Source organism: Sphingomonas eleionomae, from assembly GCF_049889035.1.
Classification (GTDB): Bacteria; Pseudomonadota; Alphaproteobacteria; order Sphingomonadales; family Sphingomonadaceae; genus Sphingomonas.
Genome location: NZ_JBLTWP010000002.1, coordinates 110,001 through 224,372 on the forward strand (window position 1 = coordinate 110,001; position 114,372 = coordinate 224,372).

Below are 114,372 nucleotides of genomic sequence, written 5' to 3' on the forward strand. Positions count from 1 at the left end.
CTTACGCCTGCTGGATATAATTGCGCAGGGCGTCGGCCTCCTGCTCGATGCGGTCGATGCGGAATTTGACGAGATCGCCGATCGACACGAACCCGATCAGCCGCCCGTCCTCCACCACCGGCAGGTGGCGGATCCGCCGCTGCGTCATCAGCGACAGGGCAGCAATCACCGCATCGCCCGGCGCAACCGTGATGGCGGGCGCGGTCATCAGCGCGCTGACCGGCCGGTCCAGCGCGCCTGCCCCTTCGCGTTCCAGGGCATAGATCACGTCGCGTTCGGAAAAGACGCCGGCCACCCGGTCGTCCGCCATCACCGGCACGCATCCGATGCGGCGCGTCGCCAGCAGTGCCACCGCCTCGCGGACCGGGCGATCGGCGGCGATGGACACGACGTCCGCGCCCTTTGTCGATAAAATCGCGGCAATTGTCATGGCTTCCCCTCCTGCCTGTTCTTATCGGGTTGAGAATCCCATGAATCGGCCCCAATTGAAAGGGTATGAGCATTCCCGACCACGGCCTCGACGATCCGGATTACGCCGCCTTTGCCTGGGGCCGCTATCGGCGGATCATGGCATGGATGCTGGGGCTGTCCGTCGTGCTGGCGGCGGTGATGCTGGGCATCCTCTATTGGTCGATGGGCGAATTGCCGCTGCTGATGGCGATTTTCGTCGCGTTCGGCGTGTTCGGCACCGTCGCGCTGACCGCCGCACTGATGGGCCTGGTGTTCCTCTCTTCCGGCAGCGGCCATGACGCCCGTGTCGAGGACCGGGTGTCAAAGGAAGTGCTGACCGAAGACGACTGACCGTGCGTCAGTCGTTCGGCTCGCGCACGCGATAGGTCAGGACGGCCCGCCCGTTCGCTGGCACCGTCGGCGTCCAGATTGGCCGACCCTCTTTCCGGCCCAGCCGCGCGGACGCGCGCGCAATGCGCTCGCCATCGTTCAGGATCATTCGCCCTTCGAACAGCACCGGCCACGGATTGGCGTTGCTGACGGTCACGCGATATTCCGACCAGTCGTCGCCGTCGCCGATCTCCTCGCCCTCGGCCGCCACCTGCGTCGATTGGCCGACCGCGATCTCCACTTCCTCGCCCACCGCCTTGTCGGCCAGCGCGGATTCCCCGATCAGCAGCGGCTCGCCATCCTGCGGCTCGAACAGCGCGACCGGCCCGGCGGGCAACGGCACGCCCAGCCCCTCGCTGGTCTTGTTCATCGCCCGCATTTCGATGGTCACATCATCGGGATTGCCCGAAAAGATATCCGTCTTGTGCACGACCTTCACCGGCACGCCCGGCTTGTTCAGCATCGCCACCTGTTTCTGCGCATTGGCGGCGACAGTCGTCGGAAACGGCACGCGATACAGCTTCAGGTCGCCCAGTTCCTCCTGCGCTACCGCCACGGCCTTGGCCCGCGCGCCGGTGACGATAATGCTGCCGAGGTCTTCGGCCTCCATGGCCATCGGTGCTGCCATCATCGGCGGCGGCGGTGCCGGGGGTGGAGGAGGCGGCGGCGGAGGCGGTTTGGCGAAGCATTCGAAATCGAGTTCGCCGTCCGGCTCGCTCGGAAAACCCGCCTCATCCTCCCGGTTGACCTCGCCCGCAACCACGGCCGTCGTCGCACCCTCGAAACTCGTCACGTCCTGACTGGCCAGCGTGACCCAGGCGAACAGTTCCGCCCGCCCCGCCCGCGTCTGGTCCAGCGTCACGACATAATTTGCCTGCCAGTCGAAGCCCCAGGCAAGGTAGCTCAGCTTCAGCCGCACCTGCCCGCCCTGCGGCGCAATGGTCTCCACCGACAGGGTCGGTCGCGCCGACAATCCGGCGGGCAGCGAATCATAGACCAGCTCATCGTCCAGCGGCCCGCACGTCACCGCCTCGAACCCCTTTGCCGTCTGCAGGATGGCCGCGCCATCGGGGCCGGACCGGATGATCGCACGCTCCTCACTCACCTGACCATTGGCGCGGTTGGTCCGCCGCAGCGTCACCGGACGGCCATAGGCGCGGTCGAACAAGCTGCGCGGCGACAACAGGTCCGCATCCAGATTCTTCTCGGTCACGCCGGAAGGAAGGCCGGTCACCAGCGCGCTTTCGGGCAGCATCCCGCTCGCCACCCCTTCGAACCGGATCACCGCCCGGCCTGCGGGCACATTCACCACCCGCTCCTCGGTGATCAGCGCATAGCCCTGAAGCCAGTCGCGGTCGATCGCCTCATCCGCATCCCGGTCCGGCGCGCGATAGATGGTGACCGCGACCGTATCCGGTCGCTCCGATGTCACCACCGTCTGGGCAGCAGCAGGCACGACCGCCCAGGAAACGACCAGCGCCGTCAGCAAGGCAAGGAACAGGCGCATCGCCCGGCCGGATCAATAGCGCGTGTCGAACGTGACGGTCAGTACCGTCTCGCCATTGGCGGGCACCGGCACCATCCAGGCCCGCTCGTCCAGCGACCGCTGCTCGCCCTTGATGCTCTCTGTCGGCACACGCGTGTCGGCATAATAACCGCCAAGGCCGGACTGAACGACCTCCACCGTCACCGGCGCGGGCCGCGCATTGGTGACGACATAACGCATGGTCGTGCGCCACAGATCGACCGTCCGCTCGACGGTCACGATCCGCTCGCCATCCTTGCTGTCATTGATGCGGAACCGTGCAGTCCGCTCCCATTCGTCGGTGGTGATCTTTTCGCGCTTCTCGACGATCGGCTGCACCTTCACGTCGAACGCCTCGCCGGTCTTCATCGCGATGCGGCTGCCCATCGGCAGGTGCCCGATCTGGTTCTCGCCGATGAACTGAGGCGCGCCCTTGGCATCGCGCATATAGACGCGGATCGTGCCGGCGGGCAGCGCATCGCCCAGCCCGCCCCCGCCGCTCATCGACGAAAAGCGCAGGATCGTGTCGGCGCTGACCGGATCATCCTGTCGCCCCAGCCAGTCATTGCGGAACAGATAACCCTTGCTGGCATCCGCGCCCGACACGTCCAGAAAGCTCACCTGCTTCTGCTGGGCATTGGCGATCGTGGTGCGTCCGGCGATGGGATAGAGGTAAAAATCGCCCAGCCGTTCGCGGTCGGCACTCTGGGTTCCGGGTTGATTGCCGGGCACCTGGCGCGGACGCGGGGGCTGGTAACCGCCCCGCGGATTGCCGCCCTGACCGACCGCACCCGCGACCAGCAGCGTGCGCGCGTTGGAATAGGTAGTACCGCTATTGTTGGCGAGCGTGATCCAGCCCTGCACGTCGATCTTGCCCGCGCCCTCGTCGAACAGGGCGACATAATCCGCCTTCCACGACAGGCCGCCGGTCAGATAGGCTAGCGTCGCGGGCCGCGCCCCCGCCCGTTCGGCATCCAGCGTCACGGACAGGGTCGGCCGGGCGCGCAGATTGGGCGGCAGGCTGGGAAAGATCAGGCGGCGGCCATAATCCGGCAACACCTCGATCCGTCCGCCCGACCGAATGATCGTCCCGCCATTATTGGCCAGCACCTCGACATTTTCCGATGTCTCGACGCCGCTTGCCGGATTCTGCTTCACCACGGTGATCGTTCGCCCGACCGACTTGTCGAGCAGCTTGTCCGGCGTCAGCAGGTCGTAATCGAAATTCTGTTCGACGATGGTCGCGCCGTCCACGCCCAGCGTCACCGTTTCCGGCCGGATCTGCGCCGACACATCGGGAAACTCCTGACGATTGATCCCGCCCGACAGGGTCAGTTGTCGCCGGTCCTGAACCAGCGCGACATTGTTGTTATAGATGGTGACGGAAACATCGCCCTGCGCCGTGGGTGGTTCGGTCTGCGCCATTGCCGCGCCCGGCACCATCACCAGTGCCGCCACACCCAGAATACGCATCGACTCTCTCCCTGCCCGATGGCTTCGGGGGGAACCTAACCGATTGCCGGACAAGCGAAAGCGAAAAGCGCGATGCCCGTTCGGCAATCCTGCAAACAGAAAAAGGCCCCGGCGATGACCGGAGCCTTTTGCTGTTGTCTCATTCGGACGTCCGCCGATCAGGCGGCGTTGACGCTTTCATCGCCCGCCTCTGCACGCGGCTTGCGACCCCGGCGGCGGGGCTTTGCCTCGCCCTCGTCGCCGGCTTCGGCCGTATCGACGACGCCGATCGACGGCGGCAGCACGGCCGCATCCAGCGCGGCGGGCGCTTCGGCTTCCTCGGCCGCTTCGTTGCGGGGGCGTCGGCCACGACGGCGCGCGCCGCGGTCTTCACCCTCGGCGGCATTGTCCGCGTCGGCAGCATCGACCGGGCGGTCGGGCCGGGTGTAGCCATTCCGGCCATCCTCGCGCGGCTGACCGTCGTCGCGCGGGCGGCGATCCTCGCGGGGGGCACGCGCCTCACGCTGCGGACGATCCTCGCGCGGCTGGCGCTCGTCGCGGCGCTGCGGCCGGGCTTCCGCCTCGGTCTCGCCCTCGTCGCCGTCCAGCTCGAAACCGTCCTCGTCGCCATCCTCGTCCTGCGCATCGCCCTGCTGGCGACGGTTCTGCTCCTCGAACCGCGAACGGTTTTCGTTGAGCACGCGGAAATAATGGTCGGCGAACTGAAGGTAATATTCAGTGTTCACCCGGTCGCCCTGCATCTGCGCATCGCGTGCCAGGTTCTTGTATTTTTCGAGAAGCTGGGCCGCGTTGCCGCGCGCCCGGTTGTCGATCCGGCTGCCATTGCCCTGATTTGCGCCGCCGCCATTCGGGCGCTGGCCACCACGACCGCGACGGCGGCCGGCCTGACGATTGTTCATCAAGATAGTTCGGTCCTGTTTAAAATGTCCGCCGATCCAAACCCGATCCCGGAGAGGTCATAAACCCCGCTGCCGCGCGCCGTGGGTACGCCGCGTGTGCCGCGCGCCATGGCTACCGGACAAAAGCAGCTTCCATGACTGGAATGGGCAACGCCCTGATTTCAACAGCTTGGCTGAAAAGGCTTTCCCCGGCGGCGGTGTTAGCCGGTCCCATCCCATTCTCCAAGCGAAATATGTCTTTATGCGCCTATTTCAATTGCCGATGATTGCGCGCGGCCGCCCGGCCAGATCGCGTCGCATCGCGGGAGTCATCCCGGCATCGCGGATCATCGCCGCAACGGCATCGCCCTGTGTCCACCCGATCTCCAGCACCGCCGCACCGCCGGGTGCCAACAGCCGGGAAAGCTCGGGTATGATCCGGCGATACGCGTCCAGACCATCGGTCCCGGCGAACAGCGCGCCTGCCGGTTCGTGCGCCCGCACCTCTGCACCGATCGCCTCGCCCGTGCCGATATAGGGGGGGTTGCACAGGATCAGGTCGAACGTTCCCTCGATCCCGTCGGTCCAGTTGCCCAGCCGCCACGCCGCGCGATCCGGCGCGATCCGCGCGCCATTGGCCCGCGCGAACGCCAGCGCAGCTTCACTCACATCGACGCCGATGCCCGTCGCCTCCGGCCATTCGGCCAGCGCGGCCAGCAACAGCGTGCCCGGCCCCGTGCCCAGATCCAGGATATGGCGCGGCCCCGGCCCACCGGAAAACCGCTCGACCGCCGCCTCGATCAACGTCTCGCTGTCGGGACGGGGAATCAGCACGCCCGGCCCCACGGCCAGGGTGATGGTCCAGAAATCCCGCGTGCCCGTGATATAGGCCACCGGCTCCAGCGCCATGCGCCGCTCGATCAGCGCGTCGAACGCATCGGGCGCTGCCTCGTCCAGATGCCGCAGCATCACGTCCGACCGGGAAACGCCCAGCGCGTGCGCCATCAGCAATTCGGCATCCAGCCGCGCGGTGTCGCTGATCGCCCCCAACCGCGCCGTCGCGGCGGCCAGGGCAGCGCGAACGGTCACTCCCGGTCCAGCTGCGCCAGCCGGTCCGCCTGATCCGCTGCGATCAGCGCGCCGACCAGCTCGTCCATCTCGCCCTCCAGGATTTCGGGCAGGCGGTGGAGCGTCAGGTTGATCCGGTGATCGGTTACCCGCCCTTGCGGGAAATTATAGGTGCGGATCCGCTCCGACCGGTCGCCCGATCCGACCATGGATTTGCGCGTGCCCGCCCGCTCGCTGGCCAGCCGCTCGCGCTCCGCCTCGTACAAGCGCGTGCGCAGCACCTGCATCGCCTTGGCCTTGTTCTTGTGCTGCGATCGCTCGTCCTGCTGGATGACGACCAGTCCCGTGGGAATGTGGGTCAGCCGGACCGCGCTGTCCGTCGTATTCACGTGCTGGCCGCCCGCGCCGGACGCACGATAAATGTCGATGCGCAGATCCTTGACCTCGATCTGCACGTCCACTTCCTGCGCCTCGGGCAGCACCGCGACCGTCGCTGCGCTGGTGTGGATGCGCCCGCCGCTTTCGGTGGTCGGCACGCGCTGCACCCGGTGGACGCCGCTTTCGAACTTCAGCCGGGCGAACACGCCCTGCCCCGCCACGCTGGCGACGACTTCCTTGTATCCGCCCGCCTCGGACGGGCTGGCAGAGATCATCTCGACCCGCCAGCCGTGATTGGCGGCATAGCGTTCGTACATCCGCATCAGGTCGCCGGCGAACAAAGCCGCCTCGTCCCCGCCGGTGCCGGCGCGGATTTCCAGCATCGCCGCCCGCTCATCGGCCACGTCGCGCGGCAACAGGGACAGGGCCAGCCGATGCTCCGCCCCCTCCAGCGCTTGCCTGTTGGCGCGCAGTTCCTCCGCCGCCATGGCGCGCAGTTCCTCGTCGCCGTCCTGCGTCATGTGCGCCAGCGAGTCCGCCTCCTGGCGCAGGCGACGGACTTCGGCGGCGGCATTGGCCACCGGCTCCAGCTCGGCATATTCCTTGGACACCGCAACGAACCGCTCGCCGGGCAGATCGCCCGTCGCCATCATCGCGGCAAGCTCATCCCGCCGCGCCTCAATCGCGCGAATGCGGTCCGCCGGAATGCGGGTCACAGCGATTCGATCACAGAGGCGATCACAGCGCGAATGTCCTGAACATCGTCAGGCTGCTGCTTGGTGTTAAAGGAATAGGCGGGATCGTCGCCCTGCATGCGCACACCGACCAAAACCCTGGCGTCCATCTTGGATGCCTTGTCAAAACGTTTGCGCGGCGATCCGCTCGTTACCGCCTCGGCAGAATAACCGGCTTGCCGCAGTTTGCCCAGAAAGGTGGGCGCATGGGCGATCAGGCGATCATCCTCCAAGGCAATCGCCACATCGACCCGCTCCACGGCGGGCTCGGCAATCAGCATCGCCAGCCGCTCGACCCCCGCAGCCCAGCCGACCCCCGGCGTGGGGTTCCCCCCCAAACTCTCGATCAGGCCGTCATAGCGCCCGCCCGCCAGCACGGTGCCCTGCGCACCCAGCCGATCGGTGACAAATTCGAACGCGGTATGCCGGTAATAATCCAGGCCCCGCACCAGCCGCGCATTGCGCGTCCACGCCACCCCCGCCGCGTCCAGCCCGCCGGTCACCGCGCCAAAGAAGTCTGCCGCCTCGGCCGTCAGGAACTGGTCGATATCCGGCGCTGAGTCGGCGATCGGCCGGTCGCGCGGATCCTTGCTGTCCAGGATGCGCAGCGGGTTCTTGTCCAGCCGCGCCAGGCTGTCCTCGGACAGGTCCGCCCGGTGGCTCTGGAAATGCTCGACCAGCGCCGCCCGCCACGCATCGCGCGTCGCCGCATCGCCCAGCGTATTGAGCTGCAGCGTCACCCCGTCGCTGATCCCCAGCTCGCGCAGCAACTGGTCCGCAAACGCCAGCAGCTCCACATCCGCCATCGGCTCGGCCGCGCCGATCACCTCGGCATCGATCTGGTGGAACTGGCGGAACCGGCCCTTTTGCGGCCGCTCATACCGGAACACCGGCCCGCTGGTGGCCAGCTTTAGCGGCGCATATTGCTGCCACCCCTCGGTCAGGAACGCGCGGGCAATGCCGGCGGTAAATTCGGGGCGCAGCGTGATCGAATCCCCGCCACGATCCTCGAACGTGTACATCTCCTTCGATACCACGTCTGTCGTCTCGCCCAGTGACCGGGCAAAGACCGCCGTGCTCTCGAACACGGGAATATCGACCCGCTGGAAACAATACAGCCGGCGCACGCGATCGAACGCATCGAGTACCGCGGCAAACCGCCGCTGCTCCTCGCCGAAAATATCCTGGGTGCCGCGTATCCGCTGCGGGGTCTGAATCTTGGCCATGGCTGGCGGCTATCTAGAAGGGCAGCACCGCAAATGCCAGTAGGCGCAGCGCGATCGCCACATCGGCTTGCCTAGCCCGCCCGCGCCCGCTAGATAGCGCGCCTGCCCCATGGGCCGGGCGGGTATAGCACAATGGTAGTGCAGCAGCCTTCCAAGCTGAATACACGGGTTCGATTCCCGTTACCCGCTCCAGTCCGCCCTTATCCCACCATCCGCAACAGCGTCTCGATCCGGTTGGCTTCCGCCGCCGGCTTGTCGCGCCTGATCCGCGCGATCCGGGGAAAGCGCATCGCCAGGCCCGATTTGTGCCGCTTGCTTTCGTGGATCGAATCGAACGCCACTTCCAGCACCAGCGTCTTTTCCACCTCGCGCACAGGACCAAATCGGTTCACCGTATTCGCCCGAACGAACCGGTCGAGCCATTTCAGCTCCTCGTCGGTGAACCCTGAATAGGCCTTGCCCACCGGCAGCAGCTCGCCATCCTCGGTCCAGCAGCCAAAGGTATAATCGCTGTAGAAACTCGACCGTTTGCCGTTGCCGCGCTGGGCGTACATCATCACGCAATCGGCGGTCAGCGGATCGCGCTTCCATTTGTACCACAGGCCGACACGCCGCCCGCCGACATAGGGGGCATCGCGCCGTTTCAGCATCACCCCCTCGATCGCCGCATCGCGCGCACCCGCGCGGATTTCCGCCAGCGCATCGAAATCCGCCGCGTCGATCACCGTCGACAGGTCGAACCGTTCGGCGGGCAGGCGCGGAACGAACGCCTCCAGCCGGGCGCGCCGCTCCGCCCAGCCCAGTTCGCGCAGGTCCGCCTTTCCATCGAACAGGATGTCGTACAGGCGGACGAACGCCGGATAGTCGGCCAGCATCCTGGCCGACACCGTCTTGCGCCCCAGCCGCTGTTGCAGCGCGTTGAAACTGGCCGCGCCGCCCTCCTCGCCGCCCTGCACGGTCCCGCGCACCATCAATTCGCCATCGACCGCGCCGGGCACGCGAAAATCGGCCGCCACCTCCGGGAAACTGCCCGTGATGTCGTCGCCGCCCCGGCTGTAAAGCCGCGTCTCGCCGCCCGCATGGACGATCTGCACGCGGATGCCGTCCCATTTCCATTCGGCGGCATAGTCAGAGAGGTTGACGGTCCCGTCCTCCAGCGGATGGGCCAGCATGAACGGGCGGAACACCGGCACGTCCTCGACCCGCGGGGCAGGGGCACGGCCCTCGGCCCAATCGAACAGCGGGGCATATGGCGGCGCGATACCGTGCCACAGTTCCTCGACCTGATCGACATCCAGGGAAAAGGCCCCCGCAAACGCCGTCTTGGCCAGCCGCGCCGACACCCCGATGCGCAGGCCCCCGGTCGCCAGTTTCAGCAGCGCATAGCGGCCGTCCGCATCCAGCGCGTCCAGCATCCGCGCCAGTTCCGCCGGTGCCTCCGCCCGGCTCAGGCTGTTCAGCCGCTCGATCACCGCCGCCACGCCCAGCTCGCCCGCATCGCCGCCGCGCGCGGGCCAGATCAGGGCCACCGTCTCTGCCGTATCGCCCACATAATCGCGGCTCATCCGGAACAGCACGGGATCGACCCGTTCCTCCACCAACGCGCGGACGATGGCGGGCTTCACCCCCTTGATATCCACCTCGCCGGTCAGCGCCGCCAGCGCCCATCCGCGATCGGGATCGGGGGTCGCGCGCAGATACTCCGCGATCAGCCGCAATTTCTGGTTGCGGGACCGGGTATAGACCAGCCGGTCGATCAGGTCGGCAAAGGCGCGCATTATCCGAACAGATGGCGTGTCCGCCCCGCCGCCGCTAGAGGGGCGCGATGCTGCGCCGCCTGTTCCGCTTTGCCCTGTTCCTCGCCATCCTGGGGGCGGTGCTCGCCACCTGGGGCTATCGCAACAGCATTGCCGATCCGGTCGCGCGCACCGCCCGGCTGTCGTTGCCCGGCTGGCCCGCTTATGCCCCGCCGCTGCGGGTCGCCCTGTTGTCCGATGTCCATGTGCAGGGGCCGGACATGCCGCCCGATCGCCTTCGCCGCCTTGCCGGACGGGTCAATGCGGCGCGGCCCGACGCGGTGCTGATCGCGGGCGATCTGGTGGGCGACCGGATGGTGGCGACCCGCTGGTATGACGATGCAGCGATTGCCGATGCCATCGCTGCCTTTCGCGCGCCGCGCGGCGTGTTCGTGGTGCTGGGCAATCACGATCACTGGCGCACGCCGCGCGCGCTGACCACCGAACTGCGCCGACGGGGTATCACCGTGCTGAGTAACGAAGCCGCGCCCATCGGGCCGCTGACGCTGATCGGCATTGATGACGAATACAGCCATCATGACGATATTCCCGCATCCATTGCCGCGGCCGACCGGCTGGGCGGCGTGCCGCTGGTGCTGACGCACAGTCCGGACGTGGTGCCGAACCTGCCGCCGCGATGGCGCCATATCCTTGTCGGGCACACCCATTGCGGTCAGGTCGTCCTGCCGCTGATCGGGGCGCCCATGGTGCCGTCGCGCTATGGCGACCGGTATCGCTGCGGCGTCATCCGCGACGGCGCGCGCACCGTGATCGCCGGCGCGGGCTGGGGCACCAGCGAGCTTCCGCTCCGCTTCGGCGCCCCGCCCGACTGGTGGCTGGTCACCCTGGGGCGATAGCGTCAGCCCCCGGCGATCTTCTTGCCGGTGAACAGGCCCAGCACCAGCAGGACCGCGAAGACCGCGATGGCGACAAAGAACAGGATCTTGGCAATCTCGACAAAGGCGCCGCCAATGCCGCCGAAGCCGAGCAGCGCCATGACAAGTCCGGCGATCAGAAAGATCAGGGCCCAGCGTAACATGATAATCTCCCGTTATTGGCACCCCCGCAGCAACAGCGGATGAACGTCCCGACGGTTCCACCGAACGGCTGGTCGTACGCAAAGAAAAACCCCGCCCGGATCGACCGGACGGGGCGTTTCTCTATCAATTCGGGCTGACGGGGATCAGCCCTTGCGGCTGGCCTCGAACAGGAACCAGGCGCGCTCTTCGGCCTCGTCCGTCCAGTCGTCCAGGATGCCGCTGGTCGCATTGTCCTTGGCATCATCGACAATGTCCTTGGCCTCGCGCAGCGACGCGACCAGGGCAAGGTTGTCCTCGCGCAGTTCGGCCAGCATGTCCTCCGGCTTCACAAAGTCCTTGTCATTGTCCTTGATCGTCTGACGACGGGCAATGTCACCGATCGACCGCAGCGTTGTGTTGCCGGTCTTGCGCACCCGCTCCGCAATCGCGTCGGTCGTCGCTAGGATCTGGCTCGCCTGATCGTCCAGCATCAGGTGATAGTCACGGAAATGCGGGCCGCTGACATGCCAGTGGAAATTCTTGGTCTTCAGGTACAGCGCATAGCTGTCGGCCAGGATGCCGTTCAGCGCGTCGGCCACCGACTTGGCGGCATTGTCCTTCAGATCGGTGGGCGTGTCGAGCGCGGGGCTGACGTCGGCCATGATATCCTCCATCCTGCATTGGAAACTCGGTTCGGCGCTATAACGAGAGCGGCGCGGATTTGCTCCATCCGAAACGCAAAACTTTTCGGCAATCATCCCCATCGCTCGGGTCAATCAGGCCGGATCGTTCAGGGAAGCAGCGCCCGCACCGTCAGCACGCCGCCGGTGATCAGCGCGGCAATTGCGATTGCCGGGCGCAACCAGCGGCGCGGCACCCGGTCCCATGTTTGTTCGCCGAAGGCCATGGCGATGAACGCCGCCCCCATCGCGCCGATCCATCCGCCGACCGCCGCCACCCACGGCACCGGCGCTGCCACGGCCAGCGCGAACAACAGGAAATAGGCCCGGTCCCCCCAGATCAGGCTGAACCCGCCCAGCAGCGCGGTGACGAACCCGCCGGTCCGCCACTGGTCCAGCGCGTCCAGCCGCCGCATCGGGATCAGGCCGGCGACCCCCGCGACGATCAGCGCGATGCCCGTCAACAGGGTGCGCGCCGCGCCCGGCATCGCGGGCTGCACCGCCCCCGCAAACACCGCGCTCAGGAACGCGGCCAGGCCATGCGCCACGGCCAGCCCGGCCAGCACGCTCAGGATATTGCCGAATCGCTCGCCCAGCCGCGCCGCCAGCATCGGCGGCCGGTCGGTCAGGTGCAGCAGCAGTAACGCGGCAAAGGCCGGGAACAGGCCGCTCATCCGGTGGCGTTCACGACCGCCCGCGAATCGCGCGCACCGAACAGGCGGCGGCGAACAGCTGCTCCGCCTCGGCATCCGCCCGGCCACAGCCGATCGCATCGCGCAGCAACAGCATCCAGTCATTGAGGCCCGCGCCATGTTCGCCGCGGGCCAGCGCCGCCTCGATCGCATGGATGACGGGCAATGCCGGGTGCAGGCCCAGGGCAATCGCCTCTCGCCGGATCGACTCGACCGCGCGGGCCAGGTCGCCCGGCGCGCGATGGCCCAGCGTGGTGGCAATCCCGTCGATGCGGGTCAGCACGGTGGCCACCGCCTCGCCGCCCGGTCCGCTCGTCATGGCCGTCTGCTGCATGGTCACCGCCCCCTTTTGCGCCGGTTCGCCTCGGGGTTCAGCATCACCCGGCCATGGTTAACGCACGGTATACGGGGCACGCGCCTTGACATCGGCCGCCGAATCCGCCAATCGCGCTCTCCTGCCAGCGGCCGCCCGTGCGCGCCGCTGTTCCTTTATTCAGACTCACAGGGATTACGGTCATGGCCAAGCCGACCACCGTCAAGATCAAGCTCGTCAGCACCGCTGACACCGGGTTCTTCTATGTCACCAAGAAGAATCCCCGGAATCAGACGGAAAAGATGAGCTTCCGCAAGTACGATCCCGTCGTGCGCAAGCATGTCGAGTTCAAGGAAGCGAAGATCAAGTAATCCCGGCGGCCGCACTCGCGGCCCCCGCCCGGACGGCATTCGCCCGTTCCCGCCAGCCGGGGGCGGGTTTTTGCTTGTCCGACGCAGATCGGGGCTCTGCCGGGCAGCACCACCCGGCCCGTCATCCCGCCAGCGAGCGCACCTCTTCGATGAACCGCATCATCGACACCGGCTTGGACAGATAGCCGCTGGCTCCCGCCTCCCGCGCGCGATCTTCCTCGTCCGGCCCGGAATAGGCGGTCAGGGCAAGCACCGGGATATGGCGCAGCATCAGGTCGCGCTTCACCGCGGCGATCAGGTCCAGCCCGTTGATCGTCCCCAGCCGCATATCCGTGACCATCAGGTCGGGGATCACCGCCTTCAGCCGCTCGATCGCGTCGCGGCCATCGCTGACCGGATCGACGACAAAGCCATGGGCGCGCAGCACGTCGGTGAACAGCTTCAGGTTCAGCTCGTTATCCTCGACAATCACCACGCTTTTTGTCACGGGGGCCCCTTCCCGGTTCATTGACGGACAGGCAATAGGCCATGCTGCCCCCCGAAACAAATCCTGCCAGCGATTCCAGCATCATCGCGCTTCATGCGCTGGCCTGGGTGCTGGGCGATTCGGGTCGGGCCACACGGTTTGTCGACCTGACGGGGCTCGATCCGGAAACGATACGGGCACGGGCCGGCGACCCCGTGCTGCTGGCGGCGGTGATCGATCATCTGTGCGCCCATGAACCGGACTTGCTCGCCTGCGCCGATGCCATCCACCAATCGCCCGACGCGCTGGTCCGCGCGGGCAGGGACCTGAAATCCGCATGAAACCGCTGCTGATCTGTGACTGTGACGAAGTGCTGCTGCACATGGTCCGCCATTTTGCCGACTGGCTGGACCGGGCGCACCAGATCGATTTCGTCCTGCACAACAGCGAATTCGGCCGCGCCATGCGTCGCCGGTCCGACGGGATGCTGGTGCCGCAGGAACAGGCATGGGATTTTCTCGGTGGTTTCTTCACCACCGAAATCCACAGCCAGACGCCGATCCCCGGCGCGATCGAATCGATTCAGGCACTGGCGAAGGAGGCGGATATCGTCATCCTGACCAACCTGATCGACGATCATCGCGACCGCCGCATCGACCAGCTTGCCCGCCATGGCCTGATCCACCGCGTCGAAACCAATCAGGGGGGCAAGGGGCATCCCGTGCGACGCCTGATGCGCGAACATGGCGATCCGGTGACGGTGTTCGTCGACGATCTGGCCGTGCATCACCAATCGGTCGCCGAACACGCGCCGCTGGCCCACCGGCTGCACCTTGTCGGCTGCGACGACGTCGCCTCGACCACCCTGCCCGCGCCCCATGCCCATGCCCGGATCGACCGGTGGGATGATGCGATGCCGTGGATCCGGTCGCGCTTTGCGATGGGGCACGCCGTCCCGGCTTGACGCGCGGCGGGCGGCATGGTGTGGCTGCGCCCATGACGCAGCGTATCGAAGCCCGCCTGGCCGAACTCGGCCTCACCCTGCCCGCTCCGGCAGCCCCGGTTGCCGCCTATGTCCCCGCCGTGATCGCGGGCGGCCTGCTGCACCTGTCGGGTCAGCTGCCGTTCGCCGCCGACGGCGCATTGATGACCGGCCGGCTGGGCGAGGATCGCGATCTGGACTTCGGACAGGAAGCGGCCCGGCGTTGCGGGCTGATGATCATCGCACAGGCGCGTGCCGCGCTGGACGGCGATCTGAGCCGTATCGCGCGCGTCGTGAAACTGGGCGTGTTCGTCAATTCCGCCGCCAGCTTTACCGATCAGCCAAAGGTGGCGAACGGCGCATCGGAACTGATGGTCGCGCTGCTCGGCGATGCCGGCCGCCATGCCCGTTCGGCGGTCGGCGTGCCCACCCTGCCGCTCGGAGCGGCGGTCGAGGTGGATGCCATCCTCGCCCTCAACGCCTGAACAGGGCCGAACCGGACCTTTCTATCCGGCCCGATCTCCCGGCGGGGCGTGTTTCGCCCGCCGGTCTTGTTGCTGCGATGCAACACCCGCATCGCGAACGTAACCCATACTGTCTTAATTCTATTGCGCAACGACGCCCGAATCGGCAATCTTGTTGCCGTCGCGTGGGATCGCACGGCCGCATTTTCGCGGAACAGATGTGACGAAACGCAGCGCAGGCGGAGCCTTACGTATGGACAAGACGAAAGGGATACGATGCGCTTCTCTCACCTCATGCTGGGCGCCGTAGCGCTCGTTGCAGCCGCGCCGGCCTATGCGCAGGAAGAAACCGAGGCTCCTTCCGAACTCACCGTATCGGGCAGCGTTGCGCTGGTTTCCGACTATCGCTTCCGCGGCGTATCGCAGTCGGACAAGGAACTGGCCGTTCAGGGCGGCGTGACCGTCAGCCATGACAGCGGCTTCTATGTCGGCACCTGGGCGTCGAACCTGGCAGGCTGGGGCACCTTTGGCGGCTCCAACACCGAACTCGACCTGTTCGGCGGCTTCAAGTTCCCGGTTGGCGAAGGCACGCTGGACACCGGTCTCGTCTGGTACATGTATCCGGGCGGCGCGGACAAAACCGACTTTGCCGAACTCTATGCCAAGCTGTCCGGCACCGCCGGCCCCCTCGGCCTGACCGCTGGCGTCGCATATGCCCCGGCTCAGGAAGCGTTGGGCAAGTGGTACAATACCGGTGCCGATGCGGCCGCCGGCGTGTTCAACAATCCGGGTGACAAGGAAGACAATCTCTACGTCTCCGGCGACGCCACCTATGCGCTTCCCGAAACGCCGATCACGCTCAAGGGGCATATCGGCTATTCAAACGGCAATTCCGGCCTTGGCCCGAACGGCACCTCGGTCGCGCCGACCGGTGAATATTTCGACTGGTCGCTGGGCGCGGACGTTGCCGTTTCCGGACTGACGCTGGGCGTGTCGTACATCGATACCGATATCAGCGCGGCGGACGGTGCCTATCTGGCCCCGAACTTCCTGACCGTCGATGGCGGCCAGATCGCGGATGCAACGATCGTCTTCTCGGTCAGCGCCGCCTTCTGATCGGCCCGGAATGAAAAAATGGGGGGCGGTCCACCGGGCCGCCCCCTTTTTTGTTAGCAGGGGCCATCGGCAGCCGGCCAAGCCGCATCCTCCGCACACGCCCATCCCGGGCAGCACCCCCACACGCTCATCCTGAGCACTACCCCAACACGCTCATCCTGAGCCTGTCGAAGAATCATGTCCCTCAGCCCGCCGGGCCTCAGATGGCGGCGCACTTTTCCGCCAGCCAGGCCCGGTCGGCCTCGTCCAGCTGCGGCCCGATCCGCGCCAGCACCTCGGCATGATAGGCATCCAGCCACGCCCGCTCTGCCACGGTCAGCAGCGCCGGTTCGATCAGCGTCCGCTCGATGGGCGCAAAGGTCAGCGTTTCGAACCCCAGCATCGGCTGTTCGCCACCCGCGATCGAACGCGGCTCGACCAGCACCAGATTTTCGATGCGGATGCCGTATTCGCCGGCCTTGTAATATCCCGGCTCGTTGGACAGGAACATGCCGGCACGCAAGGGTTCGGCCGGGCCGCCGCCCGGATAATTGGGCTTGGCGATCCGCTGCGGCCCTTCATGCACCGCCAGATAGGCGCCGACGCCGTGGCCGGTGCCATGCGCGAAATCCAGCCCCGCGTCCCACAGCGGCCGCCGCGCGAAACTGTCCAGCTGACCGCCCGTCGTCCCTTCCGCGAATATGGCAGTGGCAATGGCGATATGCCCCTGCAGCACGCGGGTGAACCGGTCGCGCATCTCCGCTGTCGGTTCGCCCACCGGCATCACGCGGGTCACATCGGTGGTGCCATCGGCATATTGCCCGCCCGAATCGACCAGATACAGCTGACCCGGCCGGATCGGCGCGTCGCTTTCCTCCGTCACCTTGTAATGCGGGCTGGCACCATGCGCGCCGGTGGCGGAAATGGTGTCGAAACTCGTGTCCTTCAAAACGCCGGTCGCCTGGCGGAACTCAAGCAGCTTCGCCGCCGCCGACAGCTCGGTCAGCTCGCCCGCAGGCGCCATCTCCTCGAACCATTTCAGGAACCGGACCAGCGCCGCGCCGTCCCGCGCCTGCGCCGCACGATGGCCGTCAATCTCGGCCTGGTTCTTCACCGCTTTGGCCAGCACCACGGGATCGCGTGTCGCGATCACCCGTGCGCCGCCCGCCTCCAGCGCGTCAAAGATGGCGGCCACACAGAATCCCGGATCGGCGACCACCGCCTTGCCGGCAAATCCGCCCAGCGCATCGGCAAAGGCTGCGCGGTCCCGCACCCGCACGCCATTGCCCAGATGGCGCAGCACCGCATCGTCCACCTTGTCCGGTGCAACGAACAGGTCGGCGGTGCCATCGGCATGAACGATGGAATAGGCGAGCGCGACCGGCGTATGCGCCACGTCGCGGCCGCGCACGTTCAGCGTCCAGGCAATCGAATCGAGCGCGGCGATCACCACCGCATCGGCTCCGCGATCGGTCAGCCAGTCGGCGATCCGCTGCCGCTTGGTGGCGGAGCTTTCGCCCGCCAGCGCATCGTCATATGCCTCCAGCCGCTCGTCCGACGGCCGCGGCCGGTCGGCCCAGATGGCATCGATGGGATTGTCGGTAACGGGCACCAGCGTCGCGCCCCGCGCCGCCAGCGCATCGCGCGCCTCGTTCACCCAGGCGCGGGTATGCAGCCACGGGTCGTATCCGATCCGCGCGCCCTGCCCGGCATGATCCTTCAGCCAGTCGGCGATGCTGGTGTCCGGCACCTGCACATACTGGAAATGCTCGCCCGACACCTGCTCGCGCACCTGCAGCGTATAGCGCCCGTCGGTAAAGATCGCCGCCTCTGCCGGCAGCACCACGGCACTGCCCGCCGACCCCTGAAATCCGGTCAGCCAGGCAAGCCGCTGCGCATAATCGCCGACATATTCGCTCATATGCTCGTCGGTCAGCGGCACGACGAAACCGTCCAGCGAAACGGCGGCGAGTTGGTCGCGGAGCGCCTTCAGGCGATCGGCGGTGGTGGACATGAGCAGGTTCCCGTTTAGAAGATGACGGGCCTAACATAGGCGGCCGGGCGTCGCACGGCCAGCGCCCAGACCGGAGCCATCCATGCGCCAGTTGTTGACCGGCATCGCCCTGATTTTCTCCGCCGCCATCCCTGCATCAGCCCAGAAAGTGACCATGACCGACGTAAAGCCGCCCGTCGCGCAGCAGCGCCCCTACAGCTACGAACGCCACGGCATCACCATCAGCGATCCGTATCACTGGCTGAAGGATCAGGGGTATCCGACCGTCGATGACAAGGATGTGCTGGAATATCTCAAGGCCGAAAACGCCTATTTCGAGGCGCAGATGGCCCCGCACAAGGCACTGGTCGACACGCTCTATGAAGAGATGAAGGGCCGCATCAAGGAAGATGACAGTTCGGTTCCGGCCAAGGACGGCGCCTATCTTTACTGGCGCGCGTTCGAAGAAGGGGCGCAGTATCGCAAATGGTGGCGCCGTCCGGTGGCGGGCGGTGCGGACGAACTGATCCTCGACGAACCGGCGCTTGCCGAGGGGAAGGAATATTTCAGCCTCGGCGCGATCGAGGTTGCACCCAACGACCGGCTGATGGCCTATGCCACCGATACCAACGGTTCGGAACGCTACACCGTTCGCATCCGCGACCTGTCGACCGGACAGGATCTGCCGGACGTCATTCCGGGCATGAAATCCGCCATCGTCTGGTCGGCCGATTCATCGGGCTTCTTCTACGGCAACGCCAATGACAGCTGGCGGACCGACACGATCTTCTACCACCGCCTCGGCGACGATCCCAAGAATGACCGGGTGATCTACAAGGAGGCGGATGACGGGTTTCAGGCCGGCATCGGCATGACCCACAGCCGCAAGTTCATCCTCATCGAAACCGGCGATCAGGTGACGAGCGAAATCCGCCTCATTCCGGTGGACAAGCCCGATGCCCAGCCGATCCTGGTCCGTGCGCGCCAGCCGGGGGTCAGCTATTCGGTGGAGGAGCATGACGGCACGCTGTTCATCCACACCAACGATACCGACACCCAGTTCCGCCTGGTCACCGCCAGCCTCGACAAGCCCGGCGAGTGGAAGGAACTGATCGCCCCGTCCAAGACCTTCTACATGACGGACGTCAGCACCTTTGCCGACTTCTTCGTGGTGGAGGGGCGCGAGAACGGCCTCGATCAGGTTTATCTCCACCGCTATTCGGGCGGCGCGCCCACGCGCATCGCGTTTGACGAGGCAAGCTATGTCGCCGGCCTTGACGAAAATCCCGAATATGATGTCGACACGCTGCGCCTGAACTATCAGTCGATGGTCACGCCCGGTACGGTGATGAATTATCGCCTGTCGGACGGCGAAAAGACGGTGCTGAAGGTTCAGCAGATTCCGTCCGGCTATGACGCCAGCCAGTATGAAACCGAACGGCTGATGATCCCGGCCCGCGACGGGACGCAGGTGCCCGTGTCGATCGTCTACAAGAAAGGGTTCAAGCGCGACGGCAGCCAGCCGCTGCACCTCTATGCCTATGGCGCCTATGGCTATGCCATCCCGCCCGGCTTTTCGACCGGCCGCCTGTCCCTGCTCGATCGCGGCTTTGCCTATGCCATCGCGCATATCCGGGGCGGCGATGACCTTGGCTATCAATGGTATCTCGACGGCAAGCTGGAAAAGCGCACCAACACCTTCAACGATTTCGTCGATGTGGCGCGCGGCCTGATCGAACGCGGCTATACCTCGGCGGGCAAGCTTACGGCTTCGGGCGGCTCGGCGGGCGGCGAGCTGATGGGCGCGGTGGTCAATCAGGCGCCGGAACTGTTCGGCGCGGTCGCCGCGCACGTCCCCTTTGTCGACGTGCTCAACACCATGCAGGACGAAAGCCTGCCGCTCACCCCCGGCGAATGGCCGGAATGGGGCAACCCGATCACGGACAAGGCGGCGTTCGAACTGATCCGCAGCTACAGCCCCTATGACAATGTGACGGCAAAGGCGTATCCGCCGCTGCTGATCACCGGCGGCCTCAACGATCCGCGCGTCACCTATTGGGAACCGGCCAAATGGGCGGCAAAATTGCGCGCGACCAAGACGGACCAGAACGTCCTCCTGCTCAAGACGAATATGGGCGCTGGCCATGGCGGCAAGTCGGGCCGCTTCGAATCGCTGCGCGAGGATGCGGAGGAACAGGCATTCCTGCTGTGGCAGCTGGGCCTGACCAACTGACACGGTTTGCGATCAGGCGGCATCCAAGCTCGCTCGTCCCGAGCCTGTCGAAGGACGAAACCCGCCAGCAGCCCCACCTCCCTCTCCCGTCTGCGGGAGAGGGAAGGCGCGGAAGATTGAGCGTTTTCCGCGCCAACCCGCGCGCCTGTCACTTCAATGTCACCCAATCAGATAATAGATCATCGCCATGACCTTCACCCCCTCCCGCCGGCAGTTCGGGGCCGGCCTCGCCTCCCTTGCCTTTGCCGGCTTTGCCGCGCGTACCGGCCTTGCCCAGGATGTCCGCTATCGCAGCGAAGTGACGGGATATGGCCCGCTGGTCCGCGATCCCGCCGGGCTGCTCGATCTGCCCCAGGGCTTTTCCTATCGCGTCCTGTCGGAACTGGGTCAGCGGATGGACGACGGGTTTCGCGTGCCCGATGCCGCCGACGGCATGGGCCTTGTCCCCCTTGGCGCTGGCCGTGTTGCCCTGATCCGCAATCATGAGCTCAAGGACAGCGCGATCGAGCGCGGCCCGACCGGCGGGGACAAGGCGCTGATCGACCGGCTGGCCCGCCTGTCGACCTATGACGGCACCCTGCCCGGCGGCACCTCCACCCTGATTGTCGACACCCGGACCAACCGGCTCGTCAGCCAGCATCTCAGCCTGGCGGGCACCGCCGTGAACTGTGCGGGCGGCGTCACCCCCTGGGGCAGCTGGATCAGCTGCGAGGAAACGGTGGCACGCGCGGGCGACGGGCGAACGCGCGATCATGGCTGGGCGTTCGAAGTGCCGGCCAATGCCCGCGGCCTGTCCGATGCGGTGCCGCTGACCGGGCTTGGCCGCTTCAAGCACGAAGCCGCCGCTGTCGATCCGCGCACCGGCATCGTCTATCTGACCGAGGATGAGCAGGAAGGGCTGTTCTACCGCTTCCTGCCCAATGTGCGCGGGCGGCTGTCCGCCGGCGGCCGGCTTCAGGCGATGGGCTTTGCCGATGCGCCCCAGGGCGGCGATGGCCGCAACTGGGCGGGATCGCGGCCATGGACGCCGGGATCGTGGAAGCGCGCGGTGTGGATCGACGTCGATGGCGCCGACAATCCCGATGGCGACCTGCGCCTGCGGATGCACAAGGCGGGGGCCGCCCGCATGGCCCGGCTGGAGGGGGTGCATTTCGGCAAGGACGAACTCTATTTCACCTGCACGTCGGGCGGCGCGCGCAAATGCGGCCAGATCATGCGCTATGTCCCCAGCCGCCACGAAGGCCAGCCAGGCGAGCGCGACGATCCCGGCATGATCCAGCTGTTCGTCGAATCCACCGATCCCTCCGTGCTCGATTTCGCCGACAACATCACCCTTGCGCCCTGGGGGCATCTGGTGGTGTGCGAGGACAAATATGTCGAAAACCCGATGGATTGCCTGCGCGGCATCACGCCAGAGGGCAAGGTCTATGCGCTGGCTCAGGTGCGGATCGACACCGAACCGGCCGGCGTCTGTTTCTCGCCCGATGGCCGGACGCTGTTCGTGAACATCTATTCCCCGGCCAAGACGCTGGCGATCACCGGCCCGTGGAACAGCTTTCGCGCATGACAAACCGGCCGCCCCTGCCGGGGGGCGGCCGTTCTTGCTGACCCGTCGGGGTCAGCGGGCGGATCAATAACCGCCCGCGCCGCGGTACCGCGACGGAATGGCTACGGCCAGATCCTCCTCGACCGTCACCGTTCCGCGCCGCAACAGGACGCCGCGCTCTGCCATTTCCTTGCGGAAATCGCCCTCGGCATCGGCAACCTCGCGCTCATATTCGGCATAGGCCTCGATCCGGTCCGAATCGCTGTCCGCACTGCGCAGGTCGCTTTCCAGCTCGCGCTTCGCTTCGGACAGGTCCGTCTTGTAATCCAGGTAATGCGAATTGCTGTCGCTGAAGATCGCGGCATAGCGGTCGCCCCGCTGGTGCTCGCCCGCCAGTGCGGGAACCGAAATCAGCATCGTCGCCGTCGCAGCGGCAGTCATCAGACTCTTCATGGCGTGCTCCTTTCGCCGTTCGCTGAACTCTCTGATGGTCCAACGGATACCGACCGGATTCTCATCCGCGCCCTGTCGTCAAAATCGGTCGCTCGCGGGTCGATGCGCCCCGGAACAGGGATGGACGCCCGGGCCGATACCGGCTCATGCCGCCGGATCGCCCCGACGGCCCCGAATCCGCACCCGATCCCGCGTTCGGCGCGGGGGCGCCGCTATCCCCTGAACAGTCCGCCCAGCACGCCGCGCACCAGCCCGCCGACGATCCCGCCGCTCTTGGACCGGGATGACCCGAAAATCGCCTTGGTCACCTCGTTCGCCACCTGCCGTCCCACGGCCGAACTGGCCGATCGGGTCGCGCTGGTGACGGCCTTGGTCCACGGGCTGTCCGCTGCCTCGCGCGCGGCGGCGCGCTCTGCCCGCTCCTGCTCCTTGGCCGCCGCGATGCGGGCACGTTCCTGTTCCTTGGCGATTCGCGCCTCGACCTTGGCCCGTTCTGCCTCGGCCTTGTCCGCTTCCGCCTCGGCCTTGGCGGCGGCAGCAGCGGCCTTGGCCTCCGCCATCTTGGCATCCAGCAGCTCGGCGGCCGATTCCCGGTCGATGGGCGTGTCATATTTGTCGCCGACCAGATCGACGGTCAGCATGATCGCCCGCTCCTTGGCATCCAGCGGCCCGACACGCGACCGGGCCGGCGCGATCAGCGTGCGCGTCACCGGGCTGGGCGACCCGTCGGGCTGGAGGAGGGAGACGAGCGCCTCCCCGACCTTCAGCTCGGTGATCGCGGTTTCCACATCCACGCCGGGATTGGCGCGGAACGTCTCTGCCGCTGCCCGGATCGCCTTCTGCTCCTTGGGCGTAAAGGCGCGCAGCGCGTGCTGCACCCGGTTGCCCAGCTGGCCCGACACACTGTCCGGCACGTCGATCGGGTTCTGCGTGACGAAATAGACGCCCACGCCCTTCGACCGGATCAGGCGCACGACCTGCTCGATCTTGTCGACCAGCGCGTCCGGCGCATCGTCGAACAGCAGATGCGCCTCGTCAAAGAAGAAGACGAGCTTCGGCTTGTCGGGATCGCCCATCTCGGGCAGCGTCTCGAACAGTTCGGACAGCAGCCACAACAGGAACGTGGCATAGAGCCGCGGGGACGCCATCAGCTTGTCGGCGGCCAGGATGTTGATGACGCCGCGCCCCGTGTCATCCACCTTCATGAAATCAGTCAGGTCCAGCGCCGGTTCGCCAAAGAAATTGGCCCCGCCCTGCGACCGCAGCTGAAGCAGCTGGCGCTGGATCGCACCCAGGCTCGCCTTGCTCACATTGCCATATCTGGTGGTCAGCTCGTCCGCCCGCTCCCCGCAATGGACCAGCATCGCCTGCAGATCATCCAGGTCGATCAGCAGCAACCCTTCCTCGTCGGCCAAGGTGAAGGCGATGGTCAGAACGCCTTCCTGCGTTTCATTCAGACCCATCAGCCGCGACAGCAGCAGCGGCCCCATCTCCGAAACCGTCGCGCGGATGGGGTGCCCCTGTTCGCCGAACAGATCCCAGAAGGTGACGGGATTGTCGGCATAGGCATAATCGGTGATGCCAATCTCCGCCGCGCGCGCGGTGAACGGCGCATGGGTCTTGGCGGTGGGCGATCCCGCCATCGCCATGCCCGACAGGTCACCCTTCACGTCGGACACGAACACCGGCACGCCCGCCTGGCTCAGCCCCTCGGCCATGCCCTGCAACGTCACCGTCTTGCCCGTGCCGGTCGCGCCCGCGATCAGCCCGTGGCGATTGGCGCGCTTCAGCACCAGCGATTGCGGATCCGCGCCCCCCGGCCCGGCCCCGATGAACAGAACACCCGCATCGCTCATGGCAAAACCCCTTCCCATCGGTGGATGGAAAGGGGTCTAGCGCGAATTTTCTGCTGCGTCAGCCGGATCAGCGGCCGATGTTCACCGCAATATATCCGGTCACACCGCCGCGCCGCTGGACATAGAGCAGCACGTTGTTGCGGCCCGCCGACTTGGCTTCGTTGACGATGCGGGTGATGTCCGCCGCAGAGGCGACGGGCGTGCGGTTGACCGTGACGATCAGGTCGCCGCGACGCAGGCCCTTGGACGCGGCATCGCTGGACGGGTCGGCGGAAACCACCACCACGCCCTTTGCCTCGGCCGGCACGCCGATGCTGCGCGCGATCGACGGCGTCAGCGGGGTGACATTCAGGCCCAGCGACGCCGAACCGTCCTGCTGCGCGCCCTCGTCCGGCATCCCGCCCTGTTCGGCATCGGGATCGAACCCGGCGATCTGATCCTCCGGCGGACGGGTGCCGACCGTGGCGGTCAGCGTCTGGCGCTTGCCGTCGCGGATCAGCTCAAGCTGCACGCGCTCGCCCGGCTTCACCGCCGCGATCAGCGACGACAGGTTCTGCTCGGGCGTCACGTCCTTGCCGCCGACCTTGACGATCACATCGCCCTGCTTGATCCCGGCCTTGTCCGCAGCCTCGCCCGGCTCGACCCGCTGGATCAGCTCGCCGCGATCCTTGGGCAGGCCCATGGCATCGGCGATATCCGGGGTCAGCGGCTGGATGCCGATGCCCAGATAGCCGCGCTGCACCGACTGACCCTTCATCAACGTCTGGACGATGGGGCTGGCCTGTTCCGCCGGAATGGCGAAACCGATGCCCACATTGCCGCCGGTCGGCGACAGGATCTGGCTGTTGATGCCGATCACATTGCCGCGCAGGTCGAACAGCGGGCCACCGGAATTGCCCCGGTTGATCGACGCGTCCGTCTGGATGAACTTGTCGTAATTGCCCGCGCCGACGCGATTGACGGCCGAAATGATGCCGGCTGTCACCGATCCGCCCAGGCCGAACGGGTTGCCGATCGCCACGACCCAGTCGCCGACCCGCGACTGGGTGGAATCGCCAAATCGGACGAAGGGCAGGTTGGTGCCCTCGATCTTCAGTACCGCCAGGTCCGATGCCGGATCGCGGCCGACGACGCGCGCCGTATATTCCTTGCGGTCGTTCAGCGTGACGGTGATCGATTCGACCGCCGCGTTGCGATTGCCCTCGGCCGAAATGACGTGGTTGTTGGTGACGACATACCCGTCGGCGGAAATGATGAATCCCGATCCCAGCGACTGCGCCTCGCGCGTCACCGGGCGGCCGCCCTGCCCGCCGCCGAACAGGTCGGCGAACGGTGTGCCGGCGAACGGGTTGGCGTTCACCTGCACCCGCTGGGTGGTGGAAATGTTGACGACCGCCGGCTGCAGCCGGGCGACCATGTCGGCAAAGCTCATCGGGGCGCCGGCCTGGGGGGCCTGGGCCTGGATTGCGCCGGGTTCGTTCTGGGCGGTTTGCGCGCCGACCGGGCTCTGCATGGCGAGCGTCGCGGCCGCACCGCCCAGCAACAGGGCGGAAGTGATGGCGTATGTGTAACGCACGGTTCGCTATTCCTCTCAATTGGACCGGTCTGGGGAACCGGTCACTGTACGGTTAAGCCAATCGTCGCTGAACGGCGATTGAATATGAACGGTTCGTCAGCGTTGGCCGCGGCCCTCGAACTGGCGAAGATACTCATTGTCGGGCGACAGGATGATCGCCGTCTCGCCCGTGGTGGTGTTGCCGTCCGCGCCGAACGTGCGGCGATAGGACTGCATGGCCCGCCAGAAATCATAGAACTGCGGATCCTTGCCGAACGACTGGGCATAAACCTGCGCAGCCTGCGCCTCTGCCTCGGCCCGCACGATCTGCGCCTGCTTGAACCCCTGCGCCTCGATGGTGCGGGCTTCCTGCTGGCGGGCGGACCGCATCCGATTGAGCGCGCTGTCCAGCGGGCTGCCGCTCGGCAGTTCCGCCTGCTTGATGCGCACGTCCACGATCTCCGCACCGAACTGGCGTGCCTGCCGGTTCAGCGCGACCTGGATGTTCTCCATCACCTGACCCCGTTCGGGGCTCAGCAGCGTGGCAAAGGGCCGCTTGGACAATTCGTTGCGCAGCGACGATGCCAGGATGGTGCGCAGCTGCTGCCGCGCGCCATCCTCGGTCCGCACGGACACCACCATCTGCAGCGGATCGACGATGCGGAACCGGGCAAAGGCATCGACCTGAAGCCGCAGCTGGTCGATCGACAGCACCGGCTGGTTGTCCAGATCGATCGACAGGACGCGCTTGTCGACCCAGACCACCCGGTCAAAGAACGGCAGCCGGGCAAAGATGCCCGCGCCGGTGGAACCCAGCGGCTGTCCCTCGCGATACGGGTTCACGACGCCCACCGGCCGCTGCAGCCGCAGGATCACGGCCTGCTTGGTTTCGGGAACGACCGCGATCGATCCGAACAGCAGCACCACGACCAGCACGGCCAGGATGCCGATGGCGACGGGATTGCGATACCAGGCGGTCATTGTGCGCCTCCCTGCGGCTGGGCAGGCTGGGCCGGGGTCGCAGCGGCAGCCGGGTTCTGCGCCTCTGGCGGCGGGTTGTTCTGCCGCCCCTTCACCGCGGGCAGCGGCAGATAGGGCGCAACGCCCGGCGTCTCGACGATCGTCTTGTTCGATCGTGCCAGCACTTCCTCCATCGTCTCGTAATAGATGCGGCGACGCGTCACGTCGGGCGCGGCGCGATACTGCTCGTAAATCTTGTCGAACTGCGCGGCGTCGCCCTGGGCGCGGGCAATCACCTGCTGGGCATAGGCGCGGGCATTGTTGACATTGGCCTGCGCCTGCTGCTGCGATGCGGTCACTTCCTTGAACGCATCATCCACGGCCGCCGGGGCAGTCGCCTGATTGACGGCAACGCCCAGCACTTCGACGCCCGAACGATATTCGTCCAGCATCGCCTGCATCCGGTTCTGAACGTCGACCTCGATCGCGCCGCGACCGTCACCGATCGCCTGGTTCAGCGAGACATTGGCGATCGCCGCGCGCATGGCGCTTTCCGCCGCTGCCTTCACCGTTCCCTCGGCATCCGCGATCTGGAAGGTGAAGTTTTCGGCGCTCTTGATCCGCCAGCGGACGGTGTAGGTGACATCGACGATGTTCTGGTCGCCGGTCAGCATCAGGTTCTCGGCTGTGCCGTCGGGAAAGCGTTCCTCGCGCACCCGGTCCACGTCCACCGTCTCGACCAGCATGATCGGCGCCGGCGCCGTCACCTGCACCCCGGGGGTCAGCGTCTCGTAATATTTGCCGAACAGCGTGACCACGCCGCGCTCCTGCGGCCCGATCGAATGCAGGCTGGTGAACACGACATACAGGCCCAGCACCAGCGCAGCGATCAGGACCCAGATATTGCGGGTGATCGTCACCGGCAGTTTCGGGCCGCCCCCGCCGCCGCGCGTCCGCTTCAGGAACTCGTCGAGCGAGCTCGCATTGCCGCGCGGGCGTCCGCCGCCGGGCGGGGGGCTCCACGGATTGCGGGGTGGCTCGCCGCCGGAACCGCCGCCTCCGCCGCCATTTCCGCCCCACGGGCTCTTGCCGCCGTCATTGTTGAGGATTCCGAAGCGCGGCTTCCAGCCGAAAATGGTCTTCATTCCTCCTTTATAGGCAGGCTTGCGGCGAATTACAGTGGCAACACGCACATGACCGACTATCTGCTCGCCGACATGACCGATACCGCTGCGCTTTCCGCCCTGATCGCCCCCCTTGCCGCCGGCCGGGCCACCGTCCGGATCGACGGCGCGCGGGCGAACATCGTCCTAGACGTCACCGGGCTGGATCCCGCCACGCGCGACGCCCTGGCCGCCGATGTCCGCGCCGCCGCGCTGGGGGCGCCGGGCATCGACGATGTGCGCGTGCTGCAAACCGCAGAGCGGGTGAACCGCCGCCTGATCGCGGTGGCCAGCGGCAAGGGCGGGGTCGGCAAATCCACCGTTTCGGCCAATCTCGCCATCGCGCTGCATCGCGCGGGACACCGCATCGGCCTGATCGATGCGGACATTTATGGCCCGTCCCAGCCCCGGCTGATGAGCGTGGAGGGCATCAAACCGCAGGCGCGCGACAAGACGCTGATCCCCGTCCCCACCCCCTATGGCGTGCCGCTGCTCTCGATGGGCCAGCTGGTGGCAGAGGGTCAGGCGATCGCCTGGCGCGGGCCGATGGCGGGCGGCGCGCTGGGCCAGCTGGCCGATGGCGACTGGGCGGGCACCGATACGCTGATCCTCGACCTGCCGCCCGGCACCGGCGATGTTCAGCTGACGATGATCCAGAAACACCGTCCGGCCGGCGCCGTGATCGTCTCCACGCCTCAGGATCTGGCGCTGATCGACGCGACCCGCGCGATCGACCTGTTCAACAAGGCGAATGTGCCGATCATCGGATTGATCGAAAACATGGCGGGCTATGCCTGCCCCCATTGCGGCGAAGTGTCCGACCCCTTCGGCTCCGGCGGGGCACAGGCGGCGGCGGAGCGGCTGGGCATCCCGTTCCTTGGCCGCATCCCGCTGACGCTGGCCATCCGCACCGGTTCCGATGCGGGCCAGCCCCCGGCCGCCGGAACCGGGGCGGAGGGCGCGGTGTTTCACCAACTGGCGGCCCGTGTCAGCGACTGGCTGGCCCAGCAGGGGAAATGAACCATGCCGATCATCGATGATGCGGGGAAAAAGGCGCTGCTCGACGGCGTGACCACGATTGCGCTGGTCGGCGCGTCGAACAAGCCGGATCGCGCCGCCTATGGCGTGATGGGCGCGCTCATCGACTGGGGCTGGCACGTCATCCCGGTCAATCCCGGCCTTGCGGGCCAGACGATCCATGACCAGCCGGTCGTCGCCAGCCTGGCGGACATTGCCGAGCCGGTCGACATGGTCGAAATCTTTCGCCACGCCGAAGCCGCCGGCGCGGTCGTGGACGAAGCCATCGCCATCGGCGCGAAATCGGTGTGGATGCAGCTTGGCGTGGTGAATGACGAAGCCGCCGCCCGGGCGGAGGCCGCGGGACTGGCGGTCGTCATGGACGATTGCCCGATGCGCGCCGTCCCCCGCGCCGGAGTGACCGTCCCCAATCGCCGCTGACCGGCCCTACCAGCGGATCAGCCGGGGCACCGCGATCCGCCCGGCAACCGCGCTCGCCGTCACCGCCGCGCCGTACCACATCGCGATGTAATGCACCGAATTCTCGCCGCAGTGCAGGCTGTAGGCCAGCGTGCCGAACGCGCCCGCCGCCAGCCCGGTCAGCCATCCCGCCCGCGCCGGATTGACCACCGCTCCCTGCCTCAGCCACAGGATCATTGCCGTGCCGATGGCCAGCGCGCCCGACAGGCTCAGCCTCAGGCAGTCGCGCGCCGCGCCGTTCATCACCGCTTCCATCGGCACCCGGCCCTCGTCGATCATGCCGACCACGCTGGCCAGCGGGAACAGCAGCGCCGCCGCCAGCATCCACATCCATCCGCGCTGCGCGCCCCCGATCCCCGGCCGCGCCATCGCCGTCACCGCCTTCAGCGTGGCAAGGCCCAGCAGCAACAGCGTGCCCGACCGCAGCACGACGATGGGCAGCGGCCGCATCGCCGCGATATCGGCCCGGATGCCGCTGGTCAGCGCGATGATCACCGCCACGGCGGCAGCCAGCATCAGCCCCAGCATCATCCCCTGCCCCGGCCGCATCCGCCGGACGGGGGTCAGCCCGTCGACCAGTGCCTCGATGTTCAACGCCTCACGCATCGTCACTCGCTCTCGATCAGTGTGGCGAGCCGTTTCAGCCCGCGATGGATGTTCACCTTGACCAGCGGCACGGACTGGCCCGCCTGTTTGGCGGCCTCCGCAACCGACAGGCCGTCGATCTTGACCAGCCGGATCGCCAGCGCCTGGCCGGGGGGCAGCATCGCCAGCATCCGGTCGATGCCGATCGCGGCCATCACCGCCGCCTCATGATCCGCCACCGACAGGTCGGCGGGCAGTTCGGTTTCGTCGGCGCGATAGCTGCGCCGCAACTGATCGACCCAGCGATAGCGCGCGATCGCCGCCAGCCACGGCAGATACGGGCGCGCCGGGTCGTATGTCGCCCGCTTGCGGTGCACGGACATCAGCGTCTCCTGCACCAGGTCGTCGAGCAGCCCGGGCGCGATCCGCCGCGCGAAATATCGCTCCAGCCATTTCCGGCTGGCCATCAGCACATCGCGATACGCTGCCTTGTCGCCGCCCTGCGCCAGCGCCATCAGCCGCGCCAGCGTCTCGTCATCGGCGGTCATCGGTATTTCAGCGGCACGCACATCTGCCCCCCTGTTCGCGCGCAGCCGCCGCCGGGTTACACCGCGCCTCGATCTGACCGGGACAGGTGGGCGCGCGTGCGCTCGCCCCATCCGACCAGCCGGCGCGACACGATGGGGTCCAGCACGCTCATCCCGAAATAGGCGATAGCCTGTCCGATCCGGCGGGGCAGCGTGGATCGCGCCTTGTGCATCGCCGCCGTCACCTCCGCCGAATCGGCGACCTCCCCGTCGATATAGGCGCGGACATGCGCGGCAAACGCCGCATCCTCGATGCGCAGCATCACCTCAAGGTTCAGGAACAGACTGCGGAAATCGAAATTGGCCGATCCGATATGCACCGCATCGTCGATGACCAGCAATTTGGTGTGCAGCTTGGTCCGCCGATATTCAAAGATCCGCACCCCCCGCCGCAGCAGCCCGGCATAGGTAAAGCGCGATGCCCAGATCGCGGCCCAGTTGTCGGTGACGGACGGCAGGACGATGCGCACCCGCCCGCGCCTGCCCGCCTTGCCCAGTCGCCGCAGCATCGCAGGGCCGGGGGCAAAATAGGCCGCGATCATGTCCACCCGCCGCGCCCGCCGCATCGACCGCTTTACCGCGCGGGCCCAGGGGGACAGCCGCCGCGTCGGCCCGCCCATCAGCCATCGGACCGCCCCCTCCGGCTCGCTCCAGTCGGCCAGCAGCCGGTTCAGCGCCCGGATCGGCGCACGCGGCCGGGCGGTCCATTCGGCCAGCCCCGCGAAATAATCGGCCAGCCGCGCCGCCGCCGGCCCCTGGACCCACAGGCCCAGGTCGCGCCACGCGCCCTTGTCGGCCAGCCCGAAATAATCCGCCTTGATGTTGAACCCGCCGACGATCACCCGCGCCCGGTCGGCAATCGCGAACTTCTGATGATTGCGCAGCAGGTATTTGCGGCCCAGCTTGGGGATGAACACCCGAACCACGCCGCCCGCCGCGATCAGCGGACGAAAGAAGTCGCGGTCGGATGCCGGATCGCTGCCCAGGCCATCGACGATCAGCGTCACGGCCACGCCCCGCCCGGCCGCGCGCACCATCGCGTTCAGCACCGCCGCGCCCGCATCGTCCGGCTCGTAAATATAATACAGCACGTCCAGCCGCTCGCTGGCCCCATCGATCAGGTCGATCAGCGCGGCATAGCGGCGCGGGCCGGTATCCAGCAGCCGCAGCCGATGCCCCGCCACCTCGAACTCCGGCTGCTCCGGCGGCTCGGTCATCCCCCGATCCGGACCCAGCTTGCCCGATCGCCCAGCATGACAAAGGGCGCGGTTTCCGTCCCCGTCATCCACACCTGCCCCCGCCCGGCCAGCCGCTCGAACAAAGCGGCGCGCGCATGGGGATCCAGATGCGCCGCCACCTCGTCCAGCAGCAGGACCGGCGGCGCGCCCCGCCGTTCCTCGACCAGCGCGGCATGGCCCAGCATGATCGACAGCAGCAGCGCCTTTTGCTCGCCGGTCGAACAATTCGCCGCCGCCTGCCCCTTGCCCAGATGGGTGACCGACAGGTCGACCCGGTGCGGCCCCTCGATCGCGCGGCCCGCCGCCGCATCGCGCGTCCGCCCGCGCCGCAGGATCGCGGCCAGATCCGCCTGGCTTTCCCATCCCTCCAGCACCGCCGACATTGCCGGAAACCGGTCGGCGGGCGCCTCGGCCAGCCGCTCGCCCAGCATCGCCACGGTCGCAGCCCGCGCCGCATGAACCGCCCGGCCATGCTCGGCCATCCGCGCCTCCAGCGCATCCAGCCATTGCGGATCGGCCGGCCGCTCGTCCGCCAGCAACCGCCCGCGCTGACGCATCGCCGCCTCGTACCGCGTCACCTCGGTCCCGTGGCGCGGGGCCAGCGCCAGCGTCAGCCGGTCCAGGAACCGCCGCCGCTCCGACGCCGCCTCGACGAACAACCGGTCCATCGCCGGGGTCAGCCACAGAACGCTCAGCCATTCGGCCAGCGCACCGGCGGGCGCATTGGCGCCGTTCACGCGCACGATCCGGCGTTCCGGCGCGCTCGCCGCCGTGCCCGTGCCGACCCGCGTGCCGCCATCCAGTTCGGCGGTCACCGCGAAATTGCCCGGCCCCCCGTCCCGCGCCATGGCCGACAGCGCGGCCCGGCGCAGCCCCCGGCCCGGCGCCAACAGGCTCACCGCTTCCAGCACATTGGTCTTGCCCGCCCCGTTGTCGCCGGTCAGCACGACGAAGCCGGCACCGGGATCCAGGTCCAGCGCGGCATGATTGCGAAAATCGGTCAGGGTCAGGCGGGACAGCACGGGGGGCAGCGTTACGCCTCGTTCATTTCATCGGGAACCCCAAACGCATCAGCGCGCTTTTCATTTCCCCGGCGCATCGACTAAAGCTGCACCGACAGGAGAACCTCGCATGATCCGCACCGCCCTGATCCTCGCCACCCTGACGCTCGCCGCCTGCACGCCGCAGACGCCGCAGGAAAAACAGGCTGACCAGCTGCGCGACGAGGCTGCGGCCCGTGCCGAATCGGTGATGGCAGAGGCGGGCAACGTCACCGCCGGCATGGAAAGCCAGGCAGAGGCGCTGATGAACGAGGCGGGCCAGATGGGCACCTATGAGGCCAAGCGGCTTCAGGTCCGCGCCGACGCGCTGAAGCGCGAGGCCGCCGTCGTGACCGATCAGGCAGAAGCAAAGGCCCGCGCCATCAAGGCCGAGGGCGAGGCAAAGGCGAGCGCCGTGCTGGCGCAATGACGGCTTCGGGCCGCTACGCCGCGGCCTTCGCCATCCGCTCGTCCTTGCGCAGGGTCAGCACCTCCGCCCCGGTGCGCGTCACCGCCACGGTATGCTCGAACTGCGCCGACAGCCGGTCGTCGTCGGTCACCACCGTCCAGCCATCGTCCAGCGTTGATACGCGCCGGGTGCCCTGATTGATCATCGGCTCGACGGTGAACACCATGCCCTCGCGCAGCATCATGCCGGTGCCGGGCCTGCCGAAATTCAGCACCGACGGCTCCTCGTGCATCTCCCGCCCGATGCCGTGGCCGCAATAGTCGCGCACCACCGAATAGCCGTGCTTCTTCGCGTGCCGTTCGATGGCATGGCCGACATCGCCCAGATACGCGCCCGCGCGCACCGCGCCGATGCCCTTCCACATCGATTCCTGCGCCACCTGCACCAGCCGCCGGGCGTGCGGCGCGACGTTGCCGACCATGTATGTCTTGCTGGAATCGGCGATGAACCCGTTCTTTTCCAGTGTGATGTCCAGATTGACGATATCGCCGTCGCGGATGATCGTCGCTGCATCGGGCACGCCATGGCACACCACATTGTTCACCGAACTGTTGAGGACATAGGCAAAGCCGTACTGCCCCTTGCTCGCCGGTCGCGCGTGCAAGTCATCGGTGATGAACCGCTCGACCCGGTCGTTGATCGCCAGGGTGGACAGGCCGGTCAGGTCCATCCTGTCCAGCATCTCGAACACCTGCGCCAGCAACCGGCCCGATATCCGCATCAGGTCCAGTTCGGCGGGCGTCTTGATCAGATCAGGCGACACGGGCGTGATCCGGCTCGATCCGCGCCCGCTGCATCTCCATTTGCACGATCTCGGTAAAGCTGATCGCGGGATTGGCCTCGGCCAGCATCCCGATCTTCATCCAGAATTCGGCCTGCGCGTTGATCGACCGGCACATGACTGCGCTCGCCCGTCGCACCGCCTCGTGCAGTTCGTCCTCGATCTTCACGATGCCCATGCGCCGCAATCCTCCATGAATATACGAACCATATACGATCCGTATATTCCGGGGTCAATCGCGGCGGGTTCAGATGCCCTGAATGCCCTGTTCGCGAAGCCGCGCCTGCGCCGCCTTGTACTTCACCGGCTCGGCGATGTTCAGGCGGCGGCGCGCCGCGTCCAGCGGCTCGGCCAGCAATGCCTCATAATCCTCGCCATGCAGCCAGGATGCGCGCTTGCCGTTGCGATATCCCTCGATCACCGCCTGTGCGAACAGCCGCTCGCCCGTGACCTTCAGGCTCTTGAGCGCCGCCGCCACGCCGATCGCGGCCCAGCCCAGCCCGCCCGTCTGTGCATAGGAAAACGCGACCAGGCACGCCTCGCCCAGATGCTCTTCGGCGGTATAGCCGGTCAGCACGTGCCAGATGTCGTGAATGTCGCGCTCGCGCCGGCCCATCCATGCAACGGGGTGCTCGATCGACTGCCAGCCCTCGTTGTCGGCCACCGAAATGTCCGCCAGCCCCTTGGCCGAAAATCCGGTGCGATCCAGGAACGCCCGGTAATGCGCCCCCACCGAACCTTCGGGCAGCGCGTCCAGCCATGCCCGGTCGCAAAACCGCTCGGACAGTTCGCGCCGGTGATAGGCCAGCCGCCCGCCGACGGGATGCGCCAGCATCCGGCGGTAATTGCGCAGCGTCACATCACCGTTCAGCGCGCGCATGATGCGGAACACCTGCACCGTATCGTCGCCATTGGCCATCAGCGCGCGGGTCGCGCGCCACGCCGCACCCCAGTTGCGCCGCACCGGCATACCGGGATTATGCCCGGGATTATGCGGGGTCTCCGCCACCTCGACCGCAGCGGTCGGCGCGGGATCAATGCGAATCATTTCAGCCTGGGTCGCCATAGCCACCTTCCTACTTACACGAGTGTTAATAGTTGGTGTGCACTGCGGAATCAAGAGGGGGCACAACCTCGCCGCGCCTGTCCAACACTCTTTACATTTGGGGCGAATCATGACAAGAACTCTTGTCATATGGACCAGAGTGTTTGTCAGGTGCGGGCGTGAAGAACCGGCTGCGCGTCATGCGGGCCGAAACGGGCATCAGCCAGGGCGATCTGGCCCGGATGCTCGGCGTGTCGCGTCAGACGATCAACGCGGTCGAAACCGACAAATACGACCCCAGCCTGCCGCTCGCGCTCAGGCTGGCCAGATTGTTCGGCACGGGTGTCGATTCGATCTTTCTCGACGACTGGACGCCCCCCGAACCGCTGACGGGAGGAACGGATGATGACGGGAACGGCGACGATGGCGAATGAAGCGGCGGGCTGGCGGCAGAAACTGGTCGGCATCGGCCTTAAGCTTCTGGCCGGGGCGGTGGTTGGCGGGCTGGTCGGCTTTCTGTTCGGCAAATGGCTGAAGACGTCGGGCCAGCTCGATGGCGCGGCCCCCTGGCCGGGTGAGGATATCGCCTCGCTCGCCATCGCCGCGGTCCTGGTGTTTGCCGGCGTAATGACGTGGTTCGCCGCGTCCAGCCCGGCGCGCTATGCCCGGATGATCGACAAGACGATGGAACCGGGCGAAACGGTCGATCCCGACGCCATCTGGTCCGCGCGGATGCAGGCCGCGCTGTGCACGCTGGCCGGGCTGTTGTTCGCCGCCCCGCCGCTGCTCGCCAACCTCGCCGATCTGCCCGCCATCGGCGCGCCTGCTGCCGTCGCGATCCTGGCGCTGGTGGCGGTGGAAAGCTGGCTCAACATCCGTTTGTGGCGGCGGTCGGACGAACTGAACCGATCGATCATCGCACAGACGGGCGCGGTCTGTTTCTGGACGATGCAGCTTGCCCTGTTCATCTGGGCGACGCTGGCCAAGCTGGCGCTGGTGCCCGACGTGTCCAGCTGGACGATGCTGACCGTGCTGATGGCCGGTTATCTGCTCGCCTCGATCTGGGTCGGCTGGCGGCGCGGTCTGGTTCAGTAACCGGCGCGGCCCGACACGGCCCCTCCGGATACCGCCCGCCGACGGCATTGGCTTCCGGGTCCGCCGCCCCTATAGCCCGCCGCCATGGAGCGGCTTGACGGCGGCTCGGCGCTGCCCCCCGCGTTTCGCGGCGGCATCGTCGCGCTGGGCAATTTCGACGGGTTTCACGCCGGGCATCAGGCCGTGGCGGATGAGGCGATCCGCTGGGCGCACGCGCTTGGCCGCCCGGCAATCATTGCCACCTTCGATCCGCATCCCGTCCGCTTTTTCCGCCCCGACACCCCGCCCTTCCGCCTGACCACGCTGGATCAGCGGCAGCGATTGTTCGCCGATGCCGGGGCCGATGCGATGCTTGTCTTCGGCTTCGATGCCGCGCTGGCCGGTCTGTCCGCCCGGCAATTCTGTGCCGAACGGCTCGTCGCGCATGCCGGGGCGGCGGGCGTCGTCACCGGCGCTGACTTCACCTTTGGCAAGGGCCGCGACGGCAATGTGCAGGTGCTGGCGATGCTGGGCGAAACCCTCGGCTTTTCCGCCCGCATCGTCGCTCCGGTCAGCGATGGCGAAGTCATTTCCTCCAGCCGCATCCGCGCCGCGCTTCAGGCGGGAAACCCGCGCGAAGCCACGCGCCTGCTCACCCGCCCCTTCGCGGTCGAGGGCGTGGTGGAACATGGCGCAAAGCTGGGGCGCCAACTCGGCTATCCCACCGCCAACCTGTCGATGGGCCAGTATCTGCGCCCCGCCTATGGCATCTATGCCGTGCGCGGCCACCTTTCCGACGGGCGCGTGCTGGACGGCGCGGCCAATCTCGGCATCCGCCCGACGATCGAGGGTCAGGCGACGGAGCTGCTCGAACCCTATTTCTTCGATTTTTCGGGCGACCTTTATGGTCAGCGGATCGAGGTCGAATTCATCGACTTCATCCGGCCGGAGGGGCGGTTCGACAGCCTCGATGCGCTCAAGGATCAGATGGCGCGCGATTGCGATGCGGCGCGCGCGGCGCTCGCCCGCTAAACCGCTGGTAATGTAGGATTTCGTCTGCTTCGCTGGCGGCATGATCGCGCCCGCTTCGCCCTCCTGTACCCATGCATGGCCAGTCGACGTCGCTCGTAAACCGGTTCATTTTGTCAAAACTGTCAAAACTCGCCCGTCAACCGCCCGCCACGCCCCTAGCGCAAACGGTTTGTCACCCCCGCCTGCCCGCGCTAATGCGCGCAGTTCCTATGACCGATACGACCGATCCCAAGCGGGACTACCGCGACACCGTCTTCCTTCCCGTCACCGACTTTCCGATGAAGGCCGGGCTTGCGGGCAAGGAACCGCAGATCCTCGATCGCTGGGCGCGGATCGGGATTTACGATGCCTTGCGCAAGCAGCGCGCCGGGCGCGAACGCTTCATCCTGCACGACGGCCCGCCCTATGCGAATGGCGACATTCACATGGGCCATGCGATGAACAAGGTGCTGAAGGACATCATCGTCCGCTCGCAATCCCTGATGGGCAAGGACGCACCCTATGTCCCCGGCTGGGATTGCCACGGCCTGCCGATCGAATGGAAGATCGAGGAGGCGTATCGCAAGAAAAAGCAGTCGAAGGACGAGGTGCCCCCCGCCGAGTTCCGCGCCGAATGCCGCGCCTATGCGGCGCACTGGGTGGGCGTGCAGTCCGCGCAGTTCCAGCGCCTCGGCGTCATGGGCGACTGGACCGACCCGTACCTGACCATGAAGTTCGAGGCAGAGGCGACGATCGCAGGCGAGCTTTTGAAGTTCGCGGAGTCGGGTCAGCTCTATCGCGGTGCCAAACCGGTGATGTGGTCCCCCGTCGAAAAAACCGCCCTGGCCGAGGCCGAGGTGGAATATGAGGACGTCACGAGCACCCAGATCGACGTCGCATTCGAGATCGTCGATGCACCCAACGCCCCCGAACTGGTCGGCGCCCACGCCGTGATCTGGACCACCACCCCCTGGACGATCCCGGTGAACCAGGCTTTGGCCTACGGGCCGGAAATAGACTATGCAGTCGTTGAACTTTTTTATGTACATTCAACTCAGCAGCTTGATGGAACGCCTCAATTCATAGCGAGTGGGCCTGATCCACTCCGAATCCTAATCGCCTGGCCGGATGCATTTGCTGGACGTGATGCACTGTTGTTGGATCTATTCGAGCGTATCGGCTCAATAAATATTCAGGGGAAGACATTTCAGCCAATAAAAGGCGAAGTGCTATGGACCGGCAAAGGCACCGCCCTCGCCGGAGCCAAGGCGCGCCATCCGATGCACGAACTGGGCGGCTTCTTCGCCAAGCCGCGCCCCTTCCTCCCCGGTGATTTCGTCACCACCGACGCGGGCACCGGCCTTGTCCACATGGCCCCCGATCATGGCGAGGACGATTTCGCGCTGTGCAAGGCGAACGGAATCGAACCCGTTTTCGCGGTAATGGACGATGGCCGCTACCGCGACGACTGGGCATGGCTAGGCGGTGCGGACGAACGCCGCCTCAGCGTCATCAACGCCAAGTTCAACGCCCCCGAAGGCCCGATCTGCGCAGACCTGCGCACGGCTGGTGCCCTCCTCTCCGCCGCCCCCTTCCAGCACAGCTATCCCCACAGCTGGCGGTCAAAGGCTCGCATCATCTTCCGCTGCACCCCCCAATGGTTCATCCCGATGGACCGGGAGCCGGACGGGCTTAAGCTGGCAGTTGCGACTGGTCATACTGGTACTGGAACGCTGCGGCACAAGGCGCTCGACGCCATCGACCGCACCCGATTCGTCCCGGAAAAGGGCCGCAACCGCATCCGTTCGATGGTGGAGGGGCGGCCCGACTGGGTGATCAGCCGCCAGCGCGCCTGGGGCGTGCCCATCGCGCTCTATGTCAACCGCCAGACGGGCGATTACCTCCGCGATCCAGCGGTCAACGCCCGCATCCTCGATGCCTTCCGCACCGGCGGAGCCGACGCCTGGTACGTCGCCGATCATCAGGCGCTGCTTGGCACCGACCACAATCTCGCCGATTATGATGTCGTCACCGACATTCTCGACGTTTGGTTCGATTCAGGCTCCACTCACAGCTTCGTGGTCGAGGCACGCTATGGCGAGGGTGCCCGCGCCAACCTGTATCTGGAGGGGTCGGACCAGCATCGCGGCTGGTTCCAGTCCAGCTTGCTGGAAAGCTGCGGCACGCGCGGCCGTGCGCCCTATGATGCCGTCCTGACCCACGGCTTCGCGCTGGATGGTCAGGGCCGCAAGATGTCGAAATCGCTGGGCAATGTTGTCGATCCGCTCAAGGTGATCGACGAATCGGGCGCCGACATCCTCCGCCTCTGGGTCGCGCAGACCGATTATTTCGAGGATGTGCGCATCGGCAAGGAAGTGCTGGCGGGCACCGGCGATGCCTATCGGAAACTGCGCAACACCTTCCGCTACCTTCTCGGCGCGCTGGCCGGCTTCACCGATGCGGAGAAGCTGCCGGTCGAACAGATGCCGGAGCTTGAGCGCTATATCCTCACCCGGCTCGGCGCGCTGGATGTGGAATTGCGGGCCGCCGCCGAAGCGTTCGAATTCAACCGCTACAGCCGCGCCCTGATCGACTTCGCCCAGGACGATCTGTCCGCCTTCTTCTTCGATATCCGCAAGGACTCGCTGTATTGCGATGCGCCGGACAGCGTGAAGCGCCGCGCCTGCCGCACCGTGATGGACGTGCTGTTCCACGCCCTTGTCCGCTATGCCGCGCCCATCCTGTGCTTCACGGCAGAGGAAGTGTGGCAGGCCCGCTTCCCGTCGGAGGACGGCTCGGTCCACTTCCTTGAATGGCCGGAACTGCCTGCGCTGCCCGGCGACGATCCGATGATGACCGAATGGGCCGATATCCGCCGCCAGCGCGAGGCGGTGACCGAAGCGATCGAGCCGCTACGCCGCGAAAAAATCGTCCGCTCCAGCCTGGAGGCGGAGGTGACGGTGCCGAACCTGCTGCGTCCGGCGGGCGAACTGGCCGAAATCTTCATCGTCGCCGCCGTGCATGACGGCGCGGATGACGGCATCACCGTCGCCCGCACCGCACATCACAAGTGCGGCCGCTGCTGGCGTCTGCTGCCCGAGGTTGTCGAGGACGGCGCACTGTGCGACCGGTGCGCAGAGGTGATTGCATGATCCGCAACCTGGTTGGCCTTGGCGGCATCACCGCCCTTCTCGTCCTGATCGCGGATCAGGTGGTGAAATATATCGTCACCGGCCCGCTCGGCCTGACGCAGGAGGGACAGGAAATCGCCGTCCTGCCCATCTTCACCCTGCGTTTCGTGATGAACGAGGGGGTGTCGATGGGGATGCTTCAGGCGGAAAACGACCTGATGCGCTGGGCCCTGGTCGCGATGACCGGCGCCATTGCCATTGCCGTTGCCTGGTGGATCACGCGGGAAACCAGCCGCCCGGATCTGTTTGCGCTTGGCTTGGTGCTGGGCGGGGCCATCGGCAACATCATCGACCGAATCCGGTTCGGCTATGTCGTCGATTATGCCGACCTGCATTTCGGCGACTGGTCGCCCTTTCTGGTGTTCAACGTGGCCGATGCCGCGATCAGCATCGGTGTCGTTATCCTGCTTGCGCGCGCCCTGCTTGTGCGCGACAAGCCGCAGCAACAGGGCGGACCCAGCGATTCCGCAACGGAGAATGTGAATGCGTAAGGCCATCCTTGCCGCCGGACTTGCCGGCATCGTGCTCAGCACCGCTGCCTGTGGCGGCCGTGGCGGCCTTGACCGCAACCGGCCCGACGAATTCGCCGTCGCGCGTCAGGCGCCGCTGGTGATCCCGCCCGATTTCGCGCTGGTGCCGCCGCAGCCCGGCGCCGCCCGTCCGCAGGAAAACGGCCCGCAACAGGAAGCGCTGGAGGCATTGTTCGGCAAGCCTGCACCGCGCAGCGCCACCGAAACCTCGATGCTGGAAGCCGCTGGCGCTTCGGGTGCAGAGGTCGGCGTGCGCTCCTCGGTCGGCGATCCCGACACCAGCGTGGTGAACAAGGGCACGACCACCCGTGACATTATCGCCGCGCCGCAGGGCGATGGGCAAACGGCCCGCGTCGTCACCCCCTGATTGCGCTTCATCCGGCGTTCATCGCGGCAGGCCTTTGCTAGTGGCTATTTAAGCCGCTAGTCTGGTGCCATGGCCACTTCAAAAGCGATCCGCCCGATGATCCGTCCCCTGCTGCAAGCCACTGCCCTGGTGGGCGCGCTGGCGATGATCCCGGTCGCCACCGGCGCGATGGCGCAGGTCGATACCGAAAGCTATCGCGAGCTGGACGCCTTCATGGACGTCTACACCCGCGTCCGCGCCCAATATGTCGACCAGGTGGACGACAAGACGCTGATGAAGGGCGCGATCCAGGGGATGCTGGCCGCGCTCGATCCGCACAGCTCCTATGTCGATGCGCTCGATTTCGAGAATATGCGCATCGCGACCGAAGGGAATTATGGCGGCCTTGGCCTGTCGGTGACGATGGAGGACGGGGTGGTCAAGGTGATTGCCCCGACCGAAGACACCCCCGCCTTCCGCGCCGGGATCAAGGCGGGCGACTATATCACCCATATCGATAACAAGCTGATCTACGGCGAAACGCTGGACGCCGCGGTCACCTCGATGCGCGGCCCGCCGGGCAGCAAGATTACCATCACCATCGTCCGCCCCGGCCGCGAAAAGCCGATGGACGTTCAGCTCACCCGCGAAACCATCGTTCAAAAGGCGGTGAAGTGGGAGGTTAAGGACGGCATCGGCATCATCAACATCAACACCTTTTCCGGCACGACCGGCGCCGAAACCCGCGCCGCGATCGCGGCGATCGACAAGACGCTGGGCAAAAAGCCGCTCGGCTATGTCATCGACCTGCGGGACAATGGCGGCGGCCTGCTGTCCCAGGCGGTCGAGGTGTCGGACATCTTTCTGGCCAATGGCGAAATCGTGTCGCAGCGCGGCCGGGAAAAGGGCGATATCGAACGCTATTTCGCCGATCAGCCTGATCGGTACCAGTCAGGCCGCACCGTGGTGAAGGGCGATCTGACCGGCGGGTTGCCGCTGATCGTGCTGGTGGATGCCGGCACCGCTTCGGCATCCGAAATCGTCGCCGGTGCGGTTCAGGATCACCATCGCGGCCTCGTGATGGGTGAAACCACCTTCGGCAAGGGGTCGGTGCAGACCCTGATTCAGGTCGGCCCGCAATCCGCGCTGCGCCTGACGACGGCGCGCTATTACACGCCGTCCGGCCGGTCGGTACAGGAAGGCGGCATCAGCCCCGACCTCGCCGTGCCCCAGATCAGCGACCCAGACCGGCGCAGCCGCCGCGTGATCCGCGAGGCGGACCTGCGCCGCCATCTGGTCAACGAGGCAAAGGTCGACGACAAGCTGCTCGAAGACGATGCCAAGGACGATCCCCGCTTCTCCGCCAAGCCAGAGGACCTGAAGAAGCAGGGCATCGAGGATTTCCAGCTGCATTATGCGCTGCAGACCATCGGCCGCCTTGGCCCGAACGTGCGACAGGCCGCGACGGAAAAGGCGGCGGCGGGCAAGCCCGCGGGCGGCCGCTGATCGCCGGTAGCACCGCCGCATGAGCCCGTCCCTCCGGCTGGCGCGCTGGATCGCGTTTCTGCTGCCGCTGTCCCTGATCCTGGGGGCGCTGGCATCGCAATATCTGGGCGGGTTGTACCCGTGCGAGCTGTGCCACTGGCAACGCTGGCCCCATTACGCGGCGATCGTGCTGGCCGGACTGGCTTTTGTCATTCCGGGGCGCAGCCAGCGGACCGGCCTGGTGACGCTGGCGATGCTGGCCATCCTGATCAGCGGGCTGATCGGCGTCTATCACGCCGGGGTGGAATATCACTGGTGGCCCAATCTTGCGCCCTGCGCGTCAACGATGACCGGTGCGGGCACGATTGAGGACATCCTGGCGATGCCGGTCATCTCCTGCGACCAGCCGCAATGGACTTTTGCCGGTATTTCCCTTGCCGGGTTCAATGCGCTGTTGTCGCTGAGCGGCGCCCTCACCATCTTGGCGCTGTTGGTCATGAGGAAGCCGCTATGAGTATCGCAGCCCCCCGCTCCGCCCCGAACATCGAATCGATGATCCGCGTCAATCAGGCGGGCGAATATGGCGCGACCCGCATCTATGCCGGCCAGCTTGCCGTGATGGGCGATCGCGGTGAGGCGGCCCGCGCAATCGCCGGCATGGCCCGGCAGGAAGAGCGCCACCGCGCCTTTTTCGACCGGATGATGGCGGAACGGCGCGTGCGGCCGACCATCCTGCATCCGCTGTGGGATGCGGCGGGGTTCGCGCTGGGCGCTGTCACTGCCGCGATCGGCCCGAAGGCGGCGATGGCCTGCACCGTTGCGGTCGAGACAGAGATTGACCGCCATTATCGCGATCAGCTCGACGAACTGGGCGATACCGACCCCGAATTGTCGGCGGCGGTTGCAGAATTTCGGGCCGAAGAGCTGGAGCACAAGGACGCAGCGCTAGAGGCAGGCGCCGAACAGGCCATCGCCTATCCCGTGCTGTCCGGCGTGATCCGCCTGGGCTGCCGAGCCGCCATCGCGCTGTCGAAGCGAATTTGATGCCATTCACCCCCGTCATGCGTTAATGGTGCAGAGAGAGGAGCTTAACAGGATGACCCGCACTGCACTGATCGCGTTGGCGGCCCTTGCCGGCGTTGCAACGATCCCCGCCCCGGCGAGCGCGCAGACGGTGCGCGGCGGCGTGCTCGACATCTTCGGCGATGACAAATGCCCGACCAATTCGGATGGCGAGGAGATTTATGTCTGCCGCCGCCTGCCCGAAGGTGAGCGGTTCCGCATCCCGCAGAAACTCCGCGACCCGGAAATCGCACCCAGCAAGGAAAGCTGGGCCGTGCGGCAGGAAGATGCGCTGCGCGTCGGCGATTTCGGCACGGGCAGCTGCTCGACCGTCGGAGCCGGCGGTGGCACCGGGTGCTTCGCCCGCGCCGCCCGCGCATCAAAGGCCGATTCGCGCGCCCGGCGTGAGGCAGAGACGGATCTGCCGCTGGAATAACCCGCCCCGCCCGCGTTCCCCTTGCCCTTTGCGGCAACAGAACATAAAAGGAACGGATGGCACAGCTCGATACGCGGCAGAAACTGGAAATCCTTGCCGACGCGGCCAAATATGATGCCAGCTGCGCGTCATCGGGCACGACCAAGCGCCATTCGCGCGATGGAAAGGGGCTGGGTTCGACCACAGGGTCGGGCATCTGTCACGCCTACACCCCCGATGGCCGGTGCATCAGCTTGTTAAAGATCCTGCTGACCAACAGCTGTGTGTTTGATTGCCATTATTGCATCAACCGGAAGAGCAGCAATGTGCGCCGCGCCCGCTTTACCGCGCGCGAAGTGGTTGATCTGACGCTCAATTTCTATCGCCGCAATTATATCGAGGGACTGTTTCTGTCCTCCGGCATCATCCACTCGTCCAACTACACCATGGAACAGTTGGTCGAGGTTGCGCGGTCGCTGCGCGAGGATCACCAGTTTCGCGGTTATATCCACCTCAAGACGATCCCGGACGCGGACCCGGAACTGATCGCGGCGGCGGGCCGCCATGCCGATCGCATTTCGATCAACATCGAATTGCCGACCGCCGCGGGCCTGAAGCGACTGGCCCCGGAAAAGTCGGAGGGACAGATCGAAGGCGCGATGGGCGGCATGGCCCGGTCGATCCTGGACGCCCGCGATGCGCGCAAACGCTATCGCTCGGCGCCGCGCTTTGCCCCCGGTGGCCAATCGACGCAGATGATCGTCGGAGCGGACGCCGCGTCCGACCGCGACATCGTGGGCCGAGCAGCGACGCTGTATGACCGATTTGCACTGCGCCGCGTCTATTATTCAGCGTTCAGCCCGATCCCGTCGGCCAGCACGGTCCTGCCGCTGAAACGCCCGCCGCTGATGCGGGAACATCGCCTGTATCAATCGGACTGGCTGATGCGGTTTTACGGTTTTGCGCCGGCCGAGGTTGCCGATGCGGCAGACAGCGGAACGGGAATGCTGCCGCTCGACATCGATCCCAAACTGGCCTGGGCGCTCAAGCACCGGGAACGGTTTCCGGTCGACATCAACCGGGCACCGCGCGAAATGCTGCTCCGGGTACCGGGTCTGGGCGTCAAGGCGGTCAACGCCATCCTTGCGGCGCGGCGCCATCGGCGGCTTCGGCTGGAGGATGTGGCCCGGCTTACCGTTTCCATTGCCAGGCTTCGGCCGTTCCTTGTCGCGGCGGACTGGCGCCCGGTAATGCTCAGCGACAGCTTGGCAATCGAACGCAGCCTCAGGCCGCAGCGCGAACAGCTGGAGCTGTTCCCGGCTTGACGCATCAGGTCACGCTGGATGAGCCGGACGATTTCGACGGCTGGCGACAGGCGGCCCGCGCGCTGGCGCTGGCCCGCGTTGTGCCCGATGGCGCGGTCTGGCGCGTGGCGGGCGATGCGGGTGATCTGTTCGGCGCCGATGCCCCGCTGCCGCCGCCATCCGATCCGCCCGTCAATCTGCGCGTGCCCCGGGCGTTTCTCGACCTTGCCCGAAGCGCCATCCAGCATAGCGACCCCAGCCGGTTCGCGCGCCTCTATGCCCTGCTGATCCGGCTGCAGCGGCAACCGGGGGCGATCGAGGATCGGGCGGACCCGGCGCTTCGCCAGTTGGAGGACATGGCCAAGGCAGTGCGGCGGGACATTCACAAGATGCGCGCCTTTGTCCGGTTCCGCACCGTGCTGGATCAGGACGGGGACCGGTTCGTCGCGTGGTTCGAACCGCAGCATCATATCGTGCGGCATAATGCCCGGTTCTTCGTGGATCGCTTTGCCGCGATGCGCTGGTCGATCCTGACACCGGCGCTGTCGATCCATTGGGACGGATCAACATTGGTCGAAGGGCCCGGTGCAACGCGCGCCGATGCGCCTGCGGACGACCCGGTCGAGGCGATCTGGAAGACTTATTACGGTGCGATCTTCAATCCCGCCCGCGTCAAGATCGGCGCGATGCTGAAGGAAATGCCGCGCAAATACTGGCACAACATGGCCGAAACGGCGTTGATCGGACAATTGATTGCGGGGGCGCATCAACGGGAAAGCCGCATGATCGACACCGCTGCGCAGCCCTCTCCATCCGGCAACGCCGCCGGCGCCATCGCCGCCCTGCGGGAAGAGGCGGTAAGCTGTCGTCGCTGTCCCCTGTGGCAACCCGCAACGCAGACGGTGTTTGGCGAAGGGCCACCGGACGCCGACATCATGCTGGTCGGCGAACAGCCGGGCGATCAGGAGGATCTGGCCGGCCATCCCTTTGTCGGCCCGGCGGGTCAGGTGCTGGACGCCGCGCTGGCCGAGGCCGGGCTGGATCGCGCGCGGTTGTATGTCACCAACGCGGTGAAGCATTTCAAGTTCGAGCCGCGCGGCAAGCGGCGGATCCATCAATCGCCCGTCACGGACGAAATCCGGGCATGCCAATGGTGGCTGGATCAGGAGCGGGCGATCGTGCGGCCACGGCTGACCATCGCGCTGGGCGCAACGGCGGCACGCGCACTTGCCGGAAAAGCCGTCACCATCGGGCGCGAGCGGGGACGGCCGGTGCAGTTTGCAGACGGGGGGGCGGGCTGGATCACGGTCCATCCCAGCTATCTGCTGCGCCTGCCCGACCCAGCGCTTGCCGAAACGGAGCGGCGCAGATTCGTGGAGGAACTGGCGGCTGCCCGGGCCTGGGTCGAGGCCGGGGCCGGTGCGTCAGGATGATTGACGATCCAGTGCTTTGCCGTCAGGACTTGCGGAGTGACAGGGGCAAAGAGGACAACGATCCGGGAGGTCGCGGAGCGCGCTGGCGTTTCCACCAAGACGGTGTCGCGCGTCCTGAACAACGAACCCCATGTGACCGCAGCAGTCCGCGAACGCGTGAACGCCGCCACACGGGAACTGGATTACCACCCCAATATGCTGGCCCAGGGGCTGGTGCGGCGTCGCTCCTATCTGCTGGGTCTGGTCTATGAAAAGCCCAGCCCCAGCTATGTCGTCGACCTTCAGATGGGCGTGCTCGACCGGTTGCGGGAGGAGCGGTATCGCCTGATCGTGCTGCCGGTTCACTCGATCGCCACGCGCGCGCATGAGGTGACGGGACTGTTGCGGTCGGCGGCGCTGGACGGCGTCGTGCTGGCCCCGCCGGCATCGGATCATCCCCGCATCCTGCGCGAACTGACATCGGCGCAGCTCCCCTTTGCCCGCATTGCGCCAACGCAAATGCTGGAACTGGGCAACAACAACCTGCTGGACGATGTGGCGGCGGCGCGCGGCATTGCCAATCACGTGCTTGCACAGGGGCACCGGCGGATCGCGATCATCCTCGGCGATCCGACCCATTCCGCCAGCCAGGCCCGCATCGAAGGGTTCGGACAGGCCTTTGCCGAGCATGGCCTGAACATGGCAGAGGCTCCGCGCGGCCAGGGCTATTTCACCTTTGAATCCGGGTTCGAGGCGGCGCAGGCATTGCTGTCCGCCAAGCCGCGACCCACGGCCATCCTGGCGCAGAATGACGACATGGCAGTCGGTGCACTGATGGCCGCCCGGGATCTGGGGCTGGACGTGCCAGGCGATGTTTCAATCGTCGGATTTGACGATTCCGAGGTTTCCCGGATCACCTGGCCCCGGATCACGACCGTGAAACAGCCGGTGTACGACATGGCATTTCGCGCCGCAGAGATGCTGATCCAGCAGCTGGAACAGGGCGAGCGTGCCGACAGCGTCGTGCATCCCCACACGCTGATGCTGCGCGATTCGGTGGCGCCGCCGCGCCGGTGATGGTCGCCGCATGATCACGCGGCGGGAACGGATTGCCTATGCCGCGGGCGATCTGGGCTTCAATTTCGTCTGGCAGTCGATGGAGCTGTTCCTGCTCTTTTTCTACCTGCGCGGGCTTGGCCTGTCCGCAGGGGCGGCGTCGCTGATCTTTCTGATCGGTTCGGTCATCGACTGGGTTGCCGACCCGACCGTCGGTGCGGTTGCAGACCGGATGAGCCGGACGCGCCCGATGCGCATCTGGGTCGGCATTGGCGGCCCGCTGTCCGGCCTGTTGCTTGCACTGGCGTTCATGCCGTTGCCGCTGGACGGATGGCCGCTGTTCGCCGCCGTGCTGGCGATCCATGTCGCGCTGCGCTTTTGCTACAGCCTTGGCAACATCCCCTATGCCGCGCTGACCGCGCGAATTTCGGACCGGCCGCTCGACCATCTGGCACTGACCGGCGCCCGGATGCAGGGTGCGGCGATCGGCGGAATGATCGCGGCCGGCGTCTATTTCGCGATGCCGGCCAATGGCAGCGGCATTGCCGATTTCCGCAGCGGCGCGCTGTTGCTCGCGGTGCTGGCCCTGCCCGCCTTTCTGGCGACCGTGATCGGCGTGCGGGAACGGATCAGCACCGCCGCCCCATCCGACAGCCGATCGTTGATGGAGACCATGGCCGCCCTGCCCGTCATGCTGCGGGGATCGGCCGTGCTGCGCCGGCTGCTTGCCACCATCTTGGTCGCGGGATGCGCCGTGACGGTGGTCAACAAGACGCTCCTTTTGCTGTTCGAGGAACAGGGATCGCTGCGTGCGGGCTATCTTGCCACGTTCCTGCCCGGCCTGACGCTGTTGATTGCAACGCCGCTATGGGCCGCAGCGGCAAGGCGGCGGGGTCGTGTCGCCGTGCTGGTCATTGCGGGCGTGCTGAATGTTGCGGCTGTCCTGGCACTGATCCTGCCGCTTGGCCTGCCCTTTCACCTTGGGGCAATCACGCTGGCGATCACGGCAGGGAACGGCATGTCGGTCATGTTCTGGGCGCTGGTCCCGGTGGTGGTCGAACGATCGGGCGATCAGGGAACGGGCTTTGCCGCGCGCACCTATGCGCTGTGCTCCATCGCCCGGAAACTGGCGCAGGCGATTGCACCGCAGCTGATCGCGCTCAGCCTTACCGGAACGCGCTCCGTCATTCCGGCAATCATCGTAAGTGCGATCGTTGCGCTGATCGTCATCGTCGTCTTTCGCCCGTCCGGATCGACGCCGTCGCTGCGCGAGGCGGCCCGCTGATCGTTCGCGGGCCAAGAGGCGCAGCAGCGGAAGCGCAGGCGACAGGAACTTGTCAGCGTTGTCAGGCTGAGGCATGGAAGGCGGGACAATGGAGCCGATGGGGGAGAGGATAATGTTCGCACGCGCCGGTTTGGCCGCATCAGCCAGCATGTTGCTGGCGGGATGCGCGGCTACTGTGACACAGGCAAACACGGCACAGAGCAACGCTGCCGCCGCAAGTGACGATCCACTGACCGTCCCGGCAGCAGCGCAGGTGCATCCGGAAAAGTGGCCCGCGCCGCAATGGAAGGTGCCGGTCAACGCCGATCACGAAGCCCGCATCAAGGCGATCATCGCGCGGATGAGCGTCGAGGAAAAGGTCGGCCAGATCCTTCAGGCCGACCTTGCAGCCGTCACGCCCGAGGATGTGCGCAAATATCACCTGGGATCGGTGCTGAACGGCGGCAATTCCGGCCCCTATGGCAACGATCTTGGCCCGGCGCAGGACTGGCTGAAGCTGGCGGACGAATTCTACGCCGCGTCCATGGACGAAAGCGACGGAAAGCAGGGTATCCCCATTGTTTGGGGTACCGATGCCGTGCACGGCCATTCCAACATCATCGGGGCAACGCTGTTTCCCCATAATGTCGGACTGGGTGCGATGCGTGATCCGGACCTGATCGAAAAGATCGGCAAGGCGACGGCGGTGGAAATCCGCGTGACCGGTCAGGAATGGACCTTTGCCCCCACGATCACCGTGCCGCAGGATTATCGCTGGGGCCGCGCCTATGAAGGCTATTCGTCCGATCCGGCACTGGTCGCCAGCTATGTCGGGCGGATGATCAAGGGGCTTCAGGGCCCCGTCGATGGCGGCCCGATGCTGAAAGGGCCGTATGTCATCGCCAGCACCAAGCATTTTCTGGCCGATGGCGGCACGACCGACGGCCGGGATCAGGGTGACGCCGCGATCGACGAGGATACGCTGATCCGCATCCATGGGGCCCCCTATGTGCCGGCGATCGAGGCGGGCGTTCAAACGGTGATGACCAGCTTTTCCAGCTGGAACGGCGTCAAGATTGCCGGCCATCGCGGGCTGGTGACCGATGTGCTGAAGAACCGGATGAACTTTGGCGGCTTCATCGTGACGGACTGGAACGCGCATGGACAGCTGAAGGGGTGCACCAACGCCAGCTGCGCCACGGCGGTGAATGCGGGCATCGACATGTACATGGCCCCGGACACGTGGAAGGACCTCTATGCCTCGCTCACCGCACAGGTGAAGTCGGGCGAGGTGCCGATGGCACGGCTGGACGAGGCGGTGGCCCGGGTTCTGCGCGTCAAGATGCGGCTTGGCCTGTTCGAGGCGGGCAAGCCGTCATCGCGTCCCTATTCCGGCCAGTGGAACCTGCTCGGCGCGCCCGAACATCGCGCCATCGCGCGGGAGGCGGTTGCCAAGTCGCTGGTCCTGTTGAAGAATCAGGGCTCCCTCCTGCCGCTGAAGCCGGGTGCGAATGTGCTGGTCGCTGGCGACGCGGCGGACGATATCGCGCGGCAGGCTGGCGGCTGGACGCTGACGTGGCAGGGAACCGGCCTCAACAACAGTCAGTTTCCGGGCGCGACCAGCATCTGGAAGGGGCTGGAAACCGCGGTCAAGGATGCCGGGGGCAGTGCGTCCCTGTCGCCCGATGGCAGCTATACCAAAAAGCCGGATGTCGCCGTCGTCGTGTTCGGCGAAACCCCCTATGCCGAGTTTCAGGGGGATATTCAGTCGCTGCAGCTCAAGGCGGAGCTGACCGGCCCCATCGAAACGATGAAAAAGCTGAAGGCGCAGGGCATTCCCGTGGTCGCCGTGATGATCACGGGCCGGCCGCTCTACATGAATCCGGCGCTCAACGCGGCTGACGCATTCGTCGTCGCCTGGTTGCCGGGGTCGGAGGGCGCAGGTGTCGCAGATGTGATGGTGGCAGGCCGCAATGGTCAGGCAAAGCGCGACTTTACCGGCAAGCTGCCGACCGCATGGCCGGCCAATGCCGTGCATGGCGGCCCGACCCTCTACCCCTTTGGCTATGGGCTGTCCGCTCGGATGGCGCAGCCGACATGGAAGCCGCTATCCGAAGATGCCGGGATCCGGGAGACGGCGGAAAACGGCGTCTATTTCGCCCGCGGCGTACCGGCGTCCAGCTGGTCGCTGATCGTTGCCGGCGGGTCCGATGGCGGCACGCGCATCACGACGGGATCGGCCAGCGCGCTGGACGGCCGCGTTACCGTGACGCCGGTCGACTACGGGATACAGGAAGGGGCACGCCGCTTCGTCATGGCTGGCGGTGGGCGTCAGGTGGTTCAACTGAACAATTTCACACCGGTCGACGTATCGCGGGAAACGAATGGCGAGGTGCTGTTGCTGACCACGCTGCGCATCGATGAAAAGCCCGCATCCGCCATGCAGTTCAGCCTGACCAGCGCGGATGGCAAGACGGCGACCGTCGCAGCACCCGAACTGGCTGCGCTGCCGGTCGGCGAATGGAAAACCGTGGCCGTGCCGCTGCAATGCTTCCGGGCTGGCGGCGCTGACATGAGCCGGGTGAGCACGCCGTTTCAGCTGGAAACGGCCGGCCGGGTGACGTTCAGCCTGGGCCGGGTCGCACTGGGCACCGTGGCGGACGTGACGGTCAGCTGCGCCCGCTGATCTCTGGCGGGTCAGGACGCAGGGCGCGCCCGCGCCCTGACCCGCGCCACCATGTCGCTTGAGGTGAGATAGAGCCAGCCGTCCGGCGCCAGCGCGCAATTGGCGATCGCCTTGCCCGTCCCGATCGTGCCAAGATGCCGACCGTCCGGGGCCAGCACGAGCACGCCGCCCGGCCCGGTCATGAACAGGTGACCCGTCGCCGCCACCTTCATCCCGTCGGGCAGGCCAGGCTTGCCGGCGGCGACACCAGCCCGGAAATTGCCCAGCACCCGCCGCTCGCCGAACCTGCCATCGGCTTGCTGCGAATAGGCGTAAAGCTCGGGCATATCGGGATCGGATTGGGTGACGTACAGCGTGCGCTGATCCGGCGACAGCGCAATGCCATTGGGCCGGCTCAAGCTTGCATCGATCCGGCTGACGCTGCCATCCGGTGCAAGCCGATAGACGCCATTGGCCGCCTGTTCCTTCAACGGCGACTGATCGCCGTCTGCCAGGCCATAGGGCGGATCCGTGAAATAGATGCTGCCATCGCGCCCCTCGATCAGGTCGTTGCAGCTGTTGAACCGCCTGCCTTCGAACCGGTCGGCCAGAATGGTGCGCGACCGTGTTTTCTGGTCCAGCCGCTCGATCGCGCGCGTCCCGCTGCCTGCCATCAGCAGCCGCCCCTGCCGGTCCAGCGTCAGGCCGTTGGCGCCCGCTTCCCGCACACCGGCGGGGATGGGCGACGGGCCGGACGGATCTAGGAACGGCACCGGCGCGCCCGCTCCCGGCGTCCAGCGCCAGATGCGGTTGCCCGGCACGTCGGTGAACAGCAGATAGCCGCCGTCCGATACCCACACCGGGCCTTCTGCCCAGTCATAGCCAGTGCCCAGCACCTCGATCGGCGCATCGGCGTCAATTACCGCGTCCAGTCCGGGATCCACCCGGTTGATGGCGCCGATGCGGGTGTCTTGCGCTGGCGTCGGCCTGGCGATGCACCCCGCCGGAACCAGTACGGCGATCCCGGCGATCAGATGGCGTCTGGTCAATGTCATCGAAAAATCCCTTATTGTGCCACCCATCATTCCTGCATCACCCGGACGATGGCGGACACCCTATCGCTTGCGACCGGCGAAATGGCGGTCTGCGGCAAGGGCCAGAAACATGAAATTGGTTTCGCCGCCGCCCATGACATATTCGGTCTGTTGCCAGAAATAGGGCCATGTCTTCAGCTCTGGCAGATCGGGCCGGATCAGGTTGGTGCCGGAAATCACGCCGCCGGGGATGTAGCTCCAATCCGCCCGATTGACGCCATAGGCAACGGTCGCCGAATGGCTGCCGACCCCCGACACGAAACTGGCCGTGTTTTCCCCCGGATGCACGCCCAGCACGAAATTGAGCGCATTCAGCCAGCTGTCGGGATCGACTGCCTCTGGCCATCCCTTGGCAAACAGCCATTGTTCGACACCGCGCCGCTGAATGTCCCATCCCGCACCCCAGATCTGAGGCTTGTAGGGGATGCCATAGGGGCTGTCGGTACGGGCATCGCGCGTCACGCCAGCCTGATACTCCAGCACCGCCCGGTCCAGCCGTTCCCGGAACTGGCGGGGCAGGCGCCCGCGCAGCCCGGCCAGCATCCATCCCGTTTTCGATACGTCCTTCAGCGCAAGGTCACCCAGCGCAGCAATCCGATCGACATAACGCTGTTCGCCGGTTGCAAGCGCGAGTTCGGCAAGCGCGAAAATGCGGTTCGGGCTGTCCCCGCCCCGATCGATCGCCGCATCGGTGATGGCACGCGCCGCCGCCAGCGCCTCTGCCGCCAGAGCGGGGTTTTCCCTGCGCAGCGCCCGGGCAGCACCGGCAAGGCCGGCCGCGACATAAAGCTCGCGCTCGGGATTGTCCTCGGTAAAGACCCACCGGTCGTCCGCGGTGACGGGGTCGCCATTCGCATCGACGCCCAGCCCGTCCACCGGCTTCATCGGCACATTGTCGCTGTGGCTGCCGGCATCGCCAAGCATCACATAGCGGCGCAGGCTGGGCGTGATGATGCCGCGATAGAGCCGCCCCAGCGAACGATAGCCGCCAAGGACGCTGGCAAGGCCATGTTCGATCTGCTGGATGGCATCGTTGCGGCCATCCGGATCGTGAATCTCGACCGTCTTTGCCTGCGGATCGATCCGGGTCGCATCGTAATCGAGGTCGAATTCCTCGACCATCTTTGCGAGCAGCCAGACCGTGCCGATCTGCGATTCAACCCGCAGGTCATAATCTCCCGCATCGTGCCAGCCCCCGGCGTTCAGGCCGGGCACCGGATCGCCAGGCCGAAAACGGGTCAGCGTTTGCGGCCCCTGCGCATAACCGTCGAAATGGTTGAGGCTGACCGGCGCCATCCGCGCGTCATCCAGATGGTCATGCCCATGCCACACCCGGTATTTCTGACTGACCCGCATATGGCACATCTGCACCGGCAGGAATGTTTCCAGCGTCGGCTGCCACACGTCGCGGGAAAAGACGTCATCAGCAATGCGGAACGGCTGGGACCGCTGATCGCCATAGCCGATGCGGTACATGCCCGGCGTCTTCACCGAACTGAAGTCAAAGGCACGATAGCGATAGCGAAGGAAACTGCCCCATTCGCGCGGCGAACCGCGCAGCACCGCCTGTTCGCCGGCTTCGGTGAGACGATACAGCACCGCTTCACCAGCGTCTGTGCTGCGCGCATCCAGTTCGAACAAGGCCCGCTTCGACTGGGCAGGCGCATAGCCGACTTGCGACACCTGAATCACCGGGCGATAGGTCCATCCGGGCTCGCTATCGACCGTTACCGTCCATTCGAGCGCGCGCGCAGTCCGGCCCGCGGGCAGAACCCCGCGCACGATGTACCAGCCATTATTGTGCGCGCTGCGGCCGTCGATCAGTTCGATCCCGTCGGCGCTTTCGATGATGATCCGCTGACCCGGCGTTTCCGGTGCGACGACCAGCTTGCGGCCCCTGGCCAATGGCGCACCCAGCGCCTGGCCATTGGGATCCTGAACCGGCCCGTTCGCCTCTGCGTTGCGCGGCACGGGAATGGTGCTGCCCTTGCTGCGGACGATCGGGCCGTTCGGCTGGCGGGGGAAAATGCCGCCCGCCCCGTCCATCAGCCATGCCTTACCGAACAGTTCGGTTGGAAAAAGCTCCAGGTTGAAACCGGCGCGGCCGAGCCATTCGGCTGGCACCGGGCGATCCAGGTCGACGCGGATCCGAAATCGGTTGGCGCCCGCCGGGGTCACGGTGACTGCATAGGAAAGATCGACCGGCGGATAGAAGATCGGATTGAACCCACGCCCGTTTTTCGATGGATCGGGAAAGGACAGACGCTGGGTGATGCTGCGCGATGTTGCGTCAACGCTGCGCTCGCCGCCCTTGGGCATGGGCGACCATTGCCCGGGCATCGCATCCAGCCGCACATCGCCATTTGCGGCCACCCGCCTGCCCTGCTGGATGATGGTGACGCCGGTCTGATGGCCATCGGGATAAATGTCGTCGAATACGATCACGTCGACGCCGGGCCGCGTCAGATAGCCTTTTTCCGACAGGACGAAGCCATCCGACAGTGCAGCATCCTGTCCCAGTACCGGCATTGTCAACGCTGTCAGTGCAGCGCCAGTCATCAGCGCCAAGGCGAGTTTGATGCGCATATCCCCTCCACTGAACCGGTCGCGATCATGCGCGATCGCCATCTCGCGCGCAAAGAAAAAGGGGGCCTTCGTTGCCGAAGACCCCCCCTTGATCAGAGATCGTAGATCAGAAGCTGCCGCGAACGATAAAGGCGAAGCGACGATCGTTGATGAAGTAGGAACGCGGCCCGACATAGGTGTTCGGCAGGCCGGTATATTGCTGCAGCGTCCGGGTGGTTTCGTTGAGCAGGTTCACGCCCTGCACACCCACCTTGATCACCGGCGACAGCGAGAAGAACGCAGAGGCATCCAGCTGTCCCGTCTCATCATTGAAGATGGGATAGAAGGGATGGATCACGTCCGCCGCCGTCAGCAGGAACCGCGAGCGCCAGTTATAGGCGGCACGCAGAGAGACCGGCCCCTTTTCATAGAACACCGAAGCATTGACGTTGTGCCGTGACAGCTGTTCCAACGGCAGCGGACCCGGATCGAGATTGGTCGCAGGACCAAAGACCGGACGGTTTGCAGGCAAACCTTCGCTGTCGATAAACGTGTAGCTACCACTGAAGCCAAGGCCGCTCAGGAACCCGGGCAGGAAATCAAAGGTCTGCTGATAGGCGACTTCGAAGCCCTTCACCTTGCCCGACCCGTCGAAATTGTCCGGCTGACGGACATTGGCAGTCAGGGTGACGCCGTTGTTGGTCAACTGGATCGGAATGACGTTCTGGTAGAAGAAACCCTTGATATCCTTGTAGAACCCGTTGATCGTCAGCGAACCGACGCGAGCGAAGTACCATTCCAGCGTGACGTCGAACTGGTCCGAAATCGCAGGCTTCAGGAACGGATTGCCCGCATTGCCCTGCAGCCGGCTCGGGTCGTTCTGGTTCGAACCAAAGGTGAAGAAATTGCGGATCTGATTCATCTCCGGACGGGCAAGGGCCCGCGATCCGGCAAATCGCGCAATCAAGTTGTTGGTCAGCTGCACCTTCAGGTTCAAGCTGGGCAGGAAGTAGCGATACTTGTTGACCGCAGTGTTCGGATCGCTCCGGCCATCGGCGAACAGCCGGACCTGATCATAGGCGGCCTGGCCAAGGACGCAGATCCCACCCGCAGGCCGGGTGGTATTCGGCGGCGCGGGCGGCGAAGGAAGCGTCACGTCCCGGCAACGCGTTGCAAAATCGTCGGCAACGCCGACTTCCTGCCGCGTGGGGAAGGTGAAGGCACCGACCGAACGGACTTCGGTATCGACGAAACGGACGCCGATATTGCCGCTGACCGCGAGGCCGCCATTGCCCCGATCGCTATCGAAGCTCAGCATGGCATAGGCGTTGATGTTGCGTTCCGAGACCTGCTGGATCTCATCCGGACGGAAACCGGTTAGCGGATCGGCATTGGCGCGCTGAGCAGCAGGCCGCCAGGAGCCACCAATACCGCCGGCGTCGGAAACCTGACGGGCGAACCGCACGGCCTGATCATAATTCTCGATAAGGTCGCCATTGTAATAGAAGCCGCCGATCGGCCCCGGCGTCGCTCCGCGGAAGAAGTTGTCGAACGAGAAGAACGACACATTGTTGCGAAACCGCGGATCGTCCATCCACTGCGGGCCATTGCCGCCCCAGGTTTCGGACAAGGTACCCCAGTTGTAATTGCTGTAACGGACGGTCTGGTCACGGTCGGCATAGCGGCCGCCGACCTTCAGCCGCTTCAGGAACGAATCCTCGTCGAAATTATACTGGATGTCCCCGCGGAACGCCGCTTCCTCGCCTTGCGACTGCTCGAAATGGTCCATGGCAGCGCGGAAGAAGTAGTTGCCCGGATCGGTGAAATACTGCTGATCGTTCTGGCCATTGATGCGCGCGTTGGGCGAGCACGTACCAGGCGTGGGACAGGGCGATCCATTCGGACTTGTCGCCCCAGCCCAGTCTGCGGACAGCCACAGCGGCTTGTGATTGACGACGACCGGAATCTTGCCGGAAATGTCCAGCTCCTGGTCAGCGAAGCCGCCACCAAACAGGCTGAAATCGATCTGATCCCGGCGCGCCTGCACGAATTGCGCATCCGCCTGGAACGACCAGCGATCGTTCGGGGTGAATTTGAAATTCAGGCCATAATCGGCGACGACATTCTTTTCATCAACCTCGCGGCGTGAATATTCCTGCTGCATACCGCCGGTCGGGGTCCGCCACGTGCCACCCGAATCCTGTGAACGCCAGCCCGACCCGGGCAGCGTGATGTAGCCGCGTTCGAACACGCCATTCTCGTCATATTCGAAGTTCCGGAACGGCAGCGACCCAGTCAGCGGGCATTCGGCACGGGTGGTCGAACCACCGGTGGGGAGCCCCTGGTTGACGACGTTGGCACCATTTCCGTTTGGACGGCAGCCATAGGGGTAGGTGTTGAAATCCGACAGATCAGGCGCGGCCGCAGCCGTATATTCGCCCCAGCGCTGCGTGGCTTCGGTGCGCAGGAACTGGGCGGTCAGCATCGCCCGGCGATCAAGGCTTTCCCACTGACCGGCCAGTGCCACACCCTTGCGGCGCCGGTCATAATCCTGGGTCCGGAACTGCCCGCCCAGCGGCGCATAGAGCAGGTTGGCCCAGTCGGCCAGGCCATCCGCGCCCGCCGTTTGCGGCGTGCCGCACAGGGCGTTGTTGCCCGGCAGGGTCTGCGTATCGGAATTGCCGGGCAGCGGGTTTGCGCAACGCTGCACCGAGGAGTCGGAGCTGTTGGCTTCAACCGCCAGCTGATAGTCGCGGGTCTGGAAATTCGCGACCTGAATGCCGTCGGACCGGCTGAGCAGCTGCGAATAGCTGACATTGGCCAGCAGGCCGAAGGTGCCGGCACCTGTGTCCCACGTGTTCGACAGCAGAGCGGACATGGTGGGCGACGCCTGCTTGGCAAGATCGCCGTAATTGGCCTCAAGGTTGAAGCCGCCGTGCAGGCCGCGCCGGTCGAACGGCAGGCGCGTGCGCAGATCGACGACACCCGACAGGCCGCCCTCGATCATTTCGGCGGTCAGGTTCTTGGCGACGACGACCGAGCCGAGCAGTTCGGCGGGCACGTCCGCAAAGTTGATCGACTGTCCGCCGACGCCGGTGGAGAAGGTATCGCGGCCGTTGAATTCGGACCGCACATAGCTGAGGCCACGGATAACGACGCCGGACCCTTCGACCGAGAAGTGGTCCGGATCGTTCGAACCGGCGAAGCGGTTGATCGAAACGCCGGGGATACGCTGCAGCGCTTCGGTCACCGACCGATCCGGAAGGGCGCCGATATCCTGGGCGGTGATGGCGTCGACAACGGTGTCGGAGCCGCGCTTAATCGACTGCGCATTGGCTAGGCTGGCACGAATGCCAGTCACGGTGATCACGTCATCGCCGGTCGGCGCGTCCTGTGCAGCAGCGGCATCCGATTCGGCCGCAGCATCCTGCGCGAATGCGGGGGCCGCAGCAGCCATGGCGCAGATCGCCACCAGCGATGCGCTTCCGCGCAGCAATTTCGCAATGTTGGATGATGATTGAATATCAGACCGCAGACCGTCGCTATGACGCATCATGCCCTCCCCCTGTGTTTTATACCCCGGCGCTATCAATGCCCCTGATATGCGCTCGACTCAAATTTTTATCTGTTGATGGTAGCGTTAGCAAGAGCTGATTCGAGCATTACCTGCCAATGTGTGACGACATTGACACAGTTGTCATACCGATTTGACGGAGTTGCCCCATGGCGCTTACTCTTCGCCTGGCCGCCGCAGCGAATGATATGATTTATGTCGGCAAGCCACTGCAGCATAAGTGCAGCACGATCGATGCCGGGGAGCAGGGATGACGAAGCAGATCGAGCGGGTAGTCATTGTGGGTGGCGGCACGGCCGGCTGGATGACGGCGGCGGCGCTGTCCAGAATGCTTGCGCGGGACCGGACCCGCATCACCCTGATCGAATCCGACGCCATCGGTACGGTTGGCGTGGGAGAGGCGACAATCCCCCCCATCCTGACGTTCAATCAGATGCTCGGCATCAACGAGAACGAGTTCATCGCCGCGACGAACGGCACGTTCAAACTGGGGATCGAATTCGTCAACTGGGCACGCCAGGGCGACCGGTATTTCCATCCGTTCGGCCATTACGGCCATCCGGTGAACGGTGTCCCCTTTCACCAGCTTTACCTGCATGAGCGGGCGCGCCGGCCGATGCCCGACATTTCGGCCTATTCGATGCCGTCGATGGCGGCCGCGCACAACCGGTTCGCCCGCCCCGCGGCAACGGCCCAGTCCATCGTCCGTGAGATGATCTATGCCTTTCACTTCGATGCCTCGCTTTATGCCCGGTTCCTGCGCGATTATTCGGAACGCGGCGGCGTTACCCGGATCGAAGGCCGGATCGTGGGCGCGCATCGCGATGGCGAAAGCGGCGACATCGCGTCGGTTCAGATGGAGAATGGCGAACGCATCGCGGGTGACTTGTTCGTTGATTGCTCGGGCTTTCGCGGGCTGCTGATCGAAGAGGCGCTGGGTGCGGGCTATGACGACTGGAGCCACTGGCTGCCCTGCGACCGGGCCGTTGCGGTGCCCAGCGCGAACGTCGGGCCGCTGACCCCTTATACCCGCTCGATCGCGCATTCGGCAGGATGGCAATGGCGGATTCCGTTGCAGCATCGGACCGGGAACGGCCATGTATTTTCGACTGCGCACATCAGCGAGGATGAGGCAACGGCGACGCTGCTGGCGAACCTGGAGGGCGAAGCGCTGGCCGAACCGCGAACCATCCGGTTCAAGACGGGGCGGCGGCGCAAGACATGGAGCCATAATGTCGTGGCGATCGGCCTGTCCGCCGGGTTCATCGAGCCGCTGGAATCGACCAGCATCCATTTGATCCAGACAGGGATAGCACGGCTGATCGCCCTGTTCCCCGACACCGGGCGCAACGATGTCGAGCGCACCGAATATAACATGGTGCTGCAGGATCAGTTCGAAGATCTGCGTGATTTCATCATCCTTCATTATCACGCCACGGAACGGGATGATTCATCCTTCTGGAATTACATGCGCACGATGCCGATCCCGGAACCGCTGGCGCACAAGATGGCGTTGTTCCGGGGGCGTGGCCGCACGTTCCGGGATGGGTTCGAGCTGTTCTCCCCGGCCAGCTGGGTTGCCGTAATGATGGGCCAGCGCCAGATGCCGACCGGCTATGATCCGGTCGCCGATGGGCTGGACGATGACGCGGTTGCCGCCATGCTCGAACGCTATCGGCAGGAGATCGCCGGCACGGTCGGCCAGCTTCCCTCTCACGAAACGTTCATTGCCCGCATTCTTCAGCATCAGGGCATGCCGATGGATATGGCATCATGAGGCCGGATCGCATCCGCCGGGTGGTCATTGTCGGCGGCGGCACCGCCGGCTGGATGACCGCAGCCGCCATGGCGCAGGTGATGGGCAGCCTCCCCGACCTGTCCATCGAACTGGTGGAATCCGACGCGATCGGCACGGTCGGTGTGGGCGAGGCGACGATCCCGCAGATCACGTTGTTCAACGCCCTGCTGGGCCTGGACGAAATCCAGTTCATGCGGGAGACGAACGCGACCTATAAGCTGGGGATCGAATTCGTCGACTGGCGCCGGATCGGCCATCGTTACATCCACCCGTTTGGCACCTATGGCATCGACATGATGGGGATCGAGTTCCACCATCACTGGCTGAAGGGGCGGATGCTGGGCGACACGTCCGAGCTTGATGACTATTCAATGTCGGTCGTCGCCGCGCGCAATTCCAAGTTTCTGCGGCCACAGCCCGAAGCGCGCAATTCGCCGGTTTCAAAGATCGCCTACGCGTTTCAGTTCGATGCCGGCCTCTACGCCCGCTTCCTGCGCCGCTTTTCCGAAGCGCGCGGCGTGACCCGGACCGAGGGGCGGATCACTCGGGTAAACCAGCATCCGGAATCGGGGTTCGTCACCGCAGTCGTGCTGGAGGACGGGCGCGAAATCGCGGGCGACCTGTTCATCGACTGCTCCGGCTTTCGCTCGATGCTGCTGGGCGAGACGCTGGGTGTAGGCTATGAGGACTGGACGCGCTGGTTGCCCTGTGACCGGGCAATGGCGGTGCCGTGCGAAAGCTCGGGCGACCAGCAACCGATCACGCGATCGACCGCGCGCACGGCCGGTTGGCAATGGCGCATCCCGCTACAGCATCGCACCGGCAACGGCTATGTCTATTCCAGCGCCCATATCAGCGATGACGAGGCGGCGGCGACGCTGCTGTCCCATCTTGATGCGCCCGCCCTTGCCGACCCGAAACCGATCCGTTTCACCGCCGGGCATCGCCATCGTTCCTGGGAGAAGAACGTCGTTGCGATGGGCCTTGCCGGCGGTTTCCTGGAACCGCTGGAATCGACCAGCATCCACCTGATCCAGTCGGGGATTGCGCGGCTGATGTCCCTGTTCCCGACACAGGGTTTTCATCAGCAGGAAATTGACCGGTACAATCGCGGATCGGTCAAGGAATATCTCGATATCCGCGATTTCCTGATCCTGCATTACAAGGCGACGGAGCGGGACGATTCCGATTTCTGGCGCTATTGCCGCACGCTGACCCCGCCCGAGGGGTTGCAGGAAAAGCTCGCCATGTTCCGGTCCAACGGCCGGGTGTTCCGCGAGCATGAGGAATTGTTCACCGAAACCAGCTGGCTGTCCGTCATGGTGGGTCAGGGGATCGAGGCAGGCGGCTATCACCCGGCCGCCGACCTGTTGCCGGATGCCGAAACGCTGAAGCGGCTCCATCACATTCGCGCGATCATCGCCGACACCGCCGACCGGATGCCCACCCAGCGCGACTTCCTGATTGCCGAGGGGAGCGCGTCCGGCGAGGTGCTGCGCAAGGCATCGTGACCACCCTGCCCTCGCCCACGCCGATCCGCGAGCTTGCGGGCGTCGATCGCGCCCGGTTCATTTCGGAGATCCAGCCGGCCGGACAGCCGGTTGTCCTGCGCGGCCATGCCGAACACTGGCCGGCGGTCCACGCTGCCCGGCAATCGGACGAGGCGCTGGCCGCACTGTTTGCCGCGCATCATCCGCGGCGCCCGGTTCAGGTCCTGGTTGGCGCGCCAGAGATCCAGGGGCGGTTTTTCTACACGCCTGATTATCGCAGCCTCAACTTCACGCGCGGGGAAATCGACCTTGAGGCTTTTTTCGAGCGGCTGTTGAACGATCGGGCGCTGGACGCTCCCTTTTCCATCGCGGTCCAATCGGAAATTCTGGATGAGTTGATGCCCGGCTTCATTGCCGACCATCAAAGCCCGCTGCCGCCCACCGGCACCCCGGCGCGCGCGTGGATCGGCAACCGCATCCGCGTGTCCCCGCATTACGACCTGATGGAAAACATCGGCATCGTCGTTGCCGGGCGGCGGCGCTTTACCCTGTTTCCGCCCGATCAGGCCCGCAATCTCTATCTTGGCCCCATCGAGCTTACCCCCGCCGGAACGCCGGTCAGCCTGGTCGATACTGTTGCGCCGGATCTGGACCGCTTTCCCCGCTATGCAGAGGCGGCGTCCATGGCCCAGTCGGCCCTGCTGGAACCGGGCGATGCCATCTATATCCCGTTCCATTGGTGGCATGGGGTCGAATCGCTGGAACGGTTCAACCTGTTCGTCAATTACTGGTGGAATGCCGGGCGACGGGATCTGCCCAATCCCTATGGCGCATTGATGCACGCACTGATCGCGCTGCGCCAGTTGCCGCCGGATCAGCGGGCGGCGTGGCGGCACAGTTTCATGCACCTGGTGTTCGACGATGATGTGGCGGATCATCTGCCCCGCGCCGCCCGCGGCGTGCTGGGCGATGCGGATGCCGGCATGATGCAGCGGATGCGCGCCACGCTGCGCCAGATGCTGGGCCAGCTTTGATTAATCGGGAACAGGAGCGCGGGACGATGCGGGCGATTACCGGAATGCTGACTGCGATCATCGCCCTGTCGGCGCCCGCTCTGGTTCATGCCGAACCGGCCGATGCGCCTGCCATCCGCCTTAATCAGCACGCCGTGCTGGCGGAGCCGGGCCAGACCGCGATCCTGATCGCGCCGGGACAATCGCCCATTGGCTGGCAACTGATCGATGCGACCGGAAAGCGGGTGGCCAGCGGCAGGACGGCGGCGTTCGGCGCAGACCGGCATTCCGGCCAGAGCGTGCATCGCATCACCTTCGATGCGGCCCGGCTGTCGGGACAGGGATACCGGCTGACAGCGGGACCGGCAACAAGCCGACCCTTTTCCGTTCAGCCCGCCCCCTATGGCCCGCTGAAGCGGGCGGCATTCAACTTTTTCTACCAGCAGCGCGCCGGGGTGCCCATCCAGGCGCGGTTCGCCGGCGGCGAACGCTGGGCGCGACCGGCGGGCCATGCCGGCGAAACGGCAAGCTGCGTCGGCGGACGCGATGAATTCGGCAACGACTGGCCGCGCTGCACATACAGCCCCGATATGTCGGGCGGCTGGTATGACGCGGGCGATCAGGGCAAATATGTGGTGAATGGCGGCATCAGCGTCTGGACGCTGATGAACCTGTACGAACGTGCCACCCGGCGGGGTGAGGCTCAGCCTTTTGGCGACAAGGGCGGGCTGATCCCCGAAAGCGGCAATGGCGTCGATGACCTGCTGGACGAGGCGCGGTTCGAGCTGGAATGGATGATGAAGATGCAGGTGCCCGCCGGCACCCGCCTGTCCGTTCCGGTCGGGCAAAAGCAGGCGCAGGCCGGGCTTTCCTTCACGGAAATCGACGCGGGCGGGATGGCGCATCACAAGATGGGCGACGAAAACTGGACGCCGCTGCCCACCCCGCCGCACCTCGACACGGCAAAGCGCGTGCTGTTCCCGCCCTCGACCGCCGCCACGCTGAACCTGGCGGCGGTCACCGCGCAATGCGCCCGGCTGTGGCGAGGCATCGACAATCGCTTTGCCGACCGCTGCCTGGCATCGGCGCGAGCCGCCTGGGCCGCCGCGCGCCGCAATCCCGATGTCTATGCCATCGCGCCCTTTACCGGATCGGGCGGTTATGGCGACGGGACGCTGTCGGACGAATTCTTCTGGGCCGCCGCTGAACTGTTCGCCGCGACAGGCGATGCCGACGCCCGCGCCGTTGTTGAGGCATCGCCGCTGCTGAAGGGTGAGCCGCTGTCGGAACCCGGCTGGGGATCGACCGCGACGCTGGGCGCGATCACCCTGATGGTCAGCCGTCCCGCCCTGGGCAACGAACAACGCGCGGCATTGCTGCGTGGGCTGACGGCCGGTGCCGACCGGTTCGTCAGCGACCGGCAGTCGGTCGGTTATGCCATCCCCTATGGCCCGGAAAACCTGCCCTGGGGATCCAATTCCAACGTGCTGAACCGGGCAATACTGCTGGGTCTGGCGCACGACCTGACCGGACGCGACGCCTATCGTCAGGGTGTCGTCGATGCGATGGACTATCTTCTCGGCCGCAACCCGCTCGACCAGAGCTATGTGTCCGGCTTTGGTGCGCGGCCGATACAACATCCCCATCACCGCTTCTGGGCGCCGTCTGCCGACCCGGCGCTGCCGCCCCCGCCGCCCGGCGTGCTTTCCGGCGGGCCGAACAGCCGCCTTTCCTCGCCGGCAGGGCGCAAACTGGAGGGCAAATGCGTTCACCAGACGTGCTGGGCCGACGATATTGGCGCCTATGAACTGAACGAGGTCGCGGTAAACTGGAACGCGCCGCTGCTATGGGTCGCTGCCTGGCTGGATACGCCGCCCGGCTGAATTACCGCTCTAGCATTATAACACACCGTTGATATTCTGCGCGCATATCAGGGGGATTCGTGATGCTCGAACTCAACAATGTCACCCATGTATATCCCAACGGAACGCGCGCGCTGGACGGGGTGACGCTGTCCATTCCAAAGGGAATGTTCGGCCTGCTCGGCCCCAATGGCGCGGGCAAATCCACGCTAATGCGGACCATCGCAACGCTTCAGTCGCCCACCACGGGCAGCATCACCTTTGGCGCGATCGACGTGCTGAAGCAGCCGGAGGCACTGCGCCGCACGCTCGGCTATCTTCCCCAGGATTTCGGTGTTTATCCGCGCGTCTCGGCATATGACATGCTGGATCACATGGCGGTGCTGAAGGGCGTCGCCAATGCGCGCGAACGCAAGGAAACGGTCGAAACGCTCCTCAATCAGACCAATTTGTGGAAGTTCCGCAAGAAAGCGATTGCCGGTTTTTCGGGCGGGATGCGTCAGCGCTTCGGCATTGCGCAGGCGTTGATCGGCAACCCCGAACTGATCATCGTCGACGAACCGACCGCCGGCCTTGATCCGGAGGAGCGCAACCGCTTCCTCAACCTGCTCGCCGAAATCGGCGAGAATGTCGTCATCATCCTGTCGACGCACATTGTCGAGGATGTGGCGGATCTGTGCCCGCGCATGGCGGTGCTGGCCGATGGCCGTATCCAGCTAGAGGGTGCACCGCTCGACCTGATCGACCGGTCGCGCGGCACGATCTGGGCCAAGACCATCGCGAGGACCGAGCTGGACGATCACAAGGCACGGTACGAGGTGATCTCGACGCGGCTGTTCGCCGGACGGACGATCATCCATATCCTGTCGCCCAGTGATCCCGGCGACGGTTTTGCCGCAGTGTCGGGCGGGCTGGAGGATGTCTATTTCTCCACCCTGGCAAAATCCCGCCGCGCCGCCTCGCCCATGCCCGCAGCCGCCTGATCCGGAGAAAGCCCGATGTTCGGCAAGATCGCGGCGTTCGAGCTGCGCTATCAGTTTCGCAACCCGGTTTTCTGGGTCGTGTTCATCCTCTTCTTTCTGTTCGCATTCGGCGCGGTCGCCACCCCGAACATCAGCATCGGATCGGGCGGGAATGTTCACAAGAACAGCCCGCAGGCGATCATGCAGTCCTATCAGATCTTCTCGCTGTTCTTCATGTTCGTCACGGTCGCTTTCGTCGCCAACGTGGTCGTACGAGACGATGACAGCGGGTTCGGCCCGATCGTGCGAACGACGCGGGTGTCGAAGTTCGCCTATCTGATGGGCCGGTTCGTCGGGGCATGGATCATCGCGGCCATTGCGTTTCTGTCCATTCCCATCGGCATGATCGTTGGTTCGGCCATGCCGTGGGTCGATGCAGAAACCCTGGGGCCGGGTCTCTTGTCGCACTACGCCTATGCGTTCGTGGTGCTGGCGCTGCCGAACCTGTTGCTCACCTCCGCGATCTTTTTCGGTGTCGCCACGCTGACGCGGTCAATGATGTGGAGCTATGTCGGCGTCGTCCTGTTCCTCGTGCTCTACACTGTCCTGCTGGCGGTGGTTTCGACCCAGCCGGAATGGCGGGAGACGGCAGCCTATCTTGAGCCCTTCGGCCTGGGCGCGGTCGGTTATGTCACGCGATACTGGACGGCCGCCGAAGCGAACACGATGATGCCGGCCTTTGCCGGAATGCTGCTGATCAACCGGGCCATCTGGTTCGTGGTGTCCATCGTCGCACTGCTGATCGCGATCTGGCGGTTCCGGTTCATCGAAAAGGGCGCGGCTTCGTCCAAGCCCAGCAAGGTACCGCCCGGCGAGCCGCTGCTGGTCGCCCGCCTGCCGGATACCCGGCCGGATGCAGCCAATGCCAGCCGGCTGTGGGCGCGGTGCCGCTTCGAAATGGCGCAGGTGTTCAAGAGCCCGGCCTTTTTCGTGCTGATGGTCATCGGCCTGTTCAACGCGGTCGGGGCGCTGATCTTTGCCAACGAGATTTACGGCACGCCGGCCCGGCCGCTCACCTTTGCACTGATCCCGGTTCTTCTTGGCGCCTTCACGCTGATCCCGATCATCATCGCCGTCTATTATGCAGGCGAACTCGTCTGGCGCGACCGCGACCGCAAGATGCACGAGATCGTCGATGCGACCTCGCTGCCCAACTGGGCCTATCTGGTGCCAAAGGTGCTGGCAGTCAGTCTGGTGCTGTTCGCGACGCTTGGCATATCGGTGATTGCCGCCGTGCTCGTGCAGCTGTTCCGGGGTCAGACGGACCTGGCGCTGGGCAGCTATTTCGGCTGGTATCTGTTGCCACTTGGCGTCGATATGATCATCCTCGCCATCCTGGCCGTGTTCATCCAGGCGCTGGTGCCGAACAAGTATCTCGGCTGGGGTCTAATGGTCGTTTACGTCGTGGCGACGCTGACGCTGTCCAACCTCGGCTTCGACCACCCGCTCTATCTGTACGGATCGACAGGTGCGGCCCGCTTTTCCGACATGAACGGGGATCAGATCGGCGGAGCGACCGGTTGGTGGCTGCGCCTGTACTGGGGTGCATGGGCACTAATCCTGGCCGTGCTCGCCCATCTGTTGTGGCGGCGGGGGACCGAGGACCGGCTGAGCCCGCGATTGCGGCGGATGCCAGCGCGGCTTGCGGGCGGACCGGGCGTCCTTCTGGCACTGGGGGTCGTTGTGGCAGCGGCTAGCGGCGGCTGGATTTTCTACAACATGAACGTCCTGAACGTGTACCGGAACAGCGACGATACCGAAAAGCTGCTGGCCGATTACGAGAAGAAATATCTGAAATACGAACGGGTGCCCCAGCCGGCGCTGACCGACATCAAGCTGGATGTCGCCATCCACCCATCCGATCGCCGGGCAATGGTCAACGGCGTGTACAAGTTCGTGAACGATACTGGACAGCCGGTGCCGGAACTGCATGTGCGGCTGCAGGATCAGCAGACGCGGCTGGTGTCGGTCACCGTGCCAGGCGCGACGCTGGCCAGCAACGATGCGGCGTTCAAATACCGCATCTATCGGTTTGCTAGGCCACTCGCACCCGGTGCCACCGGCACGCTCAGCTTTGAGACGATCCGCGAGCAAAAGGGCATTCGCGCCAATGGCGAGGATACCCGATTGGTCGCCAACGGCACCTTCCTGAACAATGGCGAGTTCGCCCCGCAGATCGGCATGGACCGGTCCGGTCTGTTGCAGGACAGGGTAAAGCGCCGCCGCTATGGCCTGACACCCGAACTGCGGCCAGCCAAGCTGGAGGATCAGTCCGCCCGGATGCGCAACTATGTCGGCAATGCCGATTGGGTGCGCAGCGACATCACCGTGTCGACGGACGCGGACCAGACCCCGATCGCACCGGGGCGCAAGGTGGCGGACAGCTCGGCCAATGGCCGACGCACCGCCCGTTTCGTGTCGACCGCCCCGATCCTCAGCTTTTTCTCGGTGCAGTCCGCGCGCTATGCCGAAAAGACCATGGATGCGGGCGGCGGCGTGAAACTGACGGTGTTCTACCATCCTGCCCATGCCTACAACACTGACACGATGCTGAAGGCGATGAAGGCGTCGCTGGATTATTACCGCGGCAATTTCGGCCCCTATCAGTTCGACTATGCCCGGATCATTGAGTTTCCGGGCTATGCCAGCTTTGCCCAGGCCTTTGCCGGCACCATGCCCTATTCGGAATCATTGGGCTTCCTTGCCGACAACAGCGATCCGGACGAGATCGATTATGTCACCTATGTCACCGCGCACGAGGTTGCCCACCAATATTGGGCACATCAGCTGATCAGCGCGGATCAGCAGGGCGGCACGGTGCTGGTCGAAACCATGGCGCAATATTCGGCGCTGATGGTGATGAAGAAGCTGTACGGAGAGGACAAGATCCGCCGTTTCCTGAAATATGAGCTGGACAATTACCTGCGCTCGCGCGGCAGCGAGGCGATCGAGGAACTGCCGCTGCTGCGCGTCGAGAACCAGGGCTATATCCATTACCGCAAGGGCGCGCTGGTCATGTACCTGCTTCAGGATCGTCTGGGCGAGGACCGGATGAACGCGATGCTGGCGGGCTTGCTCGACCGGTATCGGTTCAAGGGCGCGCCCTATGCCGCATCGACCGACCTCTTGGCCGGCCTGAACGGCATCGCCCGCAATCCTGCCGAACGGCAGTTGATCAGCGACTTGTTCGAACGGATCACGATCTATGATCTCAAGGTGACCGACGCCAAGACCAGGCCGGTCGGTGGCGGGCGTTTCGAAACGGTCATTACGGTCGAGGGCAAGAAGTTCCACGCCGATGGCCGGGGCAAGGAAACCGAGGCGCCGCTGGCCGACACAATCGACATCGGGCTGTTCACCGCCCGTCCCGGAGTGGGCGCCTTTGCCGCCAAGGACGTGCTGATGATGGAGCGTCGCCCGGTGAACAGCGGAAAGCAGCAGATCCGGATCGTCACCAACGGCGAACCCAAATTTGCGGGCGTCGATCCCTACAACAAATATGTCGACCGCAATTCCGACGATAACGTGGCGACGGTAACCCGCTGACGGGAAAACAGGGCCGGCAAGTGGGCGATGCCCGTCCGCCGACCCTGGTTTTCACCCGTTCACGTTTTCACCCGTTCACGATGGTGCCGCCATTGGGATGCAGCACCTGTCCCGACATGTAGCTGGAATCGTCGCAGGCCAGGAACAGAAAGGCGGGGGCAACCTCATTGGGCTGGCCCGGCCGGCCCATCGGCGTCCCCTCGCCAAAATGCGCGAGCTTTTCGGGTGAAGCCCCGCCCATCGGATTAAGCGGCGTCCATATGGGACCGGGCGCAACACCGTTCACCCGGATCCCCTTGCCGACCAGATTTTCGGAAAGCGCCCGCGTGAAGGCAGTGATCGCCCCCTTGGTGGACGAATAATCGAGCAGTTCCGGCTCACCCTGATAACTGGTGACCGAGGTGCAGTTCACAATGGCCGATCCGGGCCGAAGGTGCGGCAGCACAGCCTGCGTCATGAAAAACATGCCAAAGACATTGGTCTGAAATGTCCGGCGCAGCTGATGCTCGCTGATGTCGGTCAGCTCCTTGTCGGGATGCTGCTCCCCGGCATTGTTGACCAGGATATCGACGGTGCCGAACGCTTCGATCACGGTTTGCGCGGCCGCGGCACAAAAGGATTTGTCACCGATATCGCCGGCAATCGTGATTGCGCGACGACCCTCTGCTTCGACGATGCGTTTGCTTTCGTCCGCATCACCATGCTCGTTCAGATAGACGATGGCGATATCGGCGCCTTCGCGGGCGAACAATGCTGCAACGGCGCGGCCGATGCCGCTGTCTGCGCCGGTGATGACAGCCACCTTGCCGCTCAGCCGGCCGGAACCGGGATAGCGTGGCTGCCAGTCGGGTGGCGGCGTCAGCAACGCCTCTTCGCCGGGCAGCGCGTCTTCGTGCAACATGTCGATGGGATCGGACATTGGGGCTCTCCTTGCCTGATGGTTGGCAAGGAAACGGCGGGCGGTTCCGATCAGTTCCGCCGATGTCTCGGCCTGTCCGGGCGGGTCAGCGCTGCGAATGACGCTCCCGCCCGGGGCCGGTGGCGGTCATGCCGCGATCAAGCGATCGGCAGGACCGGGGTCGCCGAGGCAACCAGGACAACGGTGACGAACAGCGCACCGACCAGCGACACCAGCTGACGCGAAATGTTGGAAACGTTCATCATGATAGTCACTCCCTGTATCCAGCGTATCGGACCGTCCGTCGCTGATGCACTATGTAATGCAGAGAGCGTGCCAAATTCATTTATCGTTCATTTTCAACGGTTTGTAAAACGGCTTCAAAAAGATTGGCGATAATTACCTATCCAGACCTGCAATTCACACTGTTGTTCGGCAGATATTACCAATCTGTGCAGATCTGATTCCTGCCGGATTCCTTCGCACGGTACAGTTCGACGTCCGCGCGCTGAAAGGCCTCCGCAAGAGGCTCACCCGGCAGGATGCAGGTCATTCCGCCGGAGAAAGTCAGTTCGCCCACCGGCATATCGGTTTCGCGCAGCCGATACCGCTTGCGGGCAACGACATGGCGACAGGTGTCGAGCAGCCGCTCCGCCTCGCCGGGTTCGATCCCGGTAAACAGGATCGCAAACTCCTCACCGCCATGCCGAGCCACAAAATGGCCGGTGCACTGGCCGGCCAGCGCCTGACCGATCGCCTTCAGCACCCGGTCCCCCACGGCGTGGCCGAACTGGTCGTTGACCGCCTTGAAATGGTCGATGTCGCAGATCGCGACAATCAGCGGCTCGCCCGTTGCGGCCTGCGCCTGGAACGCCTCTTCGAACGCGCGGCGGTTGGGCAGGTCGGTCAGCGGGTCGCGGCGGGCGTTGTCGCGCGCTTCCTCCAGCTTGGCGCGCAGCTCGCTGGCCTCACGCGTTGCCAGATCGAGCCGGGATTCAGCGACCCGTACGCGTTCCAGCATGGTGCCCGTGATGAATTTCACCTTGTCGATGACGGTTTCGAATGTTTCGTCATCGCTGTGCGGCGTTGCGATCGCGGCGGCGCTTTCGGCGAGGTCACGACCGAAATCGGCCGTTTCCGCCTGCATGTCGCGCATCATGTCCTCGAATCCCTGCACCTGCATCTGGGTGCGGGCCACCAGCCCTTCGACCATGCGGCGCTGTTCGGACAGGGTCGTTGCGCTGTCGGCTGACCCGCCTTCGATATGCCCGCCGATCGAATCGACCTCGCGGGCGGTCAGGCGGACGCCGCCGTCGGTAAGGGCAGCCACTGCCTTGGCGATCGGGCCATCCGGATCGGCGACGACATGATAGGCAAAGGTGTAGTTTGCCGGGTTCGGATCGAGCCGCTGATTCGTCAGGAACGACCCGATTCGCCTAAACAATCCATCGCTGCCGACCATCTTCCCGGCCGAACCCATGGCAACTTGACTGGCCATGTCGCCCCTTCCCGCTTCATCGCATTCGACAATGGCCCGGATGCGCCATCGTTACGCGGATGATCTATCGGAAAAAGGCTAATAGCTGGTTGCTGCAGCGTTAACCGTCCGGCAACCGGCAAGCCGAGATCAGCCGCGGCTGGCCCGATAGCGCTTGGCGGCGGCCAGGGTTTCGCGGATGTGCGACATGGGGCTCATGTCGGTGTGCGACAGCAGGATGCTGCCATCGGGCGCGATGACATAGCTGGTGCGGTTGGTGATCGCGCGGCCGTTCATTTCGCGGCCCAGCGCCACGTCGAACTGCTTGACCAGCGCCGGGCTGGCGGTCGCCACGCGGAACTTGCCCGCACAATGCTCATTCGAAAAGCGCTGCAGCGTGGGGACATCGTCGGCCGACATGCCGATGACGGTCGCACCCGCCGCCTTGAACTGATCAAGCTGGTCGGCAAAGGCCTTTGCCTCCGCATTGCAGCCGCTGGTGAAGGCGGCGGGGAAGAAATAGAGGACGACCGGCCCGCGCTTCAACTCGGCCTTGAGGTCCACCTTGGTCACCTTGCCCGCCATCGCGCCCTGAGTGACGAACATCGGCGCCTTTACCCCCTGCTTCAGTGCGGCGCTGGCGGGCATGGCGACAAGGGCGGCGGCCATCAGGGTCAGGGCAAGACGACGCATTGGCTTCACTCCATCGAACAATCGTGCCGGTGTAGTGCCCCCGGCCGGCAAAGTCGATTACCGCACAAAGGCTATGCCGAGCCGCGCGGCGGTGGAGCGCAGCCGATAGTCGCTGAGCGTTTCGCCATGGCCGGTAAACACCTGTCCGAACAGCGACAGGCCAAGGCCCCCGCCCAGTCGCGCCAGCGGATAGGATACGAACCCTTCCACCGCGCCGCGACCCGTTGCCGGATTGCCGCGCAGCGTCGCCGCCAGCTTTAGCCCGTCGCGCTGAACCAGCGCGGCCTGAACCGACCCATAGCCCCAATAATCCTGAAGATCCGGGGCAATCCCCTGAGTGCCGACATAGAACCATGCCTGCGGCGTGATACTGCCCGACCAGCCGTCGCCAAGGTCAACATCGCGGGTCACGCGAGCGTAAATCCGGTTGGCATCGATGGATCCGGCCGTCCCCTTGCCATTCGAATCGTGCCGCCAGCCAGCCGCGCCGGTCCAGCCATCGGCGACCGGCAGCTGCCAGAACACCTCAGGGCTATAGATCTGTTCGCGGATCGGCCCGGACGGTTCCTGAAGCGCCCAGAACATCGTCTGGGTCCAGGCGACGCGAAGCCCGGCCAGCCCACTGTCATCGGCAAAGGGCTGAAAGGCGAGGCTGAGTTGCAGTTTTGCGCCATCGTCGCCCAGGCCGAACGCGCCATAAACCGGCTCATGCGGACGAAACCGGGTCAGGAATCCGCGATCGGCGCCGGCATCGCTGTCAACCATCACCAGTTCGCCAGTCTCGACCACCGCTGGCGGAGGCGCGGCATCGGCATCATCGGCGCGGGCCAGCGCCACCGCACGCGGATCGACATTGCGATAGCGGGCGCGGGCGAACCCGCCGGGCGCGACGGTGACACTCGCCTCCCCCTCCCGAAACAGCGTCAGCGGCGTGCCGTCGGCGGCCACAAGGTCGATCCGGGTGGGCAGCGGGACAGTGGCCGGGTCCGCCCCTTCATTGACGATGAACACCGGCACGCCGTCGACGGCCGCCCCTGCGTCGGCTGGCCGGTCGGGCAGGATGCGGGTCTGTGCCGCAAGGGGCAGCGGGGCGACGAGGGCGGCAAGCGCGATCAGGATACGCATGACAACGGCGTGACACGGCGATGTTGCGGTTCCGTGAAGCGGATGTGCGATCGCTGACGGTTTCCCTGCGGCTGCCAATGTTCTAACGGACGGCATGGCCGTTTCCTCTCAAGACCTTGCCCTTGCCGAACAGCTTGCCGATGCGGCGGGCACCATCATCCGCCGCTATTTCCGGGGCGAGGCGGGCCTTGTCACCAAGGCGGACGCATCGCCCGTCACGCTGGCCGACCGCGAGGCGGAGGAAGCGATGCGCCGCTTGCTTGTCGCGGAACGGCCGATGGATGGGATTCACGGCGAAGAGTTCGGCGTGCGCGAGGGGACGAGCGGGCGCGTCTGGGTGCTCGACCCGATCGACGGCACCCGCGCCTTCATCGCCGGACGGCCCATTTTCGGCACGCTGATCGCGCTGATCGAGGATGGCTGGCCCGTGCTGGGCGTGATCGACCAGCCGGTGCTGAAGGAACGATGGGTCGGCGCGGTCGGGCGGCAGACGCTGTTCAACAGCAAGCCTGCGCGGACGCGCACCTGTCAGGCGCTGGCCGACGCGCTGCTGGCGACGACCAGCCCGGCGCTGTTCAGCGACGATCAGCTGCACGCGTTCGAGCATCTGGACGGGGCGGTCCGATCCACCGTGCTGGGCGGCGATTGCTATAACTATGCCAGCGTCGCCGGCGGATGGATCGACGTGGTGGTCGAGGCGGGGCTGAAGCTGCATGACTTTGCCGCGCTGGTGCCGGTGGTCGAGGGCGCGGGCGGGCGGATGTGCGACTGGTCGGGCGATCCGCTGCACGCCGGCAGCAATGGCGAGGTAATCGCGGCGGGCGATCCGGCGCGGATCGACGACATCCTGAACGCGCTCGCCTGTCGCGGCGGGCACTGATCCGGAGGCTGATTCGGAGGCCGGGCGAAGGGGCCCCTTCGGTCGGAAGGTGGCGAAGGTGATGCTACGTCGGCTTCAAAATCGCCCCCCGGCCAATCCCGCAGACGGAATGAATGGGCGGGACCGGAATTGTCGGCGGGCCATGCCGATCAGCTAAGCAGCGCAAACCCAACATGGAAAGCGTTCGGGCGGCGGCGGTGCTGGCGCGGATCCTTTGACAGGCTCAGGATGAGCGAGGGCAGGATATGGCCCCGCCCTAAAGCTGATGCCCCGTCCGGTCGCGTTTGGTGGCGAGATAGCGTTCATTATGCGGGTTGGGCGGCAGCTTGTGCGCCACCCGTTCCGCCACCGCGATCCCCGCCGCCTCAAGCCCCGCCACCTTTTCCGGGTTGTTGGTAAGCAGGCACACCCGGCGCTGGCCCATCAGGGCGAGCATCCGGGCCGCCACGCGGAAATCGCGGGCGTCGATGGCGAATCCCAGCCGGGTATTGGCATCGACGGTGTCATAGCCCTGATCCTGCAGCGCATAGGCGCGCAGTTTGTTGATGAGCCCGATGCCGCGTCCTTCCTGACGCAGATAGAGGAGGATGCCCCAGCCATTCGCCCGGATCGCGGCGAGCGCGGCTTGCAGCTGCGGCCCGCAATCGCATTTGAGGCTGCCCAGCACATCGCCGGTCAGGCATTCGCTGTGCAGGCGGACCAGCGGCGGATTGCCGTCCGGCTGGCCGATCAACAGCGCGACATGCTCGCCCGGCCCCTCCGGCGTGCGAAAGGCGACGATTTCCGCATCCTCCGCCACCGCGACGGGCAGGCGCGCGCGCGCGGCGATGGTCAGGCGGACGGGATCGTCATGCGCTGCGATATCGTCGGGGCTGATCGCGTCGGGATCGGCCGGATCGCCGGGAGCCGCGAAAAAGGCAGGCAACAAGCCGGCGTTGCGGGCCAGGATCAGCGCGGCGGCGGCCGCGGCGGGGGCATAGCCCGACATCGCGCGGAACGGCCCCTTCATTGGCGTCGCCATATCGAGCTGCGGATCGGCCAGCGCCGTGGCGATGCGGAAATCGATCCAGGGCGCGCGATCGACCCAGACGGGTGCATCGGGCTGAGCCGCGCCAAGCTGATTGGCGAGCTTGAGCGTTGCGGCGCGGCCAAAGCTGATCAGGATCGCTGCCCGGCCATCGGGATCGAACGCCGCCAGCCGCGCATCGTCCGCGGTTTCGATCGCCAGCAGCGACAATGCCCCGTCCGGCCCGGCCAGCGTGACCGGCCAGCCGCGGCGCAGCGCATCCATGGCGCGCGCAACCCGGCGGGATGCGTCCATCAGAAATCGAACTCGGTTTCGATGGGGATATGGTCGGACGGTTTCAGCCAGCTGCGGCAATGTTCATGGACGCGGTGCGCGACGGCGCGGGCCGCGACGTCGCGGCTCGCCCACATGTGGTCGAGGCGGCGGCCGCGATCCGATGCCAGCCAATCCTTTGCCCGGTAGCTCCACCAGGTATAGAGGCGCGCGGGCGCGGGCACGAAATGGCGGCCAAGATCGACCCAGTCGTTCGCCGCGCGCAGCCGGGCCAGCGCATCGACCTCCACCGGCGTGTGGCTGACCACGTCGAGCAGTTGCTTGTGGCTCCATACATCGCTTTCCAGCGGCGCGATGTTGAAATCGCCGACCAGCAGCACCGGCTGGCCCGACAGGCCGGCCGACCATTGCGTCATGCGCTCGATGAAATCGAGTTTCTGCCCGAACTTCGGATTGGCTTCCCGGTCGGGAATGTCGCCGCCGGCGGGCACATAGACATTTTCGAGGCGCAGGCCGTTGGCCAGCCGCACGCCGATATGTCGCGCCTCTCCGTTCGCCTGCCAGTCGAGGCGGTCATCCTCGGCCAGCGGAACGCGGCTGATCACGGCGACGCCATGATGCATCCGCTGACCGTTCAGGGCGATGTGATGATAGCCAAGCGCATGGAACGGAGCGTGCGGGAAATCGCCGTCGATGACCTTGGTCTCCTGAAGACACAGGATGTCCGGCGCCGATTCGCGCAGGAATTGTTCGACGATCTCCATCCGGAACCGGACGGAATTGATGTTCCACGATGCAATGCGCAGGCTGGCCATGGCCGGGATGTAGCGGGCGATGCGCGGTTCCGCCAGATTGGAAGGCGGTATGGTTCGGCACCGAGCGGGGAAGCGGGCGGGTGCCGCCTCAACCGGAAACGGAAAGGCCCCTGCTCCGGGGGCATGGAGCAGGGGCCAACCGTGCGTTCGTCACGCAGGCGTGACGCGCGGGGGCCGGGCAACAGGGGGGAATCCCGGCGGGGCGCATCACAGGATCGGAAATAGCAGCGGCAAGATTGCCCCAATATGAACGGGACCGTTCAGCTTGGCCGGGCGGGTTTGCGCGGTTCGTTGAACTTGAAGGCGTTGTCGCCCACCGGGCCGTTGAACTTCTGCTGGCTCAGGCGGATCGTCGTGCGGTTGCTCTGCGCGTCCGTGGCGACCCAGCCCTGCAGCATCAGGCCCGCAGGCGCAGCAGCATTGCGCACGAAAATCAGGCGGATCCGGCCATATTCGGGCCGCTTGGGATCATAGGCCTCCACCGTCACCACGCCGGGATCGACGCTGGGCACAATGCGGGCATATTTCGATGCGTCGCGGTCGGGGTTGAGCAGGATCGACAGCGGCGAATTGCCGACGGGCCAGCGCTGTTTCTGGCCCACCTGATAATCAAGGAAATAGAGCGACTTGCCGTCGCTGACGATCAGGATCGGTACGCCCTTTTCATACTGGAAACGGATCTTGCCCGGCTTTTTCAGGGTGAGCGTGCCGGTCAGCACCTTGCCCGCGCGGTCGGTCTGGCTGAACGCGGCGGTCATGGTTTCGGTCGCGGACAGATGACGCTGCACATCGGCCAGCGTCACATTCTGCGCCTGTGCATGGATGGCGACGGGCGCTGCAATGGCGGTCAGCGCAAGGGCGGCGCCAAGGGGGCGGAACATGGGGGTCATTCTCCAGATCATCGGACACGGGCTAAGCTGGCGGCATTGAACGCGCGGTGAACCCATCGGGTTGCGATCAATTCAGCGGGCGGCCGTCCTCGTCCATCAGCACCTCGCGTCGGCCAACATGGTCGGGGCGGCCGACCAGCCCGTCCTTTTCCATCCGCTCGATCAGGCGCGCGGCGGAGTTGTAGCCGATGCGCATCTGGCGCTGGAGCCAGCTGGTCGATGCTTTCTGGTTTGACGCGACGAACATGATCGCCTGGCGGTACTGATTGTCCTCCGGGCTGTCGCCGTCGACGGGGGAGCCATCGAGCGCAAAGCCGCCATCCTCCGGCTCCTCGGTCACGGCGTCGATATAATCGGGTTCGCCCTGGGCGCGCCAGTGATCGGCCACCGCCTGAACCTCCTCGTCGCTGACGAACGGGCCGTGGATGCGGGCAAGCTGCTTGCCGCCGGACATGTAGAGCATGTCGCCCTTGCCCAGCAGCTGTTCGGCGCCCTGTTCGCCGAGGATCGTGCGCGAATCGATCTTGGACGTAACGTGGAAACTGATGCGGCGGGGCAGGTTCGCCTTGATGACGCCGGTGATGACGTCGACCGAGGGGCGCTGCGTCGCCATGATCAGGTGGATGCCGGCCGCCCGCGCTTTTTGCGCCAGCCGCTGGATCAGGAACTCCACCTCCTTGCCCGCGGTCATCATCAGGTCGGCCAGTTCGTCCACCACGATCACGATCTGGGGCAGCGGGGTCAGGTCGAGGATTTCCTCCTCATAGACCGGCTTGCCATCCTCATATCCGACCTGCACCCGGCGGCCCAGCTTTTCGCCCTTGGCACGCGCGGTGCGGACCTTTTCGTTGAAGCTGGCAAGGTTGCGGACATTGACGTTCGCCATCATGCGATAGCGTTCCTCCATCTGCTCGACCGCCCATTTCAGCGCGCGCACCGCCTTTGGCGGCTCGGTCACCACATCGGCGAGAAGGTGCGGGATGCCCTTGTAGATGCTGAGTTCCAGCATCTTGGGGTCGATCATGATCATGCGGCACTGATCAGGGGTCAGGCGATAGAGCAGCGACAGGATCATGGCATTCAGGCCGACGGACTTGCCCGAACCGGTGGTGCCCGCGACCAAGAGGTGCGGCATGGGGGCAAGATCGGCGATGACGGGATCGCCCGCGATGTTCTTGCCGAGCACGATGGGCAGCTGCGCGTTCATGTCCTCGAACGACTGGCTGGCGACCAGTTCATGCAGGCTGACCATTTCGCGATTGGCGTTGGGCAGTTCGATGCCGATCACGCTGCGCCCCGGAATGGTGGCGACGCGGGCGGAGATCGCGCTCATGTTGCGGGCGATGTCGTCAGCCAGCGCGATGACGCGGCTGGCCTTGATCCCAGCCGCCGGTTCCAGTTCGTACATGGTGACGACCGGGCCGGGCGAGACCTTAACAATCTGACCCTTCACGTTAAAATCGTCGAGCACGGTTTCGAGCAGGCGGGAATTGCGCTCCAGCGCGGCACGGTCGGCGCCCGCATTCTTGCGCGGCGGCGATGGTTTCAGCAGGTCGATGGACGGCAGGCGGTAATCGTCCTTGAGGTCGAAACTGGTCTGCACCGCCTTTGGCTTGGCCACGGCAGGCGGCGCGGCGCGATCGGCGATGACGGGCGCAGGGCGCGGTTCGGCAATCACCGGGCGGCGCGGGGCCGCATCCTCGATGCCGGTCACGTCATCCTCGTCACTGTCGAACGGCACAGGGGCGCTGCGACGTTCCCGCGCCGGGGCGGGTGCGGCAGCGGCATCCCCGCCATCGCGGCGCAGACGCGGCAGACGCAGCGACGGGCGCGGCCAGGCAATGGACAAAGCGCGCGACCACAGCATCACCCCGCCAAGGAACGAGGCCACCGCCAGCAGCCGCGATGCCCATAGCGTGACCACCGGCCCACCGATCAGCTCGATCAGCGACCGCACCCCGCCAGCAACGCCCAGGCCGACGATGCCGCCCCAGCCGGCCGGCAGGTCCGCCATCGCATCGCGCCACAGGAACCCCATGGCCAGCCCCATCAGCAGCACGCCGATCACGCAATCGCGCAGCATCCCGCGCCAGCCGCCAAGGCCGGTGTCGCGCAGCAACCGCCAGGCGATGACAAGGCCAAGCGGCAGCAAAAGGACGCCCGCAACGCCGAACAGGAACAAGATCAGTTCGGCGACATAGGCACCCACAATGCCCATCCGGTTGATCACCAGCCCGCCCGCCGCCGTGTTGAGCGCAGGATCGGCCGGCGAATAGGTGGCCAGCGCCACGCCCGCCAGCAGGGTGAGGACAAGCAGCGCCAGCCCGCCGATCAGGGCCATGGAGCGGACCGCGCCGTCGCGGATCGCCGATCGCATCAGCATTGGGGACGGGCGGCTGGCCATGGTCGAAATTCCGGAACGATGAATGGAAGAAAGCGCGGCCGGAGTCTCGCTTGACCGGAGTCTGGCGTCAAGCGGTCGCCATTGGCAGCGGATGCGCGGCGCATTAGATGGTTGCCCATGGAACCAACCGCCCCCGCCCCCGCCGATGCCCAGGCCGATGTCCTTATCCTTGGCGGGGGGCTGGTCGGCAATGCCCTGGCCGTCGCGCTGGACGTGCACGGCGTCACGTCGATCATCGTCGATCCCGCCGATCCGGCCGTCGTTCTGGCATCCGAATTCGATGGTCGCGCGTCGGCGGTATCGAGCACCAGTTACCGGATGCTGACCGCCATCGGCGTGATTTCCCGCGTGGCCGACCATGGCTGCCCGATTCGCGCGATCCGCGCAACCGACGGGCTGGCCCCCGGTGTGCTGGATTTCCTGACTGATCCGGGGGACGACGCGCTGGGCGTGATGATCGAGAACTGGCGGCTGAAAACCGCGCTGTTCGAGGCAGCGCGCGATGCGGCCCATGTCGATCAGCGGATGTTGACCCGCGCGACAAAGGTCGAGCGTGGCCCGCACGGCGTGACCGCGACACTGAACGACGGGACGACGGTTCGTGCGCAGCTGCTGGTCGGCGCGGACGGTCGGCCATCCCCGACGCGGGAGGCGGCGGGCATTCCCGTCGCCCGCTGGTCCTATGATCATGTGGCGATGATCACCGCGTTCCATCACGAGGTGCCGCACGACAATGTGGCGTTCGAGATTTTCTACCCCGCAGGGCCGTTTGCCATCCTGCCGATGCTGGACGATGCCGATGGGCACCGGTCCGCGCTGGTATGGACGGTCGAATCGGCCGAGGCGCCGGGAATGCTGAAACTGTCGGAGCGCGCCTATCTGGCGGAGGCGGAAAAGCGGATGGGCAGCGTGCTGGGCCGCATATGGGGCCTGTCGCCGCGATCCAGCTATCCGCTCGGCTTTCACCACGCCGCGCGCATCACCGCCGACCGGCTGGCGCTGATCGGCGATGCGGCCCACGGCATCCACCCGATCGCCGGGCAGGGCGTCAATCTGGGCTTTCGCGATGCCGCCGCGCTGGTCGAGGTGCTGGTGGAGGGCAAAAGGCTGGGCCTGGACCTTGGCGACCCGGAACTGATGGTCCGGTATCAGCGGTGGCGCGGACTGGACACGTTCCTGGTCGCGCTGGCGACGGACAGCCTGACCCGCATCTATGGCGTGCCGGGCAAGGCCGCATCCGCCATCCGCCGGTTCGGGATGAGCGCGATCGACAGGCTGCCGCCGATCAAGAACCGCCTGATGGCCGAGGCGCGCGGCGAGAGCGGCAAGCTGCCCCGGCTGCTGAACGGAGAGCGGATTTGATGCGGTTGAACCGCGCCAGCGTGGAGCAGGGCGGCCTGTTCGTATTCCTGGCGCTGGCCACCATCGGCATGGTGATGATCGTTTCCGGGTTTCTGGGCGCGCTGCTCTGGGCATCGCTGGCGGCATTGCTGTTCCAGCCGATGTTCCAGCGCGCGCTGGAACGCTGGCCGGGCAAGCGCAATACCGCGGCCCTGGTCACGCTGGCGATCATCACGGTGTCGGTGGTGATTCCCGCCGTCACCATCGCAACGATGGTGATCGATCAGGCGGCCGGCGTATTCACCCAGATGCGCGGCGGACAGATCAATTTTGCCACCTATTTCGAACAGGTTCACAACGCGCTGCCTGACCGGATCCAGTCGTTCATCGACCGGTCCGGCTATGGCAGTTTCGAACGGGTACAGGCACAGCTGACCCGCGCACTGACACAGAGCGCGTCGATGCTGGCGACCAGTGCGCTATCGATCGGGGCCAATGCCGCCAGTTTCCTGCTGGTGTTCGGCGTCGGCCTGTATGTCACCTATTTCCTGTTGCGCGATGGCGAGCAGCTTGGCCCGGCGGTGGTCCGCGCCCTGCCGCTGGAGCGCGCGGTGGCCGATCGGCTGGCCGAACGGTTCGTCGTCGTGGTGCGCGCGACGATCAAGGGGTCGGGGCTGGTCGCGCTGGCGCAGGGCGCGCTGGGGGCCATCACCTTCTGGATCGTCGGGCTGCCCGCATCGCTGCTGTGGGGCGTGTTGATGGCAATCGCGTCTCTGCTGCCGGCGATCGGCCCGGCGATCATCTGGGTACCGGTTGCCATCTATCTGCTGGCGACGGGCGCGATCTGGCAGGCGGTGGTAGTCATCGTCTCCGGCGTCGTGCTGATTGGCCTGGTTGACAACATTCTGCGGCCGCTGCTGGTCGGGCGCGATACCGGGATTCCCGACTGGCTGATCCTGGTGACCACGCTGGGCGGGATCGAGCTGCTGGGGATCAGCGGCATCGTGGTCGGCCCGCTGGTGGCCGCATTGTTCATCACCGGGTGGCAGGTGCTGGCCCAGTTGCGGGGACAGCCGTTACCGGCACAGGCCGACGAGGCGGCAGCCGACCGCCCGTAACCGGTCAGGATGCCGGCGGGCGCGCGGGGCTGGCCCTGTCCGCCACCATCCGCTCGCCATCGATGACGATGGGGCTGGCCAGGCCCGGCACGCCATCCGGGCGGATCGCCATGCCGCGCGCCGCGACCTGAGCATCGGCAAAGGTTTCGGGGATGGTGTTGATCGGCCCGGCGGGGATGCCTGCCCGCTCCAGCGCCTCATACAGCGCCGCCTTTTGCCAGCCGCGGATTGCCCCGGCCAGCGGCGGGATCAGCGCCGCCCGGTTCGCGACGCGGCCCGGATTGGTAGCGAACCGGGGATCGGTCGCCATGTGGGCCAGGCCCAGCACGCCGCACAGCCGGGCGAATTGCGCATCGTTGCCGACCGCGACGACCAGCGCGCCATCCGCCGTCTCGAACGTCTGATAGGGGGCGAGATTGGCGTGCCCATTGCCCGCCCGGTGCGGCGTCACCCCGCTGGCCATCCAGTTCAGCGCCTGATTGGCGAGCACCGCGACCTGCGTGTCGAGCAGCGCCATGTCGATATGCGCGCCCCGGCCGCTTTCGTCCCGCTGGCGCAGCGCCGCCAGAATGGCGACCGCCGAATAGACGCCGGTGAACAGATCGGCATAGGCGATGCCCGATTTCTGAGGCGCGCCATCGGGCTCCCCCGTCATCGACATGGCGCCGCCCATCGCCTGTATGATGAAGTCATAGCCCGCACGCGGGGCATAGGGGCCGGTCTGACCAAAGCCGGTGATCGAACAGGTGACAAGCCGCGGGTTCAGCGCGGAAAGGCTGGCGTGATCAAGGCCGTAGCGGGCAAGGCCGCCGACCTTGTAATTCTCGATCACCACATCGCTGTCCATGGCGAGCGCGCGTATTTCTGCCTGCCCCTCCGGCGTCGTGATGTCGATGAACCGGCTGGTCTTGCCGCGATTGCAGGCGTGGAAATAGGCGGCGTCCAGGTGCGCGCCGTCGGGCCCGGTGACAAAAGGCGGGCCCCAGTGGCGGGTATCGTCCCCTGCGCCGGGCCGCTCCACCTTGATGACTTCCGCCCCCAGATCGGCGAGCAACTGCCCGCACCACGGCCCGGCCAGGATGCGCGCAAGTTCCAGCACGCGGATGCCGGCAAGGGGCTTCACGGCCGTGCGATCTCGTACACGACATGCGGCTTCATCTCGCCCGCCATCAGCCGCTGATGGGTGCCGTCGCGCAGGATGCCGCCGATTTTCTCCATCGCCCGGCGGGAACGGATATTGTCCGCGCCGACCATGAAGGTTGCGGTGCCGACAAAACGGTGGATGTGTTCCAGCATCAGCCGCTTGATCTCGCGGTTATAGATGCCACCCCAATGGCTGCGGGCGATAAAGGTCCAGCCGATTTCGATCTCGTCCGCATCAGGCAGCCAGTTGTCGTACCGGCTGGAGCCGATGACGGCGCCGGTTGCCCGGTCCAGGATGGTCAGCGCGCCGCCCGATGCCAGCCCTGCATCGAAAAAGGCGCGGAATACCGGTTTCTGCCAGCGATCATGCGCGGGGTGCACTGCCCAGATCAGCGGATCGGCGGCGACGGCGAACAGGGCGTCGAAATCCGCCGCCACGGTCGGGCGAAGCTGGACCAGCGTGCCGTTCAGCACCGGTTGACGATCCGGCGGCGTCATCGCGGCTGCGGGGATCAGGGGGTCGGCACAGGCACCGGCTCGGCCGGTGTCGGCGTGGCCGGGGCGCTGATCAGCGGCGGATTGGCGGGCAGTGCGGGGGCGATCACCCGGCCCTGAATAGCGGCGGTTTCCAGCGCATTGAGCGCACGGCGCGCCTCGATAAAGCGTCGGGCGGCGCTCATCCACGCCTGTCCCGCGGCCGCGCCGGGCATCCGGTTCACCTCGGCCAGCGCGGCCTCCACCTGACCGGCGTCGATCAGGCGGAGGGCGCGGGCCAGCCGGTCGGCGGGCAGGGTGCTCTGAGCCGTTTCCTGGCGCACGATGATCAGCTGACCCAGCTCGCGGCGAAGCGCGGTCCACCAATCCTCGCTGCGCCCCTGCGCCAGCAGGCGGGGGGCAAGCGTGTCGAGTGCGGCGCGCAGTTCCTCAAGCGTCACCGGTTCGCGCGCCGCGGTGATGACCGTGGCCACCGCCTCCGGCTCCGATGCCGAAAAGCGGGTGCGAAGCTGTCCCTCGACATAGCCAAGGGCAAGGCCGCGATCGATCGCGCGGCGGGCGGCAAAGGCGATCAGCAGGCTTTCGGCGCGGCTGGCGAAGCTGGAGGCCAGGCGCGTGTCGTTGTCGACACTGGCCAGCCGCTGTTCCAGCCCGGCAATCCGTTCGGCCAGTTCCGTCTCGCGCGATTCCAGCGCTGCGACTCGGCCGGCCCGCTGTCCGGCGTCCAGTTCGGGCTCTTCGGGTGCCGCGGCCGGCGTCGGCGCGGCACCGGGCGAGCGCAACCGGGCGATATCGGGACCCCAGAACCAGAAGGCGGCGGCCATCGCGGCAAGCCCGGCGGCAAAGGCGATCAGGATGGGCAGCCACCCGCCCCGGCCCTGCCGGTCCTGGCGCAAGGACGGGGAACTGACGGGATCACTGCTGGGCATCATCATGCCCGCTTATCCCCGCCCCGCCCCGGCGGGTCAATCGTCCAGGGCCAGCGCGGCGGCAAGCAGCGCATCCTCGCGCGGGCGGGCGGCCACGGCCAGCGCAGCCCAGCCGCCGCCACAGGCAGCGGCGGCAGCAGCACTGATCACGGCAACCGCGATGCCGGCCCGGTCCAGCTGCTGTGCATCGACCAGCATCGCCAGCCGTTCGGCAGCAGCGGGCGAGTGGACCAGGGCGATGGCACCGGTCAGCGCCGACAGGTCGGCATCACGCGGCACGCTGGCATAGACGGGAAGGGTCCGGGCAACCACCGTTGGTGGCAGGTCGCGATGATCCGCCCCGGCGAGGTGCAGGGCGCGGGTGATGCCGTGCGTCACGGCCAGATCGGCCAGCGCGGCGGCGTCGCCATCGCCGACGGCCCGCACGGTCAGCCCGGCATCACGCGCCGCGCTTGCGGTCGCATCCCCCACCGCCAGCACGGGCAGCACGGCCAGCCGCGCCAGCCCCGGCCCGGCATGGCGCACGGCATTGGCACTGGTCAGGATGAGCGCGTCGAACCCGGCCGGATCGGGCGGCGTCCAGTCGAGCGGACGGATTTCGAACAGCGGCAGCGCAAGGGCGGATCGCCCCGCCCCCCCTATCCGCGCCACCGTCGCCGCATTACCCGGTTGCGGGCGCAGCACGGCGATGGGCCGGGTCATTGCCCCGCGAACAGCCGGGCGACGGGTTCGGGCGCGCGGGCGAGCAGATCGGCGGCCAGCGCCTCCGGCATGGCGATATCGCCGATGGCGGACGCGGCCTGACCCCGCACGGTGTCGGTTCCGTCCATGCTGAACAGCTGCGCCCGAAGGACGACTTGATCCCCCTCGATCCGGGCAAGCGCGGCGACCGGCGAATGGCAATCCGCACCCAGTGCCGCCAGCATCGCGCGTTCGGCCCCGACACAGGTACAGGTATCCGCATGGTTGATCGCGTCGATGATCGTGCGCGAGCGTTCATCCTCTGCCCGCACCTCGATCCCCACCGCGCCCTGCGACGGGGCGGGCAGCATCACGTCCAGCGGAATGGCGGTACCATCCGCCTTGCCCAGCCGTTCCAGTCCGGCCGCGGCCAGCAGGGTCGCATCGACCGTGCCGCCCGATACCGCCGCCAGCCGCGTGTCGACATTGCCGCGCAGCAGCGTGATCGACAGATCGGGGCGCAGATTGAGCAATTGCGCCAAGCGGCGCGGCGAGCTGGTGCCGACCACCGCACCCTGTTTCAGCGCATCGATGCTGTCCGCACCGATCAGCCGGTCACGCACATCGGCACGCGGCAACATGGCGGCCAGCGCGATCGGCGTCGGGCGGATCGTTTCCACATCCTTCATCGAATGGACACAGGCGTCCACTTCCCCCTGCAACAGGGCGCGGTCCAGTTCCTTGGTCCACAGCGCCTTGCCGCCGATTTCGGCGAGCGCCCGGTCCTGAACCCGGTCGCCGGTTGTCTTGATGACGACGATCTCCACATCTGCGTCATCCCAGCCATGTGCGGCGATCAACGCGGCGCGGGTCATGTTGGCCTGGGTGAGCGCCAGCGGGGAGCCGCGGGTGCCGAGACGGAAGGGAGCGGAAAGAGCCATGGCTTGTGCTAGCGGGTGGCGGGACTAAGGGAAAGCCATGCTGATCCTGGGACTTGAATCGAGCTGCGACGAAACCGCCGCCGCGCTGGTCACCGGCGATCGCCGGATCCTGGCCCATGCGCTGGCGGGACAGGAAGCGGCGCACGCGCCCTATGGCGGGGTTGTTCCCGAAATCGCGGCGCGCGCCCATGTCGAGATGCTGGGTCCGCTGATCGAACAGGCACTGGCCGAGGCGAACGTCACGCTGAACGATGTCGACGCGATTGCGGCGACGGCAGGACCCGGCCTGATCGGCGGGGTGATGGTCGGGCTGGTCACCGGCAAGGCGCTGGCGCTGGCGGCGGGCAAGCCGCTGATCGGGGTGAATCACCTTGAGGGCCATGCGCTCAGCCCGCGCCTTGCCGATGCGGACCTTTCCTTTCCCTATCTGTTGCTGCTGGTGTCCGGGGGGCATTGCCAGCTGTTGCTGGTTGAGGGCGTCGGGCAATATCGGCGGCTGGCGACGACGATCGACGATGCGGCGGGCGAGGCATTCGACAAATCGGCCAAGCTGCTCGGCCTTGGCTATCCCGGCGGCCCGGCGGTGGAGCGCATGGCGATGAGCGGTGATCCCCATGCCGTGCCGCTGCCCCGCCCGCTGGTCGGCACGGGCGAGCCGCATTTCTCGTTCGCGGGTCTGAAAAGCGCGGTGCTGCGCGCGGTCGAATCGGGGCGGCACCGGCCGCAGGACATTGCCGCATCGTTTCAGCAGGCGGCGGTCGATTGCCTGGTCGATCGCACCCGGATCGCGCTGAAAAAGTCTTTTGCTTATTCCGCGTTACAGCCGCAACCCGCTCATCCTGAGCCTGTCGAAGGATATCGCCCAACGCAGGCGTTAGGGGAGCGTCCTTCGACAGGCTCAGGACGAGCGAGGGGGGCAACGGCCCCGACCGCGCTGGTCGTGGCGGGCGGCGTTGCGGCCAACAAGGCGGTGCGCGGTGCGCTGGAAGCGCTGGCAGCGGCGCATGGCCTGCCCTTTGTCGCGCCGCCGCTGTGGCTGTGCACGGACAATGCGGCGATGATCGCCTGGGCCGGGGCAGAGCGATTCGCCGCCGGGCTGACCGATCCGCTGGATCTGCCCGCCCGGCCGCGCTGGCCGCTCGACCCCGATGCAGCGCCCGTGCGCGGCGCAGGAGTAAAGGCATGAGCGCGCCCGTCGGCGTCATCGGCGCGGGCGCATGGGGCACCGCGCTGGCGCAGGTGCTGGCCATGGCGGGGCACGAGGTGCGGCTGTGGTCGCGCAATGCCGCGGTTATCGAGGCCGTGGGGGCGACGCGGGAAAACCGCCTGTACCTGCCGGGCGTGCCCCTGTCCCCGGCCATTGCGATGACCGGTGACCTGTCCGCACTGGCCGAAAGTCGGGCGGTGCTGGTGGTGACGCCGGCCCAGCATATGCGCAGCGTGCTGACCGGGCTGCCCGCGATCACCGCACCGCTGATCCTGTGTTCCAAGGGGATCGAGGCGGGATCGCTGAAACTGATGCATCAGGTGGCGGCAGAGGCGGTGCCGGATGCGCCGATTGCGGTCCTGTCCGGCCCGACTTTTGCCCATGAAGTGGCGCGGGGCCAGCCGACGGCGGTGACGCTGGCGGCGGCGGACGCGGCGCTGGCGGGCGAACTGGCCATGGTGATCGCGTTGCCGACATTCCGCCCCTATGTCACCGACGACGTGACCGGGGCCGAGGTGGGCGGCGCGGTCAAGAATGTGCTCGCCATCGCGTGCGGCGTGGTTGAGGGCGCGGGGCTGGGCCAGAATGCGCGGGCGGCGCTGATCGCGCGCGGTTTTGCCGAAATGACGCGGTTCGGCCTGGCGCTGGGCGCGCGGGCGGAAACGCTGGCCGGGCTGTCGGGGCTGGGCGACCTGGTGCTGACCTGTTCATCGACCAGCAGCCGCAATTTCTCGCTGGGCGTGGGACTGGGCCGGGGGCAGCGCGCCGCCGACCTGCTGGCCGACCGGCGCACGGTGGCGGAGGGCGCATCGACCGCGCCGGTGCTGGCCAAGGCGGCACGGGCGGCGGGCGTGGAAATGCCGGTGGTCGATGCGGTGTGTGCACTGCTGAACGGATCGGATGTGGCCGGGGTGATCGGCACGCTGCTTGCCCGCCCGCTCAGACAGGAACGCTGAACGGGCCGCGCTTCACACGCACGTATCTGCCGGTCAGGCGGGCAGGACGAGCCGGGCCGTCGTGCCGCTGGCAGCGAACAGTTCGAACGTGCCATTGAGCTGCTTGGCCAGCATCGCCGCGATGCGCAGGCCCAGACTGTCGCTCTTGGCCAGATCGAACCCGTCGGGCAGACCATGGCCATCGTCCATCACATCGACCTGCATCTGGCCATCGGCATCGCGGGTCAGCGACACGCGGATGGTGCCGGTTTCGCGGCCGGCAAAGCCATGTTCGATGGCATTGGCCATCGCCTCTGCCACGATCAGCGCCAGGGGCACGGCCTGATCCGGGGAAACGGCAGCATCCTGTTCCGCCTCGATCCGGCACTGGATGCCGGTCTGGCCGCTGGCCTCGACAATGTCGGCGCAGAGCGGCTTGAGAAACTCGTGCAGCGAGCGGGCCGCGCCGTCGGCATGATAAAGCTGGCGGCTGATCCGGCCGATCAGGGCAAGGCGGCGCGAAGCCTCGTCCAGCGCGCCCTTTGCCTGTTCATCCTGAATGCCGCGCCGTTGCAGCGACAACAGGCCGGCCGCAACCTGAAGATTGTTCGACACGCGATGCTGCAATTCGTTGAACAGCAGCGCGCGGGTTTCGGCGAGCGATCGGTTCAGTTCGCGCTCAACCGCCAGCCCCTTGTTTGCCTGTTGCAGCCAGTGGACGAGGAAAATGTCGGTGACGACGACGAACAGATAGAACCCCAGCGCGACAACGCCCGACCCGTGCAGGGTGAAGCTGTTGAATTCGGGGATGAAAAAATACCAGGCAACGACACCGCAGATCAGCGCCGCCAGCGCGCCCATCCGCACGCCCAGCAGGAACGAGATCAGGATGACGGCGGGAAAGAAGGTGACATAGGGAAAGCCGGGCGGCAGCAGCTTGTCAGTGGCGAACCGCAGGGCAATCGCCCCGCCGCTGATCAGCAGCGCCAGGCCAAGCGCAGTCCATGGCCGGTCCGCGAACAGCGGCAGCCGTTCCAGAAACCGTTGTCGCTTTCCATCCCCTGCGCTGTGCATCCGGCCCCTTCTCATCGTTAAGTCGTTTACGCCAAACGCGTTTTTCAACAAGGTCCGTCAGGAGCCGGGGGCCAACATAGGAAAATGGGGGGCCTGTCGCCAGACCCCCCACATCTTTTCCCGAACGATAAGGGGTGCCCTTATTCCTCGGTGATGAACGACGGCAGACCGATATCGCCGCCATCTTCCTTTTCGGCGCGTTCCGGGCGCGGACCGCGATCGCCGCGGTCACGGCGCGGGCCGCGATCACGCTCGCCGCGACCGCCACGGTCGCCACCGCCACCTTCGCGACGCGGGCCGCGGTCCGACCGCTCGCCACGCTCGCGCGGTTCGCGGGCGGGACGGGTATCCTCCAGCTCGGCACCGGTTTCCTGATCGACGACGCGCATCGACAGGCGAACCTTGCCGCGCTGGTCGATCTCGAGCACCTTCACCTTCACTTCCTGCCCTTCGGACAGGACGTCGGCGACCTTTTCGACGCGTTCATTCTTGATCTCGGACACGTGAACCAGGCCGTCCTTGCCGCCCATGAAGTTCACGAACGCGCCGAAATCAACGAGGTTGACGACCTTGCCGTTATAGACCTTGCCGACTTCCGGTTCCTCGACGATGCCCTTGATCCAGTTGATCGCGGCTTCGATCTGGCTGTGGTCGGACGAGGACACCTTGATCACGCCTTCGTCGTCGATGTCGACCTTGGCGCCGGTGGTGGCCACGATTTCGCGGATCACCTTGCCGCCCGTGCCGATCACGTCGCGGATCTTGGACTTGTCGATGGTGATCGTTTCGATCCGCGGCGCGTGCGCCGACAATTCGCTGCGCACTTCGCCCAGCGCCTTGTTCATCTCGCCCAGGATGTGCGCGCGGCCGTCCTTGGCCTGAGCCAGCGCAGCCTCGAAGATTTCGCGGGTGATGCCGGCGATCTTGATGTCCATCTGCATCGTGGTGATGCCTTCGGACGTGCCGGCGACCTTGAAGTCCATGTCGCCCAGATGATCTTCATCGCCCAGAATGTCCGACAGGATGGCGAACTTGTCGCCTTCCAGGATCAGGCCCATGGCGATGCCCGACACCGGCCGCTTGATCGGCACGCCGGCATCCATCATCGCCAGCGACCCGCCGCACACCGACGCCATCGACGACGAGCCGTTCGACTCCGTGATGTCGCTGGTCAGGCGGATGGTATAGGGAAACTCTTCCTTGGTCGGCAGCACCGGGTGCAGCGCGCGCCAGGCGAGCTTGCCATGACCGACTTCGCGGCGGCCCGGCGCACCGAAGCGGCCCACTTCACCGACCGAATAGGGCGGGAAGTTATAGTGCAGCATGAAATGCTGGTAGCTGAGGCCGTTCAGGCCGTCGATCATCTGTTCCGCATCCTTGGTGCCAAGGGTGCAGGTCGCGATCGTCTGCGTCTCGCCGCGCGTGAACAGCGCCGAGCCATGCGCGCGGGGCAGGAAATGCGTTTCCGCAACGATCGGGCGGATCTGGGTCGTGGTGCGACCGTCGATGCGCGTGCCGGTGTTCAGGATCGCGCCGCGGACGATTTCCGCTTCCAGCTTCTTGGTCAGCTTGATGCCGGCCATCACCGCCTGCGGATCCAGGCCGTCCTCGACGAACTGCGCCTTGGCCTTGGCCCGTGCCTCGTTCAGGGCGTTGGAACGCGCCGACTTGTCGGTCAGCTTATAGGCGGCGGCGATATCGTCGCCGATCAGCGCCTTCAGCTTGGCCTTGATCGCGGCGTTGTCGTCCGACGACGCCATTTCCCAGGGCTCCTTGGCGGCCTGTTCAGCCAGCTTGATGATCGCCTTGATCACCTCGCGGCAGGCATCGTGCGCGAACAGCACGGCGCCCAGCATGACCTCTTCCGACAGCTCCTTGGCTTCGGATTCGACCATCATCACCGCGTCGTAAGTGGCGGCGACGACCAGATCCAGCTCGCCCTCGGCAACCTGTTCGTCAGTCGGGTTCAGGATGTATTCGCCGTTGAGATAGCCGACGCGGGCAGCACCGATGGGGCCCATGAACGGCACGCCCGAAATCGTCAGCGCGGCCGACGCGGCGACCATTGCCAGAATGTCCGGCTCGTTTTCGCCGTCATAGCTCAGCACCTGAGCGATGGCGTTGATCTCGTTATAGAAGCCTTCGGGGAACAGCGGGCGGATCGGGCGGTCGATCAGTCGGGAAACCAGCGTTTCCTTTTCCGTCGCGCCGCGCTCACGCTTGAAAAAGCCGCCCGGAATGCGACCGGCGGCGGAATATTTTTCCTGATAATGGACGGTCAGCGGGAAGAAATCCTGCCCGTCCTTGACGCTCTTGGCAGCGGTGACGGCGCACAGAACGACGGTTTCGCCGAGGGTCGCCATGATGGCGCCGTCGGCCTGACGGGCAACCTTGCCCGTTTCGAGGGTCAGCGTCTTGCCGCCCCACTCGATCGATACGGTTTTCTTGTCGAACATTTGATTTCCTTCACCCCGCTGCCCGATGCAGTCGGGGGCCTCTTGGGTGGGTCCGTCCATCGGACCCGTTCTGAGGGCCGTTCCTGGCCCGGTGAAAGGGATGCCGGATTGCAGCCCTTTCTCAATCGCCGGCGAAATGCCGGGATAAATGAGAAGGGCGCCCGAAGGCGCCCTTCACGATTACTTGCGAAGACCCAGCTTCGCGATGAGCGCGGTGTAGCGGTCCGCGTCCTTCTTCTTCAGATAGTCGAGCAGCGCACGGCGCTTGTTGACCATCATCAGCAGGCCACGGCGCGAATGGTTGTCCTTCGCATGGCCCTTGAAGTGCTCGGTCAGGTTGGCGATGCGCTCGGACAGGATCGCGACCTGGACTTCCGGGCTGCCGGTGTCGCCATCGGCGCGGGCATGGTCCTTGATCAGCGCTTCCTTGCGCTCTGCGGTAATCGACATGAATGCGTTTCCCTCGACATCTTTTCTACAGGTTGAAGCCGCGAACCACCCGGAGTTCCCCGGCAATCGCCTCTGCCAGCGCAACCGGCACATCGTCCAGCATCGCAAAGCACAGGCCATCGGCTGCGGCAGTCCCGACCAGAACCCGCCCCTGACGGAGCAGCCCTGCCTGATCGGGGGTGAGGGAGAAAGCCGGGATGTCGTCCAGCCCCGCCCTCAACGGCAGGATATGGTGTTCAAGCGTGCCGCCCTTAGCAGCATCGGCCAGATTGTCCAGCGATATCGCCGGATTCAGACCGAACGGACCGGCCCTTGTCCGCCTGAGCATCGTCACATGGCCCACCGTGCCAAGCGCCAGGGCGATGTCGCGGGCAAGGCTGCGGATATAGGTGCCCTTGGACACATGGGCGCTGAGCGTCGCGTCGTCCAGCGGACCATCGCCCGGGCCGGGCTTCAGGGTCAGCGCGTGGATCGTGACCCGGCGGCTGGCGAGCACCACGTCCTCCCCCGCCCGCGCGCGGTCATAGGCGCGTTCACCGTCCACTTTCAGCGCGGAATAGGCGGGCGGCACCTGATCGATGGGACCGGTGAAGCGCGGCAGCACCGCGTCCACCTCTGCCCGGGTAGGGCGTTTGTCGCTGGCGGCGATCACCGCGCCTTCGGCATCCAGCGTATCGGTCTGCTCGCCGAAACGGATGGTGAATGCATACACCTTGTCGCTGTCGAGCATCCGGCCAGCCAGCTTCGTCGCCTCGCCGATCGCGATCGGCAGGACGCCGGTCGCCAGCGGGTCGAGCGTGCCGCCATGGCCGACCTTTGCCTTGCCATGCCCCGCCGCGCGCAGCGCGCGCTTGACCGCGCTGACCCCTTGCGTCGATCCAAGCCCGAGCGGCTTGTCGAGAATGATCCAGCCATGCACGCTCATTGGATCAGCGAGAACAGCCAGCCGATCACGATGTCCGCCACCGGCCCGACATAGCGCAGCACGACATTCGCCTGGGGCGAGACCATCGGCAGCACGACGAGCAGGATGATCAGCACCGGCAGCGCCAGCCGCCCGATCCGATTCCACGCGGGAACGGCGGCGCGCGGCAGCAGCCCTTCCACCACATGCCCCCCGTCAAAGGGCGGGATGGGCAGCAGGTTGAAGATCGCCAGGAACACGTTGATCACGACAAAGTTGAACAGGTTCTGCGCAATGAATTCGGCCACGCCCGCATCCAGCGATCCGGCATTGATCGCGATCAGCCCGCCGAGCAGGCCCGTCGCAATCAGCGCCAGCGCAATGTTCATCCCCGGCCCGGCCAGCGCGACCAGCATCATGTGCCAGCGCGGATTGCGCAGCCGGTCCCGCCGCACCGGCACCGGCTTTGCCCAGCCGAACATCGGCAGGCTGGCAATGGCCAGCGCCATCGGCAGGATCACCGTGCCGAACGGATCGACATGGCGGATGGGATTGAGCGACAGCCGCCCCAGCCGCGCCGCGGTGGGATCGCCCAGCATCCGCGCCACCAGGCCATGCGCCACTTCGTGAAACACGATGGCGATGACCAGCGGGACCAGCCAGGTGGCAATCGTATAGACGGTGTCCAACATGTCCGGCAGGTGGCCCCTGCCCGGCCTCGCGTCAATCCATCGTCGGGCCGTCAATCCCCGGTTCAGGACGGAAAGCGTCCTATCCGACGGCGACAGCGACGGGGAGCGATGCGATGCGCAACTTCGCGATGGTGATTGGCCTGTGGCTGGCGGGGGCATCGCCAGCGAGTGCACAGATCTGGGACGGCGGACGGTCGGCGGTGCCGGACACGCCCATGCCCGCCGACCCCGGCGTGACACCCATGCTGAACGACCTGCGGCGCGACCTGCGCACGGCAAGGCGCAGCGGCCAGATCACGCGGCAGGAGGAACGATCGCTGCGAAGGCAGGCCGCCGTCATTGCGGCGGCGCAGCGGCGCTATCGCAGCGCAGGGCTGTCATCGGGCGAGCGGCAGGAACTGATGGCGCGGACCGAGGCGCTGAAGGGCGCGATCGACGCGCAGCGGACCCCCTAACCCGCCAACGCGGCCATGAAATGGCGGCGGCATAGCGCGACATAGCGGTCATTGCCCCCAATCTCCGTCTGTGCGCCGCGCACCACCGGATTGCCGCCCGCATCGACCCGCAGGTTCATCGTCGCCTTTCGCCCGCATTCGCACACGGATTTCAGCTCGATCAGCGCATCCGCAATGGCCAGCAGCCGGGCCGAGCCGGGAAACAGCTGACCAAGAAAATCGGTGCGCAGGCCATAGGCAAGCACCGGGATGTTCAGCGTGTCGCACACGCGGGCCAGCTGATCCACCTGATCCGGGGTCAGGAACTGCGCCTCGTCCACCAGCACGCAGTCGATCCGGGCATCGCCGTGCGCCGCCGCGATTTCGTTATGAAGATCGGTTGCGGGTGCAAAGCAGTGGGCGGGCGCGGACAGGCCGATCCGCGATGCGATCACGCCGCGGCCCGCCCGGTCGTCCACCGCCGAGGTGTAGAGCATGGTCCGCTGACCCCGTTCCCGATAGTTGAAATCGGCCTGGAGCAGCGTGGTCGATTTGCCCGCGTTCATCGAGGCATAGTAGAAATAGAGCTTGGCCATGCGCCCCTTGTTGGCCGCGAGGCGCGCGGAAATCCAGCCCGCGCGTCGTTACCGCCGCGTTAACCATCCCGCGATAGACAGGGCCGGTATCGGGGAGACAGGCGGCCATGCGGCTGATCGTGCATATCGGGTTTCACAAGACGGCATCGACCTATCTTCAGCATCTGCTGAACCTGAACGCGGACGCGCTGGCCGCGCGCGGCGTGTGGTATCAGCGTCAGCCCGACTATCCCGCCCATCATGCCGCCGCCTGGGCGCTGCTGAACGGCGATGCCAGCCATCTGGAGCGGATGATCGCGGATGCACAGGCCGCAGGGTGCGGCACCGCCATCCTGTCGTCAGAGGATCTGGAGGGCGCGATCTTCAACCCCGGCGTCGCCGCGCTGATCGAGGAAGCGGCGGCGGATGCGGGCGTCACCACGCTGGAATGGCACGCCGCGATTCGCGAGCCGGGCGCCTATTTCGAAAGCATGTGCGCACAGCTTGCCTATCACACCTATGGCGACAGCCTGTTCATGTTCACCGAGGTGATGAAGAAGGGGATGCTGTTCGTCCCCGAACCGCAACCGGGGCGCGATGCCGTGCCCTACTGGTTCTATTGCTTCGATCATTTCGCCTATCTGACCGGCTTTGCCGCCGTGCCGGGCCGCGCGCTGTTCGTGCATGATTATGCCGACCGCACTCCCTATCCCGGCTGGCGCATGGTCGACCGGCTGGGCGTGATGGACGTGCTGACCACCGTGCCGAACGAGGCGGGGCACAATCACCGGCTGGCCCCGGAACAGGTGGCGCAATTCTATCGCGACCGGGTGCGCGAGGCGACGGGCGATGCCGCGACCTGGGGCATGGTGAGCGAGGCGGTGGACCGGAGCATCGCCGCCAGTCAGGGGACTGCGCCTGTCTATGCCCGCGCGGTCGGCCACCATTATGCCGACAGCTACCGGATGGCGGTGGAACGGTTCTGCCGCTGGTAAGCCGGAGTCCCCCTATTCGGTTCCGCTCTCGTCCTCGGCAAGGTCGCGGGCGACATGGGGATCGCGCAGCAGCCGGTCGATCCGTCCGCCCTCGTCGAAACTTTCATCGGCCAGGAACTTGAGCCGCGCGGCATATTTCAGGTTCACGCGCCGCGCCACTTCGCGCTGAAGATAGGCGGTGTTGGTGCGCAGCGCCTTCAGCACCGCATCCTCGTCCCGCCCGAGCAGCGGTTTGACGAAGACCGTCGCGTGCTTCAGGTCGGGCGACATCCGCACCTCGGTGATGCTGACCGGATGGCTGGCCAGCACATCGTCATGCACATCGCCGCGCTGAAGGATTTCAGACAAGATGTGGCGCACCTGTTCGCCGACGCGCAGCAGGCGGACCGAACGGGTTTCTGGAGTTTCCTGGGGCATGGCGCGCGCATAGCCGGATGCGGCGCAATCAACAATGCGGCACGGCCCGGCGCGCCGTTGCGAAGCGGCCTGTGCAGGCGCTAAGCGCGGGGGATGCAGCGCCATGTCTATCTGATCGACGATGACCCCATCCTGCGCGATTCGATGGCGCTGTTGCTGGGGCTGATGCCCGACCTGACCTTGCACGCATTCGATGGCGGGGCGGCATGGCTGGCGGTGGCGGACGGGGTGCCGCCGGGCGTCGTGCTGCTGGACCAGCAGATGCCGGGGCAGACGGGGATCGAGGTGCTGGCCGGTTATGCCGGGCGGCTGGCGATGCTGCCCACCCTGTTGATGACGGGTTCGGCCGATCGGGGACTGGAGCATCGGGCACTGGCCGCCGGGGCGATGGAAATGCTGGTCAAGCCGGTGCCGCCGGAACAGTTGCTGGCGGCGATCGGCCGGGGGATGGCGCGGCTGAACGATTGACCGCCGGTCAGGCGTGGATCAGCCAGTCGGCGGCGATTGCGGCCGCATCGCCGGGCGCATCGCGCAGCCGCCGTTCGGCCAGCCGCGCCGCATCGCCCAGCGGCGCGTCGCCGAACCTGCCCGCAACGCCCGCCAGCTGATGCAGCACATCGGCCAGCCGCGCGCCATCGCCCGATCCGTCCGCCACCTCGCGCGCCATGGCTACCGCTTCGGCCCGGCGTTGGGCATAGCGCGCAGCCAGCGGATCGTCGCCCGCCCGTGCGCCGGATACCGGGCCTGCGGGCGCATCGCCGCGCGTCATCTGGGCAACGACCGCGCTGATCGCCGCCGCCGTTACCGGCTTTGCCAGATGCGCCTGCATCCCGGCATCGAGGCAGCGTTCGACATCGTCGGCAAAGGCATTGGCGGTCAGCGCGACGATCGGCAGGCGGTCGGAATCGAATCCCGCCTGACGCAGGCGGCGCGTGGCGGCCAGCCCGTCCATCACCGGCATCTGCACGTCCATCAGCACCAGGGCATAGGGCGTGCCCGCCATTGCCGCGCGCGCCACCATGGCCACCGCCTGTTCCCCGTCATGCGCGAAATCGGCATCCAGACCGGCATGGACCGCGATATCGGCCATCAGCGCGCGGTTGATGTCGTGATCCTCCGCGATCAGCACACGCGGCGCACCGGGCGGCAGGGTGGCGCCGGCGGCGGGCCGCGGCGGCGGCGTGCGGGGCAGCGGCGCGTCCGGCGGCGGGGGCATGGCGACCGCGGCATCCGGCGGTGCCAGCACCAGCGGCAGGGTCAGCGTGAAACAGGCCCCCTCGCCCGGTCGGCTGTCCAGCGTGATCGCGCCGCCAAGCAGGTCGGCAAGCTGCGCCGAAATGGCAAGGCCAAGGCCGGTCCCGCCATGCTGGCGCAGCGCCCCGGCATCCGCCTGGGCAAAGGCGGCGAACACGCGTTCATGCTGATCGGCGGGAATGCCGATGCCGGTATCGCGCACGGCAATCGCCAGCCGGTCGCCGCCGGGGTCCGCCAGCACGGAAACGGACAGCGATACCTGCCCCTGCTGCGTGAACTTGACCGCATTGCCGGTCAGGTTGACGAGGATCTGCCGCATCCGCAGCGGATCCGACTGGATACGGACCGGCACGTCAGGCGCGACCGAGACAACCACCGCCACGCCCTTGCCCTGCGCGACGGGTTCGAACAGGGCGGCGACCGACCGGGTCAGCGCAGCGGGATCCAGCGGTTCCGGCCGCGCCTGAAGCTGTCCAGCCTCGATCTTGGACAGATCGAGAATGTCGTTGAGCAGGCGCATCATCGACCCACCCGAATCGACGATCATTTCCACTTGCCGCCGCTGATCGGTGTCGAGATCAGAGGCGAGCAGAAGATCGGCAAAGCCCAGCACGCCATTCATGGGCGTGCGGATCTCATGGCTCATATTGGCTAGGAACATTGCCTTGACCGCCGCGGCCTGTTCGGCGCGCTGACGCGCCTCCTCAAGGTCAAACTCCAGCGCCTTGCGCGCGGAAATGTCGCGGATCGACGCGACGACCTCCTCCGGCTCGCCGGTCTGCTCGGACCGCACGAGGCGGCAGCTCGCCTCGACCCACAGATAGTCGCGCATCCCATGCACCAGTTGCGTGCGATAGGCGACGACGCAGCGATCGGTGGTTCCGCTGACCAGCGCGGCAAAGGCGGCGCGCGCCCGCACATCGTCGTCGGGATGAAACCGGTCCAGCATGTTGTAACCGACCAGCCCCTCGGACGGCAGGCCGAGCAGGTCGCTGGTGGCGGGGGAGGCATAGCGGCAGATGCCGTCCAGCCCGATCCGGAAAATCGCATCGGTCGTATGCGTGGCAAGCAGGCTGAGCTGGCGCTCGCGGTCGGCCAGCACCTTGGCCATTTCCTTGCGATCGGTAATGTCGACGGTCACGCCGATGAACCCGATCAGGGTGCCGTTGGCATCGCGTTCCGGCGCGGCAAGCAGATCGACCCAGCGCACGCTGCCATCGGTGTGGATCCAGCGCATCTCTTCCCGAAATTCGCGTTCGGCGGCGACGGTGGACAGCCAGCCGTCGATGATCCGCTGGCGATCATCGGGGTGCATCGCGTCGACGACATTGCCGGACAGCGCCTGTTCCTCGGTCACGCCGCTCATCTGCAGCCAGGCAGGATTGACATAGTTGCTGTGGCCATCGCGGCCGGTGCGGAAAATGCCAGCAGGCGACAGCACGGCAAGCGTCTGGAACCGCTTTTCGCTTTCCGACAGGGCGGTCAGCGCCAGATGCGCCTCGGTCACATCGCGGATGTTGCCGGTGACGCCGGCGAAGCTGCCATCGTCATTGGCCAGCCGCCGGATCGTCACCTCGATGTGACGCAGCGCCCCCGCCTTGTCCGTGAACCGCTGGCGCAGCCGCGCCTCCTCGATCTCGCCCGCCTCGACCCGCGGATAGAGCGCCAGGGCAGCGGCATAATCATCGGGGTGCAGCAGCCGGGTGGTGTACCAGCCCATGCTTTCCGCGACCGTATAGCCGGTCAGCACTTCCCAGGCGGGATTGAGGAATATCCAGCGCCCCTCCGCATCGGTGCGGAACACCACATCCGACATGTTGGTCAGGATGGAGGCCGCGAAATTGCGGCTTTCGGACAGCTGATCGGCCATCGCCTGCCGTCCGCGCAGCAGCGCCGCCACGGGCAGGCCCATCGCGAAATTGACTGCGAGGAACAGTTGCAGCGCGAACAGCTGTTCGGTGCTGCCGCCATCCACCAGCAGCGCGATCGGCCCCCATCCCGCCAGCGTCGCCGCCGAACTGATCAGCGAGACAAAGGCGATGGCGACAGCCGTGCCGACCATGCCGGTGCGGAACGCGGCGTACAGCACCATCGGACAGACAAGGAACAGGAACGGATAGGTCGCCTGGGTAAAGACGATGGCGGTGGTGCCGATCGTGCCCAGCAGGACGGCGATGCCGCCCGGCGTCATCAGGATCGCCGCCTTTGCCGGATGGCGCACCGCATCCGCCGCGATCAGGATCAGCGGGGTCAGCAGCATCAGGCCGAGCGCATCGGCCATGAACCAGGTGCTCCACACCGTCCAACTGAGCGATGCCCCGTCCGGCAACAGGATGATAGTGGCCAGGCTGGACGAGGCCGTCGTCGCCGCCACCACCGCCGCCAGCAGCCGGCCGAGATCGGGCAGCGCGTCCATGCGCAGGCCATCCGGCGCGATGCGGCGGATCAACAGGAACAGGATCGTGACCTCGACCGCATTGACCAGCGCCAGGGTGAGCGAATGGCCGGGGGTGTCGCCGGTCAGGGTGTTGGCCGCGACGTTGGCGGCAAAGCTGGCCAGGATATAGAGCGGCGCGACGCGCGGCCGGTCGCGCAGGATCGCGGCGACCAGCAAGGCGTTGGACAGCCACAGGGCGGCGACGCGCGTTCCTTCCCGCGTCATCGTGATGTTCAGCCAGGCCAGGAAACCGAAACCCAGCGCGACCGCCAGGATGCGCAGCGCCCGCGCGACATGGCTGTTCAATGCGCGGGCATCGCCCGCATCGTCGCTGCCGCGATCAGAGATCCAGGGCTTCATACTGCGCCGGCGGCTTGATCCCTTCCATCCGTTCGGCAAGCAGAGGGCGGAAGCTGGGCCTGCTTTTCATGCCCAGATACCATCGCTTTGCCTGTTCGTGCGTTTTCCAATCGATGCCGCCAAGATAGTCGGCCACGGAAATCTGCGCCGCCGCGGCCAGATCAGCGAGGCTCATGGTCGACCCGCCGATCCAGTTGGTGTGATCGAGCAGGAAGTCGATATAATCGAGATGCTCCACCGCCGCCTTCATCGTCTGACGCAGCACGGCGGTGTCGGGCGACAGGCGATGGACCAGCCGCTTTTCCATCCGCTCAAGCAGCAGCGGCGCGGTGACATCGCGATAGAATTGCGTGTCGAACCAGGCGATCAGGCGGCGGATTTCCGCGCGGTCGGCCGCGGTCCCGCCCATCAGCGTGGCGCGGTCGACCGTTTCCTCGAAATATTCGCAGATCGCGACCGAATCGATCAGTTTCAGCCCGCGCGCCTGATCGACCATGACCGGCGTCTGGCCGGCGGGATTCAGGTCGAGAAACTCGTCCTGCCGTTCCCAGGGCAGATAGCGGACGGGTTCATAGCCGACGCCCTTTTCCCCCAGCATCAACCGCACCTTGCGGGAAAAGGGACACAGGGTGAACTGAAGAAGCTGCCACATCATGCCGACATAACCCGCACGCCGGGCGGGGGGAAGCGGGCAAGCCGATCGAATCGCGGTTCAGGACGACAAACCGCGGTCATCGCCCGTCGTGCCGGATGGATTGCCGGTCCGGTACGACGGGCGAGATGCGGTTATTCGGCGGCGACCATTTCCTGATCCGCGTCGTCGTTCAGCGGTTCGGGCAGTCGGGTCAGCATCTCCTTTGGCACCACCTGCCAGAACTGCCCGACCGCGCGGTCCCAATCTTCGAGCAGCTCGCCCGCCCATTTGCTGTCCGTGGCGGCACGATGCGCCTCGACCAACGCGCGCAGGCGGCCCTCCCAATGCGCCGAGGCGATGCGTTGCCACACGATACTTTCCGGGTTGGCGCGGGCGGCAAAGCTGCCATCGGCATCGTGGATGAAGGCCATGCCGCCGGTCATCCCCGCGCCAAAATTGGCGCCCACCGGACCCAGCACGACGGCAGTGCCGCCGGTCATGTATTCGCAGCCATTGGCGCCGCAGCCCTCGACCACCACTTCGGCGCCCGAGTTGCGGACGGCGAAGCGCTCACCCGCCTGACCAGCGGCGAACAGCCGGCCGCTCGTCGCGCCATACAGCACCGTGTTGCCGATGATCGTGTTGTCCTGGCTGACCAGCTGCGACGAGACGAGCGGGCGCACGATGATCGTGCCGCCGGACAGCCCCTTGCCCACATAATCATTGGCATCGCCGAACACGTCGAGCGTGACCCCCTTGCACAGGAACGCGCCCAGCGACTGGCCGGCGGACCCGCGCAGGCGGACATGGACATGGCCGTCATTCAGCTTATCCATGCCAAAGATGCGCGTGATCTCGCTCGACAGGCGCGTGCCGACCGCGCGGTGCGTGTTGCGCACCGAATATTGCAGCTGCATCTTTTCGCCGCGAGCAAAGACCGGCGCGGCATCCTTGATCATCTGCGCGTCCAGGCTTTCCGGCACTTCGTTGCGGAAGGTGGTCAGGCTGAACCGCCGTTCCGCCTCGGTCGCATCGACCTTGGCCAGGATGGGGTTGAGGTCGAGATCATCCAGATGCTCGGCCCCGCGCGACACCTGCTTCAGCAATTCGGTGCGGCCGATGATTTCGTCCAACGAGCGGACGCCCAGCCGGGCCAGGATCTCGCGCACTTCCTCGGCGATGAAGGTCATCAGGTTGATGACCTTTTCCGGCGTGCCGACGAACTTGGCGCGCAGCGCCTCGTCCTGCGTGCACACGCCCACCGGACAGGTGTTGGAATGGCACTGACGCACCATGATGCAGCCCATCGCGACCAGGCTGAGCGTACCAATCCCGAATTCCTCGGCACCCAGGATCGCGGCGATCACGATGTCGCGCCCGGTCTTCAGCCCGCCATCGGTGCGCAGCTTCACCCGGCCGCGCAGGCCGTTCAGCGTCAGCGTCTGGTTCACCTCCGACAGGCCCATTTCCCAGGGCGTGCCAGCATATTTGATGCTGGTCTGCGGGGATGCGCCGGTGCCGCCGACATGGCCGGAGACGAGGATAACGTCGGCATGCGCCTTTGCCACGCCCGCCGCGACGGTGCCGATGCCCGCGCTGGACACCAGCTTCACGCACACCCGCGCGCGCGGATTGATCTGTTTCAGGTCATAGATGAGCTGGGCCAGATCCTCGATCGAATAGATGTCATGGTGCGGCGGGGGCGAGATCAGCGTCACGCCCGGCGTTGAATGGCGCAGGCGCGCGATGAACTCGGTCACTTTGAAGCCCGGCAGCTGGCCGCCCTCGCCGGGCTTGGCACCTTGCGCGACCTTGATCTCGATTTCCTCGCACGCGTTCAGATATTCGGCGGTGACGCCGAACCGTCCGCTCGCCACCTGCTTGATGACCGAATTGGCATTGTCGCCATTGGCATAGGGGGAATAGCGGATCTTGTCCTCGCCGCCCTCGCCCGACACCGCCTTGGCCCCGATGCGGTTCATCGCGATGGCCAGCGTCTCGTGCGCTTCCGGCGACAAGGCGCCCAGGCTCATGCCCGGCGTGACGAACCGCTTGCGGATTTCGGTGATCGCCTCGACCTGATCGATGGCAATGCCTTCGCCCGGGAAATTGAATTCCAGCAGATCGCGCAGATAGATCGGCGGCAGGTCGCGGACCCCACGCGAGAATTGCAGATAGGTCGAATAGCTATCGCTGGACACCGACGATTGAAGCAGGTGCATCAGCTGCGCCGAATAGGCGTGCGCCTCGCCATCGGCGCGGTGGCGGTAAAAACCGCCGATGGGCAGCGTGGCGACCGCCGCATCGAACGCGGCTTCGTGCCGTTCGGAACAGTTGACGTAGAGCGAGGCATAGCCCTCGCCCGAAATCTTGGCCGGCATACCGGGGAACAGGTCGTGGACCAGTGCCCGCGACAGGCCGACCGCTTCGAAATTATAACCGCCCCGATAGCTGGAGATCACGGCGATCCCCATTTTCGACATGATCTTTAAGAGGCCCTCGTTGATCGCCTTGCGGTGATTTTCCAGCGCCTTTTCAATGGCGATATCGCCGAACAGGCCGCGGGCATGGCGGTCGGCAATGGCGGCTTCGGCCAGATAGGCGTTCACCGTCGTCGCGCCGACGCCGATCAGGACGGCGTAATAATGCGTGTCCAGACACTCGGCGGTGCGGACGTTGATGCTGGCATAGGAACGCAGGCCTTGCCGAACCAGGTGCGTGTGCACCGCCGCCGCCGCCAGCACGCCCGGTATGGCCATGTTGTCGGCATCGACCGCCTCGTCGGTCAGGAACAGTTCGGCCTTGCCCTCGCGCACAGCCTGTTCCGCCTCTGCCCGGATGCGGGCGATGGCGGCGCGCAGCCCCTCTGCCCCCGAACCGGCGGGGAACAGGCAGGAAATGGTCGCCGCGCTGGCCCCGAAATTGGCCCGCAGCCGATCCCATTCGGCGCAGGTGAGCACCGGCGAATCCAGCACCAGCACCGGGTTAGGCCGTTCGGCCGTTTCCAGGATGTTGGCCAGATTGCCGAAGCGGGTCTTCAGGCTCATCACCTGCCGTTCGCGCAAGGAGTCGATCGGCGGGTTGGTCACCTGGCTGAAATTCTGGCGGAAGAACTGACTGATCAGGCGCGGCTTGTCGGAAATGACCGCCAGCGGCGTATCATCGCCCATCGATCCGATCGCTTCCTTGGCCGTGGTGACCATGGGCGACAGGATCAGTTCCATATCCTCAAGCGTCTGACCGGCCGCGACCTGCCGCCGGGCAAGGTCGGCCCGGTCGAAGCGCAGGACGCCGGACCCGGTATCGGGCAGGTCGGCGATCGACTGGAAATTGGCGACGAGCGCGGCGTAATCCGCCTCTCCGGCAATCCGGTCCTTGATCGCCTGATCCTTGTAGAGCGCACCCTCGTCCAGATCGACGGCGATCATCTGACCCGGCCCAAGCCGCCCCTTTTCCAGCACCGTCGCCTCCGGCACCGGGACCATGCCGGTTTCCGAACCCACGATCAGCAGGCCGTCATTAGTGCGGGTATAGCGCAGCGGACGCAGCGCATTGCGATCGAGGCCCGCCACCGCCCAGCGGCCGTCCGTCATTGCCAGCGCGGCCGGGCCGTCCCACGGCTCCATCACGCTGGCCAGATACTGATACATGGCGCTGTGCGCGGCCGGCACATCGTCATTGCCCTGCCATGCCTCCGGCACCAGCATCAGCTTGGCCGTCGGCGCGTCCTTGCCGGACCGGGCCAGCGCCTCGAACACCGCATCCAGCGCCGCCGTGTCGGATGCGCCCGCCGGGATCACCGGCTTGATGTCCTCGCTGCGCTCACCGAACGCGATCGACGCCATCTTGATCTCGTGGCTGAGCATCCAGTTCTTGTTGCCGCGGATCGTATTGATCTCGCCATTATGCGCCAGACAGCGGAACGGCTGGGCCAGCCACCATTGCGGAAAGGTGTTGGTCGAATACCGCTGGTGGAAAATGGCGACGCGGCTTTCGAACCGTTCGTCCAGCAGGTCGGGATAAAATTCGCTCAGGCTTTCGGCAAGGAACAGCCCCTTGTAGATGATCGAGCGGCACGACAGCGAACAGATATAAAAGCCGCTGACCTGCGCCGCGATCACTCGCTTTTCGATGCGGCGGCGAACCAGATACAGCGTCTTTTCGAACTCGGCCTCGCTGGCTGCATCGGGCAGCGGCCCGGCGATCATGATCTGTTCGATCTCCGGCCGGGTGGCCTGCGCCTTCTGCCCGATCACCGCGACGTTCACCGGCACCTGGCGCCAGCCATAGATGGTGAAGCCAGCGTCGATCAGCTCGGCCTCGACGATGGTGCGGCACAGTTCCTGGGCGCCAAGGTCGGTGCGCGGCAGGAACACCATGCCGACCGCCAGCCGGTTGGGCAGCACGCGGTGGCCGCTGTCGGCAATGGCATCGTCGAAAAACGCGATGGGCAGATCGACATGGATGCCCGCGCCGTCGCCGGTCTTGCCATCGGCATCCACGGCGCCGCGGTGCCACACCGCCTTCAGCGCATCGATGCCCGCCTGAACCACGCGGCGCGACCGCCGCCCGTCCGTCGCAGCGATCAGGCCGACGCCGCAGGCATCGCCTTCGAACTCCGGCCGGTACATCCCCTCGCTGGCAAGGCGGAGGCGTTCGGAATCAAGATGCTGCGTCATGGTCATTCGCTCTTTTCGGCTGGCTTGGAGGGGGCGGGCAGATGCGCAGTCGCGGCCTCCACTTTCTTCATGATGGCGGGCATGGCCTGCATCATTTTCGGGCTGAGCGTGGTCATCTCGCTCATCATTTCCGGTGACGTGAACAGCACCAGATAGTCGCCGGCGAAGGTCCGGCCGGTGGGCGTCGCGAAAAACCGGTCCAGGTCGGTGAGCTGTTCCGGGGAATACCGCTTGGCAAGCTCACGGCCCAGGGCGCTGCGGATGACCGGCTCCATCTCGCCGAACAGCACGGCCATTTCCTCGCCCATGACGCGGGTCATGATCTTCGTGCGCTCTTCAAAGGCGGGGTCCGCCTTTCGCGCCTTTTCCGCGACGGTTTCGGTGTCGCTGGGATCGACGCCCAGTTCCGCCCCCGTCATCTTCATGGACTGGGCCATGATGGTATCGACCATCTTCGGAAACATGTCCTGCATGATGCGGCCATAGATGCCGGGCGGGATCAGTGCGGCGGCGACCCGGTCGGCAGCCCCGGATGGAGTGGCCGTGGACGGCGTTGCAACGGGTGCCGCCGTCTGAGCCGCGGCGGGGGCAGCAACCGGCAGCAATGCCGCGATCAGCAGGGCACGCATCATGCCGCTACCTGTTCGGCGCGAGCCTTTTGCTTCAGCCAGGCGTGGATCTTTTGGCTGACATCGCGGGCATCACGGATCGCCCAGACGACCAGGCTGGCCCCGCGCACGATGTCGCCGGCGGCGAACACGCCATAGAGGTTGGTCATCATCGTCTGATGATCCACGCGGACCGTGCCCCAGCGGGTGACGCCCAGTTCCTCGGCCCCGAACAGCTTGGGCAGATCCTCTGCGTCATAGCCCAGCGCCTTGACCACCAGATCGGCGTCCAGGCGGAACTCGCCACCCGGTTCCGCCTCCGGCGCGCGGCGGCCGCTGGCATCGGGCGCGCCAAGGCGCATCCGCGTGGCGCGGACGGCCGTCACATGACCCTCGCCATTCGCGTCGAACGCCTCCGGCGCGGAAAGCCAGACGAATTCGACGCCCTCTTCCTCGGCATTGGCGACTTCGCGCTGCGAGCCGGGCATATTGGCGCGGTCGCGGCGATACAGGCACTTCACCGATTTCGCGCCCTGACGGATCGAGGTGCGGACACAGTCCATGGCAGTGTCGCCGCCGCCGATCACCACCACGTTCTTGCCGGCCGCATTCAGGCTGCCATCATCGAACGCAGGCACGGCATCGCCAAAGCTCTTGCGGTTGGAGGCGGTAAGGAAATCCAGCGCCTCGACCACCCCGGTGCTGCCGATGCCCGGCGCCTTGATCTCGCGCGGCTTGTACACGCCCGTCGCGATCAGCAGCGCGTCATGGCGCGAGCGCAGGTCATCCAGCGTCGCATCCTCACCCACCGAGAAATTGAGGTGGAATTGAACCCCGCCCGCCGCCAGACGCTCGACCCGGCGCATGACGACTTCCTTCTCCAGCTTGAAGCCGGGGATGCCATAGGTCAGCAGGCCGCCCGCCCGGTCGTGCCGGTCATAGACATGAACGTCATAACCCAGCGCGCGCAGATAATCCGCCGCGCTCAGCCCCGCCGGACCCGCGCCGACGATGCCGACCGACTGGCCACGCGCCGGTCCCGCGACCAGCGGTTCGACCCATCCCTGTTCCCAAGCGGTGTCGGTGATGAATTTTTCGACAGAGCCGATGGTGACCGCGCCATGGCCCGAAAACTCGATGACGCAATTCCCCTCGCACAACCGGTCCTGCGGACAGATGCGGCCGCAGATTTCGGGCATGGTCGACGTGCTGTTCGACAGCTCATACGCCTCGCGCAGCCGTCCTTCCGCCGTCAGGCGCAGCCAGTCGGGGATATGGTTCTGCAGCGGGCAGTGAACCGAACAATAGGGCACGCCGCATTGCGAACAGCGCCCAGCCTGATCCTCGGCGCTGGGCAGGGCATAGCGGTCGGCGATTTCCCGGAAATCCCTGGCACGCAATTCCGGCGCGCGCTTGGCGGGATAGGATTGATCCCGCACCACGAATTTCAGCATCTTGTCATCAGCCATGGATCATCGCCCTTGTTACGGGGCTGCGCATAGCGTCGGAAAAGCGCGGAGTCACGCACTTTTGAGCATATAGGTCAGCTACTGTGACCTATTATTCCCGGCCGGAACGTCAGATGCCGGATTAGGCCGCGCAACTTCCTTTCATAAGTTCCGTATCGGACTTATCTCAGTCCAAGCCAGATCAGCGTGCCCGCGCCCAGCACGATGCGATACCAGGCAAAGGGGGCAAAGCCGTAGCGCGTGACAATCGACAGAAACGCCTTCACCACCACCAGCGCGACGACGAACGACACCGCCGCACCCACCGCGATCAGGCCCAGATCGTCGCTGGTCAGCCTGTCGCCATGCTTGGCAAGCTGAAGCACCGTTGCGCCGGCCAGCGTCGGCATGGCGAGGAAAAAGCTGAATTCCGCCGCCGTCTTGCGATCCACGCCCATCGCCATCGCGCCCAGGATGGTGGCGCCCGACCGGCTGACCCCCGGCACCATGGCGAGACACTGGACCAGCCCGATCGCGGTAGAGGTGCGAAAACCGACTTTTGCCACGCCGCCGGAATCGGTGGGCCGGGCAAACCGTTCGACGATCAGGATGGCGATGCCGCCGATCACCAGCGCCCAGGCGACGACCACGATATTCTCAAGCAGCAGCTCGATCGCATCGCCAAAGGCCAGACCAAGAACCACCGCCGGGATGAACGCGATCAGCAGGTTGCGGGTAAAGGCGATGGCCAGCGGATCCAGCCGGAACAGGCCGACCGCCATGTCGCGGAACGTGCGCCAGTACAGCAGCACGATCGCCAGGATCGCGCCCGGCTGAATGGCGATGTTGAACACCGACCAGTCGGCCGCGCTGAACCCCAAAAATTCGGTAGCGAGCATCAGGTGGCCGGTCGACGACACCGGCAGGAATTCGGTCACGCCTTCGACAATGCCAAGCAGGATGGCGATCAGCAACGGGCTCATTCGGGTCTCCGGCAGCGGGGTTGGGGGCGGCCCGCGGGCCAGGTGAGCAAAAGTGCGGGATCAGGCCGGCGGCGTGGCAAATCGGCCATGGCGGCGATACAGCACCAGCCATCCCGGCGCGACCGTAGCCAGCGGCACGGGATCGATGCCGAACGCCTCGATCCCCTCGGCACCCGCCGGCACCACATTGTCGCTTTGCAGCATCGCCCATTGATCCCGGGTGATCGGCGCACCGGGCAGAAAGCCCAGCCGGGCAATGCCGCCGCCGACCCAGTCGGGCAGCTCGACAATGGCGGACGACCGGCCGATCGCCTCTGCAATCCAGCGGTTGAGGCCGCCCATCGTGATGATGTCCGGCCCGCCCAGGGCATAGGTCTTGCCACCATGCTTGCCGGGATCGGCAATCGCGCGGACTACCGCCTGCGCCACATCGGCGACATAGACCGGCTGAAACTTCGCATCGGCCTTCAGCACCGGGACGACCGGGGCCGCCGCAATCATTCCGGCGAAGCGATTGACGAACTGATCCTCGCGCCCGAACACGATTGACGGACGCAGGATGGTGGCCGCCGGAAACGCTGCCAGCACTGCCGCCTCGCCCGCCGCCTTTGACCGGCCATAGGCGCTGGGCGAACCGGCATCGGCACCCAGCGCGGAAATCTGAACCAGCGCAGACACGCCGGCATCAGCCGCCGCCCGCGCCACATTGCCTGCGCCGACGGCGTGGACCGCATCGAACCGGCCATTCAGAATGCCGACCAGATTGACGACCGCATCCGACCCGGCAATCGCGCGGGCCACCCTGTCCGGCCGGGTGATGTCAGCCGCGACGAACTGAACCTGACCAAGGCCGCCAAGCGGCTTCAGATAGAACGCCTTGCGCGGGTCGCGCTGTGCGATGCGAACGCGCGCGCCCGCAGCCAGCAATTCCTGGGCGATATACCGGCCCAGAAATCCGCCGCCACCGAACAGGGTAATCAGCCGGTCCTGCATCACTGCCTCATGCTTGGGATCACATGATCCATGGGTCGGCGCCCCAATGCCTTTTGTGGCCACAAACGGCAAGACCAAGCCGCCGCGACGCGCCGGAGCGGCCCCTGTTTGCGATCCGGCAACTTCCCCTGTTGACAAGCGCCCCGCTCTCCCCCTAGAGGCCGCCGCCTACCCCGTGCCCAGATGGCGGAATTGGTAGACGCACCAGCTTCAGGTGCTGGCGATCGCAAGGTCGTGGAGGTTCGAGTCCTCTTCTGGGCACCAAAAACGCTTCCGAAACGATCCGGGGGTGTTCAGCAAATAGTTAGTTTTGCAGTACAATTCGACGGAAAATCGCCGACGGACCTTCCGGCGACGTCCACCGCTTTCCAGCCCAAACACCAACATCTGTTGGTGTTATTGTTCGTGGTGGATCGACCCGGCTTTGCTGGGAAATCGACATGCTGCCTCATCTCCGAATCAGCGCCGCCAAGCCATACAAGCTCTCCGACGGGCAAGGACTGTTCCTTACGGTCCAGCCCAACGGCTCAAAACTGCGGAAGCTGAATTTTCGTCATCTCGGCAAGCAGAAGACCCTGCATCTCGGCATTTGGCCGGATGTAGGCCTCGCCGACGCCAGGGGCCGGCGTGACGAGGCACGTCGCCTTATTGCAGCCGGCCGCGACCCGGCCGTCGAAAAAAAGCGTGCGGGCGTTGCGGCCATCGCCGCCGCAGCCATACTGGCCATCGCGACGATCTGTTTCCGTGCATGGGTAATCCCAAGCGGCCAATGTCCGAAAACGCGGTCAACCAGGCGCTGCGCCGTCTCGGCTACAGCCAGCAGGAAATGACTGCGCACGGCTTCCGGGCAATGGTCGCGACCCTGCTCAATGAAATGGGCATCTGGAACCCTGACGCGATCGAGAAGCAGCTGGCCCATCTTGATGCTAGCGCCGTGCGGCGCGTCTACACCCACGGAGAATATTGGGATGAACGCGTTCGCCTGATGCAGCATTGGTCGGATCATCTCGACCAGCTGCGCGGCGCTAGGAATGTGATGAAAGTCGATTTTGGCAGGAGGGCGCCGGAATAGGACCAACATGAGTTGGAAACTAGTGAGGAAACCTCGGACAGGATCGGATCGTGCCCGAGGCTTTGTAACCTTCGGAGCCCTTCACTCCTTGTCATCGTTGGACGCACTGGTTGACCAAAGTCCGTCCGCTGCGCCGATCAAAAAACGCTGGCTCCTCGGTGATGGCTTCCACGGGGAGGGGTGCGCCATGACTGAACGACTGACGTCGGGTCGTACCCAACCTGTCGCCTGTTCGTAAAACCCCCCTGGATTTGCCTCATATATGTGATGGTTTTTTATGCGATTTTAAACATAATTTATTTTTATGCTCTTTTGCACATATTTGATCTTTATGCTAAAAATAGCATATTAAACACTTATGCGATTTCTGGCATAAAGCGCCGAGGAGAACAAACATGTCGCAGCTTGTCAGATCGTCAGTTCAGCTCGGTAACGTCATAAGGCGTGCACGCAAAAACCGCGGCTGGACACAGTCGCAGCTCGCAGATCACGCGGGCCTGCGCCAAGAGCTAGTCTCCAAAATAGAGACCGGACACGAAAGCACGAAGCTGTCCACCATTCACGCGATATTCGCAGCCCTAAGCCTCGATCTAGTGGTCGAGGCGCGAAACGCCAGGCAGACCGCCGATATCGAGGACATTTTCTGATGCCACGCCGGAGGGTCCATGCGCCGCTTGACGTCCTCATCAACGGGCGGATGGTCGGGCACCTCGAGAAAGAGGCCAGCGGTGCCACTAAATTCACCTACGCCCGGGGCTGGCTAGACTGGGAACATGCATTTGCCATCTCCCTCTCGCTTCCGCTCCGCGAAACACCGTGGACCGGAGCATCCGTCGTGGCTGTCTTCGAGAACCTTCTGCCCGACAATCCCAACATCCGGAAAAAGGTCGCCGAACGCACCGGGGCAGCCGGTACGGACGCGTACAGTCTGCTGGAGGAAATCGGGCGCGACTGCGTAGGGGCAATGCAATTCCTTCATGCAGACGATGACCATGATCTCGTGCCGAAGATCGAAGGCGAGGCAGTGTCCGAAGAGGATATCGAGCGCATTCTGGCAGGTCTTGCACGGGCACCGCTCGGCATGGATATGGACAATGACTTCCGGATCTCCGTTGCAGGCGCACAGGAAAAGACTGCACTGCTCCTGCAAGACGGAAAATGGATACGCCCCTCGGGAGCGACACCGACAACGCACCTTCTCAAGCCTCAGCTTGGCCAGATTCCGACCGCCTCTGGTATCATCGATATGAATGCCAGTGTCGACAACGAGCACTATTGCCTGACATTGCTCGAGGAGTTCGGCCTCAAGGTCGCCACCACTTGGACCGAGACCTTCGGCAAGCGCCGCGTCCTTGTGGTCGAGCGCTTCGACAGACGCTGGCGCGGCACGAACGATCTTCTGCGTATGCCACAAGAGGACTGCTGTCAGGCTCTCGGGGTGCCTCCAGCCAAAAAGTATCAGAGCCAAGGCGGGCCCGGCGCAGTCAGCATACTCGGCCTGCTTCAGGGGTCCAATGAGCCAATGGATGACCAGCGAGACTTTTTCATCGCTCTCATTCTGTTCTGGCTGATCGGAGCTACGGATGGCCATGCCAAGAATTTCTCGATCTTCCTGCATCCAGGCGGCCGCTATCGCTTGACGCCGATGTACGATGTTCTTTCATCCCAACCCGCCTTCGACCGGTTGCAGATACCTAACAACAAGTACACGCTGGCCATGTCTGCCGGGGACAGCCGGAAGTACAAAATTCTCGAAATTGCCGGACGCCACTTCATACAGACGGCCAAGGAGGCAGGGATTGGCAAGACACCAATCGAAATGGCGATACACAGCATTTTACAGCGTGCAGGTACCGCGCCAGCCCGAGCGGTGGAGCGGATGCCATCCGATTTCTCCTTCGAGCTTTACGAGAGCATCGAACGGGCAATCAGCAGCCGACTGAACCTTCTCGAAGCTGGCCTCAGGGAGCTGTGATGGCACTTAGAGCGGCCAACCGCAGAGCGCGTTATAAAGGTCAATCCGTCGAATTGAGGGCATATGCAAACCACTTCATGCTCAACCTTCCAGGACAGGGCCGGCATTATCCGTCAGCAGCTTCAGGCTTCGATACTGGACCAAAGTTGCACGCCCGACTTTGGTCGTTTCAAGGTCGCCGGACTGGATGGCCCATGACACAGTCCGGTCGAATAGACGCTCCTCCCGGCGCTGTCGCTAAGATCTGGAAGCTGCGCTTCGCCAGGTCGATGGCCACGATGTGGACGTCGGTCATCTGCTCCTCCTTCGCAAGGCGCCTTTCAGCGCCGGTCCGGCATCATATGACGCCGCTCGAAGGGGGTCTCCCCATCAGCTCAAGTTGCCGCTAGCCCGCCTGCTCTAAATGGAGTTGAGTAATTCGCTCCGAGCACACCCCATGCACCACGCGGCCAAGCTCCTCAACCCGCTCACCAAGCCAGCGCAGTTCCTCCTCGCTGATCCGGTAGTGCTTCGAGTACCGTGCCTTCACATAGGCTTCCTTGAGCTTCTCCCAGGCGCGCTGCTCGAACCGGCGATCGGCTGGCCAGACATCGACCAGCCGCCGGTCCAGCCGCTCGGCCTGGGTGCGCAGGAACCCGATATTGTGAACATGCGGCGTGTAGAAGGTAACCACCAGCAACAGGCAGTGGTAAAGTGACTCTGTACTCTGATGCAGCAGGAACGCCGCCTTCTTGTTCCATCCCTTGTCGATGGTGAATTTTGCAGTCTCAAGAAACTGCAAAGCTCCCGGCATCCACTCCTCAAAATACTCCTTCGCCATGGCGAGCGCCTGTTCGGGTGTCTTGGGCTTGGGGATGTGGAGCTCGGTATCGTCGAACTG

General features: G+C 65.7%; 101 protein-coding genes, 2 tRNA genes and 1 pseudogene (1 of these 104 cut by a window edge). 47 read left to right on the forward strand and 57 right to left on the reverse strand.

From position 1 onward, the window contains the following. Position 1: 1 nt before the first annotated feature. Complete coding sequence (locus ACNI3Q_RS04740; RefSeq protein WP_426274413.1) at positions 2–430, reverse strand: CBS domain-containing protein; 429 nt, start codon at positions 428–430, stop codon at positions 2–4. A 65-nt stretch (positions 431–495) separates the two neighbouring features. Between ACNI3Q_RS04740 and ACNI3Q_RS04745 the strand changes: the two genes are divergently transcribed. Continuing rightward, positions 496–801, forward strand: a complete 306-nt coding sequence (locus tag ACNI3Q_RS04745) for a hypothetical protein (RefSeq protein WP_426274415.1) — start codon at positions 496–498, stop codon at positions 799–801. Between the two features lie 7 nt (positions 802–808). On the opposite strand, the gene ACNI3Q_RS04750 is transcribed toward ACNI3Q_RS04745, so the two are convergent. From ACNI3Q_RS04750 to hisS, 6 genes are all read right to left on the reverse strand, one after another. Beyond that, positions 809–2,347, reverse strand: coding sequence for a DUF4139 domain-containing protein (locus ACNI3Q_RS04750; RefSeq protein ID WP_426274417.1), 1,539 nt, complete (start codon positions 2,345–2,347; stop codon positions 809–811). 12 nt (positions 2,348–2,359) lie between these two features. Continuing rightward, positions 2,360–3,838, reverse strand: coding sequence for a DUF4139 domain-containing protein (locus tag ACNI3Q_RS04755; protein WP_426274419.1), 1,479 nt, complete (start codon positions 3,836–3,838; stop codon positions 2,360–2,362). Positions 3,839–3,996: 158 nt separating this feature from the next. Beyond that, entirely contained in the window at positions 3,997–4,740 is a 744-nt protein-coding gene (locus ACNI3Q_RS04760; RefSeq protein WP_426274421.1) for a DUF4167 domain-containing protein, read from the reverse strand. Positions 4,741–4,989: 249 nt separating this feature from the next. Beyond that, on the reverse strand, positions 4,990–5,805 hold the full coding sequence (gene prmC / locus ACNI3Q_RS04765; protein WP_426274423.1) for a peptide chain release factor N(5)-glutamine methyltransferase: 816 nt from the start codon (positions 5,803–5,805) through the stop codon (positions 4,990–4,992). Then, a complete protein-coding gene (gene prfA / locus ACNI3Q_RS04770) occupies positions 5,802–6,878 on the reverse strand; it encodes a peptide chain release factor 1 (RefSeq protein ID WP_426274425.1) in 1,077 nt (358 codons plus the stop codon). Before prfA ends, prmC begins: the two co-directional genes overlap by 4 nt. Beyond that, positions 6,875–8,122, reverse strand: a complete 1,248-nt coding sequence (hisS, locus tag ACNI3Q_RS04775) for a histidine--tRNA ligase (RefSeq protein ID WP_426274427.1) — start codon at positions 8,120–8,122, stop codon at positions 6,875–6,877. The genes prfA and hisS overlap by 4 nt, the downstream gene beginning before the upstream one ends. 118 nt (positions 8,123–8,240) lie before the next feature. Here hisS and ACNI3Q_RS04780 point away from each other — a divergent pair. Further along, positions 8,241–8,314, forward strand: a tRNA-Gly gene (locus tag ACNI3Q_RS04780). Between the two features lie 8 nt (positions 8,315–8,322). Here ACNI3Q_RS04780 and ACNI3Q_RS04785 read toward each other — a convergent pair. After that, positions 8,323–9,900, reverse strand: a complete 1,578-nt coding sequence (locus ACNI3Q_RS04785) for a cisplatin damage response ATP-dependent DNA ligase (RefSeq protein ID WP_426274429.1) — start codon at positions 9,898–9,900, stop codon at positions 8,323–8,325. A 47-nt stretch (positions 9,901–9,947) separates the two neighbouring features. Between ACNI3Q_RS04785 and ACNI3Q_RS04790 the strand changes: the two genes are divergently transcribed. After that, positions 9,948–10,775 (forward strand): metallophosphoesterase, encoded by an 828-nt coding sequence (locus ACNI3Q_RS04790; protein ID WP_426274431.1) that lies wholly within the window; start codon positions 9,948–9,950, stop codon positions 10,773–10,775. Positions 10,776–10,777: 2 nt separating this feature from the next. Here the strand turns inward: ACNI3Q_RS04790 and ACNI3Q_RS04795 are convergent, their stop codons facing one another. The 4 genes from ACNI3Q_RS04795 to ACNI3Q_RS04810 form a co-directional block, all read right to left on the reverse strand. After that, complete coding sequence (locus tag ACNI3Q_RS04795; protein ID WP_260020559.1) at positions 10,778–10,957, reverse strand: DUF1328 domain-containing protein; 180 nt, start codon at positions 10,955–10,957, stop codon at positions 10,778–10,780. A gap of 144 nt (positions 10,958–11,101) precedes the next feature. Continuing rightward, a complete protein-coding gene (locus tag ACNI3Q_RS04800; protein WP_426274433.1) occupies positions 11,102–11,599 on the reverse strand; it encodes a Dps family protein in 498 nt (165 codons plus the stop codon). A 128-nt stretch (positions 11,600–11,727) separates the two neighbouring features. Continuing rightward, positions 11,728–12,291, reverse strand: a complete 564-nt coding sequence (locus tag ACNI3Q_RS04805) for a TMEM165/GDT1 family protein (protein ID WP_426274435.1) — start codon at positions 12,289–12,291, stop codon at positions 11,728–11,730. A 10-nt stretch (positions 12,292–12,301) separates the two neighbouring features. Beyond that, positions 12,302–12,643 carry a hypothetical protein gene (locus ACNI3Q_RS04810; protein ID WP_426274437.1) on the reverse strand — a complete coding sequence of 114 codons (342 nt, stop codon included), beginning with the start codon at positions 12,641–12,643 and terminating at the stop codon, positions 12,302–12,304. Between the two features lie 182 nt (positions 12,644–12,825). Between ACNI3Q_RS04810 and rpmG the strand changes: the two genes are divergently transcribed. Beyond that, a complete protein-coding gene (rpmG, locus tag ACNI3Q_RS04815) occupies positions 12,826–12,993 on the forward strand; it encodes a 50S ribosomal protein L33 (RefSeq protein ID WP_066483558.1) in 168 nt (55 codons plus the stop codon). Between the two features lie 121 nt (positions 12,994–13,114). Here rpmG and ACNI3Q_RS04820 read toward each other — a convergent pair whose 3' ends face one another. Then, positions 13,115–13,480, reverse strand: coding sequence for a response regulator (locus ACNI3Q_RS04820; RefSeq protein ID WP_426274439.1), 366 nt, complete (start codon positions 13,478–13,480; stop codon positions 13,115–13,117). 41 nt (positions 13,481–13,521) lie between these two features. Here ACNI3Q_RS04820 and ACNI3Q_RS04825 point away from each other — a divergent pair, with 41 nt between their 5' ends. The 4 genes from ACNI3Q_RS04825 (at position 13,522) to ACNI3Q_RS04840 (ending at position 16,021) form a co-directional block, all read left to right on the forward strand. After that, a complete protein-coding gene (locus ACNI3Q_RS04825) occupies positions 13,522–13,800 on the forward strand; it encodes a DUF3572 domain-containing protein (RefSeq protein ID WP_426274441.1) in 279 nt (92 codons plus the stop codon). Continuing rightward, positions 13,797–14,423, forward strand: coding sequence for an HAD family hydrolase (locus ACNI3Q_RS04830; RefSeq protein WP_426274443.1), 627 nt, complete (start codon positions 13,797–13,799; stop codon positions 14,421–14,423). The genes ACNI3Q_RS04825 and ACNI3Q_RS04830 overlap by 4 nt, the downstream gene beginning before the upstream one ends. Positions 14,424–14,455: 32 nt before the next feature. Then, entirely contained in the window at positions 14,456–14,926 is a 471-nt protein-coding gene (locus tag ACNI3Q_RS04835) for a RidA family protein (RefSeq protein WP_426274445.1), read from the forward strand. A gap of 255 nt (positions 14,927–15,181) precedes the next feature. Beyond that, the gene (locus ACNI3Q_RS04840) at positions 15,182–16,021 is read left to right on the forward strand and encodes a TorF family putative porin (RefSeq protein ID WP_426274447.1); all 840 of its coding nucleotides are present in this window, start codon (positions 15,182–15,184) and stop codon (positions 16,019–16,021) included. Between the two features lie 199 nt (positions 16,022–16,220). Here ACNI3Q_RS04840 and ACNI3Q_RS04845 read toward each other — a convergent pair whose 3' ends face one another. Then, positions 16,221–18,014 (reverse strand): aminopeptidase P family protein, encoded by a 1,794-nt coding sequence (locus ACNI3Q_RS04845; RefSeq protein ID WP_426274449.1) that lies wholly within the window; start codon positions 18,012–18,014, stop codon positions 16,221–16,223. 154 nt (positions 18,015–18,168) lie between these two features. On the opposite strand from ACNI3Q_RS04845, the gene ACNI3Q_RS04850 reads away from it, so the two are divergent. After that, on the forward strand, positions 18,169–20,226 hold the full coding sequence (locus ACNI3Q_RS04850) for a S9 family peptidase (RefSeq protein WP_426275613.1): 2,058 nt from the start codon (positions 18,169–18,171) through the stop codon (positions 20,224–20,226). A gap of 187 nt (positions 20,227–20,413) precedes the next feature. Next, entirely contained in the window at positions 20,414–21,793 is a 1,380-nt protein-coding gene (locus ACNI3Q_RS04855; protein ID WP_426274451.1) for an alkaline phosphatase PhoX, read from the forward strand. A gap of 63 nt (positions 21,794–21,856) precedes the next feature. Here ACNI3Q_RS04855 and ACNI3Q_RS04860 read toward each other — a convergent pair whose 3' ends face one another. The 5 genes from ACNI3Q_RS04860 to hflK form a co-directional block, all read right to left on the reverse strand. After that, the gene (locus ACNI3Q_RS04860) at positions 21,857–22,225 is read right to left on the reverse strand and encodes a hypothetical protein (RefSeq protein WP_426274453.1); all 369 of its coding nucleotides are present in this window, start codon (positions 22,223–22,225) and stop codon (positions 21,857–21,859) included. A 212-nt stretch (positions 22,226–22,437) separates the two neighbouring features. Next, complete coding sequence (locus ACNI3Q_RS04865; protein ID WP_426274455.1) at positions 22,438–24,081, reverse strand: helicase HerA-like domain-containing protein; 1,644 nt, start codon at positions 24,079–24,081, stop codon at positions 22,438–22,440. A gap of 67 nt (positions 24,082–24,148) precedes the next feature. Next, on the reverse strand, positions 24,149–25,657 hold the full coding sequence (locus ACNI3Q_RS04870; protein ID WP_426274457.1) for a DegQ family serine endoprotease: 1,509 nt from the start codon (positions 25,655–25,657) through the stop codon (positions 24,149–24,151). Positions 25,658–25,753: 96 nt separating this feature from the next. After that, positions 25,754–26,617, reverse strand: a complete 864-nt coding sequence (hflC, locus tag ACNI3Q_RS04875) for a protease modulator HflC (protein ID WP_426274459.1) — start codon at positions 26,615–26,617, stop codon at positions 25,754–25,756. Further along, a complete protein-coding gene (hflK, locus tag ACNI3Q_RS04880; RefSeq protein ID WP_426274461.1) occupies positions 26,614–27,741 on the reverse strand; it encodes a protease modulator HflK in 1,128 nt (375 codons plus the stop codon). Before hflK ends, hflC begins: the two co-directional genes overlap by 4 nt. Positions 27,742–27,813: 72 nt before the next feature. Here hflK and ACNI3Q_RS04885 point away from each other — a divergent pair, with 72 nt between their 5' ends. Both ACNI3Q_RS04885 and ACNI3Q_RS04890 read left to right on the forward strand, forming a co-directional pair. Next, positions 27,814–28,779: an Mrp/NBP35 family ATP-binding protein gene (locus ACNI3Q_RS04885; RefSeq protein WP_426275615.1), complete on the forward strand. Its 966-nt coding sequence runs from the start codon at positions 27,814–27,816 to the stop codon at positions 28,777–28,779. A 3-nt stretch (positions 28,780–28,782) separates the two neighbouring features. After that, positions 28,783–29,217, forward strand: a complete 435-nt coding sequence (locus tag ACNI3Q_RS04890) for a CoA-binding protein (RefSeq protein WP_426274463.1) — start codon at positions 28,783–28,785, stop codon at positions 29,215–29,217. Between the two features lie 6 nt (positions 29,218–29,223). Here ACNI3Q_RS04890 and ACNI3Q_RS04895 read toward each other — a convergent pair whose 3' ends face one another. From ACNI3Q_RS04895 to recF, 4 genes are read right to left on the reverse strand one after another with little or no spacing between them, the layout of a single operon-like run. Next, entirely contained in the window at positions 29,224–29,862 is a 639-nt protein-coding gene (locus ACNI3Q_RS04895; RefSeq protein WP_426274465.1) for an NrsF family protein, read from the reverse strand. A 2-nt stretch (positions 29,863–29,864) separates the two neighbouring features. Then, a complete protein-coding gene (locus tag ACNI3Q_RS04900) occupies positions 29,865–30,389 on the reverse strand; it encodes a sigma-70 family RNA polymerase sigma factor (RefSeq protein ID WP_426274467.1) in 525 nt (174 codons plus the stop codon). 56 nt (positions 30,390–30,445) lie between these two features. Continuing rightward, positions 30,446–31,645, reverse strand: a complete 1,200-nt coding sequence (locus ACNI3Q_RS04905; protein ID WP_426274469.1) for a phospholipase D-like domain-containing protein — start codon at positions 31,643–31,645, stop codon at positions 30,446–30,448. Next, a complete protein-coding gene (recF, locus tag ACNI3Q_RS04910) occupies positions 31,642–32,688 on the reverse strand; it encodes a DNA replication/repair protein RecF (RefSeq protein WP_426274471.1) in 1,047 nt (348 codons plus the stop codon). The genes ACNI3Q_RS04905 and recF overlap by 4 nt, the downstream gene beginning before the upstream one ends. A gap of 109 nt (positions 32,689–32,797) precedes the next feature. On the opposite strand from recF, the gene ACNI3Q_RS04915 reads away from it, so the two are divergent. After that, on the forward strand, positions 32,798–33,136 hold the full coding sequence (locus ACNI3Q_RS04915; RefSeq protein ID WP_426274473.1) for an SPFH domain-containing protein: 339 nt from the start codon (positions 32,798–32,800) through the stop codon (positions 33,134–33,136). Positions 33,137–33,149: 13 nt separating this feature from the next. On the opposite strand, the gene map is transcribed toward ACNI3Q_RS04915, so the two are convergent. The 3 genes from map to ACNI3Q_RS04930 form a co-directional block, all read right to left on the reverse strand. Further along, entirely contained in the window at positions 33,150–33,926 is a 777-nt protein-coding gene (map, locus tag ACNI3Q_RS04920; protein WP_426275617.1) for a type I methionyl aminopeptidase, read from the reverse strand. Position 33,927: 1 nt separating this feature from the next. Then, positions 33,928–34,134, reverse strand: a complete 207-nt coding sequence (locus tag ACNI3Q_RS04925; protein WP_426274475.1) for a ParD-like family protein — start codon at positions 34,132–34,134, stop codon at positions 33,928–33,930. A 69-nt stretch (positions 34,135–34,203) separates the two neighbouring features. Next, positions 34,204–35,022 (reverse strand): Coq4 family protein, encoded by an 819-nt coding sequence (locus ACNI3Q_RS04930; protein WP_426274477.1) that lies wholly within the window; start codon positions 35,020–35,022, stop codon positions 34,204–34,206. 158 nt (positions 35,023–35,180) lie between these two features. Here ACNI3Q_RS04930 and ACNI3Q_RS04935 point away from each other — a divergent pair, with 158 nt between their 5' ends. The 15 genes from ACNI3Q_RS04935 (at position 35,181) to ACNI3Q_RS05005 (ending at position 51,837) form a co-directional block, all read left to right on the forward strand. Further along, complete coding sequence (locus ACNI3Q_RS04935; protein ID WP_426274479.1) at positions 35,181–35,435, forward strand: helix-turn-helix transcriptional regulator; 255 nt, start codon at positions 35,181–35,183, stop codon at positions 35,433–35,435. Continuing rightward, a complete protein-coding gene (locus tag ACNI3Q_RS04940) occupies positions 35,404–36,096 on the forward strand; it encodes a hypothetical protein (RefSeq protein WP_426274481.1) in 693 nt (230 codons plus the stop codon). Before ACNI3Q_RS04935 ends, ACNI3Q_RS04940 begins: the two co-directional genes overlap by 32 nt. A gap of 84 nt (positions 36,097–36,180) precedes the next feature. Next, positions 36,181–37,107: a bifunctional riboflavin kinase/FAD synthetase gene (locus tag ACNI3Q_RS04945; RefSeq protein ID WP_426274483.1), complete on the forward strand. Its 927-nt coding sequence runs from the start codon at positions 36,181–36,183 to the stop codon at positions 37,105–37,107. Between the two features lie 209 nt (positions 37,108–37,316). Next, positions 37,317–40,238, forward strand: coding sequence for an isoleucine--tRNA ligase (locus ACNI3Q_RS04950; protein WP_426274485.1), 2,922 nt, complete (start codon positions 37,317–37,319; stop codon positions 40,236–40,238). Further along, the gene (gene lspA, locus ACNI3Q_RS04955) at positions 40,235–40,768 is read left to right on the forward strand and encodes a signal peptidase II (RefSeq protein ID WP_426274487.1); all 534 of its coding nucleotides are present in this window, start codon (positions 40,235–40,237) and stop codon (positions 40,766–40,768) included. The genes ACNI3Q_RS04950 and lspA overlap by 4 nt, the downstream gene beginning before the upstream one ends. Next, positions 40,761–41,174: a DUF3035 domain-containing protein gene (locus tag ACNI3Q_RS04960; RefSeq protein WP_426274489.1), complete on the forward strand. Its 414-nt coding sequence runs from the start codon at positions 40,761–40,763 to the stop codon at positions 41,172–41,174. Before lspA ends, ACNI3Q_RS04960 begins: the two co-directional genes overlap by 8 nt. A gap of 96 nt (positions 41,175–41,270) precedes the next feature. Continuing rightward, positions 41,271–42,659 carry a S41 family peptidase gene (locus ACNI3Q_RS04965; RefSeq protein ID WP_426274491.1) on the forward strand — a complete coding sequence of 463 codons (1,389 nt, stop codon included), beginning with the start codon at positions 41,271–41,273 and terminating at the stop codon, positions 42,657–42,659. 19 nt (positions 42,660–42,678) lie between these two features. Then, complete coding sequence (locus ACNI3Q_RS04970) at positions 42,679–43,152, forward strand: disulfide bond formation protein B (RefSeq protein WP_426274493.1); 474 nt, start codon at positions 42,679–42,681, stop codon at positions 43,150–43,152. Then, positions 43,149–43,682, forward strand: a complete 534-nt coding sequence (locus ACNI3Q_RS04975) for a demethoxyubiquinone hydroxylase family protein (protein WP_426274495.1) — start codon at positions 43,149–43,151, stop codon at positions 43,680–43,682. The genes ACNI3Q_RS04970 and ACNI3Q_RS04975 overlap by 4 nt, the downstream gene beginning before the upstream one ends. Positions 43,683–43,734: 52 nt before the next feature. Next, positions 43,735–44,136 carry a hypothetical protein gene (locus ACNI3Q_RS04980; protein ID WP_426274497.1) on the forward strand — a complete coding sequence of 134 codons (402 nt, stop codon included), beginning with the start codon at positions 43,735–43,737 and terminating at the stop codon, positions 44,134–44,136. A 56-nt stretch (positions 44,137–44,192) separates the two neighbouring features. Then, positions 44,193–45,440, forward strand: a complete 1,248-nt coding sequence (locus ACNI3Q_RS04985; RefSeq protein WP_426274499.1) for a putative DNA modification/repair radical SAM protein — start codon at positions 44,193–44,195, stop codon at positions 45,438–45,440. Beyond that, entirely contained in the window at positions 45,437–46,852 is a 1,416-nt protein-coding gene (locus ACNI3Q_RS04990) for a UdgX family uracil-DNA binding protein (protein ID WP_426274501.1), read from the forward strand. The genes ACNI3Q_RS04985 and ACNI3Q_RS04990 overlap by 4 nt, the downstream gene beginning before the upstream one ends. A gap of 36 nt (positions 46,853–46,888) precedes the next feature. Continuing rightward, positions 46,889–47,908, forward strand: a complete 1,020-nt coding sequence (locus ACNI3Q_RS04995) for a LacI family DNA-binding transcriptional regulator (protein ID WP_426274503.1) — start codon at positions 46,889–46,891, stop codon at positions 47,906–47,908. Between the two features lie 10 nt (positions 47,909–47,918). After that, positions 47,919–49,172 carry an MFS transporter gene (locus tag ACNI3Q_RS05000; protein ID WP_426274505.1) on the forward strand — a complete coding sequence of 418 codons (1,254 nt, stop codon included), beginning with the start codon at positions 47,919–47,921 and terminating at the stop codon, positions 49,170–49,172. Positions 49,173–49,347: 175 nt separating this feature from the next. Beyond that, positions 49,348–51,837, forward strand: a complete 2,490-nt coding sequence (locus ACNI3Q_RS05005; protein WP_426274507.1) for a glycoside hydrolase family 3 protein — start codon at positions 49,348–49,350, stop codon at positions 51,835–51,837. An 11-nt stretch (positions 51,838–51,848) separates the two neighbouring features. On the opposite strand, the gene ACNI3Q_RS05010 is transcribed toward ACNI3Q_RS05005, so the two are convergent. The 3 genes from ACNI3Q_RS05010 to ACNI3Q_RS05020 all read right to left on the reverse strand — a co-directional run bounded on the left by ACNI3Q_RS05010 (position 51,849) and on the right by ACNI3Q_RS05020 (position 58,947). Further along, positions 51,849–52,871 carry an SMP-30/gluconolactonase/LRE family protein gene (locus ACNI3Q_RS05010; RefSeq protein ID WP_426274509.1) on the reverse strand — a complete coding sequence of 341 codons (1,023 nt, stop codon included), beginning with the start codon at positions 52,869–52,871 and terminating at the stop codon, positions 51,849–51,851. A 60-nt stretch (positions 52,872–52,931) separates the two neighbouring features. Further along, a complete protein-coding gene (locus ACNI3Q_RS05015) occupies positions 52,932–55,496 on the reverse strand; it encodes a cellulase N-terminal Ig-like domain-containing protein (protein WP_426274511.1) in 2,565 nt (854 codons plus the stop codon). Between the two features lie 106 nt (positions 55,497–55,602). Next, entirely contained in the window at positions 55,603–58,947 is a 3,345-nt protein-coding gene (locus tag ACNI3Q_RS05020) for a TonB-dependent receptor (protein WP_426274513.1), read from the reverse strand. Positions 58,948–59,299: 352 nt separating this feature from the next. Here ACNI3Q_RS05020 and ACNI3Q_RS05025 point away from each other — a divergent pair, with 352 nt between their 5' ends. From ACNI3Q_RS05025 to ACNI3Q_RS05050, 6 genes are all read left to right on the forward strand, one after another. Beyond that, positions 59,300–60,826, forward strand: a complete 1,527-nt coding sequence (locus ACNI3Q_RS05025; protein WP_426274515.1) for a tryptophan halogenase family protein — start codon at positions 59,300–59,302, stop codon at positions 60,824–60,826. After that, the gene (locus ACNI3Q_RS05030) at positions 60,823–62,358 is read left to right on the forward strand and encodes a tryptophan halogenase family protein (RefSeq protein WP_426274517.1); all 1,536 of its coding nucleotides are present in this window, start codon (positions 60,823–60,825) and stop codon (positions 62,356–62,358) included. Before ACNI3Q_RS05025 ends, ACNI3Q_RS05030 begins: the two co-directional genes overlap by 4 nt. After that, positions 62,355–63,371: a cupin-like domain-containing protein gene (locus tag ACNI3Q_RS05035; RefSeq protein ID WP_426274519.1), complete on the forward strand. Its 1,017-nt coding sequence runs from the start codon at positions 62,355–62,357 to the stop codon at positions 63,369–63,371. Before ACNI3Q_RS05030 ends, ACNI3Q_RS05035 begins: the two co-directional genes overlap by 4 nt. A 26-nt stretch (positions 63,372–63,397) precedes the next feature. Beyond that, positions 63,398–65,233 carry a glycoside hydrolase family 9 protein gene (locus tag ACNI3Q_RS05040; protein WP_426274521.1) on the forward strand — a complete coding sequence of 612 codons (1,836 nt, stop codon included), beginning with the start codon at positions 63,398–63,400 and terminating at the stop codon, positions 65,231–65,233. Between the two features lie 62 nt (positions 65,234–65,295). Further along, on the forward strand, positions 65,296–66,195 hold the full coding sequence (locus ACNI3Q_RS05045) for an ABC transporter ATP-binding protein (protein WP_426274523.1): 900 nt from the start codon (positions 65,296–65,298) through the stop codon (positions 66,193–66,195). Positions 66,196–66,210: 15 nt separating this feature from the next. After that, the gene (locus tag ACNI3Q_RS05050) at positions 66,211–69,780 is read left to right on the forward strand and encodes an ABC transporter permease/M1 family aminopeptidase (RefSeq protein ID WP_426274525.1); all 3,570 of its coding nucleotides are present in this window, start codon (positions 66,211–66,213) and stop codon (positions 69,778–69,780) included. A gap of 67 nt (positions 69,781–69,847) precedes the next feature. On the opposite strand, the gene ACNI3Q_RS05055 is transcribed toward ACNI3Q_RS05050, so the two are convergent. The 4 genes from ACNI3Q_RS05055 to ACNI3Q_RS05070 all read right to left on the reverse strand — a co-directional run bounded on the left by ACNI3Q_RS05055 (position 69,848) and on the right by ACNI3Q_RS05070 (position 73,973). Next, a complete protein-coding gene (locus ACNI3Q_RS05055; RefSeq protein ID WP_426274527.1) occupies positions 69,848–70,699 on the reverse strand; it encodes an SDR family oxidoreductase in 852 nt (283 codons plus the stop codon). A gap of 421 nt (positions 70,700–71,120) precedes the next feature. Next, entirely contained in the window at positions 71,121–72,176 is a 1,056-nt protein-coding gene (locus ACNI3Q_RS05060; RefSeq protein WP_426274529.1) for a GGDEF domain-containing protein, read from the reverse strand. A gap of 129 nt (positions 72,177–72,305) precedes the next feature. After that, complete coding sequence (locus tag ACNI3Q_RS05065) at positions 72,306–72,848, reverse strand: peroxiredoxin (RefSeq protein ID WP_426274531.1); 543 nt, start codon at positions 72,846–72,848, stop codon at positions 72,306–72,308. A 57-nt stretch (positions 72,849–72,905) separates the two neighbouring features. After that, complete coding sequence (locus ACNI3Q_RS05070; RefSeq protein WP_426274533.1) at positions 72,906–73,973, reverse strand: phospholipase A; 1,068 nt, start codon at positions 73,971–73,973, stop codon at positions 72,906–72,908. A gap of 94 nt (positions 73,974–74,067) precedes the next feature. Here ACNI3Q_RS05070 and hisN point away from each other — a divergent pair, with 94 nt between their 5' ends. Continuing rightward, positions 74,068–74,853 (forward strand): histidinol-phosphatase, encoded by a 786-nt coding sequence (gene hisN, locus ACNI3Q_RS05075; protein ID WP_426274535.1) that lies wholly within the window; start codon positions 74,068–74,070, stop codon positions 74,851–74,853. Positions 74,854–75,109: 256 nt separating this feature from the next. On the opposite strand, the gene ribA is transcribed toward hisN, so the two are convergent. The 4 genes from ribA to ACNI3Q_RS05095 all read right to left on the reverse strand — a co-directional run bounded on the left by ribA (position 75,110) and on the right by ACNI3Q_RS05095 (position 80,262). Beyond that, positions 75,110–76,174 carry a GTP cyclohydrolase II gene (gene ribA, locus ACNI3Q_RS05080; protein ID WP_426274537.1) on the reverse strand — a complete coding sequence of 355 codons (1,065 nt, stop codon included), beginning with the start codon at positions 76,172–76,174 and terminating at the stop codon, positions 75,110–75,112. After that, the gene (locus tag ACNI3Q_RS05085; RefSeq protein ID WP_426274539.1) at positions 76,174–76,968 is read right to left on the reverse strand and encodes an exodeoxyribonuclease III; all 795 of its coding nucleotides are present in this window, start codon (positions 76,966–76,968) and stop codon (positions 76,174–76,176) included. Before ACNI3Q_RS05085 ends, ribA begins: the two co-directional genes overlap by 1 nt. Positions 76,969–77,228: 260 nt before the next feature. Beyond that, on the reverse strand, positions 77,229–77,849 hold the full coding sequence (locus tag ACNI3Q_RS05090) for a LolA family protein (RefSeq protein ID WP_426274541.1): 621 nt from the start codon (positions 77,847–77,849) through the stop codon (positions 77,229–77,231). Between the two features lie 76 nt (positions 77,850–77,925). Continuing rightward, positions 77,926–80,262 carry an FtsK/SpoIIIE family DNA translocase gene (locus ACNI3Q_RS05095; RefSeq protein WP_426274543.1) on the reverse strand — a complete coding sequence of 779 codons (2,337 nt, stop codon included), beginning with the start codon at positions 80,260–80,262 and terminating at the stop codon, positions 77,926–77,928. A 117-nt stretch (positions 80,263–80,379) separates the two neighbouring features. Here ACNI3Q_RS05095 and ACNI3Q_RS05100 point away from each other — a divergent pair, with 117 nt between their 5' ends. Then, a complete protein-coding gene (locus ACNI3Q_RS05100) occupies positions 80,380–81,624 on the forward strand; it encodes a UbiH/UbiF/VisC/COQ6 family ubiquinone biosynthesis hydroxylase (RefSeq protein ID WP_426274545.1) in 1,245 nt (414 codons plus the stop codon). After that, the gene (locus ACNI3Q_RS05105; protein WP_426274547.1) at positions 81,624–82,721 is read left to right on the forward strand and encodes an AI-2E family transporter; all 1,098 of its coding nucleotides are present in this window, start codon (positions 81,624–81,626) and stop codon (positions 82,719–82,721) included. Before ACNI3Q_RS05100 ends, ACNI3Q_RS05105 begins: the two co-directional genes overlap by 1 nt. 4 nt (positions 82,722–82,725) lie before the next feature. Here the strand turns inward: ACNI3Q_RS05105 and ACNI3Q_RS05110 are convergent, their stop codons facing one another. From ACNI3Q_RS05110 to hemC, 5 genes are read right to left on the reverse strand one after another with little or no spacing between them, the layout of a single operon-like run. Then, positions 82,726–83,844 (reverse strand): CaiB/BaiF CoA transferase family protein, encoded by a 1,119-nt coding sequence (locus ACNI3Q_RS05110; protein WP_426274549.1) that lies wholly within the window; start codon positions 83,842–83,844, stop codon positions 82,726–82,728. Next, positions 83,841–84,362 (reverse strand): GNAT family N-acetyltransferase, encoded by a 522-nt coding sequence (locus ACNI3Q_RS05115; protein ID WP_426274551.1) that lies wholly within the window; start codon positions 84,360–84,362, stop codon positions 83,841–83,843. Before ACNI3Q_RS05115 ends, ACNI3Q_RS05110 begins: the two co-directional genes overlap by 4 nt. A gap of 14 nt (positions 84,363–84,376) precedes the next feature. After that, the gene (locus tag ACNI3Q_RS05120) at positions 84,377–85,294 is read right to left on the reverse strand and encodes a hypothetical protein (RefSeq protein WP_426274553.1); all 918 of its coding nucleotides are present in this window, start codon (positions 85,292–85,294) and stop codon (positions 84,377–84,379) included. Positions 85,295–85,324: 30 nt separating this feature from the next. Beyond that, positions 85,325–85,990: a uroporphyrinogen-III synthase gene (locus tag ACNI3Q_RS05125; protein ID WP_426274555.1), complete on the reverse strand. Its 666-nt coding sequence runs from the start codon at positions 85,988–85,990 to the stop codon at positions 85,325–85,327. After that, a complete protein-coding gene (gene hemC / locus ACNI3Q_RS05130; RefSeq protein WP_426274557.1) occupies positions 85,987–86,910 on the reverse strand; it encodes a hydroxymethylbilane synthase in 924 nt (307 codons plus the stop codon). The genes ACNI3Q_RS05125 and hemC overlap by 4 nt, the downstream gene beginning before the upstream one ends. Positions 86,911–86,947: 37 nt before the next feature. Here hemC and tsaD point away from each other — a divergent pair, with 37 nt between their 5' ends. Both tsaD and ACNI3Q_RS05140 read left to right on the forward strand, forming a co-directional pair. Next, entirely contained in the window at positions 86,948–88,096 is a 1,149-nt protein-coding gene (gene tsaD / locus ACNI3Q_RS05135) for a tRNA (adenosine(37)-N6)-threonylcarbamoyltransferase complex transferase subunit TsaD (protein ID WP_426274559.1), read from the forward strand. Beyond that, the gene (locus ACNI3Q_RS05140; RefSeq protein ID WP_426274561.1) at positions 88,093–89,073 is read left to right on the forward strand and encodes an NAD(P)H-dependent glycerol-3-phosphate dehydrogenase; all 981 of its coding nucleotides are present in this window, start codon (positions 88,093–88,095) and stop codon (positions 89,071–89,073) included. The genes tsaD and ACNI3Q_RS05140 overlap by 4 nt, the downstream gene beginning before the upstream one ends. 33 nt (positions 89,074–89,106) lie before the next feature. Here ACNI3Q_RS05140 and ACNI3Q_RS05145 read toward each other — a convergent pair whose 3' ends face one another. The 5 genes from ACNI3Q_RS05145 to ACNI3Q_RS05165 all read right to left on the reverse strand — a co-directional run bounded on the left by ACNI3Q_RS05145 (position 89,107) and on the right by ACNI3Q_RS05165 (position 94,628). Next, complete coding sequence (locus ACNI3Q_RS05145) at positions 89,107–90,126, reverse strand: sensor histidine kinase (protein ID WP_426274563.1); 1,020 nt, start codon at positions 90,124–90,126, stop codon at positions 89,107–89,109. Between the two features lie 140 nt (positions 90,127–90,266). Continuing rightward, positions 90,267–92,582, reverse strand: a complete 2,316-nt coding sequence (pnp, locus tag ACNI3Q_RS05150; protein WP_426274565.1) for a polyribonucleotide nucleotidyltransferase — start codon at positions 92,580–92,582, stop codon at positions 90,267–90,269. 180 nt (positions 92,583–92,762) lie between these two features. After that, positions 92,763–93,032: a 30S ribosomal protein S15 gene (rpsO, locus tag ACNI3Q_RS05155; RefSeq protein ID WP_260020644.1), complete on the reverse strand. Its 270-nt coding sequence runs from the start codon at positions 93,030–93,032 to the stop codon at positions 92,763–92,765. A gap of 25 nt (positions 93,033–93,057) precedes the next feature. Next, on the reverse strand, positions 93,058–93,957 hold the full coding sequence (truB, locus tag ACNI3Q_RS05160; protein WP_426274568.1) for a tRNA pseudouridine(55) synthase TruB: 900 nt from the start codon (positions 93,955–93,957) through the stop codon (positions 93,058–93,060). Further along, the gene (locus ACNI3Q_RS05165) at positions 93,954–94,628 is read right to left on the reverse strand and encodes a site-2 protease family protein (protein WP_426274570.1); all 675 of its coding nucleotides are present in this window, start codon (positions 94,626–94,628) and stop codon (positions 93,954–93,956) included. The genes truB and ACNI3Q_RS05165 overlap by 4 nt, the downstream gene beginning before the upstream one ends. 113 nt (positions 94,629–94,741) lie before the next feature. Between ACNI3Q_RS05165 and ACNI3Q_RS05170 the strand changes: the two genes are divergently transcribed. Further along, positions 94,742–95,083: a hypothetical protein gene (locus tag ACNI3Q_RS05170; RefSeq protein WP_426274572.1), complete on the forward strand. Its 342-nt coding sequence runs from the start codon at positions 94,742–94,744 to the stop codon at positions 95,081–95,083. Here ACNI3Q_RS05170 and ACNI3Q_RS05175 read toward each other — a convergent pair. Then, a complete protein-coding gene (locus ACNI3Q_RS05175) occupies positions 95,080–95,658 on the reverse strand; it encodes a thymidine kinase (RefSeq protein ID WP_426274574.1) in 579 nt (192 codons plus the stop codon). The genes ACNI3Q_RS05170 and ACNI3Q_RS05175 overlap by 4 nt on opposite strands. Before the next feature lie 107 nt (positions 95,659–95,765). On the opposite strand from ACNI3Q_RS05175, the gene ACNI3Q_RS05180 reads away from it, so the two are divergent. Further along, positions 95,766–96,632 carry an SGNH/GDSL hydrolase family protein gene (locus ACNI3Q_RS05180; protein WP_426274576.1) on the forward strand — a complete coding sequence of 289 codons (867 nt, stop codon included), beginning with the start codon at positions 95,766–95,768 and terminating at the stop codon, positions 96,630–96,632. A 12-nt stretch (positions 96,633–96,644) separates the two neighbouring features. Here ACNI3Q_RS05180 and rbfA read toward each other — a convergent pair whose 3' ends face one another. Beyond that, positions 96,645–97,049 carry a 30S ribosome-binding factor RbfA gene (gene rbfA / locus ACNI3Q_RS05185; protein ID WP_426274578.1) on the reverse strand — a complete coding sequence of 135 codons (405 nt, stop codon included), beginning with the start codon at positions 97,047–97,049 and terminating at the stop codon, positions 96,645–96,647. A gap of 93 nt (positions 97,050–97,142) precedes the next feature. Between rbfA and ACNI3Q_RS05190 the strand changes: the two genes are divergently transcribed. After that, entirely contained in the window at positions 97,143–97,517 is a 375-nt protein-coding gene (locus tag ACNI3Q_RS05190) for a response regulator transcription factor (protein WP_426274580.1), read from the forward strand. 7 nt (positions 97,518–97,524) lie between these two features. On the opposite strand, the gene ACNI3Q_RS05195 is transcribed toward ACNI3Q_RS05190, so the two are convergent. The 7 genes from ACNI3Q_RS05195 to ACNI3Q_RS05225 form a co-directional block, all read right to left on the reverse strand. Continuing rightward, positions 97,525–101,100: a PAS domain S-box protein gene (locus tag ACNI3Q_RS05195; protein WP_426274582.1), complete on the reverse strand. Its 3,576-nt coding sequence runs from the start codon at positions 101,098–101,100 to the stop codon at positions 97,525–97,527. Then, entirely contained in the window at positions 101,081–101,752 is a 672-nt protein-coding gene (locus tag ACNI3Q_RS05200; protein WP_426275619.1) for a glutathione S-transferase family protein, read from the reverse strand. Before ACNI3Q_RS05200 ends, ACNI3Q_RS05195 begins: the two co-directional genes overlap by 20 nt. Positions 101,753–101,886: 134 nt before the next feature. Then, complete coding sequence (gene gltB, locus ACNI3Q_RS05205; protein WP_426274584.1) at positions 101,887–106,413, reverse strand: glutamate synthase large subunit; 4,527 nt, start codon at positions 106,411–106,413, stop codon at positions 101,887–101,889. A gap of 2 nt (positions 106,414–106,415) precedes the next feature. Then, a complete protein-coding gene (locus ACNI3Q_RS05210; RefSeq protein ID WP_426274585.1) occupies positions 106,416–107,045 on the reverse strand; it encodes a DUF2059 domain-containing protein in 630 nt (209 codons plus the stop codon). After that, complete coding sequence (locus tag ACNI3Q_RS05215; protein WP_426274587.1) at positions 107,042–108,490, reverse strand: NAD(P)-dependent oxidoreductase; 1,449 nt, start codon at positions 108,488–108,490, stop codon at positions 107,042–107,044. Before ACNI3Q_RS05215 ends, ACNI3Q_RS05210 begins: the two co-directional genes overlap by 4 nt. Positions 108,491–108,651: 161 nt before the next feature. Continuing rightward, positions 108,652–109,452 (reverse strand): undecaprenyl-diphosphate phosphatase, encoded by an 801-nt coding sequence (locus tag ACNI3Q_RS05220; RefSeq protein ID WP_426274589.1) that lies wholly within the window; start codon positions 109,450–109,452, stop codon positions 108,652–108,654. Between the two features lie 60 nt (positions 109,453–109,512). Continuing rightward, positions 109,513–110,445, reverse strand: a complete 933-nt coding sequence (locus ACNI3Q_RS05225) for a complex I NDUFA9 subunit family protein (RefSeq protein WP_426274590.1) — start codon at positions 110,443–110,445, stop codon at positions 109,513–109,515. A 177-nt stretch (positions 110,446–110,622) separates the two neighbouring features. Here ACNI3Q_RS05225 and ACNI3Q_RS05230 point away from each other — a divergent pair. The 5 genes and pseudogenes from ACNI3Q_RS05230 (at position 110,623) to ACNI3Q_RS05250 (ending at position 113,492) form a co-directional block, all read left to right on the forward strand. Next, positions 110,623–110,709, forward strand: a tRNA-Leu gene (locus ACNI3Q_RS05230). 176 nt (positions 110,710–110,885) lie between these two features. Next, positions 110,886–111,275 (forward strand): Arm DNA-binding domain-containing protein, encoded by a 390-nt coding sequence (locus ACNI3Q_RS05235; protein WP_426274592.1) that lies wholly within the window; start codon positions 110,886–110,888, stop codon positions 111,273–111,275. Then, positions 111,164–111,517: pseudogene (locus ACNI3Q_RS05240) on the forward strand (tyrosine-type recombinase/integrase); the annotation flags it as partial. The gene ACNI3Q_RS05235 and the pseudogene ACNI3Q_RS05240, both read left to right, overlap by 112 nt. A gap of 395 nt (positions 111,518–111,912) precedes the next feature. After that, positions 111,913–112,164: a helix-turn-helix domain-containing protein gene (locus tag ACNI3Q_RS05245; RefSeq protein WP_426274595.1), complete on the forward strand. Its 252-nt coding sequence runs from the start codon at positions 111,913–111,915 to the stop codon at positions 112,162–112,164. Next, positions 112,164–113,492, forward strand: a complete 1,329-nt coding sequence (locus tag ACNI3Q_RS05250) for a type II toxin-antitoxin system HipA family toxin (protein WP_426274597.1) — start codon at positions 112,164–112,166, stop codon at positions 113,490–113,492. The genes ACNI3Q_RS05245 and ACNI3Q_RS05250 overlap by 1 nt, the downstream gene beginning before the upstream one ends. Before the next feature lie 385 nt (positions 113,493–113,877). Here the strand turns inward: ACNI3Q_RS05250 and ACNI3Q_RS05255 are convergent, their stop codons facing one another. After that, positions 113,878–114,372 carry the 3' portion of a HEPN domain-containing protein gene (locus ACNI3Q_RS05255; protein WP_426274599.1) on the reverse strand. Its footprint extends 429 nt past the window's final position, so the window shows 495 of its 924 coding nt (coding positions 430–924); its start codon lies off the right edge, out of view — the gene reads right to left on this strand; the stop codon is at positions 113,878–113,880.

Excerpts from the sequence above, each read along its gene's own strand:
- ACNI3Q_RS04740 (WP_426274413.1), bottom strand. The coding sequence starts at position 430 with ATGACAATTGCCGCGATTTTATCGACAAAGGGCGCGGACGTCGTGTCC.
- ACNI3Q_RS04745 (WP_426274415.1), top strand. The coding sequence starts at position 496 with ATGAGCATTCCCGACCACGGCCTCGACGATCCGGATTACGCCGCCTTT.
- ACNI3Q_RS04750 (WP_426274417.1), bottom strand. The coding sequence starts at position 2,347 with ATGCGCCTGTTCCTTGCCTTGCTGACGGCGCTGGTCGTTTCCTGGGCG.
- ACNI3Q_RS04755 (WP_426274419.1), bottom strand. The coding sequence starts at position 3,838 with ATGCGTATTCTGGGTGTGGCGGCACTGGTGATGGTGCCGGGCGCGGCA.
- hisS (WP_426274427.1), bottom strand. The coding sequence starts at position 8,122 with ATGGCCAAGATTCAGACCCCGCAGCGGATACGCGGCACCCAGGATATT.
- ACNI3Q_RS04785 (WP_426274429.1), bottom strand. The coding sequence starts at position 9,900 with ATGCGCGCCTTTGCCGACCTGATCGACCGGCTGGTCTATACCCGGTCC.
- ACNI3Q_RS04790 (WP_426274431.1), top strand. The coding sequence starts at position 9,948 with ATGCTGCGCCGCCTGTTCCGCTTTGCCCTGTTCCTCGCCATCCTGGGG.
- ACNI3Q_RS04795 (WP_260020559.1), bottom strand. The coding sequence starts at position 10,957 with ATGTTACGCTGGGCCCTGATCTTTCTGATCGCCGGACTTGTCATGGCG.
- ACNI3Q_RS04800 (WP_426274433.1), bottom strand. The coding sequence starts at position 11,599 with ATGGCCGACGTCAGCCCCGCGCTCGACACGCCCACCGATCTGAAGGAC.
- ACNI3Q_RS04805 (WP_426274435.1), bottom strand. The coding sequence starts at position 12,291 with ATGAGCGGCCTGTTCCCGGCCTTTGCCGCGTTACTGCTGCTGCACCTG.
- ACNI3Q_RS04810 (WP_426274437.1), bottom strand. The coding sequence starts at position 12,643 with ATGCAGCAGACGGCCATGACGAGCGGACCGGGCGGCGAGGCGGTGGCC.
- rpmG (WP_066483558.1), top strand. The coding sequence starts at position 12,826 with ATGGCCAAGCCGACCACCGTCAAGATCAAGCTCGTCAGCACCGCTGAC.
- ACNI3Q_RS04825 (WP_426274441.1), top strand. The coding sequence starts at position 13,522 with ATGCTGCCCCCCGAAACAAATCCTGCCAGCGATTCCAGCATCATCGCG.
- ACNI3Q_RS04830 (WP_426274443.1), top strand. The coding sequence starts at position 13,797 with ATGAAACCGCTGCTGATCTGTGACTGTGACGAAGTGCTGCTGCACATG.
- ACNI3Q_RS04835 (WP_426274445.1), top strand. The coding sequence starts at position 14,456 with ATGACGCAGCGTATCGAAGCCCGCCTGGCCGAACTCGGCCTCACCCTG.
- ACNI3Q_RS04840 (WP_426274447.1), top strand. The coding sequence starts at position 15,182 with ATGCGCTTCTCTCACCTCATGCTGGGCGCCGTAGCGCTCGTTGCAGCC.
- ACNI3Q_RS04845 (WP_426274449.1), bottom strand. The coding sequence starts at position 18,014 with ATGTCCACCACCGCCGATCGCCTGAAGGCGCTCCGCGACCAACTCGCC.
- ACNI3Q_RS04850 (WP_426275613.1), top strand. The coding sequence starts at position 18,169 with ATGACCGACGTAAAGCCGCCCGTCGCGCAGCAGCGCCCCTACAGCTAC.
- ACNI3Q_RS04855 (WP_426274451.1), top strand. The coding sequence starts at position 20,414 with ATGACCTTCACCCCCTCCCGCCGGCAGTTCGGGGCCGGCCTCGCCTCC.
- ACNI3Q_RS04860 (WP_426274453.1), bottom strand. The coding sequence starts at position 22,225 with ATGAAGAGTCTGATGACTGCCGCTGCGACGGCGACGATGCTGATTTCG.
- ACNI3Q_RS04865 (WP_426274455.1), bottom strand. The coding sequence starts at position 24,081 with ATGAGCGATGCGGGTGTTCTGTTCATCGGGGCCGGGCCGGGGGGCGCG.
- hflC (WP_426274459.1), bottom strand. The coding sequence starts at position 26,617 with ATGACCGCCTGGTATCGCAATCCCGTCGCCATCGGCATCCTGGCCGTG.
- hflK (WP_426274461.1), bottom strand. The coding sequence starts at position 27,741 with ATGAAGACCATTTTCGGCTGGAAGCCGCGCTTCGGAATCCTCAACAAT.
- ACNI3Q_RS04885 (WP_426275615.1), top strand. The coding sequence starts at position 27,814 with ATGACCGATACCGCTGCGCTTTCCGCCCTGATCGCCCCCCTTGCCGCC.
- ACNI3Q_RS04890 (WP_426274463.1), top strand. The coding sequence starts at position 28,783 with ATGCCGATCATCGATGATGCGGGGAAAAAGGCGCTGCTCGACGGCGTG.
- ACNI3Q_RS04895 (WP_426274465.1), bottom strand. The coding sequence starts at position 29,862 with ATGCGTGAGGCGTTGAACATCGAGGCACTGGTCGACGGGCTGACCCCC.
- ACNI3Q_RS04900 (WP_426274467.1), bottom strand. The coding sequence starts at position 30,389 with ATGACCGCCGATGACGAGACGCTGGCGCGGCTGATGGCGCTGGCGCAG.
- ACNI3Q_RS04905 (WP_426274469.1), bottom strand. The coding sequence starts at position 31,645 with ATGACCGAGCCGCCGGAGCAGCCGGAGTTCGAGGTGGCGGGGCATCGG.
- ACNI3Q_RS04915 (WP_426274473.1), top strand. The coding sequence starts at position 32,798 with ATGATCCGCACCGCCCTGATCCTCGCCACCCTGACGCTCGCCGCCTGC.
- ACNI3Q_RS04925 (WP_426274475.1), bottom strand. The coding sequence starts at position 34,134 with ATGGGCATCGTGAAGATCGAGGACGAACTGCACGAGGCGGTGCGACGG.
- ACNI3Q_RS04930 (WP_426274477.1), bottom strand. The coding sequence starts at position 35,022 with ATGGCGACCCAGGCTGAAATGATTCGCATTGATCCCGCGCCGACCGCT.
- ACNI3Q_RS04940 (WP_426274481.1), top strand. The coding sequence starts at position 35,404 with ATGATGACGGGAACGGCGACGATGGCGAATGAAGCGGCGGGCTGGCGG.
- ACNI3Q_RS04945 (WP_426274483.1), top strand. The coding sequence starts at position 36,181 with ATGGAGCGGCTTGACGGCGGCTCGGCGCTGCCCCCCGCGTTTCGCGGC.
- ACNI3Q_RS04950 (WP_426274485.1), top strand. The coding sequence starts at position 37,317 with ATGACCGATACGACCGATCCCAAGCGGGACTACCGCGACACCGTCTTC.
- lspA (WP_426274487.1), top strand. The coding sequence starts at position 40,235 with ATGATCCGCAACCTGGTTGGCCTTGGCGGCATCACCGCCCTTCTCGTC.
- ACNI3Q_RS04960 (WP_426274489.1), top strand. The coding sequence starts at position 40,761 with ATGCGTAAGGCCATCCTTGCCGCCGGACTTGCCGGCATCGTGCTCAGC.
- ACNI3Q_RS04965 (WP_426274491.1), top strand. The coding sequence starts at position 41,271 with ATGATCCGTCCCCTGCTGCAAGCCACTGCCCTGGTGGGCGCGCTGGCG.
- ACNI3Q_RS04970 (WP_426274493.1), top strand. The coding sequence starts at position 42,679 with ATGAGCCCGTCCCTCCGGCTGGCGCGCTGGATCGCGTTTCTGCTGCCG.
- ACNI3Q_RS04975 (WP_426274495.1), top strand. The coding sequence starts at position 43,149 with ATGAGTATCGCAGCCCCCCGCTCCGCCCCGAACATCGAATCGATGATC.
- ACNI3Q_RS04980 (WP_426274497.1), top strand. The coding sequence starts at position 43,735 with ATGACCCGCACTGCACTGATCGCGTTGGCGGCCCTTGCCGGCGTTGCA.
- ACNI3Q_RS04985 (WP_426274499.1), top strand. The coding sequence starts at position 44,193 with ATGGCACAGCTCGATACGCGGCAGAAACTGGAAATCCTTGCCGACGCG.
- ACNI3Q_RS05000 (WP_426274505.1), top strand. The coding sequence starts at position 47,919 with ATGATCACGCGGCGGGAACGGATTGCCTATGCCGCGGGCGATCTGGGC.
- ACNI3Q_RS05010 (WP_426274509.1), bottom strand. The coding sequence starts at position 52,871 with ATGACATTGACCAGACGCCATCTGATCGCCGGGATCGCCGTACTGGTT.
- ACNI3Q_RS05015 (WP_426274511.1), bottom strand. The coding sequence starts at position 55,496 with ATGCGCATCAAACTCGCCTTGGCGCTGATGACTGGCGCTGCACTGACA.
- ACNI3Q_RS05025 (WP_426274515.1), top strand. The coding sequence starts at position 59,300 with ATGACGAAGCAGATCGAGCGGGTAGTCATTGTGGGTGGCGGCACGGCC.
- ACNI3Q_RS05030 (WP_426274517.1), top strand. The coding sequence starts at position 60,823 with ATGAGGCCGGATCGCATCCGCCGGGTGGTCATTGTCGGCGGCGGCACC.
- ACNI3Q_RS05040 (WP_426274521.1), top strand. The coding sequence starts at position 63,398 with ATGCGGGCGATTACCGGAATGCTGACTGCGATCATCGCCCTGTCGGCG.
- ACNI3Q_RS05045 (WP_426274523.1), top strand. The coding sequence starts at position 65,296 with ATGCTCGAACTCAACAATGTCACCCATGTATATCCCAACGGAACGCGC.
- ACNI3Q_RS05050 (WP_426274525.1), top strand. The coding sequence starts at position 66,211 with ATGTTCGGCAAGATCGCGGCGTTCGAGCTGCGCTATCAGTTTCGCAAC.
- ACNI3Q_RS05055 (WP_426274527.1), bottom strand. The coding sequence starts at position 70,699 with ATGTCCGATCCCATCGACATGTTGCACGAAGACGCGCTGCCCGGCGAA.
- ACNI3Q_RS05060 (WP_426274529.1), bottom strand. The coding sequence starts at position 72,176 with ATGGCCAGTCAAGTTGCCATGGGTTCGGCCGGGAAGATGGTCGGCAGC.
- ACNI3Q_RS05065 (WP_426274531.1), bottom strand. The coding sequence starts at position 72,848 with ATGCGTCGTCTTGCCCTGACCCTGATGGCCGCCGCCCTTGTCGCCATG.
- ACNI3Q_RS05070 (WP_426274533.1), bottom strand. The coding sequence starts at position 73,973 with ATGCGTATCCTGATCGCGCTTGCCGCCCTCGTCGCCCCGCTGCCCCTT.
- hisN (WP_426274535.1), top strand. The coding sequence starts at position 74,068 with ATGGCCGTTTCCTCTCAAGACCTTGCCCTTGCCGAACAGCTTGCCGAT.
- ribA (WP_426274537.1), bottom strand. The coding sequence starts at position 76,174 with ATGGACGCATCCCGCCGGGTTGCGCGCGCCATGGATGCGCTGCGCCGC.
- ACNI3Q_RS05085 (WP_426274539.1), bottom strand. The coding sequence starts at position 76,968 with ATGGCCAGCCTGCGCATTGCATCGTGGAACATCAATTCCGTCCGGTTC.
- ACNI3Q_RS05090 (WP_426274541.1), bottom strand. The coding sequence starts at position 77,849 with ATGTTCCGCCCCCTTGGCGCCGCCCTTGCGCTGACCGCCATTGCAGCG.
- ACNI3Q_RS05095 (WP_426274543.1), bottom strand. The coding sequence starts at position 80,262 with ATGGCCAGCCGCCCGTCCCCAATGCTGATGCGATCGGCGATCCGCGAC.
- ACNI3Q_RS05100 (WP_426274545.1), top strand. The coding sequence starts at position 80,380 with ATGGAACCAACCGCCCCCGCCCCCGCCGATGCCCAGGCCGATGTCCTT.
- ACNI3Q_RS05105 (WP_426274547.1), top strand. The coding sequence starts at position 81,624 with ATGCGGTTGAACCGCGCCAGCGTGGAGCAGGGCGGCCTGTTCGTATTC.
- ACNI3Q_RS05115 (WP_426274551.1), bottom strand. The coding sequence starts at position 84,362 with ATGACGCCGCCGGATCGTCAACCGGTGCTGAACGGCACGCTGGTCCAG.
- ACNI3Q_RS05120 (WP_426274553.1), bottom strand. The coding sequence starts at position 85,294 with ATGATGATGCCCAGCAGTGATCCCGTCAGTTCCCCGTCCTTGCGCCAG.
- ACNI3Q_RS05125 (WP_426274555.1), bottom strand. The coding sequence starts at position 85,990 with ATGACCCGGCCCATCGCCGTGCTGCGCCCGCAACCGGGTAATGCGGCG.
- hemC (WP_426274557.1), bottom strand. The coding sequence starts at position 86,910 with ATGGCTCTTTCCGCTCCCTTCCGTCTCGGCACCCGCGGCTCCCCGCTG.
- tsaD (WP_426274559.1), top strand. The coding sequence starts at position 86,948 with ATGCTGATCCTGGGACTTGAATCGAGCTGCGACGAAACCGCCGCCGCG.
- ACNI3Q_RS05140 (WP_426274561.1), top strand. The coding sequence starts at position 88,093 with ATGAGCGCGCCCGTCGGCGTCATCGGCGCGGGCGCATGGGGCACCGCG.
- ACNI3Q_RS05145 (WP_426274563.1), bottom strand. The coding sequence starts at position 90,126 with ATGCACAGCGCAGGGGATGGAAAGCGACAACGGTTTCTGGAACGGCTG.
- pnp (WP_426274565.1), bottom strand. The coding sequence starts at position 92,582 with ATGTTCGACAAGAAAACCGTATCGATCGAGTGGGGCGGCAAGACGCTG.
- rpsO (WP_260020644.1), bottom strand. The coding sequence starts at position 93,032 with ATGTCGATTACCGCAGAGCGCAAGGAAGCGCTGATCAAGGACCATGCC.
- truB (WP_426274568.1), bottom strand. The coding sequence starts at position 93,957 with ATGAGCGTGCATGGCTGGATCATTCTCGACAAGCCGCTCGGGCTTGGA.
- ACNI3Q_RS05165 (WP_426274570.1), bottom strand. The coding sequence starts at position 94,628 with ATGTTGGACACCGTCTATACGATTGCCACCTGGCTGGTCCCGCTGGTC.
- ACNI3Q_RS05170 (WP_426274572.1), top strand. The coding sequence starts at position 94,742 with ATGCGCAACTTCGCGATGGTGATTGGCCTGTGGCTGGCGGGGGCATCG.
- ACNI3Q_RS05175 (WP_426274574.1), bottom strand. The coding sequence starts at position 95,658 with ATGGCCAAGCTCTATTTCTACTATGCCTCGATGAACGCGGGCAAATCG.
- ACNI3Q_RS05180 (WP_426274576.1), top strand. The coding sequence starts at position 95,766 with ATGCGGCTGATCGTGCATATCGGGTTTCACAAGACGGCATCGACCTAT.
- rbfA (WP_426274578.1), bottom strand. The coding sequence starts at position 97,049 with ATGCCCCAGGAAACTCCAGAAACCCGTTCGGTCCGCCTGCTGCGCGTC.
- ACNI3Q_RS05190 (WP_426274580.1), top strand. The coding sequence starts at position 97,143 with ATGCAGCGCCATGTCTATCTGATCGACGATGACCCCATCCTGCGCGAT.
- ACNI3Q_RS05195 (WP_426274582.1), bottom strand. The coding sequence starts at position 101,100 with ATGAAGCCCTGGATCTCTGATCGCGGCAGCGACGATGCGGGCGATGCC.
- ACNI3Q_RS05200 (WP_426275619.1), bottom strand. The coding sequence starts at position 101,752 with ATGTGGCAGCTTCTTCAGTTCACCCTGTGTCCCTTTTCCCGCAAGGTG.
- gltB (WP_426274584.1), bottom strand. The coding sequence starts at position 106,413 with ATGACGCAGCATCTTGATTCCGAACGCCTCCGCCTTGCCAGCGAGGGG.
- ACNI3Q_RS05210 (WP_426274585.1), bottom strand. The coding sequence starts at position 107,045 with ATGATGCGTGCCCTGCTGATCGCGGCATTGCTGCCGGTTGCTGCCCCC.
- ACNI3Q_RS05215 (WP_426274587.1), bottom strand. The coding sequence starts at position 108,490 with ATGGCTGATGACAAGATGCTGAAATTCGTGGTGCGGGATCAATCCTAT.
- ACNI3Q_RS05220 (WP_426274589.1), bottom strand. The coding sequence starts at position 109,452 with ATGAGCCCGTTGCTGATCGCCATCCTGCTTGGCATTGTCGAAGGCGTG.
- ACNI3Q_RS05225 (WP_426274590.1), bottom strand. The coding sequence starts at position 110,445 with ATGCAGGACCGGCTGATTACCCTGTTCGGTGGCGGCGGATTTCTGGGC.
- ACNI3Q_RS05235 (WP_426274592.1), top strand. The coding sequence starts at position 110,886 with ATGCTGCCTCATCTCCGAATCAGCGCCGCCAAGCCATACAAGCTCTCC.
- ACNI3Q_RS05245 (WP_426274595.1), top strand. The coding sequence starts at position 111,913 with ATGTCGCAGCTTGTCAGATCGTCAGTTCAGCTCGGTAACGTCATAAGG.
- ACNI3Q_RS05250 (WP_426274597.1), top strand. The coding sequence starts at position 112,164 with ATGCCACGCCGGAGGGTCCATGCGCCGCTTGACGTCCTCATCAACGGG.